Below are 112,245 nucleotides of genomic sequence, written 5' to 3'. Positions count from 1 at the left end.
CGGCCCAGCGAATACTGCGTGCGGCGCTTCTTCAGTGCGTCGATATATGCGTTGCTCATGAGGATATGCCTTTCGACTGGTAGATAGAGGGTGAGGAGTGAGCAAATTCTAACGGCCGAGGCCGCGAGCGGCCACCTTTCCGGGCCACAAAAAGGCGCTTTTCCCCGGAACAAACTGTTCCAGTTTTGTGGCGAATGGCCCTCGAGGGGGAGGATGGCGCTGGCGTCGACCGCCTGGGCCGCCCGCCGGCGGCGGCGATGCGATCACACCGGCAATAGCCGTCCGTTGCCCGCTGACGCGATACGGGCACCGGCCGTGGCGCTCGCTCCCCCCACGCGGAACGCCGAGACCGCCTGCCGCAGGTCGGCGGCCTGCTCGCGCAACGCTTCGGCGCCGGCGGAGGCTTCCTCGACGCGCTGCGCATTCTTTTGCGTGTCCTCATCCAACTGCGCGATCACCCGCGCCACGTGCTCGATGCGGCCGGTCTGCTCGACCGAGGCCTGCACGATGCCGTGCATGGTCGCGGTGGTCTGGGTGATCGAGTCCAGGATCAGATCCATGGTTTCCCCGGCGGCGCCGACTCGCTCGACGCCCTGGCGCACGGTTTCGGCCGACTGGCTGATCAGCGTGTTGATTTCCTTGGCCGCGGTGGCCGAGCGCTGCGCCAGCGAGCGCACTTCGCTGGCGACCACGGCAAAGCCCTTGCCCTGCTCGCCCGCGCGCGCGGCCTCGACCGCGGCGTTCAACGCCAGGATGTTGGTCTGGAACGCGATGCCCTCGATCACCGACGTGATCTCGGAAATCTGCGCCGATGCCCTGGAAAGATGCTCCATCGTGTCGACGACGGCATGCATGGTCTGGCTGCCTTGCCGCGCGGCATCCATGGCCTGCCCCGCCATGACGCCGGCTTCCTGCGCGTCGTGCGCATTGCGCTTGACCGCGCCGGTCAGCTCTTCCATCGAGTCGGCGGTCTGGCGCAGGGCGCGGGCCTCGTCGCTGGTGCGGGTCGACAGGTCGGCATTGCCCTCGGCAAGTTGTACGCTCACCACCGACACCGCGTCGGCATGCTGGCGCACGCCGCCGACCACCGAGGCCAGGTTGCGCTGCATGCCCGCCAGCGTCGCCAGGATGCTGCTCTCGTCACCCGGTTTGACCGCGATCGGGCTGGCCAGGTCGCCGGCGCTGACGGACTGCGCGATGCGCTTGAGCGCGGCCGGTTCCGCGCCCAAAGCGCGGGTGATGCGGCGGGCGATCAGCCAGGCCAGGCCCGCGCCCAGCAGGATGGCGGCGCCGGTCAGGGCCAGCATCAGTTGCTGGAAGTCGATCCCCACGCGGCGCGCCATGTCGCTCTGATCCTTCATCAGGCGCTCTTCCAGGTCGATCATGCGGTTGATGGCCGCAAGCCACTGCACGAACAGCGGCCGCGCCTGGTCCAGCAAGGGCCGCGCCTGGGCGGTATCGCCCCGCTCCAGCGCCGTCAGCAGGCGCTGCACCACGGGCAGCGTGCGCGTCTCGACGTCCTTGATGCCGGCCAGGGTCTCGCGTTCCTGGTCTGACACATCGGCGCCCTGCACGAACAGGGCGTCCATCGGCACGGCCGCCTCGTCATATTGGCGCTTCAGGCGCTCGATGTCAGCCACCAATGCATGCAGCTCGGCGGGATTGGCCAACACCGCGTCGCGCAGCGCGATCGAACGGTCATGGACGCTGCCGCGGAAGGTAATGGCGTAGCGCTGCTTGACGCCATGGACGTCGTTGATGGCGGTCAACGCGCCATTCATCCGGTTCACCTGGGTGATGCCGACCACGGTCAGCAACACCATCAGGCAGAGAACCACGGTGAATCCGAGCATGATCAGGCCGCCCGTGCTGCGCAGGGTGCGTGAGGGGGAATGGGAGTCCTGCATGAAAGCTCCTGCGGCAGCCGGCGGACCGGAAATGCCTATTTGATTGATTTATAAAAACTATTAACCATTAATAATTAATTATATATAACTATTGTTGCAAATAAACACCCTTGTCCATGGCGTGAACGCCGCCCGCAGGGACCTGCGGCTCGCATGCAAGGTGGTGGCGGTGGCGCCCGGTGCCCGCACGCCGGCGGGTTTCGGCGCTGGCGCATCGGTGTCAGACTAGGCGCCTGCCAACCCGGAGATCCCATCGATGCTGAAAGACCGACGATTCCAGATCTGGCTTGCCGTGTTCGTCGTGATCGTGGGCTGGCATGTCGCCCTGCTCTGGCCGAGAAGCGCCGGCCATCCCTCCATCGGAGGCGGCGGGTACGATCTGTCGAACTTCGTCTACACGCTGACCCTGCTGGCGTTCACGGCGCTGTGGTCCCTGGTCGCGGCGCTGATCGGCATGGCGCGGCGCGACGCCCTGGCGGCCAGGCGAGCTAACTGGCTGGCGGCGGCGGGCGCCATCACCTTCGTGGTGGCGGCCATCGTCTTCGGCCACCACCTGCGATAGCGGCGTTCCGCGCCCGCGCACCGTCCGCGCCCATAGGCGCGCACGACGCCCGCGCAAGAAAAAGCCGGCGCACAAGGCGCCGGCCGATACGTCATCAGGCATGCCGACGGCCACGGGACAGCCCCGCGGACGCGCTCGCGGCCTCAGGTGCCGACGGCGGTGCCGTCCTGCTTCCAGATCACCACCGTGGCCGGGCGCGGCCGGCTGGCGCTGGCGTCATCGGGCCACTTGGACGCCATCAGCGGATTGTTCTGCGCATCCGTCACACTCGGGCCTTCGCCCGGGTGCTGGATGTTGATGAACAGGTACTTCTGGTCGGGCGTCCAGGTCAGGCCGGTCACTTCACAACCGACCGGGCCCGTCATGAAGCGGCGGATCTCCTTGGTGGCCGGGTTGGCCACCAGCATCTGGTTGTTGCCCTGGCCGGCGTAGGCGCCGGTGTTGGAGTAGTTGCCGTCCGTCTCGATCCACAGCAGGCCGCGCTTGTCGAAAGCCAGGCCATCGGGGCTGTTGAAGGTGTTGTCGGCCGTGACGTTGGCCGAGCCGCTGCGCAGATCGGTGCGCGGATACAGCGTCGGGTTGCCGGCCAGCACGAAAATGTCCCATTCGAAACTCAGCGACGCCGGGTCGCCATTTTTCTCGCGCCAGCGCACGATCTGGCCGTACTGGTTGCCGGTGCGGGGGTTGGCGTCATTGGCGCCCGGATGGTTGGGGCCGCCCGGATAGCGCGCGCTGCCGCTGCCGCGCGAGCTGTTGTTGGTCAGCGTGACATAGGCTTCGCGGGTGGTCGGGTGGGTCGTGATCCACTCGGGCCGGTCCATCGGCGTCGCGCCCACCGCGTCGGCGGCCTGGCGCGTCTTGACCAGCAGCTCGCCCATGTCCTGATTGAACAGCGCGCCGAGCGTGCCGCCGGCCTGCGCAGGCGTGTCGAGCTTGAGCGGGATCCACTCGCCCACGCCCATGGCGTCACCCTGCGCGGCGCCGTCCAGGAAACGCGCAACGTACAGCGTGCCCTTGTCCAGCAACAGACGGTTCAACGCCGGGCGGGCCGGGTCGTACTTACCGTCGGACACGAACTTGTAGATGTACTCGCTGACCTGGTCGTCGCCCATGTAGACGACCACGCGCTTGTCGTCGGCCAGCGTCATCGCCGCGTTCTCGTGCTTGAAGCGGCCCAGCGCGGTCAGCTTCTTGGGCGTGGAATTCGGATCGAACGGATCGATCTCCACCACCCAGCCGCAACGGTTGTATTCGTTGGGCTCCATCGCCCAGTTGAAGCGGTTGTCGTAGTGGTCCCAGCGGTAAGAGCTGCTGGAGGTCTTGCCCGAACCCTTGTAGCGCTCCATGTGCGCCCGGTATTCGGCGTCGGGGTAGTTCACCGTGGCCGGATCCGCCGTGCCGACACCGAAGTAGTCGGTGAAGTTCTCTTCGCACGTCAGGTAGGTGTTCCACAGCGTGTAGCCGTTGCCACAATTGCCGAAGGTGCCGAAGCAGCGCGTGCCCGTCGGATCGGCATTGGTGCGCACCAGGCGGTTGCCCGCGGCCGGGCCCACCAGTTGCATGGCGACGTTGGCATTGACGCTGCGGTTGAACGGCGAATCCAGCACCGCTTCCCACTTGCCATTGGCCAGCCGCAAGTGACGCACCGACACGCCATGCGCGTGCTGCGACTTGCGCACCCAGTCCAGGTTCCACTGCGCGTTGCCGGGCTGCACGCCGACGGGATAGAAGTATTCCGGCGTGGTGTATTCGTGGTTGGTGACCATCAGGCCTTCCACGCTGCTGCCGTTGACGCTGTCGCTGCCGTCGATCGGGAAGAAGTGCAGGCCGTCGTGGTTGTAGCCCAGTTGGCGGGCCTGGTCGTCGCCGCCATTGCTGGCGTCGGCCTTGAACGCCGGCGCGCCCGCAAAGAGCGGATCGCCCCAGCGGCTGATCACGGCGAACTGGTAGCCCTCGGGCACCACCACGGTATCGGCGGTGCTGATGGGCACCGCCTTGAAATTGAGCTCGACCGGCTTGGCGGGCGTCTCGCCGCCCGGGTTGGAGCCAGGATTGCCACTGGACGAATCATCGTCGTCATCGCCGCCACAGGCCGTCAGGCCCGCGCCCATGAAGCCGACCGCGCTGGCGCCCAGGCCGGCCTTGAGAAAGCCGCGGCGCGAAACGGCGCGTCGTACCACTTCGTTGAAATGCGGTGCCTTGGAGGGGTTGGACGGGATGTCGTCCTGGTCCGAAGAACTCATCAGTTTTCCTGTCAATGTCGCTGTTATCGACTGGCTCACCCGCGACCCAGCCTGCCGGCATGATCGCTGTCCAAGATGACGGGTTAATAACAGCTAAATGAAAGGTTTGACAGGGGCACGGAAACCGTCCCGTCCAAAGCCGCGCGCACGGCGACAAGCGCTGCAAAAGCAAAAAGCAAAAAGCCCGCTGGAACTTGCGTTTCAGCGGGCTTTTCTTGATTCCTGGTGCCGACGGCGAGACTCGAACTCGCACAGCTTTCGCCACTACCCCCTCAAGATAGCGTGTCTACCAATTTCACCACGTCGGCTAACTTTTGCCAGAAAAGTCGTGCTTTCCTGGAAAGTCGAACATTCTATCACGCAATTGGCGATTCGCGTGAATCCGTCCCGCCATATCGCTCAAGCCTTCGCCGCCACCGGGCAACCCGCCCTGACGCGTCGCGCCCCACCTGGCATCAATCTGTCATGTGGACAGGCAATACTGGCGTGGCCATGCGCACACCCGGGCCGTTCCCGGGGAGTTCCCCCCGGATATTCATATGAAAGGGAATTCGTTGGCGCGCATGTCCGGCCGGCTTACGATGCCAGTCATACACAACAGGGCCTCAGGCCCGTACAAGGCTCCACCATGCAACGTCTGATATCCCCGATCCTGACCCGCCGTCCCACGCTGCTCGCCGGCCCGCGCAGCGCGCGCCGCTACGATGCCGTCGTGTCCCTGCGTGCCTACCGCGAAGCGCGCCAGCTACGCGAGTCCGCCGAGCGCATCCTCGCCGTCTCGGCGCGCCACATGCTGCCGGGCGCCTGAACGCCTTCCGCGCAAGACCAGCGTTCCAGGACGGAACGCCATGAAAAAAGGCCGGCGATAGCCGGCCTTTCTCATTGGGGCGGGACGCTTACTTGGCAGGCGTCTCGGCCGGCTTGTCGCCCGCGGCGGCCGGCGCCGACGGCACCGAAGCGTCCGGCTTGGCAGCCGGGGCCGGGGCAGGAGCCGAACCGGCGCCAGGCACCGACGAAGCGGCGCCGGGGACGGACGAAGCGCCCGGCACCGACGAGGCACCCGCGCCCGGTTGGGCCGGCGCGGCGCCCGGCACCTGCGGCACGGAACGGTCGGCCGGGAAGTTCTGCATCACGCCGGAGTCGACGGCGGGGCCGCTGGTGCCCTTGTGGCTGACATAGGCCAGGCCGGCCGTGGAGGCGAAGAAGACCACCGCGGCCCACTTGGTGGCGCGCGACAGGAAGTTGGCCGCGCCGGTGGCGCCGAACAGACTGCCCGACGAGCCGCTGCCGAACGCGGACCCCATGTCGGCGCCTTTGCCCTGCTGCAGCAGGACCAGCACGATGATAGCCAGCGCCGAGATCACTTGGACGGCCAGCAGAAGTTTGAGCATCAAGGGCATTACAGACTCCGGAACGGAAACTTAGATGGCGGCGATTCGCAAAAATTCTTCGGCCACGAGCGACGCGCCGCCGACCAGGGCTCCGTCGATATCAGTCATGGCGAACAAACTGGCGGCATTGGCAGCTTTGACGCTGCCGCCGTACAAAACTTGCACCTGGGCCGCGCCCAGCGCTGCCAGGGCGGCGCGGATGGCGCCGTGGACTTCCTGCGCCTGCTCGGGGCTGGCGGTACGGCCGGTGCCGATGGCCCAGACGGGCTCGTAGGCCAGCACCATGCGCGAGACGGCCTCGGCGCCCAGCGCCAGCACCGGCTTGAGCTGGCGCTCGATCACAGCCAGCGTGTTGCCGGCCTCGCGGTCGGCCAGGGACTCGCCCACGCACACCACCGGGGTCAGGCCGGCGGCCAGTGCCGCGCGCGCCTTGTCGGCGACCATCTGATCGGTTTCACCATGCAGCACGCGGCGCTCGGAGTGGCCGGCCAGCGCATAACGGCAGCCGAATTCCTTGAGCATGGCGCCCGAGACTTCGCCCGTGTAGGCGCCTTTGTCGTGGGCGCTGACGTCCTGCGCCCCCCACGACACGGCGCTGCCGGTCAGGGCCGACGCGGCCTGCGCCAGGTACGGAAACGGAACGCAGACGCCGATTTCGCAATGGCTGGCGGCATCCGCGGCGCGCAGTTCGGTCAGCAACGCGGCATTCTCGGCCAGGTTGCCGTGCATCTTCCAGTTGCCCAGCACGAGGCGGGCGCGGTGTTCGACTGAAGTCATGGCGCAAATGTCAGAGTGGGTGAACCCGGGGGAAAAGCACCCGCCCACGGGCTGGCCTGGAAATAATTCCAGGCGAAACCCGTGATTGTATCCTGTTGCGCGGCGCCGCGCCGAACGCCGCGCGTTTCTTACACGGTCAGGATGATTTTGCCGATGTTCTCGCCGCCTTCCATCATGGCGTGGGCCTGGGCGGCCTGGGCCAGCGGGAAGGTGGCGTGCACGATCGGCTTGATCGCGCCCTGCTCCAGCAGGGGCCAGGCGCGCTCGCGCAGCGCCCGGGCGATGGCGCCCTTGAAGGCCACCGGGCGCGGCCGCAGGGTGGAGCCGGTGATGGTCAGGCGGCGGCGCATGACCTGGCTGGTATCGACATTGGCCTGCGCGCCGCCCAGTTGGGCGATGATGACGATGCGGCCGTCGTCGGCCAGGCACTGCATGTCGCGGGCGATGTAATCGCCGGCCACCATGTCCAGGATCACGTCGACGCCGCGGCCGCCGGTGGCGTCCTTCACTTCCTTGACGAAGTCCTGCGTCTTGTAATTGATGCCGCGCGCGGCGCCCAGGGCCTCGACCGCGCGGGCGCGATCGTCGCTGCCGACAGTGGCGTAGACCGTGTTGCCCAGGGCGCGGGCCAACTGGATGGCCGTGGTGCCGATGCCGCTGGCGCCGCCGTGCACCAGCAGGATCTCGCCGTCGGCCAGGCCGCCGCGGTCGAACACGTTGCTCCAGACCGTGAAATAGGTTTCCGGCAGGCCGGCCGCTTCGATATCGGACAGGCCCTTGGGAATCGGCAGGCACTGGGCCGCGGGCGCGACGCAGTATTCGGCATAGCCGCCACCAGCGACCAGGGCGCACACCTTGTCGCCCAGCGCGAAGCCGCTGTCGGCCAGGTCGCCGCCGACGATCTCGCCGGCCACTTCCAGGCCCGGCAGGTCGGACGCTCCAGGCGGCGGCGCGTAGTTGCCCTTGCGCTGGAACACGTCGGGACGGTTGACGCCCGCGGCGCTGACCTTGATCAGCACTTCGCCCTTGCCGGGCTCGGGCGTGGGACGTTCGGCGGGAACCAGCACCTCGGGGCCGCCCGGGCGGGAGATTTCTACACAGTGCATCGCGTGCCTCCTTCGCAGCAAATGGATTATTATTGCGCCCTTTACGGCAAGTCGCGTTGTCGTCGGGTAGAGTGTTTGCCTGGCGGCCGGATTGCCGTCTCCGCAGGACATTGCGGCAGCAGGAAGCGTGGCAGAGTGGTCGATTGCACCGGTCTTGAAAACCGGCAAGGGGTTAAACCCTTCGTGGGTTCGAATCCCACCGCTTCCGCCAGAAGACCGCCCTCCGTCCCCATCCCCCTCGATTTGCCCGAGCCGCCCGCCGTCACCACGGTCCAGGACGTGTCCGCTCGCGCCCCTGTTGCGCAAATATCATTAACAACTGAACAACTCCTGAATAGAAACGATTTCGTCTACTATCTGGCGCATTCCGGGCGGCTCGCGGTGGCGAACCCGGTCAAAGAACCGGCGACACAGCCAGGCGCGATCCGTATGCCCAAACTCAAAGACGCATTCAAATCAGGCCTGTTCCGGTTGTCTCCGGCCCTGGCCGCGCGCTGCGGCGTGCAGTTTCCGCTGCGGGCGCCGAACCGGGCCTTCCTGGAACAACAGATCTTCGGCTATCTCAACCGCCAGGCGGACGGCCCGCAAGGCCCGGGGCGCTGCCTCTTCCTGGGCATGGGCGAATACACCTGGCACTATCCGCGGCTGCTGAAGCCGGAATTCCATTCGCTCGACATGGATCCGGAACAGGCCCGCTACGGCGTGCCTGGCCGCCACCTGACGGGCAGCGCCACCGAGATGGCGGCGCTCTACGAGCCGGGCTATTTCGACGTGGTGATCGCCAACGGCCTGATCGGCTACGGCCTGAACGAACAGGCCGACTACGAGCGCATGCTTGCGCAATGCCATGCGGTGCTCAAGCCGGGCGGCCTGCTCGTCCTGGGCTACAACGACACGCCCGAACGCGCGCCCTTCCCGGTACATATCGACGCGCTTGGCCTGTTCACGCCTTTCGTGCCGCCGATCGCCGGCGTCGAACAGCCGCGCCATCCGATGCGCGACAAATACCACCACGTGTTCGTCTTCGCCCGCCGGCGGGAACCGGACGCCATCACGGCCTGAGCGCGCGCGGGACTAACCACAACCCGTCCTATTTGTTGATGACGGCGCCGTCGCCGCGATGCTCGCGGCCGCCCGTCCTGGCGGGCGCCAAGGCTCCCACGGATGGCGCCGACTCGGCCGTCGGCGCGGCCTGCGGCCGCTGGCGCTGGATCTGCTCCAGCCGCGCCGCCGCCTCGTCGCCCTTCAGCTCCGCCATCCGGCCGCGCACGATCGCATCCATGTACTGGCGCGTGAACGGCTCGCCCACGCGCCACGCGTCCCCTTCCTGCAGGAATTCGAAGTCGCCTTCGAACACCTGCCAGTCGGCGCGGCCGATGGTGGACATCAGGCGGTCGCGGTACTCGACCTGCAGGCGGCATGACCACCTGCCGCCGCCGAGATCCTTGCAGTCGCCCAGCGGCTGGATATTGCGCACGGCGCGCGTGTCGGTTTCCGCCGGCAGGCCCATGCGTTCGCGCTGCCGGTCCTGGGCTGCCTTGCGCGCCGCGCCCCGGGCCAACTGGTCGAACGCCGCCACGCCCTGTTCGAAGGCGGCGGCGAGCCTTGCCGCGCCCGCCGGCTGGCCCACATCGCGCGGCTTGCCATCGGCATCGAGCTGGCCGTAACGGGCCCGCACCACGCGCGGATCCGCGCCGGCGATCATCATCTCGCCCTTGTCGTTCGGACCGATGGTGTAGGCCAGGACCGACGTGGCCTCGCCGACCTTCAGCGTCGCGGCGCAGCCGCGCGACCGTTCCGGCTTGATGTAGCCGATTTCGTTCACATCCGAAAACGTCGCCAGGTACAGGTCGGCCGGCGCCGCTCCCCCGGCCAGCGGATTGCGGGACATCTGCTGGAGGCGCGAGGTAAACAGGCTGGCGCGCAGGGTTTTCTGCACATCGGCATCATCGCACTGCGGCGGCGTGGCCGGCGCGAACAGATACCATCCCGCCGCGGCCACCGCGATCACGCCGCCGCCCAGCCATGCCCGGCGCGGGCCGGGAAAAGCACGCTTGAGCGCGACCCGGCGCACCTGCCGTTCATATTCTTCAAGCTTGCGCTGCATCAGCGCGTCCATCTCGGCCAGTGCCTGGCGACGGGTGGCGTTGCCGGCGAAGGCGGCTTCGGTCACGGAGAGCTCGCCGATGGCCGCCAGATCCTCGTCGGAAACGATGTGTTCGTCCACCAGCCAGAACAACGCCTCGCCGAGCGACGTCCACGGTTCGGCGCCGCCCTCGCCCAGACGCTGGCGCGCGGCGGCGTGGTGATCCGGGCGAATGACGCCGTCGGCAAGCAGGCGGTCGAGAAGCGGAGTCGATGCAGGGACCATGACCGTACGGCGGGTTGCCAAAACGAGGATGGCACATGATACCGTCGGCGCAGTCGCGCGCACGGCTGGCGCGGCCTCGTCCCGCGCCGGCCTCAGGCGGCGTAGGTCTCAAAGATGCACTGCCGGACCGGGGCCGCGTCCAGGCGCGTGGATGCGCACCCGCAATGCGATCAACAGCGCCGCCAGCAGCATCAGGATGCCGGCGGCCACGAACACGCCGACGATGCCGTTGGCGCTGAACATCGCGCCACCGGCCGCCGCGCCGGCCGCGATCGACGACTGCACCGACGCCACCACCATGCCGCCCGCGCTTTCGGCCTGGTCGGGCACCGCGCTGGCCACCCAGTTCGACCACGCCACCGGCACCCCGCCGAACGCCATTCCCCATAGCGCCACCAGCAGCGCCTGTCCCGTTACGGTCGTCGGCAGCAAGGCCAGCGCCAGGGCCGCCGCCCCCACCAGCGCGGGCATCAGCACCAGCGTGGCGCGGGCGCTGTGGCCCAGCAACCATCCCGCCAGCAGGGTGCCGGCGAAATTCGCCACGCCAAAACCCAGCAGCATCAAGGCCAGTCCGTCGGCGCCGACGCCTGTCGTGGTTTCAAGGAACGGCCGGATGTAGGTGAACAGCGCGAAGTGGCCGGTGTGCACCAGCACGCATCCCAACATGCCCACGGCGATGCCGGGACGCAGCAATACCTCCAGCACCGTGCGCAGCCGCGCGGTCCGACCCGGCGCCAGCCGCGGCAGCGTGAGCCACTGGAACGCCAGCGTCGCCACGCCAACCGCGGCCGCGGCGACGAAGGCGCTGCGCCAGCCATACCTGCCGCCCAGATAGCTGCCGAGCGGCACCGCCACCACGGTCCCCACGGCAATGCCACTGAAGATGATCGACAACGCGCGCGGCAGCAAGGCGGGCGGCACCAGGCGCATGGCCACCGCCGCCGCCATGCTCCAGAAACCGCCCAGCGCAACGCCGAGCAAAATACGCATCGCCAGCAGCACCGCCAGGCTGGAAGACATTGCCACCAACAGATTGGAGGCCACCATCAGGGTGCTGAAGGCCAGCAGCACCGCGCGCCGGTCGAGCGCGCGCGTCAGACCCGGCACCAGCAGTCCGGCAAACAACGCCACCACCGCCGTCACCGTCACCGCCTGCCCGGCCAGCGCCTCGGAAACGCCCAGGTCGAGCGCCATCGGCGTCAGCAGGCTGGCCGGCAGGTACTCCGCGGTCAGCAAGCCGAACACCCCCATCGCCAGCGAAAACACCGCCATCCAGGCGGGCGGCGCATCCGCCGCGCGCGACATGCGGCCATCGCAGACCGCTTCACAGACACCATGACTCATCGCAGAACATCCTCAGGAAAACATCACAGCGGCCAGTCTAGGGATGGTGCCCAGGATTATCTATGATGAAGAATCTTCAATTTTTGATCTAAACACCTGAATGAATGCCACGGATGCCTTTGCGCTTTCGTCCGACCTGATCAGCGAACTGCTGACCGGCATGCGCCTGCGCGGCGTGCAATACCGCCGCATCCAGGTCGGCGCGCCGGTCGGCCTGGGTTTCCGCGCCCGCCCCGGCCACGCCTACTTCCACTACCTGGCGGTTGGCAACGCTGTGCTGCGCAGCGCCGACGGCGCGCTGCATCCGCTGTCCGCGGGCAACGCCGTGCTCATTCCCCAGGGCGATGCCCATCACTTGCTATCCGACCCGCGCGCCCCGGTGCGCGATATCGACGAGGTGGCCGCGGCGCCGCTGGGCGAGCAGGTCAGCGGCGTCGACACCTGCCCCAGCACGCACGACACGCCCAGCGCCGTGCTCTTCTATGGCTGCATGGCGTTCGACCTGGGCGGCATGCGGGGCCTCGGCCCCTTGATGCCTGGCCTGATGCTGGTGGACGCCGCCAGCGAACGCTACCCGGGCGCGCTGGCGCTGCTGGACGCCATGAAGCGCGAAATCTGCGCCGGACGCATCGGCTTTGCCGGCATCCTGGCGCGCCTGGCGGAAGTGGTGGCCGCCATGATCGTGCGCGGCTGGATAGAAAGCGGTTGCGATGATGCCGCCGGCCTGGTGGCCGCCCTGCGCGACCCGCGGCTGGCGCGCGCCATCCTGGCCCTGCATCGCCAGCCCGGCAGCGACTGGACCGTGGAAGAACTGGCGGCGCAATGCAATGTCTCGCGATCGGTCTTCGCGCAACGCTTCCAGGCCACCATCGGCACGCCGCCGCTGCGCTACGCCACCGAATTGCGCATGCGCCTGGCCAGCCAATGGCTATCCCACGAGCGCTTACCGATCGACACCGTGGCCGAGCGCCTCGGCTATACCTCCCAAGCCGCCTTCAGCCGCGCCTATAAACGCGTCACCGGTCAATCACCGGGCGCCAGGTGCCGCGGCCCAACCGTAGCCCTGCAGCAGGCCCAGCAGGGATAGGCGAGCCACCGCCACGGCCTCATCGCGCAAGGCATCGGCGCGCCAGCCCATCTCGATGGCGTAGCGCGGCATGGCGACCGGGCACGGCAGCAGCCGCAGCCCCGTGACCGCCGCCAGGCCGCGCGCCGCGTGGGTCGGCAGGGTCGCCAGCGCGTCGCCACCACGCAGCAGAAACGCCAGCGCCGCAAAGTGCGTGGTCGCCGCCAGCACCCGCCGCGTCAATCCCTGCGCGTGCAGCACCTCGTCAACCACGCCGATGAATCCGCCCGACGACACCAGCACGTGCGCACGCCGGGTGAAATCCTCCACCGACAACGCATCCTGGCCCGGCGCCAGGCTGGCCGGATCGACCAGGCAGGCATAGTCGCCCTGCCCAACGGTCACGCGCTGCAATGCGGGCGCGATCAGTCCGCCGGACGCGATCACCAGGTCGACGTCGCGCGCCATCAGCATGTCGGCGGCCAGGCGGCTGTGGGTCTGGCGAAAGATCAGACGCAGTCCCGGCGCAGCCTCGGCCAGCGCCGCGATGGCCTCGCGCCCCAGCGCGATCTCGAAGTCGTCCGACAGCCCCAGCGTGACCGAACGCCCGGCGAACCCGGCCGGTCCAGGCCGCGCCAGCGACAGGCTCTGCCGGCACTTGTCCAACGCCTCGCCGATGATCGGCCGCAGCTCGCGCGCCCGCAGGCTGGGCGACAGGCCACGCCCGGTGCGCACGAACAGCGGGTCGGCGTACAGCGCGCGCAGCCGCGCCAGCGCCGCGCTGACCGCCGACTGGGTCACCCCCAGGCGCAGCGCGGCGCGGCCCGCGCCGCCCTCGTCGTAGATCGCCTCGAACACCTTGAGCAGGTTCAGGTCGGTCGACTCGATATCGATCTGGTTCATATCATTTATCGCCAGGCAGGATTGATTGATTTTAGGCCGCCCCCGACACTAGGACGCATCGACTCCCCTGTGAAAAAGGAACCCCCATGACCGCCACCACCGTCGCCGCGCTGCAGATCGGCGCCTCGCCCGAAGGCAAGGACGCCACCCTGGAACGGATCCTGGCCTTCGAGGCCGGGATCAGCGCCTCTGGCGCCGCGCTGGTAGTCATGCCCGAAGCCCTGCTGGGCGGCTACCCCAAGGGCGAGATCTTCGGCACCCGCCTGGGCTACCGCCTGCCCGAAGGGCGCGACGCCTACGCCCGCTACTACCAGAACGCCATCGATGTACCCGGCCCCGAGACCGACGCGCTGGCCGCGCTGTCGCAACGCACCGGGGCCAGCCTGGTGATCGGCGTGATCGAACGCGCCGGCAGCACGCTGTACTGCACCGCGCTGTACTTCGATCCGGCCACCGGCCTGGTCGCCAAGCACCGCAAGCTGATGCCCACCGGCACCGAACGGCTGATCTGGGGCCAGGGCGACGGCTCGACCCTGCCCGTGCTGGAGACGGCCGCGGGCCGCGTCGGCGGCGCCATCTGCTGGGAAAACCACATGCCGCTGCTGCGCACCGCCATGTACGCCAAGGGCGTACAGATCTGGTGCGCGCCCACCGTCGACGAACGCGACATCTGGCAATGCTCGATGCGCCACATCGCCCACGAGGGCCGCTGCTTCGTCATCAGCGCCTGCCAGGTGCAACCCTCGCCCGCCGAGCTGGGCCTGGACGTGCCCGGCTGGGATCCTCGGCGTCCACTCATCAACGGCGGCTCGCTCATCGTCGGACCGCTGGGCGACGTACTGGCCGGCCCGCTGCACGGCCAGACCGGCCTGCTGACGGCAACCATCGATGTCGACGAACTGGTGCGCGCGCGCTATGACTTCGACGTGGTTGGCCACTACGCTCGGCCCGACGTTTTCACCCTGGAGGTGGACGAACGCGCCCGCCAGACGGTGCGCTTCATCGGCTGAGTTTTCCACAGGGGCGGCCTTGCATGACGGGCCGCCCGCCCGCGAGTGGTATAGTCACGCCCGCCGGATACCGCTGCGCGCTCGCGCCGCACACCCAGGTATCCCATTGCGGTTTCCTGTCGGAACCCCAATGCCCGAGTGGTGAAATTGGTAGACACAAGGGACTTGAATCCATTTGAGCCCTCCGGAGGAAACTCCAGAGGTGTAGCCCGTCAAACTCGGCGAATGCCCTGGACTTGTTCCGAGCCAACGCCGAGCCAAGCCCGGATCGAAAGAACCGGGAAGGTGTAGAGAGCAGACGGCGGGCACCTAAGGCCGCAAGGCTATGGTGAAGGCGTGCTCCAGACCACGAACGGCGCTCCGCGCGCCGGCGGCGAAAGTCGAAGTGGTACGAAAATCCCTCGGCCGCGAGGCCGTACCGGTTCGATTCCGGTCTCGGGCACCACCCCTGAACCACCACCGGCCCGCGTTTGCGCGCCCTTTGCCGCAACCGCATTCCTCTTCCCCGCGAACGTCCGCCCCCTGCCCGCTTCCCAGGCATGCATGCAACAGTTAGAATTGCGTCTGATTCTTATTTGCATAAATTCTTCTTCAACGTGGAAGCGCCCTCAACTCCCGAGGCGGCCGACCGCAACGTGGTCGCGTCGATGTACCGCGAGCACCGCGCCTGGCTGTTCGCCTTCATGCGGCGCCAGACGGGACACCCGGCCGACGCCTGGGACCTGGTGCAGGACACCTTTGAACGCCTGCTGCGCCAGACCTACCTGGAATCACGCGGCTGGAACCGCGGCTACCTGGCCGCCATCGCCCGCCGCCTGCTGATCGACCGCCACCGGCGCCGTGAGCTGGAGGCCGCTTACCTGGCCGCGTTGGCGCAACAGCCCGAACCACTCTCGCCGTCGCCCGAAATGCTGGCCCAGGTGTCACAGCAATTGCTGGCCGTGTGCGCGGCGCTGGACCGCATGCCGCGGCGCATGCGCGAGGTGTTCCTGCTGGCGCGCCTACAGGGCCTGCCCTACGAAGCGATCGCGGACCGCCTGCAAATCACGGTCAACATGGTGCAGAAAGACATGGTCCAGGGTTGGCAACGCCTTTATCACGCGCTCGATGTCTAGACGCCAACCCGACGTAGTCGCGCAGGCGGCCGGCTGGCTGGTGCGCCTGGAACAGGACGGCAGCGCCGCCACGCGGCAGGCCTGGCAGCGCTGGTACGAAGCTTCGCCCGGGCACGCCAAAGTCTGGCGGCGCTTCGAGCTATTGCAGGACGCCGTGCCCGCAAGCGGCGATGCCGCTGCCGCCGCGCTCGGGGCCATCGACTTTCGCCACACGCGCCGGCGCACGCTCAAGTTGCTGGCGGCCGGCGCGGGCATTGCAGTGGGCGGCCCGCTGCTCTACCGCCAGGCCCGGGAGGCGGGGTGGCTCGCGGCCTACCGCAGCGCCACCGGCGAACAGCGCAGCCTGACGCTGAACGACGCTGTGGCGCTGATGATGAACACCGGCACTGCGCTGGACCTGAGGCAGGACGGAGGCCGCCTGGACATCGAACTGCACGACGGCGAGATCATGCTGGACACCCGCGCCGCGGACTCGGCGCCGCGCGTGTTGACGCGCGGTGGCTGTATCGTCCCGACCCGCGCTCACTTGGTGGTGCGCACGCAAGGCCCGTTGACCCGCGTGGCGCTCGATGCGGGGCAGGCCGTTCTCACCACCCGAGGCGATCTCGGCCTGACCCTGCGCGCCGGCGACGTGCGCCGCTTCTCGGCGCACCGCATCGAGGACGAAACAGGCTGGGCCGGGCGCGAGTTCGCCTGGGTGCACGGCATGTTGATCGCTGACGATATGCCGCTGGAGGCGTTTGCCGAAGAACTGGCGCGCTATCGGCCGGGCCTGATCCAGTGCGACGAGCGCGTGGCTGCCCTGCGCGTGAACGGCAGTTTTCGCCTCAAGGACACGGACCAGGTCCTGGAGGCGCTGGCCATCACGCTGGGCCTGCGGGTGCGATACCGCACGCGCTACTGGGTCCGCGTGGAACCGGCATGATGAGAAACAAAATGTAAGTTTCGGCAGATTCCCGGCACCCGCTCGTTAGGACAAGTTGAAACCCGCTGCGCGGGTCCCAACCAAAGAACCCATACCGATGTCCCAACGATTCCCTCCCGAGGGCGGCCGAATCCGCCGCTTCAAGCCAGCCACGCTTTGCCTGCTTCTGTGCGCCGTCGCGCTCGCCACGACGCTGCCCGCGCGGGCAGCGGAAAACGCCACCGTGGACATCACGCTGCCGGCGTTGTCCTTGCAGGACGCGCTCCTGCGGCTGGGCCAAGCCGCTCGCATCACCATCATCAGCGCCCCGCCGCTCACGGCAGGCAAGCAGGCGCCAGCCATGCACCTGCAGGGATCGGTGACGGACGCGCTGCGGCAGTTGCTGCGAGGCAGCAATCTGCGCGCGGTGCCCAACGCCAATGGCGAGGGATACCGCATCGAACGCGCGCCCGAACCCATGGGCGCAGGCCCGGCCCTGTTGCCCAGCGTGACGGTGACCGGCCAGGGCATGGGCGACATTGGCCCGCTGGCTCTCGACAGCAGCGTGGGTACCAAGACTGGCACGCCGCTCATCGAGACCGCGCAATCCGTGTCCGTGGTCAACCGCGAGCTGATGGACATGATAGGAGCGAAGAACACCGCCGACGCCCTGCGCTACAGCGCCGGCGTCTCGGTCGGCTCGTATGGCGTGGACAGCCGCGTCGACGAGATTTCCGTGCGCGGCTTCCGCACGGGCAGCTTCGCCAACAACCTCTACCTGGACGGCCTGCGTCCGCCGGGCAGCAGCAGCGGCGCCACCGCCTCGGCCACCCAGTTCGACGGCTTCGGCCTGGAGCGGGTCGAAATACTGCGCGGCCCCTCGTCGGTGCTGTACGGCCAGATCGCGCCCGGGGGGCTCGTCAACGCGGTGAGCAAGCGGCCCACCGATTACGCGCGCGGCGAGATCGGGGTCGGCACCGACAACTACGGTCTGGCGCGCCTGAACGCCGACGTCAGCGGGCCGATGGACGAATCCGGCGAATGGCTGTACCGCGTGGTGGGCACCGCCTACCACTCCGACACCCAGGTCGACTACGTCAAGCTGAACCGCGTGATGCTGGCGCCCAGCCTGACTTGGCGGCCGTCAGCCCGCACCTCGGTGACCCTGCTGGCCAACTATCAGCAGGACCGCGGCGGCAGCACCTACCAGTTCCTGCCTTCCCACGGCACCTATTATGCGACGGACCATGGCCGCTTCGGTTCTGGCCGCTTCCTGGGCGAACCCGGCTTCAACCGCTACGATCGCACCCAATACGCCATCGGCTATGAATTCAGCCATGCCCTGACCGACCAGGTGAAGCTTGGCCAGAAACTTCGCTACATGCGAGTCGATACCGACAACGCAGGCGTCTCGCGCCAGGGCGACCTGCAGGCCGACGGCCGCACACTGCGGCGCACGGCGTCCAGCAACCGGATTCGCTCTGAAGGCTTCACGGTCGACAATAACGCCCAATTCGATTTCGGCCTGGGCCGCACCGAACACACCCTGCTCACGGGCCTGGACTATCGCACCCAGACCATCCGCGTGGCGCAGGCGTCAGGCAAGGCTTCATCGCTCGACGTCTTCGACCCGGTCTACGGCACCCCCGTCGTCATGGGAGCCATGACGCCCACCCGGCGCAGCGACAGCGAGCAGACCGGCATCTACGCGCAGGACCAGATCCGCTGGGGCCAGTGGGCCGCCACGCTGGGCGTGCGCCACGACTGGTCGCGGGACAACTCGCTGGTGCGCGCCACCGGCGCCAAGACGCATTACGAAGACGAAGCCACCACATGGCGCGCCGGCGCGGTCTACCTGTTCGATAACGGCCTGGCGCCCTACGCCAGCTATGCCACCTCGTTCGAACCGGTAAACGGGGTCGGCTACGAGGATCGGCCCTTCAAACCGACCGAGGGCAAACAGGCCGAGATCGGCATCAAGTACCAACCGCCAGGTTCGCGCAGCATGATCACTTTCTCCGCGTATGAGATCAAGCAGCAGAACATCACCACGCCAGACCCGGATCCCACGCATTTGTGCAACGGCAGCCAGTGCCAGGTCCAGACCGGCGAAGGCCGCGTCCGCGGCCTGGAGCTGGAAGGAAACTTCGCGCTGACCGACCACATCACGGTCATCGCCTCGGCGACGCTGATGCGCAGCGAAGTCACCAAGAGCAATGGCACGGAGCAGGGCAACGAACTGCCGCGTGTGCCGCGCCACAGCTACAACCTGTGGGCGGACTATCGCCTGCCGCAGGAGATCGCCCCGGGCCTGAGCCTGGGCGCGGGCCTGCGCCATATCGGCAGCAGCTACGGCGACACCGCCAACGCGTACCGCAGCCCGTCGGTGAATCTGATCGACGCCGCCATCCGCTACGATCTGGGCGCGCTCTCTCCCAGCCTGAAAGGCCTGAAATTCTCCCTCAACGCCAGCAACCTGACCGACAAGGAATATCTGGCAAGCTGCTCGGGCAGCGCCAGTTGCTACTACGGTGCGCGGCGCAATATCTCGGCGAACCTGAACTACACCTGGTAGGCCTTCCATGAAAAACAAGATCCCGCGTCCGATTTCCGCCGCCGTGCTGGCGTGCATCCTGGTCACGGCGGCGCAAGCGCAAGCGCCTGCGGCGACGCCCGACGCCCCGCCGCGCCCCGGCATGCAGTTGCTGGGAGAAACCGTGGCCGACCATCCCTCGGCGGTGTACCGGTACGAAACGCACAATCTGGATTCGGACGACGGCAAGCGCCACTACCGCATCCAGATCGCCATCCCCAGAAAGGCGCCCGACAGCGGGGGCAGCCCGGTGCTCTACATGCTGGACGGCAACGCCGCCCTGGCCACGCTGACACCAGCCGACCTGGACACGCTGGGACGGGGCCGCACGCCGGTGCTGGTGGCGCTGGGCTACGACGTCGATACCCGCAACGACGTCGTGTCGCGGGCCTATGACTACACGCCGCCGGTATTCGTGAATGGCAAGCCCGTGCCCGACCCCGTGGTGCGCGGCCGCGTCGGCGGCGGCGCCGACATTTTCCTGGAGTTCATCCGCGCCAAAGTGAAACCGCTGGTGCGCGAACGCGCCGCCATCGACCCGCAACGCGAATACCTGTGGGGCCATTCGTACGGCGGGCTCTTCACGCTGCACGTGCTGTTTACGCAACCGCAGGCCTTCGCCCGCTACATCGTCGGCGACCCCTCGGCCTGGTGGCACGACGGCGCGTTGGTCGGGGAATGGCGGCGGTTCGACGCCCGCAGGGCTGCTGGCAAGCGGGTGGCCATCCTGGTCGGCACCAAGCCGCGCGATCCCAACCGTCCCCTGCCCGGCGGTGCGGTGCCCGCCGCGGGCGAGGATCCGCGCGCCGCCGTGCGCGAAATGGCCCAGGGCCTGAGGTCCGCGGGCGCCGACGCCAGCTACGAAGCCTTCCCGCAGTTCGGCCATGGCGAGATGATCCGGGCATCGCTGGAACGCGCGCTGGAGGTCGCGATGCAGCCTTGAAGCCTGGGGTTCCGGCGGATGCGCTTACACTGCACGGTCGCGGCCGCGTCCCGGCCGCTGCGAACACACTGCCAGCCTTGACCACTCCGACCGCCACCCCGCCCTTCATCGTCCTGGACGCCTGCGTCCTCATGTCCGGCATCCTGCGCCGCCTGCTGCTGCGCCTGGCCGAGGCCGGTGTGTTCCAGCCCGTCTGGACCGAACGCATCGGCGAGGAATGGCGCCGCAACGCCTGCCGCATCTGGGACATCCCGCCCGAGGTGATGGCCGAGTTCTGGGCCGAGATGAATGCCCGCTTCCCGCGGGCCGCCGAGCACGACACCCAGGTCTACGAAGCCGCGCTGCGTTACAGCGACCCCAAGGACTTCCACGTCATCGCCGCCGGCCTGGCGCGCCGCGCGCGCTGCGGCCTGGCGCAAACGCCCGTGGTGCAGGTGCTGACCTGGAACCTGAAGGACTTCAACCGCTCGGAGCTGCGCCGGCAGGGTCTGGACGTGTACAACCCGGACCGCATGCTGGCGCAATGGTGGCAGGACGGCGCCGACCGCATGCGCGAGGCCATCGCGCAGATTCCGGCGGACTACGTGGCGCTGGGGCGCGAGCCCGAACCGCTGGCCGCGACCTTGCATCGCGAGCGGCTGTACCGGCTGAAGAACCAGGTGGGACGCGACCCGGAACTGGGCCGCGCCTGAGTCAATGATCGTGGTTGCTGGCCGCGAAACCGGCCGCGTTCAGGATGTCGATCACTTCCTGGATATGCTCCGGGCCGCGCGTCTGCAGCACGAAATCCACTTCCACGTTGCGCACCGGCAATGAGGTGAACGCGCGCTGGTGATGCACCTCGGTGATATTGGCCTGGGCGTCGGCGATCAGCTTGGTGGCGTGGGCCAGCGCGCCCGGCAGGTCGCGCAGGTCGACGCGGATGCGGGCCAGGCGGCCGGCGCGCACCATGCCGCGCTCGATCAGCTCGCCCAGCATCAGGGGGTCGATGTTGCCGCCGGTCAGCACCAGGCCGATGCGCTTGCCCTTGAATTGCTCGCTGCCGGCCTCCTGCGCGCGCAGCAGCGCCGCCAGGCCGGCCGCGCCCGCGCCTTCCACCACGGTCTTCTCGATTTCCAGCAACACCACAATGGCGTGCTCGATGTCGGCCTCGCTGACCAGCTCGATGTGATCGACCAGTTGGCTGACGATCGGCTGCGTCAAGCCACCCGGCGACTTGACCGCGATGCCTTCGGCGATGGTGTATTGGCCATTGGGCATCGACACCCCCTTGACCGCGGCGTACATGGCGGGAAACCGTTCGGTCTGCACGCCGATGATCTCGATGCCCGGCTTGAGCGCCTTGGCCGCGGTGGCAATGCCTGAAATCAGCCCACCGCCGCCGATGGCGATCACCAGCGTGTCCAGTTGCAGCTGGTCTTCCAGCATCTCCAGCGCCACGGTGCCCTGGCCCGAGATCACGGCCTCGTCGTCGTAGGGATGGATCATGATCAGCCCGCGCTGCTTGGCCAGCTCGTAGCCATGCGCCTTGGCGTCGTCGAAGGTATCGCCGGCCAGCACCACCTCGGCGCCGAAGCGGCGCGTGTTGGCGACCTTCACCGTGGGCGTGAAGCGCGGCATCACGATCACGGCGGGCACGCCCATGCGCTGCGCATGGTAGGCCACGCCCTGCGCGTGGTTGCCGGCCGACACGGCGATCACGCCCGCGCGGCGTTCCTCGTCCGACAGCGTCAGCATGCGGTTGAGCGCGCCGCGCTCCTTGAAGCTGGCGGTGAACTGCAGGTTCTCGAATTTCAGCCAGATCTCGGCGCCGAAGATGTCGGACAGCGTGCGCGACAGGGTGAACGGGGTCTTGAGCACCTGGCCGCGCAGGTTCTCGCGGGCGGTCTGGATGGAAGCGATATCGATCACGGTGGAAAAATCCTGTTAGCGCACCGGCAGGAAATTGAACAGCAATAGCCCTTGCGCATAGTTGATGCCGATGCGCCGCGAGTTCTCGCCAAGCAGGTTGGCGATCAGGTCGAGCCGGCCGATGATGGCGCCGAACTCGCGCTCGAAACTGAGGTTGGTGGCCTGCGGCGACATCTCGTTGGCCAGCAGCAGCGGTTCGCCCTGGTTGTTGCGGCGCGACGCCAGCAGCCAGGCCGCCGCCTCGACGTTCCGTGCGGCATTGTAGACCCGCTGCCCGTCCAGCGCGTCGGTGGCGTACAGGCGGGTCTTGCCATTGTGGGCGGCGATGATGGTGTCGGCCAGGCCGTAGATGAAGGCCCCGACCCGGTCGCCGCTGTAGTTGGGATCGAGCGACACCGCCAGGATCTGGATGTCGTGCAGGCCGGCCAGGTCGGCGGGCGGGATGCGCACCTCGATCGCATGCTTGACCCGCGAGACCGCGGTGGCGTGATCCGGCGCGCCGGTCTTGCGCCATTCACGCGGATTGCGCCGGTAGAGCTTGTCCAGCAGGCTGTAGAGGCTGGCGAGGTTGTCGCGCACTTCCAGGGTGACGGTACGGTTGAAATCGGTCTGCACCAGTTGGTCGGCCGACATGCCCTCGCCCTTGGGCGAGCCCTGGCCCGGTCCCGGAGCGGACATGCATCCCGCCAGCAGCGTCCCCGCCAGCACGGCCGCCGCCGCGGCGAATCCTCGCCCTCGCGTCATGCTCGATCCATCCGAATCCCCCCCTGTTGGCGCCTTGCCGGCTTGCGCCGCGCCGGCGCTCGTGTCACGCGCAAGACTTTACCGTAAGCCGTGCGAAGATGGGAGATACCGGGGATTCAAAGACGAAAGGAGATGAATCAGCGCCGCGCCTGGGCAAAAAAAAAACGGCGCCTCGCGGCGCCGTTTGCTCCAGCAGGAAAGGCAGGCCTTATTCGGCTTGCGGTTCCGCTTGCGGGGCGGCTTCAGCGGCGGGTTGCTGCTGCTCGATGCCACCGATGGCCTTGATGGACAGGCGCAGGCGGCCCTTGTCGTCGGCCTCGATGACCTTGACGCGGACTTGCTGGCCGACCTTCAGCACATCGTTGATGTTGGCGATGCGGTAGTTGGCGATTTCCGAGATGTGCAGCAGGCCGTCGCGGCCCGGCAGCACTTGCACGATGGCGCCGAAGTCCAGCAGGCGCAGCACCGAGCCGTCGTAGACCTGGCCCACTTCGACGTCGGCGGTCAGCTCGACGATGCGGCGCTGGGCTTCCTTGGCCTGCGCTTCGTCGACGCTGGCGATCACGATCGCGCCGTCGTCGGAGATGTCGATCTGGGTGCCGGTTTCCTCGGTCAGCGCGCGGATGGTGGCGCCGCCCTTGCCGATCACGTCGCGGATCTTCTCGGGGTTGATCTTGATGGTCAGCATGCGCGGGGCGAAAGCCGACAGCTCGCCGCGCGAACCGTCCAGCGCTTCCTTCATCTTGCCCAGGATGTGCAGGCGGCCTTCGCGGGCTTGCGCCAGCGCCACTTGCATGATTTCCTTGGTGATGCCCTGGATCTTGATGTCCATCTGCAGCGCGGTGACGCCGTTTTCGGTGCCCGCGACCTTGAAGTCCATGTCGCCCAGGTGATCTTCGTCACCCAGGATGTCGGTCAGCACGGCGAACTTGCCGCCGTCCAGGATCAGGCCCATGGCCACGCCGGCCACGTGATCCTTGACCGGCACGCCGGCGTCCATCATGGCCAGCGAGCCGCCGCAGACCGAAGCCATCGACGACGAGCCGTTGGACTCGGTGATTTCCGACACGATGCGGATGGTGTACTGGAAGTCTTCCGGGGCCGGCAGCAGCGGGATCAGCGCGCGCTTGGCCAGGCGGCCGTGGCCGATTTCGCGGCGCTTGGGCACGCCGATGCGACCGGTTTCGCCGGTGGCGAACGGAGGCATGTTGTAGTGCAGCATGAAGCGATCGCGGTACTCGCCCATGAGCGCGTCGATGATCTGCTCGTCCTGCTTGGTGCCCAGCGTGGCCACGACCAGCGCCTGGGTTTCACCACGGGTGAACAGGGCGCTGCCGTGCGCGCGCGGCAGCACGCCCAGGCGCACGCTGATGGGACGCACGGTGCGGGTGTCGCGACCGTCGATACGCGGTTCGCCGTTCAGGATCTGGCCACGGACGATGGCCGATTCCAGCGAGAACAGGATGTTGTCGACGGTGACGGCGTCCGGCGCCGGCTCGCCCTTTTCGGCGGCGGCGGCGTTCAGCTTGGCCGACACGTCGGCGTAGACTTCACGCAGCTTGGTGGTGCGGGCCTGCTTTTCGCGGATCTGGTAGGCGGCGTTCAGGCCTTCCTGGGCGGCCGACGTGACGGCGGCGATCAGGGCCTCGTCCTTGGCGGGCGGCTGCCAGTCCCAATCGGGCTTGCCAGCGTCCTTGACCAGTTCGTGGATGGCGTTGATGACGGCCTGCATCTGCTCGTGGCCGTAGACCACGCCGCCCAGCATGATTTCCTCGGACAACTGGTCGGCTTCCGATTCCACCATCAGCACGGCGTTTTCGGTGCCGGCGACCACCAGGTCCAGCTTCGAGGACTTCAGTTGCGACGCGGTCGGGTTGATGGCGTACTGGCCATCGATGTAGCCCACGCGGGCGGCGCCGATCGGGCCGTTGAAGGGGATGCCGGAGATGGCCAGCGCGGCCGAGGCGCCGATCATCGCGGGGATGTCGGGGTCGATTTCAGGATTGACCGACAGCGTGTGGATGACCACCTGGACTTCGTTGTAGAAGTCTTCGGGGAACAGCGGACGCAGGGGACGGTCGATCAGGCGCGAGGTCAGCGTTTCCTTCTCGGACGGCTTGCCTTCGCGCTTGAAGAAACCACCGGGGATGCGGCCGGCGGCGTAGGTCTTTTCGATGTAGTCGACGGTCAGCGGGAAGAACGTCTGGCCCGGCTTGGCCTTCTTGGAGGCCACGACAGTGGCCAGGACGACGGTGTCCTCGATCGACACCACCACGGCGCCGGAGGCCTGGCGAGCAATTTCGCCGGTTTCCAGGACGACCGTGTGCTGGCCGTACTGGAACGATTTAGTCACTTTATTGAACATGACGATTATTCCTTACAAATGAAAAACCGTGGCCGTCGCGACATGCGTCGCACCGACCACGGTTGCGTCATGGGGAGCCAGCCCCGTCGATCACTTGCGCAGACCGAGTTTTTCGATCAGTGCGCGGTACGAATCGGGATTGCGGCCCTTGAGATAGTCGAGCAGCTTGCGGCGACGGCTGACCATACGCAGCAGACCGCGGCGCGAGTGATGGTCCTTCATGTGTTCTTTGAAGTGACCGGTCAGTTCGTTGATACGGGCGGTGAGCAGAGCCACCTGGACTTCGGGGGAGCCGGTATCGCCTTGAGCGCGTTGGAACTGCGCAACGATATCGGATTTCTTGATGTCAGCTACAGACATTGATGACCTCTTCGGACATGCGACAGGGCCGAGGCGCCCTGACGTGGTTTGGAAAAAAATCGCGGCCGGCGATAAGCGTTGTTGCGTTCTCACTGCTGCTTCGGGACCACCCTGGAAATGCCGGAGAACAAGGTTTGGCGCCTTATTTGCTCCCGCTCCAGCCAGCCCCGTTGCCGGCGCAAAGCATCTTGCAAAATCAATACACTTGATAAAGCCTGCTGATTATAGCCGATTCGCTAGAATTACCCCAGTGACGCCACCGCCCCGCCGCCGTGAGTCGCGCCGCCGACTCGACGGGAGGCCACAGGAGCAACAATATGTCGAATTATTACAAACTTGCCCGCACCACCCTGGCCGCTGCGGCCCTCGCCAGCCTGGGCGCCTGCGCCAACCTGGCCCAGGTCGCCCCCGGCACGCCCCTGGCCGACGTCCAGGCCCAGTTCGGCCGCCCCAACTTCGAATGCCCGCAGGCCAACGGCGGCCGCCGCGTGATCTGGACGCAGCAACCCATGGGCCAGTATGCCTGGGGCGCCAACGTCGGCGCCGACGGCCGCGTCGACCGCGTCATGCCGCTGCTGACCGACGCCCACTTCAAGGTGCTGGAACAAGGCCAATGGAGCCCCGAGCGCGTGCGCTGCGAGTTCGGCCCGCCGGCCCGCATCGACCAGGCCGGCCTGGGCGAAAAACGCGAGGTGATCTGGTCGTACCGCTACAAGGAAAACAGCGTCTGGAATTCGCTGATGTACGTCTACATGGGCCGCGACGGCAACGGGGTGACGCACTTCCATCCCGGCCCGGACCCGATGTACGACGATGACCGCTTCATGTGGCGCTGATGCCACCATGAAAAAACCCGCCTGCATCCAGGCGGGTTTTTCGTTTGGCGGGCGACGCGCTCAGGACGACTGGCCGCGGCGCTCCTGCTGCAGCCGGCGGGCGCGGTTCCAGCGCCAGGCCCAGATGACCCAGCCCGAAAAGCCGTACAGCACGAACAGGCCGAACAGCACCACCGGGGGATCGCTGGACACAAACACGAACACCGCCACCACCAGCAGGATGCCCCAGAACGGCACGCTGCGGCCCAGGGCGAAACTCTTGCCGCTGAAGAACGGCGCGTTGGACACCATGGTGATGCCGGCGTACATGGTCAGCGTGAACGCGACCCAGGCCATCACGCTGTCGTGGATCGGCAGCTTGTTGTCCACCGCCAGCCAGACGAAACCGGCCACCAATGCCGCCGCCGCCGGGCTCGGCAGGCCCTGGAAATAGCGCTTGTCGACCACCGCGATATTGGTATTGAAGCGCGCCAGGCGCAGCGCGGCCCCGGCCACGTAGACGAACGCCGCCAGCCAGCCCCAGCGGCCCAGGTCGTTCAGGATCCATTCGTACATCACCAGCGCGGGCGCCACGCCGAACGAGGTCATGTCGGACAGCGAGTCGTATTGCTCGCCGAAGGCCGATTGGGTGTTGGTGAGGCGGGCCACCCGGCCATCCATGCCGTCCAGCACCATGGCCACGAAAATGGCGATGGCGGCGACCTCGAAGCGGTTGTTCATGGCCTGCACCACGGCATAGAACCCCGCGAACAACGCCGCGGTGGTGAATGCGTTGGGCAGCAGGTAGATGCTTCGGTGGCGGTTCTCGGAATCGCGCATGGAAAAATTGGGCATGGTCTCAATTACTTACGACAGACATTGAAAGGTTAACTCATCTGGCCCCGCAACGGGCCGCAGCAAAGGCCATGCCCGCCGCGATCCGGCCCCGCCGGCGCGCTAAGCCCGCCCGCGCTCCCCGTGGCGCGCCCGCCTTCGCGCACATTCTGCGCAAAGAAAAACGGCATGCCCTCGCCAGGCATGCCGCTTTCGGCCGGCGCGCGCGGGGCGCAAACCCCGCGCGGAAACCGGAATCAGTTCTTGGACTTGTCCACCAGCTTGTTGGCGGCGATCCAGGGCATCATGGCGCGCAGCTTGCCGCCCACCACTTCGATCTGCGATTCCGCGTTGATGCGGCGGCGCGAGGTCAGCGTCGGGGCGCCGGCGGCGTTTTCCAGGATGAACTTCTTGGCGTATTCGCCGGTCTGGATGTCCGTCAGGCACTGGCGCATGGCCTTGCGGGTTTCGTCCGTCACGATCTTCGGGCCGGTCTCGTACTCGCCGAATTCGGCGTTGTTCGAGATCGAGTAGTTCATGTTGGCGATGCCGCCTTCGTAGATCAGGTCGACGATCAGCTTCAGTTCGTGCAGGCACTCGAAGTAGGCCATTTCGGGCGCGTAGCCGGCTTCCACCAGCGTGTCGAAACCGGCCTTGATCAGTTCGACGGTGCCGCCGCACAGCACGGCCTGTTCGCCGAACAGGTCGGTTTCGGTTTCTTCACGGAAGTTGGTTTCGATGATGCCGGCACGGCCGCCGCCGTTGGCGCTGGCGTACGACAGGGCCACGTCGCGCGCGGCGCCCGACTTGTCCTGGTACACGGCCACCAGGTGGGGCACGCCGCCACCCTGCTTGTAGGTGTTGCGCACCGTGTGGCCGGGGGCCTTCGGGGCGATCATGATGACGTCGATGTCTTCACGCGGCACGACCTGGCCGTAGTGGACGTTGAAGCCGTGGGCGAAGGCCAGGGCGGCGCCCGCCTTGATGTTGGCGTGCACTTCCTTGTTGTAGACCGAGGCGATGTTCTCGTCGGGCAGCAGCATCATGACGATGTCGGCCGACTTGACGGCTTCCGCCACTTCCTTGACCTGCAGGCCGGCGTTGGCGGCCTTGTCCCACGAGGCGCCGCCCTTGCGCAGGCCGACGATGACCTTCACGCCCGAGTCGTTCAGGTTCTGGGCGTGGGCGTGGCCTTGCGAGCCGTAGCCGATGATGGCAACGGTCTTGCCTTTGATGAGGGAGAGATCGCAGTCTTTGTCGTAGAAAACTTTCATGGGGTGCTCCAGATATCTTGGATATTCGTTGGTTCGTATGTAGGGTGCGGCTTGGCCTGGAAGGCCGGTCAAATCTTCAGAATCCGTTCACCGCGGCCGATGCCGGACACGCCGGTGCGCACGGTTTCCAGGATGGCACTGCGGTCCAGGGCTTCCAGGAAGGCCTGTACTTTTTCCTGCACCCCGGTCAATTCGATGGTGTAGGACTTGTCGGTCACATCGATGATGCGCCCGCGGAAGATATCCGCCATGCGCTTCATTTCCTCGCGTTCCTTGCCGACCGCGCGCACCTTCACGAGCATCAGCTCGCGCTCGATGTGCGCGCCTTCGGTCAGGTCCACGACCTTGACCACGTCCACCAGGCGGTTCAGGTGCTTGGTGATCTGCTCGATGACCTCGTCCGAGCCGGTCGTGACGATGGTCATGCGCGACAGTGTGGCGTCCTCGGTGGGCGCCACGGTCAGGGTCTCGATGTTGTAGCCCCGCGCCGAGAACAGGCCGACCACGCGCGACAGCGCGCCGGGCTCGTTCTCGAGGAGGACGGAAATCACGTGCTTCATGGTGGCCTCCTTACAGGTCTTCAGAGCCGAGCAGCATTTCGGTCAGCCCGCGGCCGGCCTTGACCATCGGCCACACGTTTTCGGTGCGGTCGGTGATGAAGTCCAGGAAGACCAGGCGCTCCTTGTGTTTCTTGAACGCTTCGCGCAGCGCCGGCTCGACGTCGGCCGGGCGCTCGATGCGCAGGCCCACGTGGCCGTAGGCCTCGGCCACCTTGACGAAGTCAGGCAGCGAATCCATGTACGACTCGGAATAGCGCGAGCCGTAGTCGATCTGCTGCCACTGCCGCACCATGCCCAGGAAGCGGTTGTTCAGGCAGACGATCTTGGGCGTCAGGCGGTACTGGGCGCAGGTAGACAGTTCCTGGATGTTCATCTGGATCGAGGCCTCGCCGGTGATCACGGCGATGTCATGACCCGGATTGGCCATCTGCACGCCCATGGCGTACGGCAGGCCCACCCCCATGGTGCCGAGGCCGCCGGAGTTGATCCAGCGGCGCGGCTTGTCGAACTTGTAGTACTGCGCGGCCCACATCTGGTGCTGGCCCACGTCGGAGGTGACGAAGGCGTCGCCGCCGGTCACTTCCCAGAGCTTTTCCACCACGTACTGCGGCTTGATGACCTCGTCCGAATTGGCGAACTTCAGGCATTCCTTGCCGCGCCAGGTCTCGACCTGCTCCCACCACTTGGCGATGGAAGCCGGCTTGTGCTCGGCCGAGGCGGCCTCGTACTGCGCGCTCAGGTCGGCCAGCACATCCTTGACGTTGCCGACGATCGGGACGTCCACGCGCACGCGCTTGGAGATCGACGACGGGTCGATATCGATATGGATAATCTTGCGGGCGTTCTGGGCGAAGTGCTTGGGATTGCCGATCACGCGGTCATCGAAACGGGCGCCGATGGCCAGCAGCACGTCGCAGTGCTGCATCGCCATGTTGGCCTCGTAGGTGCCGTGCATGCCGGGCATGCCCACGAACTGGCCGCTGCTGGCCGGGAAGCCGCCCAGGCCCATCAGGGTGCTGGTGCAGGGCGCGCCCAGTTGCGACACGAGCTTGTTCAGCTCGGGCGCGGCGTTCGACAGGATGACCCCGCCGCCGGTGTAGATCATCGGCCGCTCGGCGGCCAGCAGCATCTGCACGGCTTTCTTGATCTGCCCCTGGTGGCCCTTGTTGACGGGCGCGTAGGAACGCATCGAGATCTCGCCCTTGGGCGGGGTGTACTTGCACTGCGCGACGGTGATGTCCTTGGGGATGTCCACCAGCACCGGACCAGGACGGCCGGTGCGCGCGATGTAGAACGCGCGGCGCATGGTTTCGGCCAGGTCCTTGACGTCACGCACCAGGAAGTTGTGCTTGACGCAGGGACGGGTGATGCCGACGGTGTCGCATTCCTGGAAGGCGTCCTCGCCAATGGCCGCAGTGGGCACCTGCCCGCTGATGATGACCATGGGGATGGAGTCCATGTAGGCGGTGGCGATGCCGGTGACGGCATTGGTCACGCCCGGACCGCTGGTCACGATGCAGACGCCGACCTTTTGCGACGAGCGCGAATAGGCATCGGCCGCGTGCACGGCGGCTTGCTCGTGACGAACCAGGATATGCTGGAATTTGTCCTGCTTGAAAATCGCGTCGTAGATGTAGAGCACCGCGCCGCCAGGGTAGCCGAAAACGTGTTCCACGCCCTCATCGGCCAGGCAGCGCACGACGATATCGGCGCCATTCATTTCCATGTTGTCATTCCTTTCAAAACCGGCCCTGCAACCCTGACTGCTGCGCGCCCGGATACGGCGGCAACGGAACCCATGCCGGCTACGGCAACATGATCCGGCGCTTAGCGGCTCACGGAGCCACGCCACCCGGACACCCTGCCGACCCGACATACGTTCGACAGAACGCAGTGCAAACGCCCCTGGGGGACGCTGGAGGTCGAAATGGAAGCCTTGGCAACACACGCTTGTGGCGCGGCCAACGGCAAATAGGTCTGCTGCAAGATGGCTGGGAGGTGACCCTGGCCATCCGCCTCATCGCGCCGGTTTCGGATAGGCAGACCGGCGCAAGTGGAGCAATTTACCGCGTTGCGTCAAACGTAGCAAATCGAGGTTTCGCGGACGTTGCACGGAAGTCGCGCCGCGCCATGCGGGAAAGTCTGGTAACCATCTGGCCCCTAAAACGCGACCGGCCTCTCTATACTTGACGCGTCACCCGGATTCGAGTCCCGCCGCCCATGGATCTGCGCATTGCCAGCATTCGCCGTTTTCTCTACAGCCACTACTTCTTCGGCGGGGTGCGGCAGGGCGTCGGCATGCTGCTGCCGGTTCTGGTGCTGGGCGGCTTGTTCGGTCACTACACCACCGGCCTGGTGGCCACCTTCGGGGCGCAATGCCTGGCCATCATCGACCAACCCGGCGGGCCGCAGCGGCACCGCACCAACGAGATGCTGGGTGGCGCGGCGCTGGGCACGCTGACCGTCATCATCACCGGCCTGGCCTCGACCAACCCGGTGCTGATCTGGCTGGTGGTCATCGCGCAGTGCTTCGTCTATTCGATGTTCACGGTGTTCGGCAAGCGCGGCGGCCTGATCGGCTTTGCCGGCCTGCTGCTGATGACGTTGACCATGCATTCGCCGCTGGAACCGCACGAGGTGCTGGCGCACGCCGCCGCGACGCTGGGCGGCGCGTTGTTCTACGTGGCATTCAGTCTGGGATTTTCACGCTTGTTCTGGCTGCGCGAGGAACAACAGGCGATGTCGGTGGCGCTGTTCGCCACGGCCGACTACGTCGCCGCGCGCGCCGCCTTCTACGATGAGACCGCCGACCTGGACGAGGCCTACCGCAACCTGATCCAGCGGCAGTCGGTCATGACCGAAAAGCACCAGGCCGCGCGCGACATGGTGCTGCGCGCCCTGCCCCGTGGCAAGGGCCTGGGCGACCGCCAGCGCGTGATGATCTGGAACATGTTCGTCGACATGTTGCAGCTGCTGGACACGCTGGTGGCCACCCACACCGACTACGCCGCGCTGCGGCGCGCGCTGGCCGGCAACGATTGCCTGATGTTCATGCGCGACGCGCTGGTGAAGATGTCGCTGGAGCTGAACCGCATCGCGCTGGACGTGTCGCGCGGCCGCAAGGTGCAATACCGCAGCAGCGCCAAGGCCGAACTGCGCGCCATCGAATACGAGATCGAGCAGCTCAAGCAACAGGGCCTGGGCGAACGCGAGCCCGAGATGCTGGCGCTGATCGTGCAGGTGCTGCGGCGGCTGCGCAACTCGGCCCGCATCGTCGACCGGCTGGCCGACCACACCGCCGCCTCGCCGCACGCCAAGCCCACCGACGTGCTGCGCATCAACAAATCGCTGACGCGCTTCATCTCGCGCCAGGAATTCCGGGTCGGCCTGCTGACCAGCAACCTGCGCCTGGACTCGCCGCACTTTCGCTACGCCCTGCGCGTGACGGCGGCGGCCGCCATCGCCATGACGCTGGCCAGCCGCTGGCTGTCGCCGGCGTTCTCGGCGCACAACTACTGGATCATGTTGACCATCGTCATCATCATGAAGCCGGGCTTCGCGCTGACCCGCCAGCGCAATGGCTGGCGCCTGATGGGTACGCTGATCGGCTGCATCTGCGCGCTGCTGCTGTTCAACGTCACCGACAAGCCCGCCATCCTGTTCGCGGTGCTGCTGGGCGCCTGCATCATGGGCAACAGCATGGTGCAGCTGAACTACATGGCCAGCGCCATCTTCAATACCCTGTTCGTGGTGCTGGTGTTCCACTTCGTCTCGCCCGGCACGGTGTCGATGGCGGTGATCGGCGAACGCGCCATCGACACGCTGATCGGCTGCGCGCTGGCGCTGGTGTGCAGCTACATCCTGCCCTGGTGGGAGGCGCGCTACCTCAAGCCGCTGGCGGCGGCCGCCACCCGCGCCAACCGCGAATACCTGATGGCCGGCATGCGCTACGTGGAAGCGATGCAGGCGCATGGCGCCCCGGTGGGCGCGGCCGCCGACGCCACCCCGGCGGTCACCGACGCCGATCTGGCCTGGCGCCTGGCGCGCAAGAACGTGCACATCGCCTTCAGCAATTTCGCCGAGGCCTTCTACCGCATGATGAGCGAGCCCAAGTCGCACCAGGTCAGCGTGCCCGAACTGAACAACCTGCTGATCCAGAACCACGTTCTGGCCTCACAGATCACCGCCGCCATTCCCATCCTGGCGGCCCTGCCCGCCACGCCCGAGGCGGTGCAGCGGGCGCTGGCCGGCATGGTCGACCTGCTGGACGAGAACCGCGCGCAGGCGCCCGCCGACCTGCCGACCCAGTTCGACACCGAAGGCGAGCAGGCGGCGCTGGTCTATCCCGTCAAGCAAATGATCAAGGCCGCGCACATGATCCGCCAGGAACTGCTGGCGCTGGCCGATCCGCAGCACGCGCCGCCGGTCGCGGCGCCGGCCTGAATCGAGCCGCCGCGCTTCGCCGGGGGCAAAAAAAGCCGGCCCTTTCGAGGCCGGCCTGGCGTGGCACCCGCGTCCCGTTCAGAGCTTGCGGCGGAACACCAGCTTGTCCTCGGTCGAGGCCGAGGCGTCATACTTGTAGCCTTCCAGGTCGAAGCCGTGCAGGCCCTCGGGCTTGGACACCTTGTGCAGGATGGCGTAGCGCGCCATCAGGCCGCGCGCGCGCTTGGCGTGAAAGCTGATGATCTTCCAGGCGCCGTTCTTCCAGTCCTGGAACACGCACTGCACCACGCGCGCCTTGAGCGCCTTCAGGTCGACCGACTTGAAATACTCTTCGGAAGCCAGGTTGACGATGACCGGCGCCTTCTGCCCGGCCTGGCGCTCGTTCAGGTACTCGGCGATGCCGCTGCCCCAATACTCGTACAGGTTCTTGCCCTTGGGCGTTTCCAGGCGCGTGCCCATTTCCAGGCGGTACGGCTGCATCAGGTCGAGCGGCCGCAGCACGCCGTACAGGCCGCTGAGGATGGCCACGTGTTCCTGGGCCCAGTCCAGTTGTTTGGCCGACAGGGTCGAAGCCTCCAGGCCCTCGTAGACGTCGCCGTTGAAGGCCAGCACGGCCTGGCGCGAATTGGCCTGCGTGAAGGTGCGCTTCCAATGCGCATAGCGCTGCACATTGAGCTCGGACAGTGCCGGGCTCAGGCTCATCAGTTCGGCGATGTCGTCCGCGGTCTTGGTCTTCAGGACCTTGATCAGGCCGGCGGCCTGGTCCACGAACAAAGGCTGGGTGTGCGTCTCGACGTGCACCGGCGAGTCGTAGTCCAGCTTCTTGGCGGGGGAAAGCAGAAACAGCATTCGAAGGTTCCTTTGATCAGCGCGCCGTCCAGCCGCCATCGACGGAGACGGTGGTGCCGGTGATTTGCGCGGCGGCATCGGAGGCCAGGAAGACGGCCGTGCCGCCCAGTTGTTCAGGCGTGACGAACTGCAGCGACGGCTGCTTTTCGCTGAGCAATTCGCGCGCGGCGGTTTCCTGGTCGACGCCGTTCTTTTCGGCCAGCGCCGAGATCTGTTTTTCGACCAGCGGGGTGCGCACCCAACCCGGGCAGATGGCGTTGGCGGTGATGCCCTGGCCGGCGGTTTCCAGCGCGGTCACCTTGGTGAAGCCGACCACGCCGTGCTTGGCGGCGACGTAGGCGGATTTGTTGGCCGAAGCCACCAGGCCGTGGGCCGAGGCGATGTTGATGATGCGGCCGAAGCCCTGCTTCTTCATGTGCGGCAGCGCGGCGGCGGTGCCATGGAACACGGCCGACAGGTTCAGCGCCAGGATGGCATCCCACTTTTCGGTGGGAAAGTCCTCGATCAACGCGGTGTGCTGGATGCCGGCGTTGTTGACCAGGATGTCGATGCGGCCCATCTGGCGCACCGCGTTGTCGACCAGGCCGCGCACGGCCTCGCCCTTGGACAGGTCGGCGCCGTCATACAGCACCTTGACGCCATGCTGGGCCGCCAGGCCGGCGCGCACCTTTTCGATCTCGGCGGCGTCGCCGAAGCCGTTCAGGACGATATCGGCGCCCTGCGCGGCCAGCGCGGTGGCGATACCCAGGCCGATCCCGCTGGTGGAACCGGTGACGACTGCGACTTTTCCTTTGAGCATAGATGTTCTCCTGTGGCGGGGCGCGGAAGGCGGGCGGCGGCCGGAACATGCCGGTCGGCGCCGTGGGCGAAACACGGGCTGAAAAACAGGGTCAAGTGTAGCTGCCCGGTAAGGCGCCCATCATGCCATGCCCCCACGCGGCGCGGGGTCAAGGCCGCGGCGATGGGGAATCCGATGGCTCCGCCTGGCCCGGCGGCGGCGCGGAATCCGACCGGTCCTGCGCCGTCTCGGCGGGCGGCGGCGCCGGCAGGTCCGCCATGCCCCCGAGGCGCTCCGGCACGCGCTCGAGCAGCTTGATGAGGATCGGCACCACGCCCATCGACACCGCCACCACCACTGCCAGCACGTCGCGCTGGTCCAGGTCCATCAAACGGTTGCTCCAGGCTTCGTTGAAGATGGCGAAGCTGAATTCGCCGCCCTGCGCCAGCACCATGGCGAACAGCAGGCGGTGATAGCGCGGCAGGCCCAGGAACCGCGCAAAGCCATACAGCACCAGCGCCTTGACCAGCAGCAGCGCCGTCACGCCCGCCAGGATGAAAGCCCAGTGATCCGCCACCACGTGCAGGTTCACGGACATGCCGATCGCGACGAAGAACAGGCCCAGCAGCAGGCCCTTGAACGGCTCGATGGCGTTTTCCAGTTCGTCGCGATAGCGCGACTCGGCCATCAGCACCCCCACCAGGAAGCCGCCCAGGCCGGCCGACAGGCCGGCGTAGTTGAACAACTGGGCGGTGCCGATCACCATCAGCAGCGCCGCCGCCGTGAACAACTCCTTCAACTGCGCCTTGGCGGCCCAGCCCAGCAGCCGCAGCCGGTAGGCCACCGCCACCACTGCCACCGCGATCAAGGCCTCCTTGAAGGACGGCTCCGACGCGGCACCGCTGCCCAGCAGCCCGGCCGCCACCAGCATCGGGATCGCCGCCATGTCCTGGAACAGCAGCACTCCCAGCGCCGAGCGCCCCATCGGCGTGCGCGTCAGGCCGCGCTCCTCCAATAGCCGCATGGCCACCGCGGTGGACGACAGGGCCAGCGACAGCCCGCACAACACCGCCGCCTGCCAGCCCATGCCGGCCAGATGGCGCAGCGCGGCGCCGAACACCAGCCCCAGCAGCAGCCCGCAGGTCAGCATCTGCGACGCCCCCAGGGTGAACACTTCATGACGCATGGCCCACAGGCGCCGGGGCGCCAGTTCCAGGCCGATGATGAAGAGCATCATCACCACGCCCCACTGCGACACATTGACCATGTCGCCCACGTCGGTCACCAGCTTCAGGCACGACGGCCCCACCAGCACGCCGGCCAGCAGGTAGCCCGGGATCGCGCCCAGCCCCAGCCGCTGGGTCAGCGGCACGCACAGGACGGCGGCCAGCAACAGGATGAGGATCAGATTCATCGGCGCGAAGCGTGCAATTCGAGACAGTCCGATTCTGCGCAAAGATTACCCATGCGGGAAGCCGGGGAAACCGTCTGAAGCGCCCAACATCGAAAGGCTTTACACAAAACTTTTTTTTGCTGTAGAATTGCGGGCTTCGCTGCTCCGACAACGCAGATTCTTCCGACCAGGAATCTGATCGTGGGAAACCAGGAACCGCTGATGGGCTCGCCCTGAACCGGCCACTGGAATTTCACCGTTGCGGAATCCAGCCACGGAGAGGTGGCAGAGTGGTCGAATGTACCTGACTCGAAATCAGGCGTACGGTATCCCCGTACCGTGGGTTCGAATCCCACCCTCTCCGCCAGTATTCAAAAAAAGGCCAATCCCCCGGGATTGGCCTTTTTCTTTGCCTTCTTGCCGCAAGTCCTGCCCCTACCCCTCGGCCACGATCTTCGCGTCCTGGATGGTCTTGGCGTACTTGCGCTGCTCGTCGCGCATGAAGTCGGCGAAGCGCTGCACGCTGCCGCCACCGTCTTCCGCGCCGACCTGCGCCAGCTTTTCCTGCACGTCGGCCATGGCCAGGACGCGGTCGATGTCCTGGTTCATGCGCGCGACCATGTCGGCGGGCATGTTGGCCGGGCCCACCATGCCGAACCAGATGCTGGCTTCGAACCCGGGATAGCCCTGCTCGGCCACCGTCGGCACGTCGGGCTGGCTCCTGGAACGCTGCCGCAGCGTCTGGGCCAAGGCCAGCACCTTGCCGGACTGGATCAGCGGCGTGGCCGTGGTCATGCCCTCGAAGCAGTACTGCACGTGGCCGCCCAGCAGGTCGTTCATCAGCGGCGCCGAGCCCTTGTAGGGCACGTGCAGCACATCGATGCCGGCGCGGGCCTTGAAGATCTCCAGCGCCAGATGCTGCGCCGACCCGCTGCCGGCCGAGCCGAAGATGATCTTGCCGGGCTGCGCGCGACACAGCGCCACCAGCTCGGGCAGGGTCTTGGCCGGCTGCGCCGCGCCGCCAATCAGCAGCGTCGGCGTCTTGCCCACCAGCGCGATCGGCGAGAAATCGCGCTCGGCCGAATAGGCCAGCCTGGGCTGCAGGCCGGGCGCGATGCCGTGGCTGTTGACGTGCGCCATCAGCAGCGTGTTGCCATCGGGAGGCTGGCGCGCCACCTGCTCGGCGGCGATGATGCCGGCCGCGCCGGCGCGGTTCTCGACGATCACCGGGATGCCCCACATCACGCCCAGCTTCTGGCCCAGCAGGCGCGCCAGCACATCGGTGCCGCCGCCCGCCGGAAATCCCACCACGATCTTGACCGGGCCCGGCGGCAGCGGTTGCTGCGCCCTGGCCGACGGCAGGACGAGCGCCGCCCCCAGCGCCGCGGCGCCGGTAATGAATTCCCTGCGTTGCATGGTTGTCTCCTCGCGCGCCGGGTCCATGCCCGGCGACTGTTGGTAAGCCTTGCCGGCCGCGGCCGGCTGGGCCGCGGCGTCCTGCGGGTCCTGCTGGCGCGGTCAGGCGGCAGGGGCCGCCAGCCGCTGGGCCAGTTGCGCCGACTGCGCGGCGTCCAGCTCCACCAGCGGCGGCCGGACCGTGGCCCACACCGGATCGTTGCGCCGCTGCGCGATCGCGGCTTTCATGGCCGGGATCATCGGGTACGACTGGAAAATGGCGCGGGTCTCGTTCAAGGCGCGCTGCCGGTCCTCGGCGCCGGCCTCGCGCCACGACCGGTACAACGCGACGATCGGGCTTGCATTGACGTTGCCGGTGGCGGTGATGCAACCCGCGCCGCCGGCCCGCATCGTTTCCAGCAACACCGTTTCGGTGCCGGCGAACACGTCGAAGCCGCGCGGCTGGAAGTCGCGCAGCATGGCCGCGGTGTTGTTCCAGTCGCCGGAACTGTCCTTGATGCCAGCGACGATGCCGGGAAATTCGCCCAGCAGCCGATCGATCAGGCCCAGGCTGATCGGCACGCCCGACACCGGCGGGATGTGATACAGGTAGATGCGCAGGCGCTCGTCGGCGACCCGCTCGATCACGTGGGCGAAGGCGCGGAACAGGCCCTCGTCGCTGACGCCCTTGTAGTAGAACGGCGGCAGCATGAGCACCCCGCCGCAGCCGGCCTCGACCGCATGACGGGTCAGCTCCACCGCGTCGGGCAACGCGCAGGCGCCGGTGCCGGGCATCATGCGCGCGGCCGGCAGGCCGGCATCCAGCAACGCATCCAGCAGATGGCGCTTTTCCGCCACGCTGAGCGAATTGGCCTCGGAGTTGGTGCCGAAGATCGCCAGCCCCGCGCCCTGTTCCAGCAGGGCGCGGCAATGCCCGACGAAGCGCGGCACGCTGGGCGACAGGTCCGCGTTGAAGGGCGTGAGGACCGGGGAATAGACGCCTTGCGGCCGGTCTGCGGCGCGTGTGCTCATGAAAACTCTCCTGTCAGCGGCCGACGCGGGTCCACTTGCCGTAGCGCTCGACCATGCGTTCATCGAAACCGAATCCCAGCCCCGGCTCCTGGTGCAGCACCACACGCCCCTGTTTGTGGGTCAGTTGGCGGTCCACCAGCTTGCGGAAATTCAGGACCTGGTCGTCCCAGAAAAATTCAACATAACGCGCATTGGGCGTGGCGGCCACCAGCGGCGCGTGCACGTCGTGGAACCAGTGCGGGCACACCACCACGCCATAGCTCGCCGCGGTCGCCGCGATGCGCTTCCATTCGGTGATGCCGCCGCACACCGCCGCGTCGGTCTGCAGGATGCCGGCCGCGCCCTTGTCCAGCAGCTCCTTGTGATACCAGCGGCCATAGCCGATCTCGGCGGTGGCGATGGGCAGGTGCGTCAGGCGCGCCAGCTTGGCGTGGCTGTCGATGTCATCGGGGCCGAACGGCTCCTCGATGAAGTATGGCTCGTACTGCTCGAAGCGGCGGATGTACTGCATGGCCTGGGTCACGTCCTGCCAGGCGTTGTTGCAGTCCATCATCAGCTCGACATCCGGCCCGACGGCCTCGCGCGCCGCCTTCAGCCGCGCCTCTTCCTCGCGCGGCGACAGGCGCCCGGTCTTCATCTTGACGGCGGAGAAGCCCTTGGCCACGTAGCTGGCCATTTCCTCGCCCAGGTGCTGCGGCGTCTTGCCATCCAGGTAGTAGCCGCCGCTGGCATAGGCCGGCACCGACTCCAGCTCGACCGCGCCCAGGAACTTGTGCAGCGGCAGCCCCGCCGTCTTGGCGTTCAGGTCCCACAGCGCGATGTCGAGCGCGCTGAGCGCGCGCATCACCGTGCCCTGGCGTCCTTGCAGCAGCGCTTCCTGGTACATCGCCTGCCACAGCCCTTCGACCGCGTGCGAGTCCTTGCCCAGCAGCACCGGCGCCAGCAGGCTCTGCACGGCGGCCTCGAAGATCGCGCCGCCGGCGCTGCCGACGTAGCAGAAGCCAATACCTTCGACGCCATCGGCGCTGCGGACCTTGACCAGTCCGTAGTGGCGGGTGGAGACGGTGCGGTTCGAAAACGAGGTGACCTTGTCCAAGGGCACCGCGGCGGCGCAAACGTCGATGGATTCAATGATGGGCACGGCTGGCTCCTGATAACGGGAATAGTGCGGGTCGCGCTGCCGGCGCGCCTTGCGCTGGCGCAACGCTCAAGCGCATTCTTGCCGCCATCAAAGAAACAAACAATTATCTTCATCCATCTTTAGAATATGTAAAAAGCATCTTCTATGAGCGCCCGCCGATGGATTCGAGATTCCTGCAGACCTATGTACATGTGGTGGAACTGGGCTCCATCGCGCAGGCCGCGCGCCACCTGGGGCTGACGCCGGCCACCGTGCAGCAGCGCCTGCGCGCGCTGGAAGCCGACATGGGCAGCGCGCTGATCGCCCGCTCGGGCCGCACCGTCAAACCCACCGCCGCCGGCACCCGCATCCTGGAGCGCGCCCGCAACGTGCTGCGCGACCTGCGCGACCTGCGTTCGGCGGCAACCGAGTCCGACCTGCCGGCCGGCCCCTTGCGCCTGGGCGCCACGCCCACCGCGCTCACCGGCATCATGCCGCCGGTGCTGCGCACCTGGGCGGCGCGTTATCCCCACATCGAGATCTACATCGAACCGGCGCCCACCACCCTGCTCTACAGCAAGGTGCTGGCCGGCGAACTGGATGGCGCGCTGCTGGTGCATCCGCTGTTCGCGCTGCCCAAGTCCTGTGTCTGGCGCGACCTGCGGCGCGAACCGCTGGTGCTGGTGACGCCGGCCGACATGGCGGTGCGCGACCCGCTGGCGGTGATCGCGCGCGAGCCCTATATCCGCTACGACCGCAGCGTGGTGGGCGGCCGCATGGCCGACGACTACCTGCGCGCCCGTGACCTGCGGCCACACGTGCGCTTCGAGCTGGACGGCATCGACTCGATCGCCAAGCTGGTGTCGGAAGGATTGGGGGTGGCGCTATTGCCCGACTGGGCCACCACTGGCGCGTCGGCGCCAGTCAGGCGCTGGCCGCTGCCGGCGCCATGCCCCGTGCGCACGGTCGGCGCGCTCTGGCCGCGCTCCGGCGTGCGCTCTGAATTGATGCGGGTATTCGTGGAACTGGCGCAGAGCCAGGCGGCGGCGGACCGCTGACGGCGAGGCGACGCCTACGCCGCCACGCTATCCAGCAAGCGGCCGTCACGCGCCACCACCGCACCGCCCGAAATCACCAGACGACGGGGGACGCGCTGCGCCACGGCTTCGGCCACGCCGCTGGCCGCCACCAGCACCAGGTCGGCGCGGGCGCCGGGCGTCAGTCCGTAGTCGGCGAAGCCACAGGCGCGCGCCGCGGCGCCGCTGACGCAATCGAACGCCCAGCCGATCTCGTCATCGCGGCGCAGGTCGTTGCGCAACCCGATCATCATGGCACGCGCCAGCATGTCGGGGCTGCCGTACGGCGTCCAGGTGTCGCGGATGCCGTCGTTGCCGCCGAACAGCGTCACGCCGGCCTCGCGGCAGGCACGCAACGGCGGGACTGGCCGCGACGGCGGCGCGGTGGTCAATACCGCCACCTCCAGCGCGGCCAGCCGCTTGAGCAGCCCATCCAGACGCCTGGCATCCACACCGCCCAGGCAGAAGGCATGGCTGACGACGACACGGCCGCGCATGTCCAGCGCCTGCACCCGATCCAGGATCAGGTCGAGCGAAAACGCGCCCAGGTCGCCGGGCTCATGCAAGTGGATATCGAGGGGTTTGCCATGCTTGTCCGCCAAGCCGAACAGCACGTCGAGCGATTGTGCCGGGTCGCGGTCGATGGCGCAGGGATCCAGCCCGCCCAGCACATCCGCGCCTTGCGCCAGGGCCAAGTCCAACAGCGCGGCCGTGCCTGGCCGCCCCAGCAACCCTGACTGCGGAAACGCCACGGTCTGGATCTCGATCAGGCCGGCCAGTGCCTCGCGGGTGGCGTGCACCGCCTCCAGATGGCGCAGTCCGGCATCGGTATCGACGTCGACGTGGCTGCGGATGCGCGTAGTGCCTTCGCGCAGGAAGGCCAGCGCCAACGCGCGCGAGTGGCTGGCGGCGTCATGGCCGCTGGCGGCGCGCCAGGCCCGCTCGTTGTCGATACGGTCGGTCAACGCCGGCCCCACCTGATTCACATACCAGGGGGATTCCCAGGTGGTCTTGTCCAGGTGCGTGTGCCCCTCGACCAGACCGGGCAGCAGCAGCAGGCCGGCACCCGCTTCCCGCGCCACATGGGCCGGCGCCTGCAGATTCGGTCCGACGCGTTCGATACGGCCGCGGGATATCGCTACGTCGACCGCCGCGCCATCGGGCAGTCGAACGTCGTTTAACAACATGTCGGTCATGGATAGGTCCTCGGCCTCGCCTGCCCGCGTCGGGCGGCCGCGCCGGATCAGGCCTGCTGCGGCGGTTCGATCCAGAAGAAGCGCTGGCCCTGGCGGATCATGTCCGCCACGCCTTCGGCGCCGAGGCGATAGTCGGTGCCCATCAACGTGGCGCCGCCGTCGTCGTGTATGTGGATGACGGCCAGCGGGTCGTTGGCCATGGTGTACCAGTAGTAACCGGGCTTGAGATCGTGCAGGTCAGTATTCATACGTCGAGTATACAAACAACCTTGGAACGTATTCAAAAAGACACACTAGTAACCGTTTGCCTGACACGGCGATTGCCACGCGTCATACTGTTCCATGCGAGGTTTCGGATAACCCGCCATGTTGGCACGTGTCGACGCGGCCACAGCACTGCTGGTATGCAAGCGTCGAACGTGAGGGGAACAACAGGTATGAAAAGGCAAGCACTCCAATTCAGCGAGCCGCTCAAGCAAGCCATCCTGGATGGTTATAAGGTGCAAACCCGGCGCATCGTCAAACCGCAGCCCACCAAGCTGACGACCGCCTGGTATGCCGATGCGGCGGATTCCGGCAAATGGGTGGCCATGGGCCCGCCCCGCGAAGGCGCGACCGAACTGCGCAAAACCTCGCCCTGGGTCACCTGCCCCTATGGCCGGTCGGGCGAGAGCATCACGCTCGAAGATGAGTCCGGCAAGCCCTTCGCCACCGCCGTAATCGTGGGCGTGCGCATCCAGCGCCTGCAAAAATTGTCGGACGCCGACGCGCGCGCCGAAGGCACCCAGGCGCTCTACCAATCGTCGGCGCTGTTGCCCGGCGTTCCCCTGCAGACGGCCTTTGCCTTGACCTGGTGCGAACGCTATGGCGCGCACGCCTGGGCCGCCAACCCCTGGGTGTGGGTGGTCGAATTCCGCTGCCAGCAGCCGCAAGAGGCCTAGGCGTCCGCCGGCCCTGCCAGTCCGCTCCAGGCCGCCAACCGACTGGCGCTGGCGCACCGGTGTTGCTGCCAGGGGAAATCAGGCCCTAGGATCGTGACTGCCTGTAACTCGCCGCCCCCGCTTCACCGCATTCCACCTTATTTCAGTCGATTTCAGACGGGGGTTTACCAGAGTGAAGCCGGCCTGCCGCGACGCAGCATGGGGAACGTTCGTCGCCCCGCCCCCGTTGCGGATTGTCGCTATTGAGGGCCACCCGCTTACCCCTGCCGATCCGAAAAGACCGAAAATAGCGTCAACGAATACTCAACTTTGCTGCGTCACGCAGCAGGCAGGTGCAACATGAAAAAATGGCTCATCGCAGGGGCAGGTGTCGCGGGCCTGCTGATCTCCAGCGTCGCGTTGGCCCGGGTGGATGTCGGCATCTCGATCGGCGTGCCCGGGGTGGTATACCCGGCTCCGGTCTACGCCGCGCCCGCGCCCGTCTATGTGGCGCCGGCGCCGGTCTATGCCCCCCCGCCCCCCGTCTACTACCGTCCGGCGCCCGTCTATGTGGCGCCCCCGGTGGTCTATCCGGCCCCGGTCTATATCCGCGGCGGCGGCTACTGGGGCCCGCGCGGCCACTGGCGCGGCCCCGATCGCGGCTACTATCACGGCCGCGGCGGCTGGCATCGTTGATGCCGCGGGGCTCTCAGCCCACCGCAATAAATACAAAGGCCACTCTTGCGAGTGGCCTTTTTTCCACAGGGTAATTTCCGGTACCCCATGGAAGGCACGTCAGGCGACAGGGGCCTGGACGGGTTTGTCCGCCGTGACGGCGGGCGGCTGCTGCGGCACCGCGACGGGCTTGCCTGCGGCCCAACGCGGCGCTTCCTGAACAAGATCGATCCAACGACGCGGAGCACTCGACGCCCGCCACCAACCATTATGCGGACGCATGCGCAAACTCCGGTTCACCGTTGAAACGAACGCCGTTTATTTCTTCAAACAATTGCCGGCTTTCCTGTTCCGCTTCGTGCAAGCTGTTGAACGGCGCCTGTCCGGGCACCGTCCAGCATTTTTCCGGCGCGGTTCCGCCTACCCGGCGGGTCCATATCTGCACACGGTAGCCCTGCTCGTCATCTTGAGCCACAGAGCATCTCACACGAAAATCTCCAATCATTCTTGAAGTCATGGACAACTCCTTGTTATTTATGTGAATGAAGCGCGTTGAACGCAGGTGTATTGTGCCGAACTATCCGGCCCTTTTATTGAAAATACACAATTGCTCACATCAAAATCCAGTACTGGCGTCGCCAACATAATCCCTCGAGACGACAGGAATATGTCTCGATCATAAATAGGCCGGGTTTTCCGCCCCATCCACCATGTGGCCGACTTGCATCCTCAGCAAGCGGCGTGCCCACGCCGAGCGGCAATAAAAAACGGAGCCCGCGGGCTCCGTTTTTTATTGCCGGATCGCTCAGCCGGGCGTCAGGGCTTCAATACCGTCAGGCCGCCCATGTAAGGTTGCAGCGCCTGCGGAACCACGATGCTGCCGTCGGCCTGCTGGTGGTTTTCCAGCACCGCCACCAGGGCACGGCCCACGGCCAGGCCGGAGCCGTTCAGGGTATGCACGTATTCCGGCTTGCCCTGCGCGTTGCGGAAACGCGCCTGCATGCGGCGGGCCTGGAACGTTTCGCAGTTGGACACCGACGAGATCTCGCGCCAGGTGTTCTGCGCCGGCAGCCAGACCTCCAGGTCGTAGGTCTTGGCCGAGCCGAAACCCATGTCGCCGGTGCACAGCAGCATCACCCGGTACGGCAGCCCCAGCAATTGCAGCACGCGCTCGGCGTGGCCGACCATGTCCTCCAGCGCTTCGTAGGATTGGTCGGGCTGCGTGACCTGCACCATTTCAACCTTGTCGAACTGGTGCTGGCGGATCATGCCGCGCGTGTCGCGGCCGCCGCTGCCCGCTTCGGAACGGAAGCACGGCGTGTGGGCGGTGAGCTTGAGCGGCAGGTCGGCGGCCGCCTGGATGGTGTCGCGCACCACGCTGGTCAGGGTGATTTCCGAGGTGGAGATCAGGTACTGGTCTTCGCGCACGAACGGCTTGCCGTGCTCGTCGACCTTGGGGTCGTCGTCGCCGCCGCCCTTGGACACGGCGAACATGTCATCCTTGAACTTGGGCAGTTGGCCGGTACCGTACAGCGTCGAGGCGTTGACGATATACGGCGTGTAGCACTCGGTGTAGCCGTGCGTGCCGGTCTGCAGGTCGAGCATGAACTGCGCCAGCGCGCGGTGCAGGCGGGCGATGGGACCGCGCATGAACGAGAAACGCGCGCCCGACAGCTTGGCGGCGGTGTCGAAATCCAGGCCCAGCGGTTCGCCCAGCGCGACGTGGTCGCGGGGCTCGAACGGCAGCGCGGGCGGGTTGCCATCGGCGCCCGCGGCGGCCGGCAGCCAGCGGCGCACTTCGACGTTGTCGTCGGCGGATTCGCCCAGCGGCACGCTGGCGTGCGGCAGGTTCGGCACCGACATGAGCAGCTCGTTGAGCGGCTGCTGCAGGGCGGCCAGCTCTTCTTCCAGTTGCTTCAGGCGCTCGGGCACGGCCTGCGATTCGGCCATGACGGCGCTGGCGTCCTCGCCCTTGGCCTTGAGCTGACCGATCTGCTTGGCCAGCGCGTTGCGGCGGGCTTGCAGGGATTCGGTTTCGGTCTGGACCGCCTTGCGGCGAGACTCCAGCTCGTTGAACCGTTCCGTGTCGAAGGACACGCCACGGCTCTTGAGGCGGTCTACGACGGTTTGCAGGTCTTTGCGCAGCAGTATCGGGTCTAGCATGGTGATGTCGGTGAGATTGCGGGAAGCAACGGGCGGCGCCCGTTACCGTTTCTTGGCGCGTTCCTGCGCGTCCAGCTCGCGCAGGAATGCCAACTTCTGCTGGATTTTAGCCTCCAGGCCGCGATCGGTCGGCCGGTAGAAGGAAGGCTTGAGCCCATCGGGGAAATATTGCTCGTCCGCGGCGTAGCCATGCGGCTCGTCGTGGGCGTAGCGGTAGGCCTTGCCGTGCCCCAGTTGCTTCATCAGCTTGGTGGGCGCATTGCGCAGGTGGATCGGGACCGGCGCGCTGCCGTGCTCGGCGGCGAACTTGCGCGCCTGGTTGTAGGCGTTGTAGACGGCGTTGGACTTGGCCGCGCAGGCCATGTAGACCACCGCCTGGGCCAGCGCCAGCTCGCCCTCGGGCGAACCCAGCCGTTCATAGATGTCGGCGCCGTTGACCGCCAGGTCGGTGGCGCGCGGGTCGGCCAGGCCGATGTCCTCGACCGCCATGCGCACCAGCCGGCGCGACAGGTATTTGGGATCGGCGCCGCCGTCGATCATGCGGCAGAACCAGTACAGCGCGGCGTCGGGGTTGGAGCCGCGCACCGATTTGTGCAGCGCGCTGATCTGGTCGTAGAAGGCGTCGCCGCCCTTGTCGAAGCGTCGCAGGTTCTGCGACAGCGAGATCTCGAGCCAGGCCGCGTCGACCGTGTCGCGGCCGGCGGCCTGAGCCGATTCGGCCACCACCTCGACCGCGCTGATCAGGCGGCGCGCGTCGCCGTCGGCCCAGGCCGCCAACTGTTCGCGCGCGTCGGCGTCGATGTGGATGCGCGCGCCCTCTTCGTGGCCGTCGTTGAACGCCGTGATGGCGCGGTCGACCAGTTGCTGCAGTTCCTCGGGCGTGAGCGATTGCAGCACGTAGACCCGGGCGCGCGACAGCAGCGCCGAGTTGACCTCGAACGAGGGGTTCTCGGTGGTGGCGCCGATGAAGGTGAACAGGCCGCTTTCGACGTAGGGCAGGAACGCGTCCTGCTGCGCCTTGTTGAAGCGGTGCACCTCGTCGACGAACAGGATGGTGCGGCGGCCCTGGCCCTGCGCCACCTGCGCCACGGTGACGGCGTCGCGGATGTCCTTGACGCCGCCCAGCACGGCGGAAATGGCGATGAACTGGGCATCGAAACCGTCGGCCATCAGGCGCGCCAGCGTGGTCTTGCCCACGCCCGGCGGGCCCCAGAAGATCATGGAGTGCGGGCGGCCCGACTCGAAGGCCACGCGCAGCGGCTTGTCCGGCCCCAGCAGGTGCGACTGGCCGACGACGTCGGCCAGCGTTCGCGGGCGCAGGCGTTCGGCCAGGGGCACGTAAGGCCGATGGGCGGGATCGGCCGCGAAGAGATCGTTGCTCATTGGCAGCAGATGGGGGAAGACGGCAAGGAAATCAAGCCAGTATTACAACATGTCCGGCCGCCCCGCGCCCCGGGCGGCCCGGCCGGGAGCCCGCGTGCGGCGGCCCACCCGGCAGCCCCGCGAGAAACCGTCGCTTCAGGCCAGTTCCGGGGTCCCGAAACGGCGGTTGGCCAGCACCGGCAGCACCTTGCGGGCGTGCGCCAGGCGCTCGGGATCGATATCGGCGAACACCAGCGCCGGCGCCTCGCCGGCCTGGGCGGTGACCACGCCCAGCGGATCCACCACCATGCTGCAGCCGATATTGCGTTCGCCGCACTCGCCGGTGGCGGCGACGTAGCAGGTGTTTTCCAGCGCGCGCGCCGTCACCAGCACTTCCCAGTGCTTTTCCTTCAACGGGCCGCGCACCCAGGCCGCCGGCAGCGCCAGCAGGTCGGCGCCGTCCAGCGCCAGGCGCCGGGCCAGTTCCGGGAAGCGCACGTCGTAGCAGGTCATGAGGCCGACCTTCAGCCCACCGATCTCCAGCAGCGGCGGAATGTCGTTGCCGGGCGTGACGTTGGTCGATTCCTTCATGGTGAAGGCGTCGTACAGGTGCAGCTTGCGATACTGCGACACGATGCGGCCGTCCTGCAGCGTGACCAGCGTGTTCCAGACCCGGCCGTCGCCGGTCGGGACGTGCACGCACATCATGGTGGCCAGCGAGGAGCCGCGGCTGGCCTCGAGCAGCCGCGTCATGAAGGGGCCATCCAGCGGCTGGGCGGCCTTCAGCACGATCTGCGGATCGGTGATGTCACGCGCCAGGATGCCCTCGGGAAGCACCAGCAGGCCGGCCCCGCCATCACGGGCGCGCGCCATGAGATCGACGCACACCTGGGCGTTTTCTTCCCAGACGCGGCTGACGGCGAACTGGCCCAAAGCGACTTTCAGCATGAATCTTCCTTGTGTGGGGCGGCAAACAGGCATCGCCGCAGATTTCCTATTGTCGCGCCAATGGCCGCGAGAGTGCAGCCGCCTGTCGGTTCGCCTGGCCGGCGCCTGCCGGCGTCCGCCATGGCGGTCGCCGACTACGGGTAACTCCCAACTGCCGCTTGTAAATTTCTTTCAGGATAATTGAAAAAAACGGATTTACCGTAAATATTTTCCATAGAAGAATCGCGCCATGCCTCATTCCTCCACCACCGCAGCTCCCCTGGACGTCAACGGCAAGGGCCTGGGCGCGTTTCCCGCCTCCTGTACCAACGCCGGCGTGGCGGCGCTGAACTGGAACCTGCTGGCCGAGGACGTCAGCCTGCCGGTGGCGGTGTTGTACGAGGCCCGGGTGCGGCACAACCTGCAATGGATGCAGCGCTTCATGGAAGCCTACCGCGTCAAATTGGCGCCGCACGGCAAGACCACCATGAGCCCCGCGCTGTTCCAGCGCCAGATCGACAACGGCGCCTGGGGCATCACCCTGGCGACCGCGCCGCAGGTGGTGGCCGCCTATAACCACGGCATCCGCCGGGTGCTGATGGCCAACCAGTTGGTGGGCCGCGCCAACATGGCCTTGATCGCCAAGCTGCTGCGCGATCCGGCGTTCACCTATTTCTGCATCGTCGACTCGGCCGCCAACGCCGCCCAGTTGGGCCGCTATTTCGGCGAGCAGGGTCTGGTGCTGCCGGTCCTGATCGAACTGGGCCCGAAGGGCGGGCGCACCGGCGTGCGCGATGACGCGCAATTGCAGTCCGTGGTCGAGGAAATCGGCCGCTGGCCCGGGCTGGCGCTGGCCGGCATCGAAGTCTACGAAGGCGTGCTGCAGGAGGAAACCGCGATCCGCGCCTTCCTGCGCCGCGCCACCGACGCGCTGCGCGGCCTGGCGACCGCCGGCCGCCTGCGCAAGAACGGCCCCGCCCTGATCTCCGGCGCCGGCTCGGCCTGGTTCGACGTGGTGGCCGAGGAATTCTCGCAACTGGATATCGGCGCGCCGCTGGAAGTCGTGCTGCGCCCCGGCTGCTACCTGTCGCACGACGTCGGCGTCTACCGCTCGGCCGCCGAGCGCATCAATGCCAACAATCCCGTCGCCCACAAGATGGAGCCGGGATTGCAGCCGGCGCTGCAGGTCTGGGCCTACGTGCAGTCGCTGCCCGAGCCTGGCCGCGCCATCGTGGCCATGGGCAAGCGCGACGCCGCCTTCGACGCCGGCCTGCCGACGCCTTCGCTGCATTTCCGTCCCGGGCAAAACGCGCCCGGCGCCGCGCCGTCCCAATGGAAGCTCACCGCCATGATGGACCAGCACGCGTTCATGCAGATCGGCGAGCACGACGACATCCAGGTTGGCGACATGATCGCCTTCGACATCTCCCATCCCTGCCTGACGTTCGACAAGTGGCGCCAGGTCCTGCTGGTGGACGAGCAGTACCGCGTCATCGACGTCGCGGACACCTTTTTCTGAGCCTTTGCGCGCGGCTCGGCCGCGCGTTCCGTTGCGCTACCGACAAGCCCCGCGCCCGGGGGGCAAGAACGAACTCGGGCATCCGGCGCCTTACCGGCCTTTCACTGAATCACGCGACAACCTGTTTTTGACCCTCTGGAGAGAGAATCATGAACTTCCGCACCTCCCGGCAAGGCGGTGGGCTGAAAAGCCTGCTCGTGGCCGGCGCAATTGGCTTGACCGCATTGTCGTCCCCCGCCCTCTGTGCCACGCCGGTCAAGGGAGGCACGATTTCCGTCGCCACCATCGGCGAGCCGCCCACGCTCGACCCGATGAGCAGCACCGCCGACCTGGTCGGCATCCTGACGCAGCACTTCTTCGAAACGCTGTACACCTTCGACGCCAAGTGGAACCTGACGCCGCTGCTGGCCGACAAGATGCCCGAGGTGACGCCGGACGGCCTGGTCTACACCATCGCGCTGCGCCAGGGCATCACCTTCCATGACGGCTCCAAGATGGATTCGTCGGACGTGCTGGCCTCGCTCAAGCGCTGGACCGAGACCGCCACGCGCGGCAAGATGGCCGCCAAGGTCATCGCCAACATCGAGGCGCCCGACGCCAACACCATCCGCATCACGCTCAAGCAGCCCTACGCCCCCTTGACCGCGCTGCTGGCCATGAACAACGCCGCCGCCGTGATCATGCCCAAGGGCAAGATCGCCCCGGTGCTGACCGAGATCGTCGGCACCGGCCCCTACCAGCTCAAGGCGCGCGTGCCGGACCAGTACATCCAACTGACCCGCTTCGAGGGCTACAAGCAGCGCGAAGGCGAGCCCGACGGCTACGGCGGCGCCCGCAAGCAATACCTGGACGAGATCCGCTTCGTGCCGGTCGCCAACGCCAACACCCGGTCCGAAGCCGCCGCCGCGGGCCAGTTCGACTACGTCGACTCGCTGCCGGTGGAAGCGCTGGACAAGCTCAAGGGCGGCCGCTCCGACCCGATCATGCTCAAGCCCTTCGGCTGGCCGCGCCTGGTGCTCAACACCAAGCAGGGCATCATGTCCAACCTGGCGGTGCGCCAGGCGGTGCAACTGGCGCTGAACGAAGAGGACATGCTGTTCGCCGCGTTCGGCAACAAGGACTTCTACAAGCTCAACGGCGACCTGTATCCGGAAGGCTACCCGTGGGCCACGTCGCTGGGCGGCAAGGTCTACAACAAGGGCGACGCCGCCGCGGCCAAGAAGCTGCTGGACAGCGCCAACGTGGCCGACAAAAAGATCCGCATCCTGACCAGCCAGCAGTACGAGTTCCACTACAAGATGGCGCTGGTGGCCGCGGAATACCTCAAGGCCGCCGGCTTCACCGTCGACATGCAGGTGGTCGACTGGGCCACGCTGACGCAGCGCCGCCAGGACCCGGCCGTGTGGGACATCTTCATCACCCACAGCGTGTTCCTGCCCGAACCCGCGTTGATCGACTTCCCGTCCAAGGACGCGCCGGGCTGGTGGGACACGCCGCGCCGCGCGCAGGTGATGGATGCCTTCAACCAGTCCCGCACCCAGGAAGAACGCGTCAAGCGCTGGGCCGACGTGCAGCAGGCCGTGTATGACGAAGTGCCGTTCGTGAAGGTCGGCGACTTCAATGCGCAGGCGGCCCGTTCGCCGTCGCTGCAAGGCGTCAAGCCGGCGCCGTGGCCGTTCTTCTGGAACGCCTGGAAAGCGCAGAAGTAAGCCAGGCCGCGGGGCGGTCCGCTCAGGGCCCGCCCCGCCTGAACCACAGCGCCGGCATCGGCGCGCCGATCCTTAGGATGCCACTGTGTTGCGTTATCTCTTGAACCGGCTGGTCGGACTGGTGGCCGTGATGTTCATCGTCGCGACCATCGTGTTCGTCATCATCCGCGTCACGCCCGGCAACCCCGCCGCCGTGATGCTCGGGCCCCAGGCCAGCCAGGCCGACATCGCCGCGCTGGAGCACCAGTTGGGGCTCGACCAGCCGCTGGCGGTGCAGTATGTGTCGTGGCTGGGCAAGCTGGTCCAGGGCGACCTGGGCCAATCCATCTTCATGAACAAGCCGGTGCTGGCGGCCTTGGCCGACCGCGCCGAACCGACCCTGCTGCTGACGCTGATGTCGCTGTGCATCGCCACGCTGATCGCATTGCCGGTCGGCATCCTGTCGGCGGTCAAGCGCGGCACCACGCTGGACCAGTCGGTGCTGTCGTTCTCGATGTTCACCTCCAGCGTGCCGAGCTTCTGGCTCGGCCTGCTGCTGATGCAGGTGTTCTCGGTCAAGCTGGGCTGGCTGCCAGTGTCGGGTTACGGCGGCCCGGACGCCTCGTTCGCGACGCGGCTGTCGCACCTGGTGCTGCCGGCGGTGGTGCTGGGGCTGGTGAACTCGGCGCTGATCACCCGCTTCATCCGCGCCAGCATGCTGGACGTGCTGCGCGACGACTACGTGCGCACCGCCCGCGCCAAGGGCCTGCCGGAAAGCCGCGTGATCCTCAAGCACGCCGTGCGCAATGCGTTGATACCGATCCTGACGGTGCTGGGCCTGACCACCGCTCTGCTGATCAGCGGCGCCGTCGTCACCGAGACCGTGTTCGGCCTGCCCGGCGTGGGCAGCCTGGTGGTGTCGGCCGTGCTACGCCGCGACTACCCCGTCATCCAGGGCGCGCTGCTGATCATCGCGGCCATCTACGTGCTCATCAACCTGTTCATCGATCTGCTGTACCTGCTGGTCGATCCGCGCGTCCGTTATTGATGATGAACCCACCCACGACCCGCCTTCGGCGCCTCCCCCTCACAGGGGCGCCATGGGCGGCCCGGCAAAGCCGGCTCCGCGGTGGCCCCGCTTGGAAGTGTTGCGAACGAAACGACCGAAATGACTAGTCCAACTACCGTTAACGCCGGCGCGGACCGCTGGCAGGTGCTGCGCCTGCTGGTGGCCCGCAAGACCGTGCTGATCAGCCTGCTCGTGCTGATCGTGCTGGTGGCCGCGGCGCTGCTGGCGCCGTGGGTCAGCCCCTACGACCCGTTCAAGCTGTCCATCATGAACCGCCTCAAGGCACCCGGCGCCGCGCACTGGTTCGGCACCGACGACTTTGGCCGCGACGTGTTCAGCCGCGTCATCTACGGCGGCCGGCTGTCGCTGATGGTGGGATTCTCGGTGGTGATCCTGTCCAGCGTGCTGGGCATCGCGCTGGGCCTGATCGCCGGCTTCTTCCGCTCGGCCGACAAGTTCGTGTCGCGCCTGATCGACGCCATGATGGCGTTTCCCGACATCCTGCTGGCGATCTCGCTGGTGGCCGCGCTGGGACCGTCGCTGGTGAACGTGGTGATCGCGCTGGGCATCGTCTACACGCCGCGCCTGGCCCGCATCGTGCGCGCCTCGACGCTGGTGATCCGCGAGCTGCCGTTCGTCGAGGCCGCCCGCGCGCTGGGCGTGTCGACCTGGCGCATCGTCACCGTGCACGTGCTGCGCAACCTGCTGTCGCCCATTCTGGTGCAAGGCACCTTCATCTTCGCCTACGCGATCCTGGCCGAAGCCGGCCTGTCGTTCCTGGGCGTGGGCGTCTCGCCCGACATCCCCACCTGGGGCACCATGATCAACGCCGGCCAGCAGTACATGGGCTCGGCCGACTGGATCATGATCTTCCCCGGCATCGCCATCGTCCTGTCGGTGCTGTCGCTGCAACTGGTCGGCGACGGCCTGCGCGACGTGCTCGATCCGCGCCTGCGCAAGGAGCTGTAATCATGACCGCAAGCACCCGAGACATCGTGCTGTCGGTGGAAGGCCTGAAGACCTGGTTCCACAGCCGCGACGGCGTCGCCAAATCGGTGGACGGGGTCACCTTCGACCTGGCCCGCGGCGAAACGCTGGCCATCGTCGGCGAATCCGGCTCCGGCAAATCCGTCACCAGCCTGTCCATCATGGGCCTGCTGCCCAAGCCGGCCGGCCGCATCGAGGCGGGCAAGATCCGCTTTCGCGACCGCCGCGGCCAGGAACACGACCTGGCCCACGCCTCGCCGGCCACGCTGCGCCGCATCCGCGGCGCCGAGATCGCCATGATCTTCCAGGAGCCGATGACCAGCCTGAACCCGCTGTACACGGTGGGCGACCAGATCGCCGAAGCCGTGCTGCAGCACGAAGGCGGATCGCGCGCGGCGGCCATGAAGCGCGCCCGCGACATGCTCGACCGCGTCGAGATCCCGGCGGCCGACCGGCGCGTCAACGAGTATCCGCACCAGATGTCCGGCGGCATGCGCCAACGCGTCATGATCGCCCTGGCGCTGGCCTGCAACCCGGCGGTGCTGATCGCCGACGAACCCACCACCGCGCTGGACGTGACGGTGCAGGCCCAGATCCTGGACCTGCTGCGCCGACTGCAGGCCGAGATGAACATGAGCATCCTGTTCATCACCCACAACCTGGGCGTGGTGGCCGAGATCGCGCATCGCGTGGCGGTGATGTACGCCGGCCGCGTGGTCGAGGACGCCGGCGTCTACGACCTGTTCGAAAAGCCCACCCATCCGTACACGCGAGGCCTGCTGTCCTGTCTGCCGACCGCCGCGCTGCTGGCCTCGGGCGAGCGCCTGCGCGCCATCCCGGGCAACGTGCCGAGCGTGCTGTCGCTGCCGGCCGGCTGCACCTTCGCGCCGCGCTGCGCGCTGGCCGACGACAACTGCCGTCGCGACGTGCCCGAACTGGTGGCGGTGCAGGACCAGCACCGCGCCCGCTGCATCAAGGTGACCCCGCTATGACCGCAAGCCCCCAACCCGCGCGCGCCGCCGAACCGCTGGTGCGCATCGAGGACCTGAAGGTCCACTTCCCCACCTCGCAAGCGCGCAACGCGCCGGTGGTGCGGGCGGTGGACGGCGTCAGCTTCGACGTGCCGCGCAACACCATCGTCGGCCTGGTGGGCGAGTCCGGTTCCGGCAAGACCACCACCGGCCGCGCCCTGCTGCGCCTGTTCGCGCCCACCGCGGGCCGCCTGCTGTTCGACGGCCAGGACATCACCAGGCTGTCCGAGAAAGAGATGCTGCCGTGGCGCCGCCGCATGCAGATCGTGTTCCAGGACCCCTACGCCAGCCTCAACCCGCGCATGACGGTGGCCGAGATCCTGGGCGAAGCGCTCGACACCCATAAGTTGGCGCAGCACCGCCGCGCGGCCCGCATCGGCGAACTGCTCGAACGCGTCGGCCTGAACGCCGACCACAGCCGCCGTTATCCGCACGAGTTCTCCGGCGGCCAGCGCCAGCGCATCGGCATCGCCCGCGCCCTGGCGGTGGAGCCCGATTTCATCGTGGCCGACGAACCGGTGTCGGCGCTGGACGTGTCGGTGCAGGCGCAGGTGCTGAACCTGCTGCAGGACCTGCAGCGCGACCTGGGGCTGACCATGCTGTTCGTGGCGCACGACCTGGCCGTGGTCGACTACCTGTGCGACGAGGTGGTGGTGATGTACCTGGGCCGCGTCATGGAACGCGGCCCGACCAGCGAGGTCTACGCGCGGCCGCGCCATCCCTATACCCGCGCGCTGCTGTCGGCCGCGCCGGTGCCGGATCCGCGCGCGCCGCGTTCGCGTATCCTGCTCAAGGGCGACATTCCCAGCCCGGTCAACCCGCCGTCGGGTTGCGTCTTCCGCACCCGCTGCCCGCACGCCATCGATGCCTGCGCCACGACCGAGGCGCGCGACGTCAACGTCGGACCGGGCCACTTCGCGGCCTGTTCGCGCCTCGGCGACGCCGAACTGGCCGCGTAGCGCCTCGCCCACCCCGACCCAGGAACACCACATGAACATCATCCGCGACATCGTCTTCCAGATCCGCAGCCGCCGGGACGACCTGAGCGTGACCGAGCGCAAGGTCGCCGACGCCATCCTGGACAACATCATCTGGAGCGCCAGCGCCACCGTGGACCAACTGGCGGCCAAGGCCGGCGTCAGCATCGCCACCATCTCGCGCTTCGCCCGCACCGTGGGCTGCGACGACACCCGCGACCTGAAGATGAAGCTGGCGCAGGCCAGCACCGTGGGCAGCCGCTTCCTGGACCAGAGCACGCCGGCCGAGGAAAGCACGTTCTACGCGCGTATCTATGCTGACATCGAAAGCACCCTGCGCGCCCACCTGCCGACCTTCACCGAGCCGCTGTTCGAGGCCGCCGCCGCCATCGTCGACGGCGCCCGCATGGTCTACGTGTTCGGCATGGGCGGCGCCTCGGCCGTGCTGGCGCAGGAAGTGCAGTCGCGCCTGGTGCGACTGGGCTACCCGATCGCGGTGTACAGCGACGCCGTGCTGCTGCGCATGGTGGCCGCCACGCTCGACGAGCGCGACGCCGTGGTGATCCTGTCGGCCTCCGGCCTGACGCCCGAAATCGTCGGCGCGGCGCGCATCGTCAAGCAGTACCGCGCCCGCATCGTCGCCGTCACCGACGCCACCTCGGAACTGGCCAAGCTGGCCGACGTGGTGCTGCCGATCCGCACCGACGAAACCGACTTCATCTACAAGCCCTCGGCCTCGCGCTACGCCATGATGCTGGCGATCGACCTGCTGTCGACCGAGCTGGCCATGCTGAACCAGGAAGAAAACCGCGAACGCCTGCGCCGCATCAAGCTGGCGCTGGACGAACATCGCGGCGGCCCCAACCGGCTGCCGCTGGGCGATTGAATTTGGAAACCAAGATGTACGACACCCTCATCGGCAACGTCCGCGTGCTCGACGGCTCGGGCGGCGCCGAATACACCGCCGACGTGGCGCTGGCCGGCGGCCGCATCGCGGCCATCGGCGACCTGTCCGGCCGGCCGGCGGCGCAGATCATCAACGGCGCCGGCCTGGCGCTCGCGCCCGGCTTCATCGACGTCCACACCCACGACGACACCAACGTCATCCGCACGCCCGGCATGCTGCCCAAGCTGTCCCAGGGCGTGACCACGGTGGTGGTGGGCAACTGCGGCATCAGCGCCTCGCCGGTCTCGCTGCGTGGCGAGCCGCCCGACCCGATGAACCTGCTGGGCCAGCGCGACGACTTCGCCTACCCGACCTTCGCCGACTACACCCGCGCCATCGAGGCCGCGCAGCCCGCCGTGAACGTCGCCGCGCTGGTCGGCCACACGGCCCTGCGCAACAACCACATGGACCGTCTCGACCGCAGCGCCACGCGCGACGAAGTGATGGCCATGCGCGACCAGTTGCGCGAAGCCCTGGCGCACGGCGCCATCGGCCTGAGCACCGGCCTGGCCTACGGCTCGGCGATCGAGGCCGACACCGCCGAGGTCAAGCTGCTGGCAGAGATCCTGGACGAATTCGGCGCGCTCTACACCACGCACCTGCGCTCGGAATTCGCCGCCATCCTGGAAGCCATGCAGGAAGCCTTCGACATCGCCCTGCACGCCCGCGTGCCGGTGGTGGTGTCGCACCTGAAATGCGCGGGCGCCGGCAACTGGGGCCGCACCAAGGAAGTGCTGTTCAAGCTGGAGAACGCCGGCCGCATGCAGCACGTGGGCTGCGACTGCTATCCCTACTCGGCCAGCTCGTCCACGCTCGACCTCAAGCAGGTCACCGACGAATTCGACATCGACATCACCTGGTCGGTGCCACACCCCGAACAGGCCCGCCGCAAACTGTCCGCCATCGCCGCCGACTGGAACGTGACGCTGCTGGAAGCGGCGAAACGCCTGCAACCGGCCGGCGCCGTCTACCACAACATGCACGAGGACGACGTGCGCCGCGTGCTGTCGAACCGGCTCACCATGGTCGGCTCCGACGGCTTGCCCAACGACCCCATGCCGCACCCGCGCCTGTGGGGCGCCTTCCCGCGCGTGCTCGGCCACTACAGCCGCGACGTCGGCCTGTTCCCGCTGCCCGAAGCCGTTCACAAGATGACCGGCCTGTCCGCCGCCCGCTTCGGCCTGGCCGAACGCGGCCTGGTGCGCGAAGGCTTTCACGCCGACCTGGTGCTGTTCGACCCCGCCACCGTCATCGACCGCGCCACCTTCGCCGCCCCCGTCCAGACCGCCGCCGGCATCGAGGCCGTCTGGGTCAACGGCGTCCTGTCCTACCGCCACGGCCAACCCACCGGCGACCGCGCCGGCCGCTGGCTGCCCCGCAACGGCGACCTGCGCGCCAGCTTCGCCGCCTCCACCCCCGCCCTCCAGGAGCCCTGACATGAGCAGCACCACCCCCACCCCCGACAACAACGGCATCACCCGCTACGGCGTCGCCGGCGGCACCGGCCAAGGCGGCTCCCACATGCCCTTCGCCCGCGCCGTCGCCGCCGACGGCTGGCTCTACGTCTCGGGCCAGGTCCCGATGGAAAACGGCGAAGTCATCGAAGGCGGCACCGTCGCCCAATCCCACAAGGCCATCCAGCAGGTCCTCGCCATCCTCAAGGAAGCCGGCTACGGCCCCGAACACGTCGTGCGCTGCGGCGTCTGGCTCGACGACGCCCGCGACTTCCCCTCGTTCAACAAGGTCTTCAAGGAATACTTCGGCGACAATCCCCCCGCCCGCGCCTGCGTGCAGTCGCCGCTGATGGTGGATGCAAAGGTGGAAATTGATTGTGTTGCGTATAAGCGCCCGTGACCTGACGCGACGCTCAAGGCGTGAGCGGTAGTGTTTTCGGTTGCCCGCGCCTGCCAATAACTGGATGGTGTGCGGCAACCACGCCGCCGGATGGTGCACAGCTCCTCTTCGACCACTAGCAGCGCAGCGGTCCATCCATCCCCCCACTCACCGCAAGCGCGCAGCGACCAACACCCCGCCGCAAGACATCACGTATGCCGGAATCGGCCGCCCGCGCGGCCGACTCCGGCGGGCGACGCAAGCCTCTCGCATGCCCCCTAGGTCTAACAGCGCCACGCATCTCGAAACCGTAGCCCGGCGCGGGGCGCGCAGGCGGTGAGCGCGCCGTCGATGCGCCCGACGGAATCTGAAGGGAAGGCCGAAGGCCTGGACGAAGATGAGGACGGGGAAGTCCGGAGCGAACGCTCCGGACCGCAATCGTTGGCGCGCTCACCGCCTGCGCGCCCCGTGACGGGCGGCCTACGAAGCAACCACTGCACCAACCAAGAAAGAAATACTCAAGAACTCAAAGGCAAGTCAGCACAGACGCCGCAGGACTCCCTACATCTTGACGACATCCACACCCTTAGGCGCCACAAACCGAAACTCCCCCTCCCCAAGCTTGGGATTAGGAACGATCCCGGAAAGATCCACCCGCGTCGTCTGCCCGAACGAATCCAGCAACTCAACCCGCACCGGCAGATTGTCCTTCATCCCGATATCGACGCGCGAAAACCCCGCATCCGCCGTGCGCGGCTTCGCCCGCAGCCAATCGATGCCATCCTTGGACGGCAACGCCGACACATCGAACGACTGCTCCAGCGATCCCGAACCGAACAGAATCGCCGCCGGCGACGTCCCGATGGCCGCATCCACCTTGCGCTCGGTCACCTGCGCCAGATCCGGATCGAACTGGAACACCTGCTTGCCGTCGGAAATCACCAACTGTTCATAGGGCTTCTGCACCGACCACTTGAACTTGCCCGGCCGCTGGAACGAAAACACCCCCGTCTGCGCAGGCTGCGTGCGCCCCTGCGTGCTGACGGTGTACTGCGAAAAAGAGCCAGTCGCCGCCGTCACCGTGCTCACGAACGCGCGCAACTGTTCCTGCGCCGTGGCGGCAACGGCCGCGGTCGGCGCCAACGCCGGGGCCATGCACAGGGCCAGGCCGGCGGCCAGGCCACGAAACGTCTTCATCATGCTTCCTCTCGAGCGGCGGCGGGCACCAGGATCTCCCGGTTGCCATTGGACTGCATCGCCGACACGATACCCGATTGCTCCATCTGTTCCAGTAACCGCGCCGCACGGTTGTAACCAATGCGCAGATGGCGCTGCACCAGCGAGATCGAGGCGCGGCGATGCTTGAGCACCACCTCGCAGGCCTGGTCGTACATCGGGTCCGACTCGGCGTCGCCGCCGATGCCGGTGACGCTGCTGGCGCCTTCGCCGCCGTCACCGTCCAGCCCACCTTCCAGCAGGCCCTCGACATAGTTCGGCTCGCCCTGCGCCTTCAGGCTTTCGACCACGCGGTGCACTTCATCGTCACTGACGAAGGCGCCGTGCACGCGCACCGGCAGGCCGGTGCCCGGCGGCATGTAGAGCATGTCGCCCTGGCCCAGCAGGGTCTCCGCGCCCATCTGGTCGAGAATGGTGCGCGAGTCGATCTTGGACGACACCTGGAACGCGATGCGGGTCGGGATGTTGGCCTTGATCAGGCCGGTGATGACGTCGACGCTGGGACGCTGCGTCGCCAGGATCAGGTGGATGCCGGCCGCGCGCGCCTTCTGCGCCAGGCGGGCGATCAGTTCTTCGATCTTCTTGCCCACCACCATCATCAGGTCGGCCAGCTCGTCGATGACCACCACGATGGTGGGCAGCGGCGACAGCGGCTCGGGCTGGTCGGGCGTCAGCGAGAACGGATTCGGGATCGGCTCCTCGCGCTTGATCGCGTCGCGGATCTTGGTGTTGTAGCCGGCCAGGTTGCGCACGCCCATCTTGCTCATCAGGCGGTAGCGCTTCTCCATTTCGCCGACGCACCAGTTCAGCGCGTTGGCGGCATGGCGCATGTCCGTGACCACCGGCGCCAACAGGTGCGGAATGCCTTCGTAGACGCTCATTTCGAGCATCTTCGGATCGATCAGGATCAGGCGGGTGTGCGAGGCGTCGGCCTTGTACAGCAGCGACAGGATCATGGCGTTGATCCCGACCGACTTGCCCGACCCGGTGGTGCCCGCCACCAGCAGGTGCGGCATCTTGGCCAGGTCGGCCACCACCGGATTGCCGGCGATGTCCTTGCCCAGCGCCATGGTCACCACAGAATGGCTGGCGTGGTAGGTCTGCGAGCCCAGGATCTCGGACAGCTTGACCACCTGGCGGCGCGGGTTGGGCAGTTCCAGGCCCATCAGGTTCTTGCCCGGAATGGTTTCCACCACCCGGATGCTGACCAGGCTGAGCGCGCGCGCCAGGTCCTTGGCCAGGTTGACGATCTGGCTGCCCTTGACGCCGGTGGCCGGCTCGATTTCGTAACGCGTGATGACCGGACCGGCCTGCGCCGCCACCACGGTGACGGACACGCCGAAGTCGGCCAGCTTCTTTTCGATCAGGCGCGAAGTGAACTCGATGGTCTCGGCCGACACGGTTTCCTGGTTGGCCAGCGGCGGATCCAGCAGGCTGATGGCCGGCAGGTCGCCCTCGCCGCCCGGCGGCGGCGCGAAGAACAGCGACTGCTGCTTTTCCTTTTCGACGCGCTCGGACTTGGGCACCACGGTGATCGCCGGCTCGATGCGCACCGGTTGTTCGTGCACCAGCTTTTCCTGCTTGGCCACCACTTGCTCGGTGCGCACGGCCTTGGCCACCTCGCCGACCTTGCGGTCTTCGCGCGCGGCGTAGGAATTGCGCACCCGACGCACCAGGCCTTCGATCCAGGTGCCGACGCGCTCGGCCACGGTCAGCCACGAGAACGAGAAAAACAGGCTCAGGCCGATCGCCAGCATCACCAAAAAGGCCAGGGTGCTGCCGGTAAAGCCGATGCTGCGGCCCATCAGGTCGGCCAGGGTGTGGCCGATGACGCCGCCGGCGCCGCTGGCGCTTTCCGAGGCGCCCGGCAGGTGGGTGCCGCGGCTGGCCAGGCGCAGGGCTTCCATGCCCAGCGAGCCGACCAGCAGCAGGAAGAAACCGATGCCCTCTTCCCAGTGGACCCGCGGCAACACCTCAGGCTGCTTACCATTGGTAACACGAAGATGGCTGGCAAGGCGGCGGTAACCCGCCCGCACGCGGTGCAGCAGCAGGATCACCCACCACCAGGCGGAGAAACCGAACAGGTACAGCAGGATGTCCGCCAGGTAGGCGCCCAGGGTCCCGCCCTTGTTGTGGATGACGCCGGCGGGGACGGAGTGCGACCAGCCCGGGTCGGCGGCGCTCCAGGTGGCCAGCACCAGGGTGAGCCAGGCCGCCAGGGCGGCGAAGAGGATCCAGCGGGCTTCGCGCAGCAACGCGGAGATACGCGTCTGCAGTGGCGAGGGCCCGTTGCGGGTGTTGCGCGAAGCGCGCGGAGAAGCAGTCGAGATACGCGGCATGCGGCTCATTATAATTGGGCGTTAACCTAAAGATACCCGCCCATGTCCACGCCTACGCACGCTAAAGTTTTGATACTCGGATCCGGCCCCGCCGGTTACACGGCGGCCGTCTATGCGGCACGCGCCAATCTGAGCCCCGTCCTTGTTACAGGTTTGGCCCAAGGCGGCCAACTGATGACCACCACGGACGTCGACAACTGGCCGGCCGACGCCGACGGCGTGCAGGGTCCGGACCTGATGCAGCGCTTCCAGAAGCACGCCGAGCGCTTCAACACCGAAATGCTGTTCGACCACATCGCCAAGGTCGACCTGTCCAAGCGGCCGTTCACCCTGACCGGCGACACCGGCAAGGTCTACACCTGCGACGCCCTGATCATCGCCACCGGCGCCTCGGCCAAGTACCTGGGCCTGCCGTCCGAAGAGGCCTTTATGGGCCGCGGCGTGTCCGGCTGCGCCACCTGCGACGGCTTCTTCTACCGCAACCAGGACGTGGTCGTGGTCGGCGGCGGCAACACCGCCGTCGAGGAAGCCCTGTACCTGTCCAACATCTGCCGCAAGGTCACCCTGATCCACCGCCGCGACAAGTTCCGCGCCGAGCCGATCCTGGTCGACAAGCTGATGAGCAAGGTCGAAAACGGCAACATGGAACTGAAGCTGTTCCACACGCTGGAAGAAGTGCTGGGCGACGACAGTGGCGTCACCGGCGTGCGCGTGCGCCACGTCGACACCGGCGCCACCGAAGACCTGAAGGCCACCGGCGCCTTCATCGCCATCGGCCACCAGCCCAACACCGAGATCTTCCAGGGCCAGCTCGAAATGAAGGACGGCTACATCGTCACCAAGAGCGGCCTGTCCGGCATGGCCACCATGACCTCGGTGCCGGGCGTGTTCGCCGCGGGCGACGTGCAGGACCACGTCTATCGCCAGGCCATCACCAGCGCCGGCACGGGCTGCATGGCCGCCCTGGACGCACAACGGTGGCTGGAGAATGCGGGGCAATAAGGTCGGCGCGGCCGACCTGAAACGCCTCAAGAAAGACCTGCAGGCCGAGCAGGAGCGCGCCGCCCTCGCCCAGCGCGTGGCGGCGCTGAAGAAAACCGCGCCGGCGCCCGGCGCGGACGCCGATCCGGCCGACGACATGGCCGCGTTCCGGCGCAGCATGCAGACGGTCAAGCCGATCAAGCAGGTCGCGCGCGCCGAACACAAGCCGGTGCCGCAACCAGCCCCGGCCCTGCGCCGCGCCAACGCGCTGGGCGAAACCGCCACGCGCGCCGATGCCGGCGTCTCGGACGGCGGCGAAATCACGCACCTGCTGTCCGAAGGCGGCACCGCCTTCGTGCGCGGCGACGCCGCGCCCGACACGGCGCGCAACCTGCGCCGCGGCCAGTGGCGCGCCGGCGCCGAACTCGACCTGCACGGCCTGCGCGTGGAACAGGCGCGCCACGCCATGCTGTCGTTCCTGGACGAATGCCAGGAACACGGCATCCGCTGCGTGCGCATCGTGCACGGCAAGGGCTATGGCTCGCAGGGCCTGGAACCGGTGCTGAAAGACAAGGCCCGCACCTGGCTGGTGCAGAAGAACGAGGTGCTGGCGTTTTCCGAGGCGCCCGAGCGCGAAGGCGGCGCCGGCGCCCTGCTGGTGCTGCTGCGCCAATCCGAGGGGCCGCGCAAATGAAGTGGCTCTACCTGGGCATCGCCATCGTCGCCGAGATCTTCGCCACCAGCGCCCTGAAAAGCTCCGAAGGTTTTTCACGGCTGGTGCCGTCGGTGGTGACGGTGTTCGGCTACATGATCTCGTTCTATTTCCTGTCGCTGACGTTGCGCGAAGTGCCGGTCGGCATCGCCTACGCCATCTGGTCGGGCGTGGGCATCGTGCTCATCTCCCTGATCGGCGCGCTATTCTTCAAGCAGCACCTGGACGCCCCGGCGCTGGTCGGCATCGGCCTGATCATCGCCGGCGTGGTGGTCATGAACGTCTTCTCGAAGTCCGTGTCGCACTGAGCCGTTCCGGGCGCGAGCCCGGATCCGGCCCGCGCCGGGCGTATATCCGGGCCACCCGGCGCCTGCCTCCGTTTCAGACCGTGCCGTTCTCCGTTGGCGGCTTCGGCGCGCCCGGATGACGCAGATAATCCACCAGCGCCAGCGTGGCGCGATCCGGCGGCGGCGTCAGCAGCGACACCACGACGATCGTCAGGAACGCCACCGGCGCGCCGAACACGCCCGCCGCGATCGGCTGGATGCCCCACCACAGGTCCACCGGCTGGGTCCGCGAAATCCCCAGCACCCACTCGCGCAGCCACGGATGCGTGTGCGTCATGTAGGCGAAGGTCACCAGCAGGCCCGCCGCCATGCCGAGCGTGGCGCCCCATTTGTTGGCGCGGCGCCAGAACACGCCCATCACCAGCGCCGGGAAAAACGACGAGGCCGCGAACGAGAACGCCGCCGACACCATGAAGAGAATGTCGGCCGGCTTGCGCGCCGCCACCCAGGCCGCGCCGAACGCCACCACCAGCAGCAGGATCTTGGACACCATCACCCGCCGCGCCGCCGACATGCGCGGCGATACCATCCGGTACCACATGTCGTGCGACAGCGAATTGGACAGGGTCAGCAGCAGGCCATCGGCGGTCGACAGAGCGGCCGCCAGGCCGCCCGCCGCCACCAGCCCGGAGATCACGTAGGGCAGTCCGCCGATCTCGGGCATGGCCAGCACCACCACATCCGCGCCAATGCTGATCTCGCTGAGCTGCACCACGCCATCGCGGTTGATGTCGGTGACGTCCAGCAGGTTGCTGTCGACCGCGCTCCAGGCATGGACCCAGTTCGGCAGGCTGAGGAAATTCGACCCCACCACCTGCGTATAGACCTCGTACTTCACCAGCAACGCCAGCGCTGGCGCCATGAAATACAGCAGCAGGATGAACAGCAGCGACCAGCACACCGAACGGCGCGCCTCGATCACCGACGAAGTCGTGTATGACCGCATCAGGATGTGCGGCATGCCCGCGGTGCCCAGCATCAGGCACAGCACCAGCGCCAGGAAATTGATGCGCATGTTGCGCCGCTCTTGCGGGTCTTCGGAAGGAAATGGCTCGGCGTGCGGGGTCAGTGGCGCGGCACGCGCCTCGAAGGAGGCCTTGGCCTGAGACCAGGCGATCCTGGCCTCCTCGACATTGGGCGGAAAGGCCGCCAGCTCGCGCTCGACAGAGCGGATCTCGACCATCGGCGCATCACCGGCATTGAGCTGGGCCAGGCGGCTGCGCAGCTTGTCCTTCTCGAGCGCCCAGGACTCGGGCAGGTCGCGCACCCGCTGCGCCATTTCGTCGGCGCGCTCCTGCCACAGGCGACGCACCTCGATCTCGGCCGGATCGTTCTGCAGATAGACCTCTTTCTCGGTCACTTGCTGCAGCACCGCCCCAGCCGACAATTGCGGCACGGGCATGTCGGTATGCTTGATCGACAGCCACACCACCGGCACCAGGTAGGCGATGACCAGGATGATGTACTGGCCTACCTGGGTCCAGGTAACGGCGCGCATGCCGCCCAGGAACGAACAGACCAGCATGCCTCCCAGCGCCACGAAGATGCCCAGCTCGAACGAAATGCCGGTCATGCGCGTCGTGATGATGCCTACGCCATAGATCTGCGCCACCAGGTAGGTGAACGAACAGAGGATGGCGCAGGCCACGCCAGCCAGCCGCGGCAGGTTGCCGCCGTAGCGCGCGCCCATGAAATCGGGAATGGTGTATTGCCCGAAGCGGCGCAGGTACGGCGCCAGCAGCATCGCCACCAGCACGTAACCGCCGGTCCAGCCCATGATGTAGGCCAGCCCGCCGTAGCCCGTCAGGTAAAGCGTGCCCGCGACGCCGATGAAGGAGGCCACCGACATCCAGTCGGCGGCGGTGGCCATGCCGTTGTAGAAGGCCGGCACCCGCCGGCCAGCCACGTAGTATTCGACCTGGTCCGAGGTGCGGCAGACGATGCCGATGCCCGCGTACAGGCTGACCGTGACCAGCAGGAACACATAGCCGATCCAGTTGCGCGGCAGGCCCAGGATCTCGGCCAGCGCCATCAGCAGAATCATCAGCGCGAAGCCAGCCGTATACAGCACGTAGATGCGGCGCAGCCGGATGCTGAATTGCTGCGGGGTGTCTCCGCCGAACGGCATCAGGCGTCCCCCTTGCCCTCTTCCGAGCGTTGGTCGGCGCGGTTCATGATCCGCGCGTAGATGCCGATGAGGATGAGATAGGCCAGCGGCGCGCCGTAGGCCGCCATCCAGAACGAAAACGGCCAGCCGATGAAGTCGAACGACAGGCCGCGGGCGAAATAGGACGGGACAAAGGTCAGCGCCGCCCAAACGGCCAGCAACAGCACGATCAGCCGCACGTTGCGGCGCCAGTAGCGCGTGGGGACGGGTTTGGAGGAAGCGCGGGATTCCGGCATAGCTGGCGTGAGCGAAACCTGGGGAATAACGCGAAACGCGGCGCTGGAAAAAACCCTGGCGTGCGGAATACGGGCTTTTTATGCGACAACGGCCGGCACTGCCTGGTGCCAGCCGTTGTGCGTTTTGCTTTTCTTGAGTACTGCTACTTTTTTATGTACCGGTGCCGCCGGTAATTGCCCATGCAGGGCTTTGTCTCCTCACCTGCATGGGAAGAGATTCTGCACCAGATGCGGGAATGCCACACTAGGGGAATGCCCTAATTCGGCGCATTCATTTACATATTCCATGCACCACAGTAGTGCATTTTAAGGCTCGTGTTCTAAATATTGGGATTTATTCGGCCCCAACCCGCATTCCAGGGGCTGCCGGCGGGACCCATTTTGAGCCAGCCTCAACTACCGCCGACCCCGCTGCCCGCTTCCGGGCACCCGCGCCGCGCCATGGCGGCGCATCCACGAACCGGAGGATGACAGCGCGTCTTTACGTTCCGTTTACACCCCCCCGCCAAAGCTATACCCCGTTTTTACCCCCTGCTCCGTAACCTGCCGATGTCCTGATTGGTCACTTCGCCCGCGCGGTCCGCATCCCCTTTTGCCGCCCGGGCCCGTCGTTCGAAGGGAGCGCCGCTCCCGGGAGGAAAAACGTGGATGCCATCTATATCGCGATCTTCGCCGTCATGGCCGGGCTGACCTACGCCCTGGTCTCGTTCTGCGAAGCCTTGTCCTCGGGAGAGCAACCATGAGCTGGCTCTACTGGCTGAGCGGCATCACGTCCGCGCTGCTGTTCGTGTACCTGCTGGTCGCGCTATTCAAACCGGAGAAGTTCTGATGACTGCCGAATTCATCGGACTGCTGGTCGTGTACCTGGCGGTCCTGCTCGCGATCGCGCCCTTTCTCGGGCGCTATATCCGCGTCGCCATGGAAAACGGGCAATCCCGGCTGACCGCCTGGGGCCGCCCACTGGAACGTGGCATCTACCGGCTGGCGGGCATCGACCCGCAAGCCGAAATGGGCTGGAAGCGCTACGCGCTGGCCGTGCTCGCCTTCAACATCCTGGGCATCGTGGCGGTCTACGCGCTGCAGCGCCTGCAGGGCTTGCTGCCGCTGAACCCGGCCGGCATGGGCGCCGTCTCGCCCGATTCCTCGCTCAACACCGCCATCAGCTTCGTGGCCAACACCAACTGGCAAGGCTATGGCGGCGAATCGACGATGAGCTACCTGACGCAGATGCTGGCGCTGACGGTGCAGAACTTTGTCTCGGCCGCCACCGGCATCGCGGTGCTGTTCGCGCTTATCCGCGGGCTGGCTCGCCATTGCTCGGCCACGGTGGGCAACTTCTGGGCCGACATGGTGCGCAGCACGCTGTACGTGCTGCTGCCGCTGTCGCTGGTGCTGGCGCTGGCGCTGGTAAGCCAGGGCGTGATCCAGAACTTCAGCCCCTATCAGGACGTGCAGACGGTCGAAGCCCTGCACTATGACCAACCGCGCGTGGACGCCCAGGGGCAGCCGGTGCTCGATGCCAAGGGCCAGCCCGTGACCGACCCCGCGGTCACCCAGACGCAGACGCTGGCCATGGGCCCGGTCGCCTCGCAGGAAGCGATCAAGATGCTGGGCACCAACGGCGGCGGCTTCTTCAACGCCAACTCCGCGCATCCCTTTGAAAACCCGACGGCCCTGTCGAACTTCCTGGAGATGCTGGCGATTCTGGTGATCCCGGCGGCGCTGTGCTTCAGCTTCGGCGAAATGGTCGGCAACCGGCGCCAGGGCGTCGCCATTCTGGCGGCCATGACCGTGCTGTTCGTCGTATTCGCGCTGACCACGGCTTACTACGAACAACAGCCCAATCCGATGACCGCGCAAACAGGCGTCGACAGCGCCATGAGCGCGCTCTCGCCGGGCGGCAACATGGAAGGCAAGGAGACCCGCTTCGGCATCGCCGCCACCTCGCTGTTCGCCACCATCACCACCGCGGCCTCGTGCGGCGCGGTCAACGGCATGCACGATTCGCTCAGCGCCATGGGCGGCCTGTCGCCGATGCTGCTGATGCAGTTGGGCGAAGTGGTCTACGGCGGGGTCGGCTCCGGGCTCTACGGCATGCTGGCGTTCGCCATCCTGGGCGTCTTCATCGCCGGGCTGATGATCGGCCGCACGCCCGAGTACCTGGGCAAGAAGATCGAAGCCTATGACATGAAGATGGTCTCGATCGTGATCCTGGCGACGCCGCTGCTGGTGCTCGGCGGCACCGCGCTGGCAGTGTCGGTGACGGCCGGCCAGGCCGGCGTGCTCAACCCCGGCATCCACGGCTTCTCCGAGATCCTGTACGCCCTGTCCTCGGCCGCCAACAACAACGGCAGCGCCTTCGCCGGCCTGTCCGCCAACACACCCTTCTACAACGTGCTGCTGGGCATCGCCATGTGGTTCGGCCGCTTCGCCATCATCGTCGCGGTGCTGGCGATGGCCGGCTCGCTGGCGGCCAAGCGCCGCCTGCCCGCCGGCCCCGGCAGCATGCCGACCACCGGCCCCCTCTTCGTGGTGCTGCTGATCGGCGCGGTGCTGCTGGTGGGCGCCCTGACTTATGTGCCCGCGCTGGCCCTGGGCCCGGTCGCGGAACACCTGCAACCCTGAATGCAACAGGCTAGGAAAGAAAATGGCCAAGATTGATATGCCAACCCAAGGCGCCGGCGGCGGCGCCGCCCGCGCGCCGTCGGCCGCGCCGCTCGAACGCAAGTTCGGCATGTGGTCGGGCGCGCTCGTCGGTCCCGCGCTGCTGGACAGCCTGCGCAAGCTCTCGCCCGCGGCGCAACTGAAGAACCCCGTGATGTTCGTGGTCTACGTGGGCAGCATCCTGACCACCATCCTGTGGATCATGGCGTTGCGCGGCCAGGCCGAGGCGCCCGCGGGCTTCATCCTCGCGATCTCCGTGTGGCTGTGGTTCACCGTGCTGTTCGCCAACTTCGCCGAAGCGCTGGCCGAGGGGCGCGGCAAGCAGCAGGCCGCCACCCTGCGCGGCCTGCGCACCACCATCGATGCGCGCCTGCTAAAGGGGTTCCGCGATGAGGATGCCGCCCGCGCCGAGCCGGCGCTGTGGCGCAACCAGGCCGTCAAGCAGGCCTCCGGGCTGCTGCGCCGCAATGACGTGGTGCTGGTGGAAGCCGGCGAAACCATCCCGGGCGACGGCCAGGTCATCGCCGGCGTCGCGTCGGTCGATGAAAGCGCCATCACCGGCGAATCGGCGCCGGTCATCCGCGAATCGGGCGGCGACTTCTCGTCCGTCACCGGCGGCACCCGGGTGCTGTCCGACTGGATCTTCGTGCGCATCGCCGCCGACCCGGGCGAGAGCTTCCTGGACCGCATGATCGCCATGGTCGAAGGCGCCAAGCGCCAGAAGACGCCCAACGAGCTGGCGTTGACCATCCTGCTGGTCGGCCTGACGGTGGTGTTCCTGCTGGTGGTCGCAACGCTGATGCCGTTCTCGATCTACTCGGTCACGGCCGCTGGCGGCGGCAGCGCCGTCACCGTCACGGTGCTGGTGGCGCTGCTGGTGTGCCTGATCCCCACCACCATCGGCGGGCTGCTGTCGGCCATCGGCGTGGCGGGCATGAGCCGCATGATGGGCGCCAATGTCATCGCCACCTCGGGCCGCGCGGTGGAAGCCGCCGGCGATGTCGACGTGCTGCTGCTGGACAAGACCGGCACCATCACCTTCGGCAACCGCCAGGCCTCGACCTTCCTGCCCGCGCCCGGCGTATCGCCGCGCGAACTGGCGGACGCGGCGCGCCTGGCCTCGCTGGCCGACGAAACGCCGGAAGGCCGCAGCATCGTGGCGCTGGCTGACAAGGCCATTCACGCCCCCGCCGTGCGCGCCTCGGACGCCGAATACGTGCCCTTCACCGCCCAGACCCGCATGAGCGGCGTCAACCTGAACGACCGCATGATCCGCAAGGGCGCCATCGACGCGGTGCGCGCCTGGCTGGCCGAGCAGGACGCGACGGTTCCCGAACAGGTGCTGCGCCTGGCCGAGGACGTGGCGCGCCGCGGCAGCACGCCGCTGCTGGTCAGCGACGGCAACCGCGCGCTGGGCGTGGTCGAGCTCAAGGACATCGTCAAGCCCGACATCCAGTCGCGCTTCGCCGAGCTGCGCCGCATGGGCATCAAGACGGTGATGATCACCGGCGACAACAAGCTCACCGCCGCGTCCATCGCCGCCGAAGCGGGCGTCGACGACTTCCTCGCGGAAGCCACGCCGGAAGCCAAGCTCAAGCTGATCCGCGCCTACCAGGGCGAAGGCCGCCTGGTGGCGATGACCGGCGACGGCACCAACGACGCGCCGGCGCTGGCGCAGGCCGACGTCGCGGTGGCGATGAACTCGGGCACCCAGGCCGCCAAGGAAGCGGGCAACATGGTGGACCTGGACTCCAATCCCACCAAGCTCATCGAGATCGTCGAGATCGGCAAGCAGATGCTGATGACGCGCGGCGCGCTCACTACCTTCAGCATCGCCAACGACGTGGCCAAGTACTTCGCCATCATCCCGGCGGCGTTCGCCACGGTGTACCCGCAGTTGAACGTGCTGAACATCATGGGCCTGGCCACGCCGGCCTCGGCCATCCTGTCGGCCGTGATCTTCAATGCGCTCATCATCATCGTGCTGATCCCGCTAGCGCTCAAGGGCGTGCGCTACCGTCCGCTGGGCGCCTCGGTCCTGCTGCGCCGCAATCTGCTGATCTACGGACTGGGCGGCCTGCTGGTGCCGTTCGCCGGCATCAAGCTGGTCGACATGGTGCTGGCCGCCCTGGGCTGGGTCTGACCCGCGCTCGTCACTGGAAAGGAACTCCTCATGAAACAAGCTCTTCCCCTGCCGCGCCAAGGCGGCATCCTGCGCCCCGCGCTGGTCGTGTTCGCCGCCCTGTCGCTGGTGACCGGCCTGGCCTACCCCTTCCTGACCACCGGCATCGCCGCCGCCGTGTTCCCGCATGAAGCGTCGGGTTCGCTGATCCGCCAGGGCGACAAGGTGGTCGGCTCGGAGTGGATCGGCCAGTCGTTCAGCGCCCCCCAGTACTTCTGGGGCCGGCCGTCGGCCACCTCGCCGATGCCGTACAACGGCGCCAACTCCGGCGGCTCGAACCTGGGCCCGCGCAATCCTGCCCTGGCCGAGGCCGTGCAAGCGCGCATCGCGGCGCTGAAGGCGGCCGACCCGGACAATCCCACGCCAGTGCCGGTGGACCTGATCACGGCCTCGGGCAGCGGCCTGGACCCGCACATCAGCCCGGCCGCCGCGGCCTACCAGGCCGCGCGCGTGGCGCGTACCCGCCATCTGCCGCGTGAGAAGGTCGACGCCCTCATCGAGGCTAGCACCTCCAAGCCCTGGTTGGGCGTGCTGGGCGACCCGGTCGTCAACGTGCTCCAGCTCAACCTGGCGCTGGACCAACTGGCGCCGGTGAAATGACACGCCGGCGTATAGTATTGCCAGCCGCTCCCCCACTTCGCTTGCGCGTTCATGGCCGACAATCCTGACGAGCGTCCCGATCCGGACGCGCTCTTGAAAGACCTCGACGACGCCGCGCGCCAGGCGGTGCGCGGCAAGTTGCGGGTCTACTTCGGCTCATCCGCTGGCGTCGGCAAGACCTACGCCATGCTGGTGGCCGCCCGCGCCCACGCCGCGCAGGGCGCCCGCGTGCTGGCCGGCATCGTCGAAACGCACGGCCGCCGCGAAACCGCCGCCCTGCTCGAGGGCCTGGCGGTCCTGCCGCTCAAGGACGTCGCCTACCGGGGCCACGCGCTCAAGGAATTCGACCTGGACGGCGCGCTGGCCGCCCACCCGGACCTGGTGCTGGTCGACGAACTGGCCCACTCCAACGCGCCCGGCTCGCGCCACGCCAAGCGCTGGCAGGATATCCAGGAACTGCTGGCGGCCGGCATCGACGTCTGGACCACGCTCAACGTACAGCACCTGGACAGCCTCAACGAGGCCGTCGGCAGCATCACCGGCGTGCGGGTCTGGGAGACCGTGCCGGACGAGGTCTTCGACGCCGCCGACGAAGTCATCCTGGTCGACCTGTCGGCCGACGAGCTGCTGCGCCGCTTGCGGGAAGGCAAGGTCTACCTGCCTGAGCAGGCGCGCCACGCCACCCGCAACTTCTTCCGCAAGGGCAACCTGATCGCGCTGCGCGAACTGGCGCTGCGCCGCACCGCCGACCACGTCGACGACGACGTCCAGGCCTATCGCCGCGACCGCGCCATCGAGCCGGTGTGGCGCACGCGCGAAGCCGTGGTGGCCTGCATCGGCCCCGACGCTGACGCCGAATACGTCATCCGCAGCGCCCATCGCCTGAGCCAGCAGCTCGAATGCGACCTGCACGTGGTCACCATCGACGTGCCGCGCGCCGCGCCGCCGCCGCAGGCCGAGCAGGAACGGCTGCAACGCAGCCTGGCGCTGGCCGACTCGCTCGGCGCGCGTTGCGAAACCCTGGCTGGCGGCGACATGGTCGACGCGGTGGTGCGCTACGTGCGCCGCCATAACATCACCAAGGCCATCGTCGGCCGCACCCGCGCCAGCGGCCTGCAGCGCCTGCGGCTGTCGCTGTCGGCGCTGCTGACCGCGGCCATCAGCCCCGGCTGGCTGTGGCGCCGCCACAGCTTCGCCGACATGCTGGCCGCCGGCTGCCCCGAGATCGACATCATCCGCCTGGGCGCCCCGCCGCTGCCCGCCGCCAGCGTGCCGGGCCGCGATCCGCTGACGCTCGGGCGCCGCGGCCGCCAGGCGGCCGACGAACGCGGCCCGCAGGCGCTCGCCGGCTATGCCTGGGCGCTCTGCTATTGCACAGTGGCCACGGCGCTGTCGGCGCTGGCGTTCCCGGCGCTGCACCAGACCAACATCGTCATGCTGTTCCTGCTGGCGGTGGTGGCGGTGGCGCTGCGCCATGGCCGCGGCCCGGCCGCGCTGGCCTCGGTCGTCAGCGTGGGGCTGTTCGACTTCTTCTTCGTGCAGCCGCTGGCCTCGTTCGCCGTGTCCGACGTGCAGTACCTGCTGACCTTCGGCGTGCTGCTGGCCGTGGGCCTGTTGATCGGCCAGCTCACCGCCGGCCTGCGCTTGCAGGCCCAGGCCTCGGTCAAGCGCGAGGCCGACGCCCGCAGCCTGTACGAGTTCGCGCGCGAGCTGTCATCGGCGCTCTTGCCCGAGCAGATCGTCGCGTCCGCCGGCGCCTTCGTGCACGCCACCTTCGGCTCGCGCTGCGCGCTCTATATCCTGGGCCTGGACGACCGCCTGAAGCTGGCCTCGCCCGCCGCCGACGACATGCCGCCGCTGGAATCGGCGCTGGCCCAATGGGTCTACGACCACGGCCAGCCGGCGGGCGCCGGCACAGCCACGCTGTCCAACAGCGACCTGCTGTACCTGCCGCTGAAGGCGCCGATGCGCACCCGCGGCGTGCTGGCGCTGGCGGCGCCGCGCCGCAGCCTGTTCTCGCAGCCCGACTCGCGCCGCCAGATCGAGGCCTACGCCACGCTCATCGCCATCGCCCTGGAACGGCTGCACTACGTGGAAGTGGCGCAGCAGGCACTGGTCAGCATGGAATCCGAGAAGCTGCGAAACTCACTGCTGGCCGCGGTCTCGCACGACCTGCGCACGCCGCTCACCAGCCTGGTCGGCATGACCGACACGCTGACGCGGCGCCAGGACGCGCTGCCGGCCGACATCCAGGACACCATCCGCGCCATGCGCGACCAGGCGCAGCGCATGCACGCGCTGGTCGCCAACCTGCTCGACATGGCGCGGCTGCAGAGCCGCGACACCCCGCTGCGGCTGGAGTGGCAGTCGATTGAGGAACTGGTCGGCGCCTCGCTGGCCGCCATGCGCGAAGCGCTGGCGGCGCATCGGGTCACGGTCGACAGCCTGTCCGGGTTGCCGCTGGTCGAATGCGACGGCGTGCTGATCGAACGGGTGCTCTGCAATCTGCTGGAAAATGCCGCCAAGTACACGCCGGCCGGCAGCGCCATCCGCCTGCACGCCGTGGCGCAGGACGGCGAGCTGCGCGTCGCGGTCTGCGACAACGGCCCCGGCGTCGCGCCCGGCGCCGAACGCCGCATCTTCGAGAAATTCACCCGCGGCGAACGCGAATCCGCCACCCCCGGCGTCGGCCTCGGCCTGGCGGTGTGCGAAGCCATCGTCAGCGCGCACCACGGCCGCATCTGGGTCGAACACGCGCCGGGCCAGTCCAGCGGCGCGCAGTTCGTCTTCACCCTGCCGCTGGGCACGCCGCCCCCGATCCAACCTGAAATCGCCTGAGCCCATCGCATGTTCGACTTTCAGCCCACCGTCCTCATCATCGAGGACGACGCCAATATCCGCCGCTTCGTGCGCCAGGCCCTCGAGAGCGAAGGTTGCGCCGTGTACGAAGCCGACACTGTCAAGCGCGGCCTGATCGAGGCCGGCACGCGCCAACCCGACGCCGTGGTGCTGGACCTGGGCCTGCCGGATGAAGACGGCATGACCCTGATCCGCGAACTGCGCGGCTGGACCGAAGTGCCGGTGCTGGTGCTGTCGGCGCGCACCGCCGAGGCCGACAAGGTGGCGGCGCTGGACGCCGGCGCCGACGACTACCTCACCAAGCCATTCGGCGTCAGCGAACTGCTGGCGCGGCTGCGCGTGCTGCTGCGGCGCCATGCCCGCGGCGGGGCCGGCAGCGCCGCCGAAATCAGTTTCGGCGACGTGCGCGTGGATTTCGCCAGGCGCGTGGTCGAGCGCGGCGGCCAGCACGTACACCTGACCGCCATGGAATACCGCCTGCTTGCCGCGCTGCTGGCCCATCGCGGCAAGGTCATGACCCACCGCGAACTGCTGCGCGAGGTCTGGGGCCCATCGCACGTGGAAAGCAACCACTACCTGCGCATCTACATGGGGCACCTGCGGCAGAAGCTCGAGGCCGATCCGGCGCAGCCGGTCTACCTGCTGACCGAGATCGGCGTGGGCTACCGCTTCGCGGGCTGACGGCGGGAGCCGCGCGCAAGCGCTCGAATGAGCCAGGCTTGGCCGCGCGGCGCGTTGTGTTGCCGCGCGGCGCACGGGGCAGACGCGACCTGCCGCGCCATTGATGCGCCTTTTACGCGCGCCGCGCGAGTCTTGTCTCGCCGTTTATGCCGCTTCTCCTATTGTGGCGATCCCGTCCAACACAGGAGAATTCCATGTCCCGCAACACCCTGGCCGCGCTCGCGCTGTTCGCCCTTGCCGCCCCCGTGCACGCCGCCGATGCACCCACCGCCGGTGAGCCGGCTCCCGAGTACTCGCTGACCGCCAACGTCACCCTGGCCAGCCAGTACCGCTACCGCGGCCTGATGCAGACCAACAATCAGCCCGCGATCCAGGGCGGCTTCGATTTCACCCACGCCAGCGGCCTGTACCTGGGCAACTGGAACTCCAGCATCAGTTGGCTCAACGACAGCAACAGCAAGGTCTCGGCGCCGGTCGAAATGGACCTCTACGGCGGCTACAAGGGCAACCTGGCGCCTGACGTGCCGTTCGACCTGGGCGTGCTGCAGTACTACTACCCCGGCGACTACCCGTCGGGCTACACCAGCCCCGACACCACCGAGCTGTATGCCGGCCTGGGCTACGGCCCGGTCCTGTTCAAGTATTCGATCGCCATGACCAATCTGTTCGGCTTCGCCGACAGCAAGTACAGCCAGTATTTCGACCTGAGCGGCAACTTCGACACCGGGTTCTGGGGCCTGACGGTCAACGCCCACGTCGGCCGCCAGACGGTCCGCAACGTCACCGACGGCGCCTACACCGACTGGAAACTGGGCTTGACCAAGGACTTCGGGCGGGGCCTGGCGATCTCGATCGCCTATATCGACACCGACGCCGACCGCGCCGTCTACACCAACAGCCGCGGCCGCTACATGGGCCGCGCCACCGGCCTGCTGTCGCTGACCAAGACCTTCTGAAACGCCCGGGCGTTGACGCGCTTTTTACGCGTCTCGCCCGCATTTATCGGCAGGTTTTACGGCCCGCTTTCTATAGTGGAATCGTCATCAACCAACCGGATACGCGCGAGCCCGCCCTCACGGCTGCGCCCCCCGACCGCCATGATTTCCCGCCAAGAACGCAGCACGTACGCCTCGTTTGAACGTCCCGCTCCGGCCCATGCGCCGCAACCCGCGCAGATGGTTTCCCTGACCGTCAGGATCGACACGCTGGACGCCTTGAAGGTCCGGCTGGCCCTGCACCGCGAACTGGGCGAACGGATCGGCGTATACGTGCTGTCGGTGGATCACGCCCATGGCCAGAGCATCCTGCAACTGCATTGCGACCGCAACCAGGTCGACGCCCTGATGCACGCGGTGATGTGCGGCCTGCCCCAGGCCGAATTCGGCCCGCTGCGCCCCGCGACCGCCATCACGGTGCAATAAGCCATGGATACCCCGCTCACTCCCGCTTTCGAAGGCCTCTGGCTGCCGATGGTCACGCCGATGCGCGGTGGCTACGTCGATTGCGAAGCCGCCCAGGCGCTGGCGCGCTACTACCGCAACGCCGGCGTGGCCGGCCTGGTGCTGTTCGGTTCCACCGGCGAAGGCAATCTGCTCTCCATCCCCGAGAAGATCGAGATGATCGAGGCCATCCGCCGCGATCCGCACGCCCTGCCGCTGGTGTTCGGCGCGGGCGGCGTCGACACGCGCGGCGTGGCCGCCGCCATCCGCCGCCTGGACAAGTACGCGCCCGCCGGCTACCTGGTTCCCACGCCCTACTACCTGGGCCCGTCACAGCAGGGCATCCTGTGGCACTACCGGCAGGTCGCCTGGGCCACAGAGCGCCCCATCATCCTCTACAACATTCCCAAGCGCGCCGGCGTCACCATGACCGTCGAAACCATGGAATCGCTGGCGTTGCTGCCCAATTTCCGCGCCGTCAAGGAATGCAATGCGCCGGTGCTGATGGCGTTGAACGCACGGGGACACCTGGCGGCCCTCTGCGGCGAGGACATGGCGCTGCTCGACCATTGCCTGGCGGGCGGGCGCGGCGCCATTCCGGCGGCCGCGCACCTGTTCCCCGAGCGCTTCGTCGAAGTCATGCAACTGGCGCGCGACGGCCACGTCGAAGCGGCGCGCGAACTGTTCGAACCGCTGCGAGGCCTGATCCGCCTGCTGTTCGCCGAACCCAACCCGGCGCCGATCAAGCGCGCCCTGGCCCTGCAAGGCCTGATCGCCGACGAACTGCGCCTGCCCATGACCGGCGCCAGCCGCGAGCTGACCCCGCGTCTGCAGCGGGCCATGAGCGTGGTGCAGGGCTCCCCTAGCAGGCTGCAGACAGCTTGAACACCGCCACCGCGCGCGCCAGGTCGTCGGCCTGATCATGCAAGGTGGAGGCCGACGCCGCGAACTCCTCGACCAGCGCCGCGTTCTGCTGCGTCACACTGTCAAGGTGCGTCACCGCCTGGTTGATCTGCTCGATGCCCACGCTCTGCTCGGACGACGCGGTGGCGATCTCGCCCATCAACGGCGCACTGCTCGCCGCCGAGTGCAGCACGCTGCTCATGGTGGCGCTGGCCTGCGCGACGCGCTGGCTGCCGCGCTCGACGGAATCCGACGACGCCTCGATCAGCGTCTTGATTTCCTTGGCGGCGGTGGCCGAGCGCTGCGCCAGCGCCCGCACCTCGCCCGCCACCACGGCGAACCCGCGCCCCTGTTCGCCGGCGCGCGCGGCCTCCACCGCGGCATTGAGCGCCAGGATATTGGTCTGGAACGCGATTTCGTCGATCAGCCGGATGATCTCGTCGATCCGCTGCGAGCTCTGCGAGATTTCGCGCATCGCGTCGATCGCGTGCTGGGTCTCTTCGCTGCCCTGCCGCGCCAGTTGCGCCGACTGGCCTGCCAGCGAACTGACCTCGCGCACGTGGTCGGCGCTCTGCTTGGCGGTGGCCGTTATCTGCTCGACGCTGGCCGCCGTCTGTTCCAGCGCGGCGGCCTGTTTCTCGGTGCGGTCGTGCAGGTCCATGCTGCCGGCGGCGATCTGGCGAGAGGCCGCCGCGATCGAACCGGTGGAGTGCACAATGGTGCGCACCGCCACGTCCAGCCGCTCTTGCATCAAGGCCATGGCTTCGAACAGCCGGCCGATCTCGCCGCGATGATGGCGCGAAATGATGCTGGACAGGTCGCCGTGCGCCACCCGCTCACAGACCGCCACCGCCTCGTCCAGCGGACGGATGATGTGGGAACGGAAGAACCGCAGCGCCGCCGCCAGCAGTACCACCAGCAGCACCAGCGTCACGCCGCCCTGGCGCCACAGCGTCGCGCGAAAGGCGGCGTCGACGTCATCCACGTACAGGCCGGTGAACATCAGCCAACCCCATTCCGGGTCGTAGACGGCGTAGCTGGCCTTGGGCAGCGCCTCTTCGGCGCCCGGGCGCGGAAAGTGGTATTGGACGAAGCCTCCTCCCGCCTTGCCCTGCGCGTAGAGATTCTCGAAGATCGGCAGGCCGTCGCTGTCCTTGACCGCGCGCACATTGGTGCCGGCCAGCTTGGCGTCGGGATGCACCAGCAGCGTGTAGCTGTCGTCGAACACGCCGACATAGCCGTCAGCGCCATAGCGCAACTGCGCCAGGCGCTGCGCCACGTTGTGCTTGGCCTGCTCGGGCGAGAGGCGCTCGTCGATGGCGCGCTGCTTGCCGTTGCGCACGATGCCGGCGGCCAGGTCCAGCACGTTGCGCAGTTCCGTCTTGCGCTCGGCCAGCATCTCGGCGCGCCGCTCCCAGGCATCCCATCCTCCCAGGGCCAGCACCGCGACCCCGATCGCGAGCACGAACCACAGCAGCTCCCTGCGCAAGCTTGAATTCTTCATAGACCCTCTTCTCCATACCCACCGCCGTCGGAAACCAAAGACAGCAAAATGTGACTATTTATCTGTTGCGTCTGATCAGGATAAGGGGGAGCGCCAGGGTTTTCACCGGCGAGGGGAGACTGGCTTGATCTGCGTCAAACCCGGCAGGCATTTGGAATGCGCCCCGCGCGCACAAAAAAAAGCAAGGCCGCCAGGGCCTTGCTTTGCGGGGCGACATGCGGCTACGACGGGCCGCCGGATCCGCTATCGTTTCGCCGCCAGACGCTGCTGCGCCAGTCCGGTACGGGCCGATGTCAGGGCATACAGCACCACCACCGTCAACGCGTAGATCGGCACGCTGCGCATGTTGCGGAACATCATCTCCGACAAGCTGAAGACGAAATAGCCCAGGCAGAACAGCATGCCGATCTGTGAGCCCACGTGCACCACCGGGTCATCGCTGGCGGAGCGGCGCCAGAAGACCGCGGCGGGCACCAGGTAGAGCGCCAGCATGCTGAGCAGCCCCAACAGCCCGTATCCTGCCAACGCGCCCAGCATGTCGTTGTGAGGCTCGCCATAATCGGTCGAGACCAGCTCGGTTACGATGCCCTGCTTCTGCAACTTGACCAGCTCCGGCCGGAAATTGGGCACGCCCACGCCAACCAGCGGGCTTTCGCGGAACATCAGCCAGGAAGCCTTCCAGAGCTGGATGCGGATGCCAACCGAGGTATCGCGGTCATGCTGCTCATAGCGGCTCACGTCCGACACCACATACTTCCAGCGGCTTTCCTTGCTGTTCCAGGACAACACCGCTCCCGCGGCCATGATCACGGCCAAGGCCGCCACGAAGATGAGCTTGGTGCGGCGCTGCCATTGCCGCTTGGTCAGCAGATAAACCAGTGCGAACACCAGCAAAAGCGCCCAACTGCTGCGCGTTTGCGAGACCCAGACACCGTACAGGCAGATCGGCACCGCGGCGATTTTCAACGCGGCTTCCAACCTGGGCCAGGGCGACAACCGCCAGGGCAGCGTCAACACGGAGGCGAGGCCGAAGAAGATCGTCAGGTCGGCAAATGCCACCGCGTTGTAGCGCCCGCCATATTCGGACACCGCGCCCCGCCCCAGGCTGGGTTCGTGGATGATGTACACCAGCATCAGCGATCCGGCGAACGCGCCGAACAGCAGGCTCCACTGCACCTGCTGCAACCAATTGCGGGGCGCTCGCAACAACATCCAGCAGATCGGCACCGCCAGGGCGAAGCGCAGCAGCTTTTCAATTTCGGAAGAACTCCAGACGCCCAGGTAGACGCTGCTGATCAACATCGCCAATAGCGGCGCCGTCAGCGCCACGATCATCGCCGACATTTCCTTCAGCGCGAAGGGTTCCGAGCGTTGGACCAGATTGACGGCCATCGCCACCAGGGCGATCAACGCAGTCAGATAGAGGATGACGGGCCCACCTACGGCACTGGTCAAGGCCAAAGCGGGAATCAGCAGTGTCAGGAGCGCAACACCGCGCAGACATGGAATGGACATCATGGGATTCAATTCGACCTTTGGAAGGGCTAGTCGATAATACTTCAGGGGGAGAGGAGCCTTCGGCGCACAGGGACGAGATGGGTTATGCGGATCCGGCAGACCGTCACGCACGGCTGTCGCGCCGGGTCTAGATCAAGATCGAACGACCTTTGCGGCGGCCATGGACTTCTTGTAGTCCCGCGTCAGGCTTTCGAAAGCCGACATGACGCTGCCCGGCCGCAGCCATTCGCGCCACAAGCGATCACGCCAGCGGCCGCCCGGGATAAAAACGGGATACGCGATACGCGACATTGACCAGCCCGGGCGCCAGGCCTTGGTCCGGGTGGGTCTGCCCGTCAGCGTCAGCGTCGGCACGCCCACGCTAGAGGCCAGATGGCCAATGCCGGACTCGTTGCCGATGAACCAGCCGCACTCGTGAATGAATGCCGCCACGTCGGCCAGGGAGGGGGACTGCTGGATCGCCAGGCCCGCGTCGGTCAGGCAGGTCCATTCGGCGCGCTCATGAGGCGCCAGGATGAAAACAGGCTCGTAGCCTTGGCGCTGCAGGCGCAACCCCAATTCGACAAAGTGCCTGGGCGCCCAGCAACGCTGCGCCCCAGTGGACGACGGATGCACCGCAACCCTTTTCTCAAACGCCCGGTGCCTGCCCGCCACAGGTGGACGCAGGCCGATATCGGTGCCCGCCAGCGACAACCCCAGCGCATCACGGCAGTAGTCACGGATCTGGTTGAGCTTGATGAACCCCTTGCCGGTGATCACGACATGGGCGTCGTAATAGAAATAGGACGCGGCACAATCATGCAGGGCATATGGCCAGCCGACGTGCATCTGCGCCGCGCAATCGTAGTCGGCCAGCGCGGCCGGCGCCTGCTCCCGCGGCAGCGACGGCCTGATGTCCATGCCGGGGAACCAACTGCGCAGGCCATAGGCAAAATCGCCGAAGACCGTCACCTGACGTCCGTGCGCGGCAAGGTTGAACGCCATCGTCATCATCAACAGCGTGTCGCCCAACCTGGGAGCCATCAATAGCGCTACCCGCCTGGCATCGCGCAGGTTGCGGACGCACGCCAAGGCATCATAGGGTGGCATATTGGGAGCGGGCTGGGCCATGTCAGGGGAATATCAGCGAAACCGGGGCAGCAAAACCAAGCCAAGAGTATCAGCGGTGGAGGGAAAAATGCAGCATTTCTGAACGGACAAATTATACTGCTGCAACAATAACATACTGATTCTTTTTGTCTTGTTTTGGTATATTACGACTAAGGACTGCCCCCATTTCGATATGGATCTTCACAACGGTTGGCCGTGAAAAAGCCCGCAAGCCTTGCGGCTCACGGGCTTTCCGGTGACGAGCCCGATAATCCCGGTCACATATTCTCGATCATGACCTGGCCAAAACCGGAGCACGACACCTGCGTCGCGCCCTCCAGCAGCCGGGCGAAGTCATACGTGACCTTCTTGGACAGGATCGACTTCTCCATGCTCGAGATGATCAGGTCGGCCGCCTCGGTCCAGCCCATGTGGCGCAACATCATTTCCGCCGACAGGATCTCCGAACCCGGGTTGACGTAGTCCTTGCCCGCGTACTTGGGCGCCGTGCCGTGGGTGGCCTCGAACATGGCGACCGAATCGGACAGGTTGGCGCCCGGGGCGATGCCGATGCCGCCCACCTGCGCGGCCAGCGCGTCGGAAATGTAGTCGCCGTTCAGGTTCAGGGTGGCAATGACGTCGTATTCGGCCGGGCGCAGCAGGATCTGCTGCAGGAACGCATCGGCAATGACATCCTTGACGATGATCTCGCGGCCGGTCTTGGGGTTCTTGAACTTGCACCACGGGCCGCCGTCGATCAGTTGCGCGCCGAATTCCTTCTGCAGCAGCGCATAGCCCCAGTCGCGGAAGCCGCCTTCCGTGAACTTCATGATGTTGCCCTTGTGCACCAGGGTCAGCGAGGTACGGTCATTGTCGATGACGTACTGCGCCGCCTTGCGCACCAGGCGCTCGGTACCTTCGCGCGACACCGGCTTGATGCCGATCGACGAGGTGTTGGGGAAACGGATCTTCTTGACGCCGAGCTTGGTCTGCAGGAACTGAATCAATTCCTTGGCCTGCTCGCTTTCGGCCATGTATTCGATGCCGGCGTAGATGTCTTCCGAGTTCTCGCGGAAGATCACCATGTTGGTCTTCTCGGGTTCGCGCACCGGCGAGGGCACGCCCTTGAAATACGCCACCGGGCGCAGGCAGACGTACAGGTCCAGTTGCTGGCGCAACGCCACGTTCAGCGAACGGATGCCGCCGCCCACGGGCGTGGTCAGCGGACCCTTGATCGACACCACGTAGTCCTTGACCACGTCCAGGGTCTCGTCGGGCAGCCAGACGTCCGGTCCGTAGACCTTGGTGGCCTTCTCGCCGGCGTAGACCTCCATCCAGTGGATCTTGCGCTTGCCGCCGTAGGCCTTCTGCACGGCGGCGTCCACCACCTTGATCATGACGGGCGTGATGTCGGCGCCGGTGCCGTCGCCCTCGATGTAGGGCACGATGGGCTGATCCGGCACATTCAGCGAGAAATCAGCGTTGACCGTGATCTTCTGGCCCCCAGCGGGCACCTTGATATGTTGATAGGACATGAATGCTCCATTTGCTCCGAGTGGTTTTTCTGCACGCGCGCCGCATCGGCTGGCGTGTGGTCCGCGGGCCGCGCGGCCCTGGCGAAACGCACACTGGATAGCGGATAGCAACCAATTCTATATCGCATTGCGGCCGGCGGGCGGGCGCCGTGGCGGCGGGCGGTAAAATAAAGCCCTCTCTGGCCAGCATGGCATCCGTCTGACAATGTTCAACCCCTCCCGCGACCAAGTCCGCGAATTCTTCATCGAAACCTGGCGCAAGCACCGCGCCAACGAGGTCCTGACCCCGCTGGAGGCCATGGCCCTGGACTGGATCATCGAGCATCCGGAATACCACGGCGACCTCGAAAGCCCCGAGGCCATGACCGCCGAATACGCGGTGGAAAAGGGCCGCACCAACCCGTTCCTGCACCTGTCGATGCACCTGGCCATCGCCGAGCAGTTGTCGATCGACCATCCGCCCGGCATCCGCAGCGCCTACCAGCGCCTGGTGGCGCGCACCGATGCGCACCAGGCCGCGCACGAGATCATGGAATGCCTGGGCCGGGTCGTCTGGGAAGCGCAACGCCTGGGCACTCCGCTGGACAGCGATACCTACATCGACCTGATCCGCCAGCGCGCCGAGCGCTAGCCTTACGCAACGCGAAAGCCCATGTAAAAAACCCTCGGTCTCCCGAGGGTTTTTTACATGCGGGCCGGACCGTCCCGCTACTTGCGCACGCCCAGGTCGCTGGGCAGGGACGCCAGCCAGGCGGCCACATTGCTGATGTCCTGGTCGGAGAGCTGGGTGGCGAAGGCGCCCATGATGGGGTTCTTGCGCACGTTGGCCGTGGCCGCGCTGCCCGAGGCGCCGCGACGATAGGCCTTGAGCGCATGCACCAGGTAGTCGGCGTGCTGGCCGGCCAGCGTCGGATAGGCCGGGTCCACCGCTGTCTTGGCATCGGCGCCGTGGCACGACGCGCAATTGAATTTGTCGAAGACGGCCTTGCCGGCCGCCAGGTCCTGGGCCTGGGCAGTCGCGCCCGAAATGGCCAGCGTCGCGCCCGCAAGGGCAAGCATGATGCGGTTCATTGTGATTGCCCCCGGTTATTTCAGGTTCGAGTAGTAAGCGGCCAGGTCGGCGATGTCCTGGTCGGACAGGCTGCCGGCAATGGCATCCATGGTGGGATGGCTGCGCGCGCCTTTCTTGTACTCGTTGAGGGCGGTCTCGATGTACTTGGCGTTCTGGCCAGCGATCATCGGAACGTGATAAAGCTCGGGAAACGTCGCCTTGTAGCCTTCGATGCCATGGCAACCGATGCACATGGAAACCTTGTCGCGGGCGTTCTGGACATTACCGACCGGCGCTGCATCCGCAGCTGCTGCCTGGCCGGTGATCGCACAGGATGCCAATGCGGCCAGCAGGGAAACCGAGTACTTCAGAGAGAATCGCAACTTCATTGGGATGGCTCTTCTTGGTATGGCTTGAGGACTAGGGCCTGCTCACACGAAAAGGCCCCCGGCAAACACGTTGCGGGTCGAACCCAACTGCAAAACCGCCTGATTGTACGATAATTGTCTAGGATTAATACCCAAAAATGGCCTTGATCCCCATCAACCCCGAGAAGTCCGCCGATCCATGTCCGCTGCCCAGACCGCTCCTTCCGCACCGCAAACACGCTTCGATGGCACCGATCGCTACGTTGCCACCGATGACCTCAAGCTCGCCGTCAATGCCGCGCTCACACTGCAGCGCCCGCTGCTGATCAAGGGCGAACCCGGCACCGGCAAAACCATGCTGGCCGAGGAAGTGGCGCGCGCGCTGGACCGCCCCTTGCTGCAGTGGCACATCAAGTCCACCACCAAAGCGCATCAGGGTCTTTACGAATACGACGCGGTGTCGCGCCTGCGCGACTCGCAGCTCGGCGACGAAAAGGTCCGCGACATCCGCAACTACATCGTGCAGGGCACGCTGTGGCAGGCCTTCGAGGCCGAGCAGCCGGTGGTGGTGCTGATCGACGAGATCGACAAGGCCGACATCGAATTCCCCAACGACCTGCTGCGCGAACTCGACCGCATGGAATTCCATGTGTACGAAACGCGCCAGACCATCGCCGCGCGCCACCGCCCGCTGGTCATCATCACCTCCAACAACGAGAAGGACCTGCCCGACGCCTTCCTGCGCCGCTGCTTCTTCCACTACATCCGCTTCCCCGACCGCGAGACCATGCGCGACATCGTCGCGGTGCACTTCCCCGAACTCAAGCAGGACGTGCTGCGCGCGGCGCTCGACACCTTCTTCAGCCTGCGCGACGCGCCCGGCCTGAAGAAAAAGCCGTCGACCTCCGAACTGCTGGACTGGCTGCGCCTGCTGCTGGCCGAGGACGTCAGCGCGGCGCAGATCGACGCGCACACCGCCACGGCGGTGCCGCTGATGGCTGGCGCCCTGCTCAAGAACGAACAGGACGTGCACCTGCTGGAACGGCTCGCCGCCATGACCCGCGGCACCCAGCGCCGCTGACGCCCTCCTCGCGGCCATCATGCTGATCGACTTCTTCTACCTCCTGCGGGCACACAAGCTGCCGGTCTCGGTGCAGGAATACCTGACGCTGGTGGACGCGCTGCGCCAGGACGTCATGACGCCGACGCTGGACGACTTCTACTTCCTGGCGCGCACCGCGCTGGTCAAGGACGAATCGCTCTACGACCGCTACGACAAGGCCTTTGGCGCCTACTACAAGGGCATCGAGGCCGCGCTGCCGGCCGGCAAGGACATCCCGCTGGACTGGCTCATCAAGCAGTTCGAGAAGAGCCTGTCGCCGGAAGAAAAGGCCGCCATCGAGAAGCACGGCTGGGACAAGCTGATGGAGCTCTTCAAGGAACGCCTGGAAGAGCAGAAGGAACGCCACGCCGGCGGCAGCAAGTGGATCGGCACCGGCGGCACCTCGCCCTTCGGCAACGGCGGCTACCACCCAGAAGGTATCCGCGTCGGCGGCCAGTCGGCCGGCAACCGCAGCGCGGTCAAGGTCTGGGACATGCGCCAGTTCAAGGACTACGACGACCAGGTCGAACTGGGCACGCGCAACTTCAAGGTCGCGCTGCGCCGCCTGCGGCGTTTCGCGCGCGAAGGCGCCGAACTTGAACTGGACCTGGACGACACCATCGCCAGCACCGCGCGCAATGCCGGCCACCTGGATCTGCGCATGGTCCCGGAGCGCCACAATACGGTCAAGGTGCTGATGCTGCTGGATGTCGGCGGCAGCATGGACGACCACATCGGCCGCGTCGAGGAACTGTTCTCCGCGGCGCGCAGCGAGTTCCGCAACCTCGAGGTCTACTACTTCCACAACTGCCCGTACGAAAGCCTGTGGCAGAGCAACCGCCGGCGCCAGAACGAACGCTTCGACACTTGGGACGTGCTGCGCAAGTACAACCCCGACTGGCGCCTGATCATCGTCGGCGACGCCACCATGAGCCCCTACGAGATCCTGCAGCCGGGCGGCTCGGTCGAGCACTACAACAAGGAACCGGGCGCACAGTGGATGCGCCGGCTGCTGGATGCCTGGCCCAAGTCCGTGTGGCTCAATCCCGAGCCCACCGCGTCGTGGCAGTACCGCCAGTCGATCGCGCTGATGCGCGACATCATGCAGGACCGCATGTACCCCGTGACGGTCGCCGGACTGGAGCAGGCGATGCGGGTGCTGTCGAAGTAGCGCGACGGCCACGCAGCAAGACGCGGTCCCGGCGACGCGCTCAGCCGTCCACCGGCCGCGCCGGGGTATCCAGGGTCAATTGGTAGAACGCCAGGTCGAGCCAGCGGCCGAACTTGAAACCGGCCTCGCGGATGGTGCCGGCATGTACGAATCCGAGCTTCTCGTGCAGCTTGATGCTGCCCAGGTTGGCCGCGTCGATGCCGCCAATCATAAGGTGCACCTGGTTGGCGCGGGCGAGTTCGATGAGCACGCGCATCAGCGCCTCGCCCAAGCCCCGCCCGCGAAAGCGGCCGTCGACATAGACCGAATGCTCGACCGAATACTTGTAGGCCGGCCAGGCGCGGAACGTGCCGTAGCTGGCGAACGCCATCAGCTCGCCCGCCGCGTTCTCGAACCCCACCACGGGAAAGCCTCCGCCGGCCTTGGCCTGGAACCAGCCCAGCATCGCCTCGCGCGGACGCGGCTTGTAGTCATACAGCGCGGTCGAGGTGGCAATGGCCTCGTTGAAGATGGCCAGGATCTGGTCGGCATGGCGTTCGTGCGTGCAGTCGACCAGGATGGCGCCGTCCGGGGCGCGGTTATCAGCGTGGGAAGTCATGCGTCGGATTGTAGCGAGCCGCCCCGATCACAAGATAAAAAAAACCGGCGATCTCGCCGGTTCAGTGAGGGGACTGCCGCTTCTGGCCACTCTCAGGCGGCGCGGCTCTCCACAGATCGGTTGGCAGTGTCGGCCATGCTGCGCATCCCGGGACACTCGCGCCAGGACAATTCGTCCGCATCCATGTCCAGGTCGAACAGGTCATTGGCCGCGGGCCACGGATGCTGGCGCGCCTCGGCGCCCTCCATCTCGAGCACGTGCCCGGCAAAGCCTCGCGGCGACCCTCCGCACTCGGCGAAATAGCGCTGCGTGCTCAGGTCCACCACGTAGGTGGTCATGTCATGGGTCAGTATGGCCACGAATTGGCCGTCATCACTGGCATAAGCGTACTGAAACTGCCCTTTGATGCGGTCGCCGCTCATGGGGCTGCCGGTCAATTGGGACAAGGCACGCGTGACGATCTCGGTCAGCATGGGTCGTTCCTCCGAAAGATGCGCCGGCAGGATGCCGGCGGCGAAGGCGCGAACAACAAGCACCGTCGTCGCCCGCGGGGCGGGGGCGCGCGTTCCGGCATGCTGCCGATGCGACCCGGCGGGGCGGCGGCTGGCGTTGGACGGGAAACCTGTAGACGGCTGTCGCGCATCCCGTCGACAACAGCAACTACGTTCTGCAGAGCTTACACCCGCGCCCGCTTCGATCTCAAATCGGCCGCGCCACGCCAGGATGCTGCATCGCAACATCTCGGCAGGACGAGGCCTGCCGACGCTTATGCAGCGGCAAACGGCTCCCTGCCAGCGCCTGCGTCACCATTTTTCTGCGCATGCCACGCCTCTCGCGCCAGCCGGTACAGCACGTGCGTCTTCAAGGGATGGCCGTCCGGCACCGCCGGATGCTCGAAGCGCTGTGCATCTTCGCGCATGCCCAGGCGCCGCATCACCGCGCGCGATGGCTCGTTTTCCGGCACCGTGAACGCCACGATCTCGGGCACGCCAACCTGCTCGAACCCCACCCGCAACGCCGCCTGCGCGGCCTCGCTGGCATAGCCCCTGCCCCAGTAGGGCGCCGCCAGGCGCCAGCCGATTTCCACGCCGGGCGCGAACGGCAGCGTCGGCGCCAGCGCCTTGATGCCGACGAACCCGATGAACGGCGCGACGCCCGGCGCCTCGACGGCCCAAAAGCCCCAGCCGTATTCATCGATGCCGGCGGCCAGCCGGTCGGCCAGCGCGTCGCTTTCCGGCGCGGTCAGCGGCAACAGGTAACGCGTCACGCGCGCATCGGTATTCATGGCCGCGAACGGCTTGCGGTCGGCCGCCAGCCACTGCCGCAGCACCAGGCGGGGAGTCTCAATTTCAAGGGATAGCGACATGCGCGTTTTTTCCAGACGGAACGACAGGCCGGCGCGCCAGGGGCGGGCCCCTGAACCATTCACACCGTATACACTCCAACGGATTCTGCCATGCCAAAGGAATAGTCCGCCATGCGCCTGTCCATATCGAAGCTGCCGCGCCCCCTGGGCGCGCTGCTGTTCTCATCCTTCCTGGCCTTCCAGGCCGGAGCCGCCAGCCTGCCGGCCGGCGTCACGGAGGCCGCCTCGATTGAAGGCATCACCGAATACCGCCTCAGCAACGGCCTGCGCGTCCTGCTGGTGCCCGACGAATCCAAGCCCTCGACCACGGTCAACATGACCTATCTGGTCGGCTCGCGCAACGAGAACTACGGCCAGACCGGCATGGCCCACCTGCTCGAACACATGCTGTTCAAGGGCACTTCCACCACCCGCAACGCCATGGGCGAATTCTCGCGCCGCGGCCTGCAGGCCAACGGCTCGACCTCCAGCGACCGCACCAATTATTTCGCCAGCTTCGCCGCCAATCCCGACACCCTCAAGTGGTACCTCGGCTGGCAGGCCGACGCCATGGTCAATTCCCTGATCGCCAAGGAAGACCTCGATTCCGAAATGACGGTGGTGCGCAACGAGATGGAAAGCGGCGAGAACAGCCCTTTCCGCATCCTCATGCAGAAGATGCAGGCGGCCGCGTTCCAGTGGCACAGCTACGGCAAGAACACCATCGGCGCCCGCTCCGACGTCGAAAACGTCGACATCGGCCAGTTGCGCGCGTTCTATCATGAGTACTACCAGCCCGATAACGCGGTGCTGATCGTGGCCGGCAAGTTCGATCCGCAGGCCACGCTGGCCGACATCGAGGCCACGCTGGGCAAGCTGCCCAAGCCCGAGCGCAAGCTGCCGCCGGAATACACCGTCGAGCCGGCCCAGGACGGCGAACGCGCCGTCACGCTGCGCCGCACCGGCGGCACGCCGCTGGTCGCCGCGATGTACCACATCCCGGCCGCCGGCAGCCCCGACTTCGTGCCGTTCGACCTGGCCACCACCATCCTGGCCGATACGCCGTCGGGCCGCCTCTACCACGCGCTGGTGCCGACCAAGCTGGCCTCGGGCGTGTTCGGCTTCACCATGGAAAACCTGGATCCGGGCCTGGCCATGTTCGCCGCCCAGTTGACCCCGGGCAAGAACCAGGACGCCGCCATGAAGGCGCTGACCGGCACGCTGGAAGATCTCGGCAAGAAGCCCTTCACCCAGCAGGAACTGGACCGCGCGCGCAGCAAATGGCTGACCTCCTGGGAGCAGACCTACAGCGATCCCGAACAGGTCGGCGTGGCGCTATCCGAGGCCATCGCCGCCGGCGACTGGCGCCTGTTCTTCCTGCAGCGCGACCGCGCCCGCAAGGCCACGCTGGCCGAGGTGCAGCGGGCCGCCACCACCTACCTGGTGCAAAGCAACCGCATCGAAGGCCGCTACATCCCGACCGACAAACCGGTGCGCGCGCCGCAGACCCAGCGCGTCGATCTGACGGCCGTGTTCAAGGACTACAAGGGCGATCCCGACTTCAAGGCCGCGTCCGCCTTCGATCCCACCCCGCAGAACATCGACCGCCTGACCCAGCGCAAGACGCTCGACCTGCCCAACGGGCCGGTGCAGTTGGCGCTGCTGCCCAAGGCCACGCGCGGTAACCGCGTGCAGGCGCAGATGCTGATCCAGTTCGGCAACGAGAAAGACCTGCTCGGCCAGCGGGTGAATTCCAGCGCCGTGGCCGACCTGCTGACGCGCGGCACCGCCAAGCTGTCGCGCCAGGACATCCAGGACCGCCTCGACAAGCTGCAGGCCGAGCTCGGCTTCAGCGGCGGCGGCACCACGCTCAAGATCGCCATGTCGACCAAGCGTGAAAACCTGCCCGAACTGACCCGCCTGGCGCTGGACATCGTGCGCAACGCCAACTTCCCCAAGGAACAACTCGAGGAATACCAGCGCCAGCTCGAAACCTCGATCCAGAACGCCATGACCGAACCGCAGGCCCTGGCCGGACGCGCCCTGGCCCGCCAGGACAATCCGTGGCCCGCCGACGACCTGCGCTACGTGCCGACGTTCGAGGAATCGCTGGCCGGCGTGCGCGCGCTGAACCGCGATGCGCTGGTCAAGTTCCACGCCAAGTTCTATGGCGCCGGCAAGATCGAATATTCGGCCGTGGGCGATTTCGAGCCCGAAGCCGTCGAAAAGGCCGTCAAGGATGGCCTGGCCGGCTGGAAGCGCGCCCCCGCCTACACCCGTGTCGGCAATCCGTACCGCGACATCCCCGCCAAGCAGTTCGACATCGAGACCCCGGACAAGGCCAATGCGTTCTACATCTCGCGCATGCCGCTGAAGTTGCAGGATACGGACGCGGACTACCCGGCCCTGTACCTGGCCAATTACCTGTTCGGCGCCTCGGAAACCTCGCGCCTGTGGAACCGTGTGCGTGAAACCGAGGGTCTGTCCTACAACGTGCGCAGCTCGCTGTCGGTCTCGTCGTTCGAACCCAGCGCCAGTTGGACCATGTATGCCATCTACGCGCCGCAGAACCGCGAGCGCCTGGAAAAGGCCATCGGCGAGGAACTGGCCCGCGTGCTCAAGGACGGCTTCAGCGACAAGGAGATTTCCGACGGTATCACCGCGCTGCTGAACTACCGCAACCTGGCCCGCGCCCAGGACGACGTGCTGGCCGGCACCTGGCTCGACTACCTGCAGCGCGGTCGCACCTTCGAATGGTCGGCCGAGATGGACAAGAAGATCAGCGCGCTCACGCCCGACACGGTCAACGCCGCCCTGCGCAAGTACCTGCGTCCCGACGGCTTCAGCACCGCGGTCGCCGGCGACTTCAAGAAAAAGACGCACTGAAGCCAAGTCTTCCTGGCATCCCAAGCCCCTGCCTCGGCAGGGTTTTTTTTTGCCCCAAAGCGCATCTCGCGCCGTTCATGGGGACGGGGCACCTGCATAACTATGCCATAGACGGGGAAATATCTTATCCAAATGTTTATTACCCACCTATTTGGAAAGATGTTTTCAAGATATACGGGTTTATCCCAGGTGGGATGACGCGCACAATTCAGTCATCGGGAACAAACAACGAACCACGACGGAGGGCCGCCGGATTCGGCCCCGTCTAACAACATTGGAGGTCATTATGAAAACCCTGACGACTACCCTTCTGATTTCCCTAGCCCTGGCTGGCGCTGGCGCGCAAGCCGCCGGTGTCGAACAAGCCAAGTCGAGCGCCCAGGTGGCGACCGAACTGCAACAGGCCAAGGTCAGCGGCCAATACACCTTTGGCGAACTGGACTACCCGCCCGCCCTGCCCCAGGCCACCAGCCTGAGCTCGCAGGAAGTGCAGGCCCAGTTGCAACAAGCCAAGACCAGCGGCGAATACACCTTCGGCGAACTGCAGTACCCGCCCGTCAAGGCGGCCGCGGCCGGCGTCAAGTCGCGTGCCGAAGTCCAGCAGGAACTTGCCCAGGCCAAGGCCAGCGGCCAATACACGTTCGGCGAGCTCGAATACCCGCCGATCACCCGGTGAGCTGCTTGCTGTAGCCCGGCCGGCCCCGGGCGGCATCATGGCTCGGGGTCGGTTTTTTCAGGTTACAGCGGCGGACCTAGCAGTGGAAGTAGCAGTACCTGTAGTCAGCAGTACGAAGTCTGTTTGGAAGAAGCAGCACCTGTAGTTAGCAGTACGTTTCGCAGTACGAAGTCTGAAGCAAGAAGTTGCAGTACCTGCAGTGAAACCGCGGCGCAAGCCGCGGTTTTTTTTCATCCGTCCAACCGCCCGCCGGTGCGCGATTGTGGCAATTCAATATAATAATTCTCATTAGCAAATAAATGAGTCCGCCTTGAGTTGCCTCCCAATCGCCCCGCCGGATCCCGTCACGGACCTCTACCGTGATCACCATGGCTGGCTGCTGTCGTTCCTGCGCCGCAAACTCAACGGCGACCGCGACAACGCGGCGGACCTTGCTCACGACACCTTCGAGCGGGTGCTGCGGCAGGACATCCGCCCCATCCTGCTGGCGCCGCGCCCGCACCTGACCACCATCGCCAAGGGGCTGGCCATCGACCAGTTCCGGCGCGCGTCGCTGGAACGCGCCTACCTCGATGCGCTGGCCCAGCAGGCCGAACCCATCTCCCCCTCGCCCGAGGAACTGGCGCTGGTGCTCGAAGCGCTGGACACCTTGTGCGCCATGATCGACGGCCTGCCGCAGCGCGCCCGCGCCGCCTTCCTCATGGCCCAGCTCGACGGCATGCCGTACGAGCAGATCGCCCGGGCGCTGCGGGTGTCCGTCAACGTGGTGCAGAAAGACATGATCAAGACCTGGCAGCGCTGTTACCAGGTGATGTACGCCTGAGCGCCCGCGCCGACGATGAACACGCAACCCCTGATTGCCCCACTGCGGGCCGACAAGCGCGTGGCGGTGCACGCCAGCGTGGTGGCGCAGGCCGCTGAATGGCTGGTGCGATTGCATGGCGATGCCGACGAGCGCACCCGCCGCGCCTGTGACCAATGGCGTCAGGCCGATCCGAGCCACGAACTGGCCTGGCAACGGCTCAGCGCCATGAGCCGGGATTTCAACCGGGTCGGCAGTCGCGCGCCCGCTGGCGCGGCGTCAAGAACGGTGCTGGCGGCCGGCGCCGACCAGGCGCGCCGCCGCAGTCTCAAATGGATGTTCGCGGGCATCGGCGCCGGCGGCGCGGCGCTGTGGCTGTGCCGCGATCCGCAGGCGCTCTGGACCGACGGCGACCGCTACCAGACCGCCGTCGGCGAACAGCGCGAGGTCACGCTGTCCGACGGCAGCGCGCTGGCCTTGAACACCGGCACCAATCTCTACGTCCAGTTCACGCGCCACGAACGCCGCATCCTGCTGCGCGAAGGCGAGATCCAGGTCACCACCGCGCCCGACCCCGAAGGCCGCGGCTTCAAGGTGGTCACCCGCAATGGCGAGCTGGTGCCGCTGGGTACCCGCTTCATCGTGCGTGACCATGCCGACAACGGCCGCCAGAGCCTGGTCGCGGTGCAACAAGGCGCGGTGGCGATCCACGCCGGCGGGGTCGAGCGCGTAGTTCGGGCCGGCGAACAGGCGCTGTTCGGCCCGGCCGGCACATCCGCCGTCGCGCCGCTGGACACCGCGACCGCGGCCTGGACCGACGGCATGCTGGTCGCCAATCGCATGCGACTGGATCGGTTCCTGGCCGAACTCGGCCGTTATCGGCAGGGCCTGGTGCAGTGCGAGTCCGAACTGGCCGGCAAGCTGGTCACGGGCGCTTTTCGTTTGGACAATACCGACGAGGCCCTGGCGCTGCTGGCGCGCGTGCTGGGAGTGCGGGTACGTTACCGCACGCGGTATTGGGTCTCGGTGGTGCCGGCCTGATCCGCGGCCGGCCCGCGCAGAAAACAAATTTGTAACCGCCCGGCAGATTTTCCAGTCTCGTTCGAAAGACAGGTAGACGGACGCGAGGCGCACGCGTTCCCTTCGCCCTTCCACGAGACAGGACCTCCGACCATCATGGCCACACCGCAACACCCGCGCGCATCCCGGCGCGGCCCATCCGCCGCGCGCCGCGCGCGTCCGCAGCCCTTCCTCGTTTCCGCGCTGACCCTGGCATTGCGCGCCCTGCCGGCCACGGCCGGCGCCGCCCTGCTGACGGCGGGGGCGCAAGCCCAGGCACAAACCGCGCCCGTCGCCGAGATCGCCTTCACCATCGCGCCGGGTTCGCTGGACGTCGCGCTCGGCGCCTTCGGACGGGCCGCACAGATCAATGTCGCGGCCGATCCCGAACTGACAGCGGGCCGCGACACCGCCGGACTGCAAGGCCGCTATCCGATCGACCAAGGGCTGCGCCAACTGCTGTCCGGCACGGGCCTGATGGCCGTGCCGGCGCCGGCCGGCGGCTACCTGTTGCGCCGCTTGCCGGTCGCGCAAGGCGACGCCTCGGTGCTGGAGCCGGTGATGGTGGTGGGCAGCCACGAGGTGACGACCGAGGGCACGGGCTCCTACACCAGCGGCGCGACCAGCATCGCCAAGGGCGCGCAATCGCTCAGGGACATTCCGCAGTCCATCAGCGTCGTGACGCGCCAACGGCTGGACGAACAATCGCTCACCTCGATCTACGACGCTCTCGCAAACACCACCGGCATCACCCTGCAGCAAAGCCCCCAGGCGGGCAAGTACGTGTATTCGCGCGGCTTTCGCAATACCTCCTACCAATACGACGGCATCCCGCTCGACCGCAGTATGTACGGCCGCGCCAGCAATTTCGGCGGCGGCACCGCCATCTATGACCGCGTCGAAGTGCTGCGCGGCGCGGCCGGCCTGCTCCAAGGCGGCGGCGAACCGGGCGGCGCGGTCAACCTGGTACGCAAGCGCGCCCTGCCCGAAGCGGGCTTCAGCGTCATCGCCAAGGCCGGCCAGTGGGACCACTACGGCATGCAGCTCGACGGCGGCGGCCCGCTGAACGAATCCGGCACCCTGCGCGGCCGCGCAGTGGTGGACTACGAGACCCGCGGCTCGTATGTGGACTACGCCAACAACCGCGACCAGACCTTCTATGGCACCCTCGAATACGACCTGACGCCCGACACGCGCGCCAGCGTCGGCTTCAGTTCCGAAACCAGCCGCGGCCGCCCCAACATGCGCGGTTTCCCCGCCTATGACGACGGCTCGCCCCTGGACGTGTCGCGCGCGTACTACATGGGCGCCGACTGGAATCGCCGCAAGTCCACCACCGAGACGTTCTACTTCGATCTGTCGCACCGCTTCAACGACAACTGGCAGGGTCGTGTCGCCGCCATCCACCTGCGCGAACGCCACGACATGAAGTTCAACAGCCCCATCCGCGAGGCCGCCGTCGGCACGAACATCAGCGCGACAGCGGCGGACATCACCGAAGCCGACATCGGCATCACCGGCGTGGACGCCAACCTGCTGGGCAAGATCGACGCCTTCGGCCGTACCCACGAACTGGTGCTGGGCGCCAACTACGCGCGCAACGATGTCAACACCGACTACGGCAGCATCAACGACTACTGGGTCGGCAACGTCTATGACTACCGGCCCGGCTCGATTCCGGAGCCGACCAAGGGCCAGCTCTACGCCAACTTCCGCGAGCACCGCGACGGCCGCGGCCTGCAGTACGGCGTGTACGGCGCCGCCCGCCTGCAGTTGGCGGATCCGCTCAAGCTGGTGCTGGGCGGGCGCGTCAGTTGGTACGACACGATCTGGGACACCCGCACCACAGGCAGCCGCTACAGCGAGAACTCGACCTACGGCAGCCGCGAGAACGGCAAGTTCACGCCCTACGCCGGGCTGCTCTATGACCTGAGCCCGCAATGGACGGCATACGCCAGCTACACCGATATCTTCAAGCCGCAAAGCGAGAAGTCCAGCAGCGGCAGGCCGCTCGATCCCCTGCTGGGCACCAACTACGAGATCGGCCTGAAGGGCGAACTGCTGGACGGCCGCATCAACACCGCCATCGCGCTGTTCCGCGTCGACCAGAAGAACCGGGCCCAGACCGACTATCGCAGCAGCCCCGATTGCGACGCCGGCTGGTATTGCTCGATCGCGGCCGGCAAGGTCCGCAGCCAGGGCGTGGACGCCGAGATCAGCGGTGAAATCCTGCGCGGCTGGAACCTGTTCGCCGGTTATACCTTCAACACCACCCGCTATCTGGAAGACGAGACCAACCAGGGCAAGCCGCTGAATTCGCTGACGCCCAAGCACATGCTGCGCGTCTGGACCACCTACAAGCTGGCGGGCGCCGCGCACCGCTGGACCCTGGGCGGCGGCGTCAATGCCCAGACCAGCAGCTACGACGCCGGCACGATCCGCGTCAACAGCCCCGGCTACGCCATCTGGAGCGCCTACGCCCGCTACCAGATCAACAACCACTGGGCCGCCTCGGTCAACCTGAACAACCTGTTCGACAAGACGTATTACACCAGTGTGGGCAGCAACAACGGCAACTTCTATGGCGAGCCGCGCAATGTCATGCTGACCCTGCGCGGCGACTTCTAGGCGCCGATAGCGCGACGCCTGCGCTGGGCGTCATCCATGCGGCGCCAAAGCAAACGGCCCGGGACCCGGATGCGAGATCCGGGCCCCGGGCCGTGGTCCGCCAGCGGGCGGCGCGGTCAGGTCAGCCGATTCAGCTAAAGAATTCCTTGACGCGATCGGTCCAGGACTTGCTTTGCGGCGAGTGGCGGTCGCCCCCGTCGTTCAGCGAGGCCTCGAACTGGCGCAGGATGTTCTTCTGGTCGTCGCTCAGGCGCACCGGCGTCTCGACCACCACGTGGCAGTACAGGTCGCCCGGATAGCTGCCGCGCACGCCGCGGATGCCCTTGCCGCGCAGGCGGAAGGTCTTGCCGGACTGCGTGCCCTCGGGGATCGAGATCTCGGCCTTGCCGCCCAGGGTCGGCACCTGCAATTCACCGCCCAGCGCCGCCGTGGTGAACGGGATGGTCAACTCGCAGTGCAGGTCGTCGCCGTCGCGCTGGAAGATCTTGTGCTGCTTGATGTGGATTTCCACATACAGGTCGCCCGGCGGGCCGCCATTGATGCCCGGCTCGCCATTGCCGCTGGAGCGGATGCGCATGCCGTCGTCGATGCCGGCGGGGATCTTGACCTGCAGGGTCTTGTTGCGGCGGATGCGGCCGACGCCATCGCAGGCCACGCACGGGTCGGTGATTTCCTTGCCGTTGCCGTGGCAGGTCGGGCAGGTCTGCTGCACGCTGAAGAAGCCCTGCTGCATGCGGACCGCGCCAGAGCCGCCGCAGGTGCGGCAGGTCTTGGGCGAGGTGCCGGGCTTGGCGCCGGAACCGTGGCAGGTGTCGCAGTTTTCCCAACTCGGTACGCGGATCTCGGTGTCGAAGCCGGCCGCGGCCTGCTCCAGCGTGATCTCCAGCGCGTACTTCAAGTCGGCGCCGCGATACACCTGCGGACCGCCGCCGCGACGGCCACCGCCGCCACCGCCAAAGATCTCGCCGAAGATATCGCCAAAGGCGTCGGCGAACCCGCCGCCCATGCCGCCACCGCCCATGCCCGCGGCGTTGGGATCGACGCCCGCGTGGCCGTAGCGGTCGTACGCGGCGCGCTTCTGTTCATCGCCCAGGACCTCGTAGGCTTCCTTGGCTTCCTTGAACTTCTCTTCGGCTTCCTTGCTGTCCGGATTGCGGTCCGGATGGTATTTCATGGCCAGCTTTCGATAGGCCTTCTTGAGTTCGTCGTCCGAAGCGTTTTTCGCCACGCCCAGGACGTCGTAATAGTCGCGTTTTGCCATGATCGGTGGGCTCGGGGGAGAGCCTTCTTTTCAGTGCTACAGAATGAGTTCGCCCGGTAGGCGGATTTCTCCGGCTACCGGGCGGCAGAGGCAGGTCAGCGCCCGGCCATTATTGGTCGCGCTTGACTTCCTTGAAGTCGGCGTCGACGACGTTGTCGTCCACCGGCTTCGCGTTGTCGGCGGCCTGCTGCTGGCCGGCCGCTTGCTGCGCCTGCATGTCGGCGTACATCTTTTCGCCGAGCTTCTGCGAGGCGGTCGACAGGGCTTCGACCTTGGCGTCGATGGCGGCCTTGTCGCCGTCCTTCAGCGTGTCTTCCAGCGCCTTGATGGCCGCTTCGATGCTTTCCTTCTCGGACGCCTCGAGCTTGTCGCCGTACTCGGTCAGCGACTTGCGGGTGGCGTGCACCAGCGCATCGGCCTGGTTGCGGGCCTGGGCCAGCTCGGCGACGCGGTGATCTTCCTCGGCGTTGGCCTCGGCATCCTTGACCATGCGCTGGATCTCGTCTTCCGACAGACCCGAGTTGGCCTTGATGGTGATCTTGTTTTCCTTGCCGGTGCCCTTGTCCTTGGCCGACACGTGCAGGATGCCGTTGGCGTCGATGTCGAACGTGACTTCGATCTGCGGCATGCCGCGCGGCGACGGCGGGATCCCTTCGAGGTTGAACTCGCCCAGGGCCTTGTTGCCCGCGGCGATTTCGCGCTCGCCCTGGAACACCTTGATCGTCACGGCCGGCTGGTTGTCATCAGCGGTCGAGAAGGTCTGCGAGAACCGGGTCGGGATGGTCGTGTTCTTCTGGATCATCTTGGTCATCACGCCGCCCAGGGTTTCAATACCCAGGGACAGGGGGGTGACGTCCAGCAGCAGCACGTCCTTGCGGTCGCCCGACAGCACGGAACCCTGGATGGCGGCGCCAGCGGCGACGGCTTCGTCGGGGTTCACGTCCTTGCGCGGATCCTTGCCGAAGAATTCCTTCACCTTTTCCTGGACCTTGGGCATGCGGGTCATGCCGCCGACCAGGATCACGTCGTCGATGTCGGAAACCTTCACGCCGGCGTCCTTGATGGCCACGCGGCAGGGTTCGATGGTGCGTTCGATCAGTTCCTCGACCAGCGCTTCCAGCTTGGCGCGCGTGATCTTCAGGTTCAGGTGCTTCGGACCGGAGGCGTCGGCCGTGATGTACGGCAGGTTGATCTCGGTCTGCTGGCTCGACGACAGCTCGATCTTGGCCTTTTCGGCGGCTTCCTTCAGGCGCTGCAGGGCCAGCACGTCCTTGGACAGATCAACGCCTTGTTCCTTCTTGAACTCGCCGATGATGTAGTCGATGATGCGCTGGTCGAAGTCTTCGCCGCCCAGGAAGGTGTCGCCGTTGGTCGACAGCACTTCGAACTGCTTTTCGCCATCGACGTCGGCGATTTCGATGATGGACACGTCGAACGTGCCACCGCCCAGGTCATAGACGGCGATCTTGCGGTCGCCCTTTTCGGTCTTGTCCAGGCCGAAGGCCAGCGCGGCCGCGGTCGGCTCGTTGATGATGCGCTTGACTTCCAGGCCGGCGATGCGGCCGGCGTCCTTGGTGGCCTGGCGCTGGCTGTCGTTGAAGTAGGCCGGCACCGTGATGACGGCTTCGGTCACTTCCTCGCCCAGGTAGTCCTCGGCGGTCTTCTTCATCTTGCGCAGCACGTCGGCCGACACTTGGGGAGGCGCCATCTTCTTGCCGCGCACTTCCACCCAGGCGTCGCCGTTGTCGGCCTTGACGATGGCATAGGGCATCAGGTTGATGTCCTTCTGCACCGCCTTTTCCTCGAACTTGCGGCCGATCAGGCGCTTCACCGCGTACAGCGTGTTCTTGGGGTTGGTCACCGCCTGGCGCTTGGCGGGCGCGCCCACCAGGGTTTCGCCGTCGTCCATGTAGGCGACGATCGAGGGAGTGGTGCGGGCGCCTTCGGCGTTTTCAATGATCTTGACCTGACCGCCGTCCATGACAGCCACGCAGCTGTTGGTCGTGCCCAGGTCGATGCCAATAATTTTGCTCATGGTCGGGTTACCTTGGATAAATCTATGAAATTGGAGAGAAATTTCCTGTCCCCACATAACTGGGGCTGCCCACAGGGTTTTTCAAGACGCCTGGCTGGAATTTTCCGCCGGGGTTTCCTGCAGGCGCCGGATCGCCGCCGTGAACTGGGGCAATCCGGGCCAACCGGTGATGCGGCCGAGCCGTTTTCCGGCACGGTAAAGCACAAAAGTGGGGACACCATGCAGGGAGAAGCGGCGTCCCAGGGGTTCGTCGGCGTAGACATCGGCCTCGAACCAGGTCAGGCCCAGGCCCAGCAGGGTGTCCTGGTGCAGCAACGCCGCCTGCTTGAAAAGATTGCAGTTATAGCAATCCTGGCCCCACAGGAACACGCAACGCAAGTCCGATCCCGGCGCCTGGACCACGGCCTCGTCGAATCCCGCGGTGTCGACATGCCGCATGCCGAACACAGCGAAAACCTGGGCCGGATCGAACCTGGGGTCGGTCATGGCGCGCGGTCCGGTCAGCCTTGGCCGGCGGACACCACCACCAGGGCCGGACGCAGGGTGCGGTCGGCGATGGCGTAGCCCTTCTGCAGCAGTTGGACCACGGTGTTGGCGGGCTGTTCGGCCGGAATCGAAGAAATGGCTTGGTGCAGGTGCGGATCGAACTTGTCGCCCTGGACCGGCGCGATTTCCTTGAGCATGTTGCGCTCGAAGGCGGCCGCGAGCTGCTTGAGGGTGACCTCGACGCCTTCGCGCAGGGTGTCCACGGTCTGGTCGGCCTGGGCCAGCGCGGCCTCCAGGCTGTCCTTGACCGGCACCAGGCTTTCCGCGAACGACTCGATGCCGAACTTGCGTGCCTTGGACACTTCTTCCTGGGCACGGCGGCGCACGTTCTCGGCCTCGGCGCGGATGCGCAGAAGCTGGTCCTGCTGCTCATTGACGGTAGCCTGGGCCGCGTCCAGTTGGGCGCGCAACTCGTTCAGCTCGGCCTGCGCGGCGTCCTGGCCGGCGGGGGCCGCATCGGCGTCGTCGCCGAATCCGGGCGTCTGATCTACAGGCTCGTTGGGTGCCGTCATGGGGAATCCTCCAAAAAGAATGGCTTTCGCAGACATGAATGGGGGCCAATACCCCTATTTCAAGCCCGGGAAAGCAAATATTCCCCGTCGCGCACCGCCGGGGCAACCGGCAGCCACCCATGAAAATCCGGAAAGTCGTGCCTGAAAATCGGCTCCAACCACGAAAATTCCGGCAGTCGGCATTTTCGACACTCCGGACGATGTCAGGGACAGGTCATTTCTTGTGCGGCTGCGCCGGGGCGGCGGCGTCGCTGGCGGGAAAGCTCTCTTTCAGGGCGCGGTCGACGCGTGGATCATCGTCCGGTTCCGGATTGATCGCGATGGGATCGCTGGCGGGGAAGGTTTCGGCCAGCGCCTCGTCCAGCTCGTGCTCGACCTGATCCTCGTCCACCGGGGAGCTGACGTCCCCCTTTTTCACAACTTTGCCCGTCTTGGGATCATGGTGCATGCGCCCTCTCCTTCAAGTCCGTGAATGTGTGGGCCATCCCCGCAAGTGGCGTTCCGCCAGGGTGGCCAACCCTGCGATCCAGGCCGGATCATCATTCAGCGCCGGGATGTAACGGAACTGCTTGCCGCCCGCGCCGAGAAAGGCGTCGCGGCACTCCAGGCTGATCTCTTCCAGGGTTTCCAGACAGTCTGCCACAAATCCCGGACACACCACATCCACCTCGGTGACGCCCGAGGCGGCCAGCGCCTTGAGGGTCGGTTCGGTGTAGGGCTCGAGCCAGCGGGCCGTGCCGAACCGGCTCTGGAAGGTCACCTCGATCTGCTCGCGCGGCAGCGACAGGCGCTGCGCCAGCAGCCGCGCGGTTTCCATGCAGTCGCGGTAGTACGGGTCGCCCAGCTCGATGGAGTAGCGCGGCAGGCCATGGAAGCTCATGACCAGCTTCTGCGGTTTGCCATGCTCGCGCCAGTACGCTTCGATGCTGGCGGCCAGCGGATCGAGATAGATGGGGTCCTCGTGGAACCGCTTGATGAAGCGCATTTCCGGCTGGTCGCGCAGCCGGCCGGCATGTCGCGTGACAGCATCGACCACCGTGGCGGTGGTGCTGGCGGCGTATTGGGGATAAAGCGGCACGGTCAGGATGCGTTCGCAGCCCTGCGCCCGCAGGCGCGAGATGGCGTCGGGAATCGACGGGTTGCCGTAGCGCATGCCCAGCTCCACCACCGCCTCGACCCCGGCCGCGGTCAACGCGGCCTGCACGCCTTCGGCCTGGCGGCGGCTGTAGACCATCAGCGGCGAGCCGTCCTTGAGCCAGATGCCGGCGTAACGCGGCTCCAGTTTCTTGGGACGCAGCGTCAGCACCAGGCCGTGCAGGATCGGCTTCCACAGATAGCGCGGAATCTCGATCACACGCGGGTCCGACAGGAACTCGCCCAGGTACTTGCGGATGTCCTTCCTGCCCGGTGTGTCGGGCGTGCCCAGGTTCACCAGCAGCACGCCGACCTTGCCCGGCGCGCGCGGCGGCGGGTCTTCATTGAAAGGGTCGTCCTGCTCGGCTTCGGGCAGGTAGCGTTCAGGCCAGAGATACTTGAACAGGCGAAGAAACACAAAAACTCCCCTTCCTCCGCGAGGAGGATGTCGGTTCGAATGGAACTACTGGTTGTGGCTGAGGGCGTTGGACAGCAGACGCGCCGTGATGTCCACGATGGGAATCACGCGTTCGTAGGCCATGCGGGTCGGGCCGATCACGCCGAGCGTGCCGACCACCTTGCCGTCCACGCCGTAGGGCGCGGTGATGACCGAGACTTCTTCCATCGGCACCAACTGGGAATCGCCGCCGATGTAGATCTGCACGCCCTGCGCGCGGCTGGACACGTCGAGCAGTTGCAGCAGGTCGGTCTTCTTCTCGAACAGCGAGAACATCTTGCGCAGCCGGTCCATGTCGGAAGCGATGTCGGTGACGTCCAGCAGCTTGCGCTCGCCGGAGATGACCACGGCATCGCCGTCCTCGGCGGCCTCGGCACTGGCCTCGACCGCCGCCTGCATCAGCCGCGAGATGTCTTCGCGCAACTGCGCCAGTTCGGTGGACAGGGTGCGCCGCACCGCGTCGAAGGACTTGCCGGCGAAGTGGACGTTGAAGAAGTTGCCGGCCTCCAGCAATTCGGCCTCGGCGTAGTCGCGCTGCACGAACAGGATGCGGTTCTGCACGTCGCCGTCTGGCGTGACGATGATCAGCAGCACCCGCTTGTCCGACAGGCGGATGAATTCGATCTGGCGGAACACCTGGGCGCGCTTGGGAGTCAGCACCACGCCGGCGAACTGGGTCAGGTTGGAAAGCAGCGCTGCGGCGGCATTGACCGCGCGGGTGGGCTCGGCCGCGGCCAGCATCTCGCCCATGTTGTGCGGTTCGAGCTGGTAGGACTGCACCGCCAGCAGCGAATCGACGAACATGCGGTAGCCGCGGGGCGTGGGAATGCGCCCCGCGGAGGTGTGCGGACTGTGGATCAGGCCCAGCTCTTCCAGGTCCGCCATGACGTTGCGGATGGTGGCGGGCGACAGATCGAAAACCTTCGATAGCGTCCGCGAGCCGACTGGTTGCCCATCGGCGATATAGCGTTCGATCAACGCTTTCAGTAATGCGCGTGCGCGGTCATCCATAGCGGCTATTTTAGGGAATCTTTTCCAATTAAGGCGATTTTTGTCCCGCAAGCCAATATGCGGCCCCATATAATCGGCTAACAGGCCCGATTCCGGACCGATTTCGCTTTTTCTGATTCGCCTTGCCACCATGCACTTTCCTACCGTCGCGCTGATCGGCAGATACCAGGACGCCGGCCTGGCCACTCCGCTAAGGGCGCTCGCGCACGCGCTCACGCAGGCCGGGCGGCAGGTGCTCGTCGATGCCGACACGGCTCGCAACACCGGCCTGACGGAATACCCCGTCGCCACCTACGCGCAGATCGGTCAGGACGCCTCGCTCGCGGTGGTCATGGGCGGCGACGGCACGGTGCTGGGCGCCGCGCGCCATCTCGCCCCGTACGGCGTGCCGGTGGTCGGCATCAACCATGGCCATCTGGGCTTCATCACCGACATCCCGGTGCAGGACGCGCATGGCGCCCTGACGCGCGTGCTGGAAGGCAACTTCCAGATCGAGGAACGCATGCTGCTCGAAGGCAGCGCCTGGCGCGGCGACCAGCAGATGTACGCGGCCTCGGCGCTGAACGACGTGGTGCTGAACCGCGCCGGACGCGGCGGCATGATCGAAGTGCGCGTCGAACTGGACGGCGCCTTCATGTACACCCAGCGCGCCGACGGCCTGATCATCGCCACCCCCACCGGCTCGACCGCCTACGCGCTGTCGGCCAATGGCCCGATCCTGCACCCCGGCATGAACGCCATGGTGCTGGTGCCGGTGGCGCCGCAGACCCTGTCCAACCGCCCCATCGTCATTCCGGACACCGGCGTGCTGAACATGACGCTCACCGCCATGGGCCGCGTCGAGGTCGGCGCCAGCGTGCATTTCGACATGCAGACCTGGTCCGACCTGCAGCCCGGCGACCGCATCGTCGTGCAGCGCGCGCCCTACACCATCCGCTTCGTGCATCCGGAAGGCTACAGCTTCTTTTCCACCCTGCGCCGCAAGCTGCACTGGAACCTGATGCCGCAGGCCACCGACAACGTAGAGTAGTAAGCGCCCCGACATGCTGCGCACCCTGCACATCCGCGACTTCGTCATCGTCGAGCAGACCGAGATCCATTTCGGTCCCGGCTTCACCGTCTTCTCCGGCGAGACCGGGGCAGGAAAATCCATCCTCATCGACGCGCTGGCGCTGGCGCTGGGCGAGCGCGGCGACGTCAGCGTGCTGCGCGAAGGCGCCGCGCGCGCCGACATCACCGCCGTCTTCGACACGCCGCCGGCGCTGCGCGCCTGGCTTGCCGGACGCGAGATCGATGCCGACGATGAACTGGCCCTGCGCCGCGTGATCGACGCCCAGGGCCGCAGCCGCGCCTACATCAACGGCACCCCGGCCACGGTCGCGCAATTGCGCGAACTGGGCGACAGCCTGGTCGACATCCACGGCCAGCATGCGCACCAGAGCCTGATGCGTGCGGAGGCTCAGCGCGACCTGCTGGATGCGCATGGCGGCCACGGCGACCTGCGCCAGGCGGTGGGCCAGGCCTGGAAGCAATGGCGCGCGCTGGCGCGCCAGTTGGAATTGGCCGAAAAGGACGCGGCGGGCCTGGCCGCCGAACGCGAGCGGCTGCAATGGCAGGTCGACGAACTCGATCGCCTCGGGCTCGCCCCGGACGAATGGGAATCGCTGCAATCCGAGCACACCCGCCTGTCGCATTCACAGTCGCTGCTGGACGGCGCCACCCAGATCCTCGACGCCCTCGATGGCGAAGGCGACTCGGCCCACCACCGGCTGACTGCGGCCAACCACCGCATCCAGCAGATGCTGCGGCACGACACCGGCCTGCAGGGCATCTACGACGAACTCGAATCGGCCCGCATTGCCATCAGCGAAGCGGTGTCCGACCTGAACAACTACGTCAGCCGCGTCGATCTCGATCCGCGCCGGCTGGCCGACGTCGAGGCGCGCCTGAGCGCGGTATTCGAGACGGCGCGCAAGTTCCGCACCGAACCCGACGGGCTGTGCGCGCTGCGCGACAGCTTGCACGCCGAACTCTCGGCCCTGCAGGCCGCCGCCGACATCGACGCGCTGCGCGCCCAGGCGCAGGCGGCGCAGGCGCAGTACGACGCCGCCGCCGCCAAGCTCACGGCGGCGCGCCGCAAGGTCGCCAAGGACCTCGGCAAACAGGTCACCCAGGCCATGCAGACGCTGGCCATGCAAGGCGGCAAGTTCGAGCCCACGCTGGCAGCGGCCGCGCCGTCGGCGCACGGTAACGAGCAGGTCGAATTCCTGGTGGCCGGCCACGCCGGCACCACGCCGCGGCCACTGGCCAAGATCGCTTCCGGCGGAGAACTGTCGCGTATCTCGCTGGCGCTGTCGGTCATCGCCAGCCGCGCCGCGCGCGTGCCGACGCTGATCTTCGACGAAGTCGACAGCGGGGTCGGCGGCGCGGTGGCCGAAGCCGTCGGCAAACTGCTGCGCGAACTGGGCGAGCGCCACCAGGTGCTGTGCGTCACCCATCTACCGCAGGTAGCGGCCTGCGGCAACAACCAGTTCCTGGTCAGCAAGACCGAATCGCGCGGCACCACCCGGTCGCGCATCGAGGAACTGGACGACGGCGCCCGGGTCGAGGAAATCGCCCGCATGCTGGGCGGGATCAAGCTCACCGCGACCACCCGCGAACACGCCCGCGAAATGCTGGCCGGCGTCGGCCGCGCGCCGGCCTGAGCCTGCAGGGGCCAGGCAACCCGCTCCTCGCGGGCCTGATGCGGCGCAAGCACATCCGGGGCGCGTGCGCCTCCAGAAAAACCGGGCGCCGGCTGCCTTTGTGCCGACAGCCGTATCGCGATGGTCCGCAGCCGGATTCAGTCCGAGAATAAAAAAAGCCCCTTCCTATAGAAGGGGCTTTTGCTTTCAACTACCCACGGCGAGCGCGGCCGTGGGCAGGTCCGAGGCGAAGAAAGCTCAGCGGCCTTTCAGGCAGCTACCGCAGATGCCGTACAGCACCATGGCGTGGCTTTCCAGCGCGAAACCGTTGTCCTTGGCGATCTTCTGCTGGCGCTTTTCGATGTCCGGGTCCGAGAATTCAACCACCTTGCCGCAGTTGGTGCAGATCAGGTGATCGTGGTGGTCGCCGTCATTGAGCTCGAACACGGCCTTGCCGCTGTCGAACTGGCTGCGGGCAAGGATGCCGGCCTGTTCGAACTGGGTCAGCACGCGATAGACGGTGGCCAGGCCGATTTCGACGTTTTCGCCGATCAGGGCACGGTAGACGTCCTCGGCGCTGAGGTGGCGCTGGTCCGACTTACGGAAGATATCAAGAATTTTCAGGCGCGGGAAAGTCGCCTTCAAACCCATGTTTTTCAGTTCGCTTTGGTCGCTCATGGTGTAATCGCTCTCCGTCCGCGTTGGCATGGGCAAGGATACTCGGTAACCGCGAGCCGGCTCCCCAGAATTCCTGCCGCCCCGCAGAACTATCCTTATGAAACCTTTATGATAACGGTTTTGTCTGCTTCCAAATAATAGGGGCGCGTAGTGTCCATGATTGCACGAATTCCTTCCCGCTCGCTCAAGACCGGATTGGCCATCGCCGCCCTGGCCGTCGCCCTTGCCGGCTGCACGGGGGACAAGTGGGGCTTCCCCTACAAGGCCGGTGTCCAGCAAGGCAACTGGATCACCCAGGAGCAGGTGGCGCTGCTGCAGCCGGGCATGACGCGCGAACAGGTCCGCTTCGCGCTGGGCAGCCCCACCCTGACCAGCGTGCTGCACGCCAACCGCTGGGACTACCCCTACTATTACAAGCCCGGCTACGGTGAGGCCCAGGAACGCAAGTTCACGGTCTGGTTCGAGAACGACCGGCTGACCCGCTGGGAAGGCGACAAGCAGCCCGACCTGCAGCCCTACCAGATCAACACGCCCAGCGCGGCCGCCGATGAAATGGCCGACAAGCGCCTGAGCGAAGACGAGGCCCGGCTCAAGCAGGAAGAAGAGCAGAAGAAACGCGACGCCGCCGCCCCCACCAGCCCGATGAACCAATACCCCGGCCAGCCTGGCAACGCGCCCGAGCCGCTGCGCTAACCCAAGGATTTTCTTCATGCGTATTGCTATCGCCGGCGCCAGCGGCCGTATGGGCCAGATGCTGATCGACGCCGTCCTGAAGGCCGACGGCCTGCAACTGGCGGTCGCGCTCGACCGCAAGGGCTCGCCCTCGCTGGGCCAGGACGCGGGCGCCCCGCTCGGCCAGCAGACCGGCGTCGCCATCACCGACGACCTGGGCGCGCTGGCCAACGCCGACTGCCTGATCGACTTCACCCGTCCCGAAGGCACGCTGGAGCACCTGCAGGTCTGCGCCAGGCTGGGCGTGAAGGCCGTCATCGGCACCACCGGCTTCGACGACAATGGCCGCGCCGCCATCGAAGTGGCCGCGCAGAAAACCGCCATCGTGTTCGCGCCCAACATGAGCGTGGGCGTGAACGCCACGCTCAAGCTGCTGGACATGGCCGCCCGCATCCTCAATTCGGGCTATGACGTCGAGGTCTTCGAGGCCCACCACCGCAACAAGGTCGACGCCCCCTCGGGCACCGCGCTCAAGATGGGCGAGACCATCGCCTCGGCCTGGGACGTGGCCCTGCCCGACGTGGCCACCTGGAGCCGCCACGGCGACACCGGCGTGCGCAAGCCGGGCACCATCGGCTTCTCGGTACTGCGCGGCGGCGACATCGTCGGCGACCACACCGTGTCGTTCTGCGGCATCGGCGAACGCATCGAGATCACCCACCGCTCGGCCAGCCGCGCCACCTATGCCGAAGGCGCGTTGCGAGCCGCCCGCTTCCTGGAAGGCAAGCACAACGGCCTGTACGACATGCAGGCGGTGCTGGGACTCTGATCCCTTAGCGCCCATGAAAAAAAGGACCCGCGAGGGTCCTTTTTTCGTGCAGCACCAGGTCACACCACCACGGGCTCCGGCTCCAGCGCCACGCCGTAGCGCTCGGCGACCGCATCCTGGATCGCGCGCGCCAGCGCCAGGATGTCGGCGGCGGTGGCGCCCCCGCGATTCACCAGCACCAGCGCCTGCCGGTCATGCACCCCGGCCGCGCCCAGGCTGCGCCCCTTCCAGCCGCACTGGTCGATCAGCCAGCCGGCCGCCAGCTTGTAGCTGCCGTCCGGCTGCGCATACGACACCAGGCCGGGATAACGGGATACGAGCGCTTCGCGCTGCGCCGCGGACACGATGGGATTCTTGAAAAAACTGCCGGCGTTGCCGGTGACCGCCGGGTCCGGCAGCTTGGCACGCCGGATCGCGCAGACCGCCTCGAAGATGGCGCGCGCCGACGGCTCTTCCATAAGGCCGGGATGACGCTGCAGGTCCGGGTACGACAACACCGGCCGCCAGGGCCGCGGCAAGCGCAAGCGCACCGCCACGATCACCCAACTTCCGGGCGGCTGGTGCTTGAAAATGCTGTCGCGGTAGGCGAAGCGGCAATCGGCCGCGCTCAGGTCGACATACCGGCCCGCCTGCACGTCCCAGGCCGTCAGGCTGTCGAAGCGGTCGGCCAGCTCGACCCCGTAGGCGCCGATGTTCTGCACCGGCGCCGCGCCGACCGTGCCGGGGATCAACGCCAGGTTTTCCAGGCCGTCCCAGCCCTGCCTCACGCACTCGGCGACGAAGTCGTGCCAGGTCTCGCCGCCTGCCGCCTCCACCAGCCAAGCATCAGGCTCGGCCCGCAGCAGGCGCACGCCCCGCAGCGCCACGCGCGCCACCAGGCCCGGCACGGCCTCGGGCAGCACCACATTGCTGCCACCGCCCAGCACCAGCAGCCGGTCGTGCCGCGCGGCCAGGGCCGACAGGGCCGGCAGTTGCGCCACATCGTCGAGCGTGACGCAGGCCGGGGCCGTGGACGCCAGGCCCAGGGTGTTCAAGGCGGAAAGGTCCCGCGCCTCGGGAGTGAGGACAGCCGCGGTGGCAGAGGAATTTGACATGGATACTACCGGGTATGCTATATTTTCTGTCTTCGCTCATATTACTTGATTGAGCTTGGCAGCCAGACAGCACTCAGTTGCAGCCTTGGCCACGCGAAGTTCAGCGCGATCCGCCTGCCACGGCAATCTGCCAGCGGCAAGCACGATCGAAAAAAATCATGTAGAATGCGCGCCTTCTGATCGATAACCAAGTTGATCAGGCAACCACGAAAGTGGTTGGCAATAAGAAATGGTTTGCACTGGCACTGCGTGGAATTTTCACCAAGCCAGAGATTGCGGACCCATGCGGGAGTAGCTCAGTTGGTAGAGCGCAACCTTGCCAAGGTTGAGGTCGCGAGTTCGAGACTCGTCTCCCGCTCCAGATTTTATGGGCAGTGTCTTCACACTGCGCATGTTGCAAGAAAGGGCCTGCGGGCCCTTTTTTCATTTCCGCGGCGACAATCACACATTCGCGAGAACAACCGGAAATGGCCTGCATGACGACACTCATGACGACACCCATGACGACACCCCCGCGAACGGCGGCACAGGACGAGATCTGCGCCCGATACGGCATGCAGGGCATGGCGCCGGAAGAGATGGTCGCGGTCGCCCTGCATACCCTTGGCGCCATGCCGATTTACGGCACGCGCATCGCGTTGCCGCGCGACGGCACCGTCAGTTGGTTCATCCACGCCGGCGAATACTCGGACGCCGACGACTTCTACCAGCCCCTTCACACCGCGCACCTGGCGACGCTGCTGCCGCGGGTCGTCGATTACCTGCGCCTGCCGCCAGGCACGAAGTTCATCATCGACGACCAGGGCTACGAAGACGTGTGGTTGGACGCCTAGGGCCTATCTGTGCTGGAAAGGGAGTCCCCGCGCGGCGCCTGGACGGCAACCGCGGCCAGGGCGTCAGCCGCATCCGCGAAGTACGCCGCGATCTCCGCCTGGGTCCGCAGCCGGGCCGCCTCCAGCGCCTGCCCGCCCATCGCGGTGCCCTCCACCGAAAAGAACGTCAGGCGCTTCAGGCCGATGGTGGCCAGCGCCGCCTTCAGGTAGGGCGTCAGGAAATCCGGCTGGCGCGCCTCACCTCCGGAAAACAGGCCGCCCGACGCCACCGCCACGAACACCGGCTTGTCGGCCAGCACGCCGACCTTGCCTTCGCGCGTCACGCTGAACGTGCTGCGCACACGCACCACGTGATCGATCCACGCCTTCAACGCCGACGGCACGGTGTAGTTGTGCATCGGCGTGGCGATGACGACGTAGTCGGCATCGACCAGGGATTGGATCAGGTGGTCGGACTGATGCAACGATCCGGCGGGATCGCCGTCCGGGTCGGAGGGCGATCCCAGCGCCCACGCGTATTCGGCATCCACATGCGGCAACCGGTTGGCGTCGATCTCGACAAGGTCGCGGCCACGCGCGGCATCGGCCCGCGCCAGGCCGTCGACGATGAACTGCGACAGCCGGTGGCTTTCCGATTCCGCGCCGCGCGGGCTGCACGTCAAACGCAGGACGCTCATGCCGCTTGCTCCCCCAGCACCTTGCTGAAACGCATCGCGCCGGTCAGCAATCCCTGACGGAAGTAGAAGCGCTGTGCCAGCGCGTTGGCCAGCCCGGTGTCCAGCACCAGCTTGGCGCAGCCAGCCTCGCGCGCCATGCGCTCGAGCGCCTGCAGCAGGGCGGCGCCATGGCGCCCGCCGCGACTGCGCTCGGTGACGACCAGGTCGTCGACATAGAGGAAGCGGCCGTAGATCAGGTTTTCCTGGAAACGGTAGCCGGCCAGCGCCACGGGCGCGTCGCCTTCCCACACCGCCAGCAAGGCGTAGCGCTCGTCGCGCATGCGCGCGACGCGTTCGGCGAAATCACGCTCGTCGGCCAGGTGCGGGCGCAATTCGCGCATGACTGGAAAACAGGCGCGCAGCGCCTCGGCTGATTCGATAGTGCGAATGTCCGGTTGACTCATGAGGATCCTGTCTTGAAAGAAACCACCCGCCGCCAGGGCAGGCACAACCATGATGCTAGGGAAGCCATGCCATAATTTGAAGAACCATAAATTGACCTTTCGACTAGGCCATGACGCCCGCTTCCCTTGCCAGCCTGCCGCCCGCCGCTTCCGGCGACGAACCGCTGTACCGGCAGGTCTACGAGCGCTTTCGCGGCGCGATTGCCCAGGGCACCCTCAAGCCG

Annotated in this window: 103 protein-coding genes and 4 tRNA genes (2 of these 107 only partly in view); 53 read left to right on the top strand and 54 right to left on the bottom strand. The window is 66.8% G+C overall.

The window, feature by feature from the left end; translation table 11 throughout:
- Together ACUDCK_RS05715 and ACUDCK_RS05710 are read right to left on the bottom strand one after the other, a co-directional pair.
- Window positions 1–59 carry the beginning of a nitroreductase family protein gene (locus tag ACUDCK_RS05715; RefSeq protein ID WP_064524610.1) on the bottom strand. It extends 541 nt beyond the left edge of the window, so 59 of the gene's 600 nt are visible here — the first part of the coding sequence; its start codon is at window positions 57–59; the stop codon falls past the left edge of the window.
- Between the two features lie 204 nt (window positions 60–263).
- Window positions 264–1,907, bottom strand: a complete 1,644-nt coding sequence (locus ACUDCK_RS05710) for a methyl-accepting chemotaxis protein (RefSeq protein WP_064524612.1) — start codon at window positions 1,905–1,907, stop codon at window positions 264–266.
- A gap of 256 nt (window positions 1,908–2,163) precedes the next feature.
- On the opposite strand from ACUDCK_RS05710, the gene ACUDCK_RS05705 reads away from it, so the two are divergent.
- Entirely contained in the window at window positions 2,164–2,469 is a 306-nt protein-coding gene (locus ACUDCK_RS05705) for a hypothetical protein (RefSeq protein ID WP_054501658.1), read from the top strand.
- A gap of 143 nt (window positions 2,470–2,612) precedes the next feature.
- Here ACUDCK_RS05705 and ACUDCK_RS05700 read toward each other — a convergent pair whose 3' ends face one another.
- Window positions 2,613–4,712, bottom strand: coding sequence for a PhoX family protein (locus ACUDCK_RS05700; protein ID WP_116793635.1), 2,100 nt, complete (start codon window positions 4,710–4,712; stop codon window positions 2,613–2,615).
- A gap of 223 nt (window positions 4,713–4,935) precedes the next feature.
- Window positions 4,936–5,020 (bottom strand) — tRNA-Leu (locus tag ACUDCK_RS05695).
- 320 nt (window positions 5,021–5,340) lie between these two features.
- Between ACUDCK_RS05695 and ACUDCK_RS05690 the strand changes: the two genes are divergently transcribed.
- Entirely contained in the window at window positions 5,341–5,520 is a 180-nt protein-coding gene (locus ACUDCK_RS05690; RefSeq protein WP_054501660.1) for a hypothetical protein, read from the top strand.
- Window positions 5,521–5,608: 88 nt separating this feature from the next.
- Here ACUDCK_RS05690 and secG read toward each other — a convergent pair whose 3' ends face one another.
- From secG to ACUDCK_RS05675, 3 genes are all read right to left on the bottom strand, one after another.
- Window positions 5,609–6,112 carry a preprotein translocase subunit SecG gene (secG, locus tag ACUDCK_RS05685; RefSeq protein ID WP_054440273.1) on the bottom strand — a complete coding sequence of 168 codons (504 nt, stop codon included), beginning with the start codon at window positions 6,110–6,112 and terminating at the stop codon, window positions 5,609–5,611.
- A gap of 21 nt (window positions 6,113–6,133) precedes the next feature.
- Window positions 6,134–6,880, bottom strand: a complete 747-nt coding sequence (gene tpiA, locus ACUDCK_RS05680) for a triose-phosphate isomerase (protein ID WP_054433438.1) — start codon at window positions 6,878–6,880, stop codon at window positions 6,134–6,136.
- A 128-nt stretch (window positions 6,881–7,008) separates the two neighbouring features.
- Window positions 7,009–7,986, bottom strand: coding sequence for an NAD(P)H-quinone oxidoreductase (locus tag ACUDCK_RS05675; protein WP_054501661.1), 978 nt, complete (start codon window positions 7,984–7,986; stop codon window positions 7,009–7,011).
- 121 nt (window positions 7,987–8,107) lie between these two features.
- Between ACUDCK_RS05675 and ACUDCK_RS05670 the strand changes: the two genes are divergently transcribed.
- Together ACUDCK_RS05670 and ACUDCK_RS05665 are read left to right on the top strand one after the other, a co-directional pair.
- Window positions 8,108–8,197 (top strand) — tRNA-Ser (locus ACUDCK_RS05670).
- Between the two features lie 218 nt (window positions 8,198–8,415).
- Window positions 8,416–9,048 carry a class I SAM-dependent methyltransferase gene (locus tag ACUDCK_RS05665; protein WP_054501662.1) on the top strand — a complete coding sequence of 211 codons (633 nt, stop codon included), beginning with the start codon at window positions 8,416–8,418 and terminating at the stop codon, window positions 9,046–9,048.
- A gap of 28 nt (window positions 9,049–9,076) precedes the next feature.
- On the opposite strand, the gene ACUDCK_RS05660 is transcribed toward ACUDCK_RS05665, so the two are convergent.
- The gene (locus tag ACUDCK_RS05660) at window positions 9,077–10,357 is read right to left on the bottom strand and encodes a hypothetical protein (RefSeq protein ID WP_064524616.1); all 1,281 of its coding nucleotides are present in this window, start codon (window positions 10,355–10,357) and stop codon (window positions 9,077–9,079) included.
- A gap of 108 nt (window positions 10,358–10,465) precedes the next feature.
- Window positions 10,466–11,701, bottom strand: a complete 1,236-nt coding sequence (locus tag ACUDCK_RS05655) for an MFS transporter (RefSeq protein WP_064524618.1) — start codon at window positions 11,699–11,701, stop codon at window positions 10,466–10,468.
- Window positions 11,702–11,801: 100 nt separating this feature from the next.
- Between ACUDCK_RS05655 and ACUDCK_RS05650 the strand changes: the two genes are divergently transcribed.
- Window positions 11,802–12,788: an AraC family transcriptional regulator gene (locus ACUDCK_RS05650; RefSeq protein ID WP_445659296.1), complete on the top strand. Its 987-nt coding sequence runs from the start codon at window positions 11,802–11,804 to the stop codon at window positions 12,786–12,788.
- On the opposite strand, the gene ACUDCK_RS05645 is transcribed toward ACUDCK_RS05650, so the two are convergent.
- Window positions 12,729–13,670, bottom strand: a complete 942-nt coding sequence (locus tag ACUDCK_RS05645) for a LysR substrate-binding domain-containing protein (RefSeq protein WP_175167740.1) — start codon at window positions 13,668–13,670, stop codon at window positions 12,729–12,731. The two genes, ACUDCK_RS05650 and ACUDCK_RS05645, sit on opposite strands and share 60 nt — an antisense overlap.
- An 86-nt stretch (window positions 13,671–13,756) precedes the next feature.
- Here ACUDCK_RS05645 and ACUDCK_RS05640 point away from each other — a divergent pair, with 86 nt between their 5' ends.
- From ACUDCK_RS05640 to ACUDCK_RS05615, 6 genes are all read left to right on the top strand, one after another.
- Window positions 13,757–14,680, top strand: a complete 924-nt coding sequence (locus tag ACUDCK_RS05640) for a carbon-nitrogen hydrolase family protein (protein WP_175167741.1) — start codon at window positions 13,757–13,759, stop codon at window positions 14,678–14,680.
- 575 nt (window positions 14,681–15,255) lie between these two features.
- Window positions 15,256–15,795 carry an RNA polymerase sigma factor gene (locus ACUDCK_RS05635; RefSeq protein ID WP_196767531.1) on the top strand — a complete coding sequence of 180 codons (540 nt, stop codon included), beginning with the start codon at window positions 15,256–15,258 and terminating at the stop codon, window positions 15,793–15,795.
- Entirely contained in the window at window positions 15,788–16,720 is a 933-nt protein-coding gene (locus tag ACUDCK_RS05630; protein ID WP_175167742.1) for a DUF4880 domain-containing protein, read from the top strand. Before ACUDCK_RS05635 ends, ACUDCK_RS05630 begins: the two co-directional genes overlap by 8 nt.
- Window positions 16,721–16,817: 97 nt before the next feature.
- Window positions 16,818–19,274 carry a TonB-dependent siderophore receptor gene (locus ACUDCK_RS05625; RefSeq protein ID WP_175167743.1) on the top strand — a complete coding sequence of 819 codons (2,457 nt, stop codon included), beginning with the start codon at window positions 16,818–16,820 and terminating at the stop codon, window positions 19,272–19,274.
- Between the two features lie 7 nt (window positions 19,275–19,281).
- Window positions 19,282–20,235, top strand: coding sequence for an alpha/beta hydrolase (locus tag ACUDCK_RS05620; protein WP_175167744.1), 954 nt, complete (start codon window positions 19,282–19,284; stop codon window positions 20,233–20,235).
- 68 nt (window positions 20,236–20,303) lie between these two features.
- The gene (locus ACUDCK_RS05615) at window positions 20,304–20,927 is read left to right on the top strand and encodes a PIN domain-containing protein (protein ID WP_420867710.1); all 624 of its coding nucleotides are present in this window, start codon (window positions 20,304–20,306) and stop codon (window positions 20,925–20,927) included.
- A gap of 1 nt (window position 20,928) precedes the next feature.
- On the opposite strand, the gene ACUDCK_RS05610 is transcribed toward ACUDCK_RS05615, so the two are convergent.
- The 4 genes from ACUDCK_RS05610 to rpsO all read right to left on the bottom strand — a co-directional run bounded on the left by ACUDCK_RS05610 (window position 20,929) and on the right by rpsO (window position 25,615).
- A complete protein-coding gene (locus ACUDCK_RS05610; protein ID WP_175167745.1) occupies window positions 20,929–22,146 on the bottom strand; it encodes a threonine ammonia-lyase in 1,218 nt (405 codons plus the stop codon).
- Window positions 22,147–22,161: 15 nt separating this feature from the next.
- Window positions 22,162–22,890 carry a hypothetical protein gene (locus ACUDCK_RS05605; RefSeq protein WP_064524633.1) on the bottom strand — a complete coding sequence of 243 codons (729 nt, stop codon included), beginning with the start codon at window positions 22,888–22,890 and terminating at the stop codon, window positions 22,162–22,164.
- A gap of 208 nt (window positions 22,891–23,098) precedes the next feature.
- On the bottom strand, window positions 23,099–25,255 hold the full coding sequence (gene pnp / locus ACUDCK_RS05600) for a polyribonucleotide nucleotidyltransferase (RefSeq protein ID WP_445659295.1): 2,157 nt from the start codon (window positions 25,253–25,255) through the stop codon (window positions 23,099–23,101).
- 90 nt (window positions 25,256–25,345) lie between these two features.
- Window positions 25,346–25,615, bottom strand: a complete 270-nt coding sequence (gene rpsO / locus ACUDCK_RS05595) for a 30S ribosomal protein S15 (protein ID WP_006223612.1) — start codon at window positions 25,613–25,615, stop codon at window positions 25,346–25,348.
- Window positions 25,616–25,932: 317 nt separating this feature from the next.
- Between rpsO and ACUDCK_RS05590 the strand changes: the two genes are divergently transcribed.
- Entirely contained in the window at window positions 25,933–26,451 is a 519-nt protein-coding gene (locus ACUDCK_RS05590; RefSeq protein WP_054501674.1) for a hypothetical protein, read from the top strand.
- A 60-nt stretch (window positions 26,452–26,511) separates the two neighbouring features.
- Here the strand turns inward: ACUDCK_RS05590 and pssA are convergent, their stop codons facing one another.
- The 4 genes from pssA to ACUDCK_RS05570 all read right to left on the bottom strand — a co-directional run bounded on the left by pssA (window position 26,512) and on the right by ACUDCK_RS05570 (window position 30,824).
- Window positions 26,512–27,285 (bottom strand): CDP-diacylglycerol--serine O-phosphatidyltransferase, encoded by a 774-nt coding sequence (gene pssA / locus ACUDCK_RS05585; protein ID WP_006389119.1) that lies wholly within the window; start codon window positions 27,283–27,285, stop codon window positions 26,512–26,514.
- A 236-nt stretch (window positions 27,286–27,521) separates the two neighbouring features.
- On the bottom strand, window positions 27,522–28,538 hold the full coding sequence (gene ilvC / locus ACUDCK_RS05580; RefSeq protein WP_049071830.1) for a ketol-acid reductoisomerase: 1,017 nt from the start codon (window positions 28,536–28,538) through the stop codon (window positions 27,522–27,524).
- A 68-nt stretch (window positions 28,539–28,606) separates the two neighbouring features.
- Complete coding sequence (ilvN, locus tag ACUDCK_RS05575; RefSeq protein ID WP_006217868.1) at window positions 28,607–29,098, bottom strand: acetolactate synthase small subunit; 492 nt, start codon at window positions 29,096–29,098, stop codon at window positions 28,607–28,609.
- A gap of 10 nt (window positions 29,099–29,108) precedes the next feature.
- Window positions 29,109–30,824: an acetolactate synthase 3 catalytic subunit gene (locus tag ACUDCK_RS05570; RefSeq protein ID WP_049071827.1), complete on the bottom strand. Its 1,716-nt coding sequence runs from the start codon at window positions 30,822–30,824 to the stop codon at window positions 29,109–29,111.
- A gap of 494 nt (window positions 30,825–31,318) precedes the next feature.
- Here ACUDCK_RS05570 and ACUDCK_RS05565 point away from each other — a divergent pair, with 494 nt between their 5' ends.
- Complete coding sequence (locus ACUDCK_RS05565) at window positions 31,319–33,541, top strand: FUSC family protein (protein WP_059269447.1); 2,223 nt, start codon at window positions 31,319–31,321, stop codon at window positions 33,539–33,541.
- Window positions 33,542–33,619: 78 nt separating this feature from the next.
- On the opposite strand, the gene yaaA is transcribed toward ACUDCK_RS05565, so the two are convergent.
- The 3 genes from yaaA to ACUDCK_RS05550 form a co-directional block, all read right to left on the bottom strand.
- Entirely contained in the window at window positions 33,620–34,390 is a 771-nt protein-coding gene (yaaA, locus tag ACUDCK_RS05560) for a peroxide stress protein YaaA (RefSeq protein WP_054417545.1), read from the bottom strand.
- Between the two features lie 16 nt (window positions 34,391–34,406).
- Complete coding sequence (locus tag ACUDCK_RS05555; protein WP_049071820.1) at window positions 34,407–35,189, bottom strand: 3-hydroxybutyrate dehydrogenase; 783 nt, start codon at window positions 35,187–35,189, stop codon at window positions 34,407–34,409.
- Between the two features lie 148 nt (window positions 35,190–35,337).
- The gene (locus ACUDCK_RS05550; RefSeq protein WP_175167746.1) at window positions 35,338–36,582 is read right to left on the bottom strand and encodes a cation:proton antiporter domain-containing protein; all 1,245 of its coding nucleotides are present in this window, start codon (window positions 36,580–36,582) and stop codon (window positions 35,338–35,340) included.
- 255 nt (window positions 36,583–36,837) lie between these two features.
- Between ACUDCK_RS05550 and ACUDCK_RS05545 the strand changes: the two genes are divergently transcribed.
- Window positions 36,838–36,928, top strand: a tRNA-Ser gene (locus ACUDCK_RS05545).
- A gap of 68 nt (window positions 36,929–36,996) precedes the next feature.
- Here the strand turns inward: ACUDCK_RS05545 and ACUDCK_RS05540 are convergent.
- The 3 genes from ACUDCK_RS05540 to ACUDCK_RS05530 form a co-directional block, all read right to left on the bottom strand.
- Window positions 36,997–37,977 (bottom strand): Bug family tripartite tricarboxylate transporter substrate binding protein, encoded by a 981-nt coding sequence (locus ACUDCK_RS05540; protein ID WP_144655872.1) that lies wholly within the window; start codon window positions 37,975–37,977, stop codon window positions 36,997–36,999.
- Between the two features lie 102 nt (window positions 37,978–38,079).
- On the bottom strand, window positions 38,080–38,988 hold the full coding sequence (locus ACUDCK_RS05535; RefSeq protein WP_054501700.1) for a dihydrodipicolinate synthase family protein: 909 nt from the start codon (window positions 38,986–38,988) through the stop codon (window positions 38,080–38,082).
- Between the two features lie 13 nt (window positions 38,989–39,001).
- Entirely contained in the window at window positions 39,002–40,129 is a 1,128-nt protein-coding gene (locus tag ACUDCK_RS05530; protein ID WP_054501959.1) for a mandelate racemase/muconate lactonizing enzyme family protein, read from the bottom strand.
- Window positions 40,130–40,287: 158 nt separating this feature from the next.
- Between ACUDCK_RS05530 and ACUDCK_RS05525 the strand changes: the two genes are divergently transcribed.
- A complete protein-coding gene (locus ACUDCK_RS05525; protein ID WP_175167747.1) occupies window positions 40,288–41,166 on the top strand; it encodes a LysR family transcriptional regulator in 879 nt (292 codons plus the stop codon).
- A 14-nt stretch (window positions 41,167–41,180) separates the two neighbouring features.
- On the opposite strand, the gene ACUDCK_RS05520 is transcribed toward ACUDCK_RS05525, so the two are convergent.
- Together ACUDCK_RS05520 and ACUDCK_RS05515 are read right to left on the bottom strand one after the other, a co-directional pair.
- Window positions 41,181–42,380 (bottom strand): amidohydrolase family protein, encoded by a 1,200-nt coding sequence (locus ACUDCK_RS05520; RefSeq protein WP_175142106.1) that lies wholly within the window; start codon window positions 42,378–42,380, stop codon window positions 41,181–41,183.
- A gap of 47 nt (window positions 42,381–42,427) precedes the next feature.
- Window positions 42,428–42,628: a hypothetical protein gene (locus tag ACUDCK_RS05515; RefSeq protein WP_049071804.1), complete on the bottom strand. Its 201-nt coding sequence runs from the start codon at window positions 42,626–42,628 to the stop codon at window positions 42,428–42,430.
- 189 nt (window positions 42,629–42,817) lie between these two features.
- Between ACUDCK_RS05515 and ACUDCK_RS05510 the strand changes: the two genes are divergently transcribed.
- Together ACUDCK_RS05510 and ACUDCK_RS05505 are read left to right on the top strand one after the other, a co-directional pair.
- The gene (locus ACUDCK_RS05510; protein ID WP_064524646.1) at window positions 42,818–43,321 is read left to right on the top strand and encodes an ASCH domain-containing protein; all 504 of its coding nucleotides are present in this window, start codon (window positions 42,818–42,820) and stop codon (window positions 43,319–43,321) included.
- 339 nt (window positions 43,322–43,660) lie between these two features.
- A complete protein-coding gene (locus tag ACUDCK_RS05505; protein ID WP_054501704.1) occupies window positions 43,661–43,996 on the top strand; it encodes a virulence factor in 336 nt (111 codons plus the stop codon).
- A 247-nt stretch (window positions 43,997–44,243) separates the two neighbouring features.
- Here the strand turns inward: ACUDCK_RS05505 and ACUDCK_RS05500 are convergent, their stop codons facing one another.
- The 4 genes from ACUDCK_RS05500 to ACUDCK_RS05485 form a co-directional block, all read right to left on the bottom strand.
- On the bottom strand, window positions 44,244–44,492 hold the full coding sequence (locus ACUDCK_RS05500; protein ID WP_080977324.1) for a hypothetical protein: 249 nt from the start codon (window positions 44,490–44,492) through the stop codon (window positions 44,244–44,246).
- A 299-nt stretch (window positions 44,493–44,791) separates the two neighbouring features.
- A complete protein-coding gene (serS, locus tag ACUDCK_RS05495; RefSeq protein ID WP_064524647.1) occupies window positions 44,792–46,138 on the bottom strand; it encodes a serine--tRNA ligase in 1,347 nt (448 codons plus the stop codon).
- A gap of 42 nt (window positions 46,139–46,180) precedes the next feature.
- Window positions 46,181–47,521: a replication-associated recombination protein A gene (locus ACUDCK_RS05490; protein ID WP_049071800.1), complete on the bottom strand. Its 1,341-nt coding sequence runs from the start codon at window positions 47,519–47,521 to the stop codon at window positions 46,181–46,183.
- A gap of 135 nt (window positions 47,522–47,656) precedes the next feature.
- The gene (locus ACUDCK_RS05485) at window positions 47,657–48,448 is read right to left on the bottom strand and encodes a deaminated glutathione amidase (RefSeq protein WP_081273456.1); all 792 of its coding nucleotides are present in this window, start codon (window positions 48,446–48,448) and stop codon (window positions 47,657–47,659) included.
- Between the two features lie 229 nt (window positions 48,449–48,677).
- Here ACUDCK_RS05485 and ACUDCK_RS05480 point away from each other — a divergent pair, with 229 nt between their 5' ends.
- From ACUDCK_RS05480 to ACUDCK_RS05440, 9 genes are all read left to right on the top strand, one after another.
- Window positions 48,678–49,946 (top strand): amino acid deaminase, encoded by a 1,269-nt coding sequence (locus ACUDCK_RS05480; RefSeq protein ID WP_175167748.1) that lies wholly within the window; start codon window positions 48,678–48,680, stop codon window positions 49,944–49,946.
- A 149-nt stretch (window positions 49,947–50,095) separates the two neighbouring features.
- Entirely contained in the window at window positions 50,096–51,655 is a 1,560-nt protein-coding gene (locus tag ACUDCK_RS05475; RefSeq protein ID WP_175167749.1) for an ABC transporter substrate-binding protein, read from the top strand.
- A gap of 85 nt (window positions 51,656–51,740) precedes the next feature.
- Window positions 51,741–52,682, top strand: a complete 942-nt coding sequence (locus ACUDCK_RS05470) for an ABC transporter permease (RefSeq protein WP_054501707.1) — start codon at window positions 51,741–51,743, stop codon at window positions 52,680–52,682.
- A 120-nt stretch (window positions 52,683–52,802) separates the two neighbouring features.
- Window positions 52,803–53,672: an ABC transporter permease gene (locus ACUDCK_RS05465; protein WP_054501708.1), complete on the top strand. Its 870-nt coding sequence runs from the start codon at window positions 52,803–52,805 to the stop codon at window positions 53,670–53,672.
- 2 nt (window positions 53,673–53,674) lie between these two features.
- Complete coding sequence (locus ACUDCK_RS05460) at window positions 53,675–54,682, top strand: ABC transporter ATP-binding protein (protein WP_054501709.1); 1,008 nt, start codon at window positions 53,675–53,677, stop codon at window positions 54,680–54,682.
- Window positions 54,679–55,680 carry an ABC transporter ATP-binding protein gene (locus ACUDCK_RS05455; protein WP_054501710.1) on the top strand — a complete coding sequence of 334 codons (1,002 nt, stop codon included), beginning with the start codon at window positions 54,679–54,681 and terminating at the stop codon, window positions 55,678–55,680. Before ACUDCK_RS05460 ends, ACUDCK_RS05455 begins: the two co-directional genes overlap by 4 nt.
- A gap of 31 nt (window positions 55,681–55,711) precedes the next feature.
- Window positions 55,712–56,584, top strand: a complete 873-nt coding sequence (locus ACUDCK_RS05450) for a MurR/RpiR family transcriptional regulator (protein WP_049071791.1) — start codon at window positions 55,712–55,714, stop codon at window positions 56,582–56,584.
- A 14-nt stretch (window positions 56,585–56,598) separates the two neighbouring features.
- Window positions 56,599–58,080, top strand: a complete 1,482-nt coding sequence (locus ACUDCK_RS05445; protein ID WP_175167750.1) for an N-acyl-D-amino-acid deacylase family protein — start codon at window positions 56,599–56,601, stop codon at window positions 58,078–58,080.
- Window position 58,081: 1 nt separating this feature from the next.
- Window positions 58,082–58,498 (top strand): RidA family protein, encoded by a 417-nt coding sequence (locus ACUDCK_RS05440; protein ID WP_051429010.1) that lies wholly within the window; start codon window positions 58,082–58,084, stop codon window positions 58,496–58,498.
- Between the two features lie 540 nt (window positions 58,499–59,038).
- Here ACUDCK_RS05440 and lolA read toward each other — a convergent pair.
- A complete protein-coding gene (gene lolA, locus ACUDCK_RS05435; protein ID WP_049071788.1) occupies window positions 59,039–59,674 on the bottom strand; it encodes an outer membrane lipoprotein chaperone LolA in 636 nt (211 codons plus the stop codon).
- Window positions 59,674–62,052 carry a DNA translocase FtsK gene (locus ACUDCK_RS05430; protein WP_116793613.1) on the bottom strand — a complete coding sequence of 793 codons (2,379 nt, stop codon included), beginning with the start codon at window positions 62,050–62,052 and terminating at the stop codon, window positions 59,674–59,676. Before ACUDCK_RS05430 ends, lolA begins: the two co-directional genes overlap by 1 nt.
- A 42-nt stretch (window positions 62,053–62,094) precedes the next feature.
- On the opposite strand from ACUDCK_RS05430, the gene trxB reads away from it, so the two are divergent.
- Genes trxB through ACUDCK_RS05415 form a run of 3 tightly spaced genes read left to right on the top strand, consistent with a single transcriptional unit; the run spans window position 62,095 to window position 64,053 of the window.
- Window positions 62,095–63,054 carry a thioredoxin-disulfide reductase gene (gene trxB, locus ACUDCK_RS05425; RefSeq protein WP_054501713.1) on the top strand — a complete coding sequence of 320 codons (960 nt, stop codon included), beginning with the start codon at window positions 62,095–62,097 and terminating at the stop codon, window positions 63,052–63,054.
- Window positions 63,041–63,727 (top strand): Smr/MutS family protein, encoded by a 687-nt coding sequence (locus tag ACUDCK_RS05420; protein WP_064523405.1) that lies wholly within the window; start codon window positions 63,041–63,043, stop codon window positions 63,725–63,727. The genes trxB and ACUDCK_RS05420 overlap by 14 nt, the downstream gene beginning before the upstream one ends.
- Window positions 63,724–64,053, top strand: a complete 330-nt coding sequence (locus ACUDCK_RS05415) for a DMT family transporter (protein WP_175167751.1) — start codon at window positions 63,724–63,726, stop codon at window positions 64,051–64,053. Before ACUDCK_RS05420 ends, ACUDCK_RS05415 begins: the two co-directional genes overlap by 4 nt.
- 73 nt (window positions 64,054–64,126) lie before the next feature.
- Here the strand turns inward: ACUDCK_RS05415 and ACUDCK_RS05410 are convergent, their stop codons facing one another.
- Both ACUDCK_RS05410 and ACUDCK_RS05405 read right to left on the bottom strand, forming a co-directional pair.
- Window positions 64,127–66,220 carry a sodium:solute symporter family protein gene (locus ACUDCK_RS05410; RefSeq protein ID WP_054501715.1) on the bottom strand — a complete coding sequence of 698 codons (2,094 nt, stop codon included), beginning with the start codon at window positions 66,218–66,220 and terminating at the stop codon, window positions 64,127–64,129.
- Window positions 66,220–66,495, bottom strand: coding sequence for a DUF4212 domain-containing protein (locus tag ACUDCK_RS05405; protein ID WP_054501716.1), 276 nt, complete (start codon window positions 66,493–66,495; stop codon window positions 66,220–66,222). The genes ACUDCK_RS05410 and ACUDCK_RS05405 overlap by 1 nt, the downstream gene beginning before the upstream one ends.
- Window positions 66,496–67,234: 739 nt before the next feature.
- Here ACUDCK_RS05405 and kdpF point away from each other — a divergent pair.
- The 9 genes from kdpF (at window position 67,235) to dapA (ending at window position 77,805) form a co-directional block, all read left to right on the top strand.
- Window positions 67,235–67,324: a K(+)-transporting ATPase subunit F gene (gene kdpF / locus ACUDCK_RS05400; RefSeq protein WP_035360036.1), complete on the top strand. Its 90-nt coding sequence runs from the start codon at window positions 67,235–67,237 to the stop codon at window positions 67,322–67,324.
- The gene (kdpA, locus tag ACUDCK_RS05395; RefSeq protein ID WP_064523906.1) at window positions 67,324–69,120 is read left to right on the top strand and encodes a potassium-transporting ATPase subunit KdpA; all 1,797 of its coding nucleotides are present in this window, start codon (window positions 67,324–67,326) and stop codon (window positions 69,118–69,120) included. The genes kdpF and kdpA overlap by 1 nt, the downstream gene beginning before the upstream one ends.
- A 22-nt stretch (window positions 69,121–69,142) precedes the next feature.
- On the top strand, window positions 69,143–71,302 hold the full coding sequence (gene kdpB / locus ACUDCK_RS05390; RefSeq protein WP_175142097.1) for a potassium-transporting ATPase subunit KdpB: 2,160 nt from the start codon (window positions 69,143–69,145) through the stop codon (window positions 71,300–71,302).
- A gap of 30 nt (window positions 71,303–71,332) precedes the next feature.
- Window positions 71,333–71,941, top strand: coding sequence for a potassium-transporting ATPase subunit KdpC (kdpC, locus tag ACUDCK_RS05385; protein ID WP_064523904.1), 609 nt, complete (start codon window positions 71,333–71,335; stop codon window positions 71,939–71,941).
- 51 nt (window positions 71,942–71,992) lie between these two features.
- Window positions 71,993–74,779 (top strand): sensor histidine kinase, encoded by a 2,787-nt coding sequence (locus ACUDCK_RS05380; protein WP_175167752.1) that lies wholly within the window; start codon window positions 71,993–71,995, stop codon window positions 74,777–74,779.
- 9 nt (window positions 74,780–74,788) lie between these two features.
- Entirely contained in the window at window positions 74,789–75,481 is a 693-nt protein-coding gene (kdpE, locus tag ACUDCK_RS05375) for a two-component system response regulator KdpE (RefSeq protein ID WP_020924895.1), read from the top strand.
- 194 nt (window positions 75,482–75,675) lie between these two features.
- On the top strand, window positions 75,676–76,437 hold the full coding sequence (locus tag ACUDCK_RS05370) for a TorF family putative porin (protein WP_054501722.1): 762 nt from the start codon (window positions 75,676–75,678) through the stop codon (window positions 76,435–76,437).
- A 219-nt stretch (window positions 76,438–76,656) separates the two neighbouring features.
- Window positions 76,657–76,902 (top strand): hypothetical protein, encoded by a 246-nt coding sequence (locus ACUDCK_RS05365; RefSeq protein ID WP_054501961.1) that lies wholly within the window; start codon window positions 76,657–76,659, stop codon window positions 76,900–76,902.
- Between the two features lie 3 nt (window positions 76,903–76,905).
- Window positions 76,906–77,805 (top strand): 4-hydroxy-tetrahydrodipicolinate synthase, encoded by a 900-nt coding sequence (dapA, locus tag ACUDCK_RS05360; RefSeq protein ID WP_445659294.1) that lies wholly within the window; start codon window positions 76,906–76,908, stop codon window positions 77,803–77,805.
- Here the strand turns inward: dapA and ACUDCK_RS05355 are convergent.
- The 4 genes from ACUDCK_RS05355 to icd all read right to left on the bottom strand — a co-directional run bounded on the left by ACUDCK_RS05355 (window position 77,783) and on the right by icd (window position 83,469).
- Entirely contained in the window at window positions 77,783–79,327 is a 1,545-nt protein-coding gene (locus ACUDCK_RS05355; protein ID WP_116793606.1) for a methyl-accepting chemotaxis protein, read from the bottom strand. The two genes, dapA and ACUDCK_RS05355, sit on opposite strands and share 23 nt — an antisense overlap.
- A 243-nt stretch (window positions 79,328–79,570) precedes the next feature.
- Window positions 79,571–80,842 (bottom strand): O-antigen ligase family protein, encoded by a 1,272-nt coding sequence (locus ACUDCK_RS05350; RefSeq protein ID WP_175167776.1) that lies wholly within the window; start codon window positions 80,840–80,842, stop codon window positions 79,571–79,573.
- A 135-nt stretch (window positions 80,843–80,977) separates the two neighbouring features.
- Window positions 80,978–81,955 (bottom strand): glycosyltransferase family 9 protein, encoded by a 978-nt coding sequence (locus tag ACUDCK_RS05345; protein ID WP_054501725.1) that lies wholly within the window; start codon window positions 81,953–81,955, stop codon window positions 80,978–80,980.
- A 257-nt stretch (window positions 81,956–82,212) separates the two neighbouring features.
- Window positions 82,213–83,469: an NADP-dependent isocitrate dehydrogenase gene (gene icd, locus ACUDCK_RS05340; RefSeq protein WP_054501726.1), complete on the bottom strand. Its 1,257-nt coding sequence runs from the start codon at window positions 83,467–83,469 to the stop codon at window positions 82,213–82,215.
- A gap of 205 nt (window positions 83,470–83,674) precedes the next feature.
- Between icd and ACUDCK_RS05335 the strand changes: the two genes are divergently transcribed.
- On the top strand, window positions 83,675–84,100 hold the full coding sequence (locus ACUDCK_RS05335) for a DUF1841 family protein (protein ID WP_054501727.1): 426 nt from the start codon (window positions 83,675–83,677) through the stop codon (window positions 84,098–84,100).
- A gap of 77 nt (window positions 84,101–84,177) precedes the next feature.
- Here ACUDCK_RS05335 and ACUDCK_RS05330 read toward each other — a convergent pair whose 3' ends face one another.
- The gene (locus ACUDCK_RS05330; RefSeq protein ID WP_054501728.1) at window positions 84,178–84,540 is read right to left on the bottom strand and encodes a c-type cytochrome; all 363 of its coding nucleotides are present in this window, start codon (window positions 84,538–84,540) and stop codon (window positions 84,178–84,180) included.
- A 15-nt stretch (window positions 84,541–84,555) separates the two neighbouring features.
- On the bottom strand, window positions 84,556–84,909 hold the full coding sequence (locus ACUDCK_RS05325) for a c-type cytochrome (RefSeq protein ID WP_054501729.1): 354 nt from the start codon (window positions 84,907–84,909) through the stop codon (window positions 84,556–84,558).
- Window positions 84,910–85,087: 178 nt separating this feature from the next.
- Between ACUDCK_RS05325 and ACUDCK_RS05320 the strand changes: the two genes are divergently transcribed.
- Both ACUDCK_RS05320 and ACUDCK_RS05315 read left to right on the top strand, forming a co-directional pair.
- Window positions 85,088–85,969 carry an AAA family ATPase gene (locus tag ACUDCK_RS05320; RefSeq protein ID WP_064523891.1) on the top strand — a complete coding sequence of 294 codons (882 nt, stop codon included), beginning with the start codon at window positions 85,088–85,090 and terminating at the stop codon, window positions 85,967–85,969.
- Window positions 85,970–85,988: 19 nt separating this feature from the next.
- Complete coding sequence (locus ACUDCK_RS05315; RefSeq protein ID WP_175167754.1) at window positions 85,989–87,161, top strand: vWA domain-containing protein; 1,173 nt, start codon at window positions 85,989–85,991, stop codon at window positions 87,159–87,161.
- 40 nt (window positions 87,162–87,201) lie between these two features.
- Here the strand turns inward: ACUDCK_RS05315 and ACUDCK_RS05310 are convergent, their stop codons facing one another.
- From ACUDCK_RS05310 to ACUDCK_RS05300, 3 genes are all read right to left on the bottom strand, one after another.
- Window positions 87,202–87,759 carry a GNAT family N-acetyltransferase gene (locus ACUDCK_RS05310; RefSeq protein ID WP_175167755.1) on the bottom strand — a complete coding sequence of 186 codons (558 nt, stop codon included), beginning with the start codon at window positions 87,757–87,759 and terminating at the stop codon, window positions 87,202–87,204.
- Between the two features lie 92 nt (window positions 87,760–87,851).
- The gene (locus ACUDCK_RS05305; protein ID WP_054501733.1) at window positions 87,852–88,232 is read right to left on the bottom strand and encodes a hypothetical protein; all 381 of its coding nucleotides are present in this window, start codon (window positions 88,230–88,232) and stop codon (window positions 87,852–87,854) included.
- Window positions 88,233–88,525: 293 nt separating this feature from the next.
- Window positions 88,526–89,125, bottom strand: coding sequence for a GNAT family N-acetyltransferase (locus tag ACUDCK_RS05300; RefSeq protein ID WP_175167756.1), 600 nt, complete (start codon window positions 89,123–89,125; stop codon window positions 88,526–88,528).
- 111 nt (window positions 89,126–89,236) lie between these two features.
- On the opposite strand from ACUDCK_RS05300, the gene ACUDCK_RS05295 reads away from it, so the two are divergent.
- The 5 genes from ACUDCK_RS05295 to ACUDCK_RS05275 all read left to right on the top strand — a co-directional run bounded on the left by ACUDCK_RS05295 (window position 89,237) and on the right by ACUDCK_RS05275 (window position 97,155).
- Entirely contained in the window at window positions 89,237–91,990 is a 2,754-nt protein-coding gene (locus tag ACUDCK_RS05295) for a M16 family metallopeptidase (RefSeq protein ID WP_175167757.1), read from the top strand.
- Window positions 91,991–92,276: 286 nt separating this feature from the next.
- Window positions 92,277–92,666, top strand: coding sequence for a DUF4148 domain-containing protein (locus ACUDCK_RS05290; protein ID WP_049071739.1), 390 nt, complete (start codon window positions 92,277–92,279; stop codon window positions 92,664–92,666).
- Window positions 92,667–92,976: 310 nt separating this feature from the next.
- Entirely contained in the window at window positions 92,977–93,489 is a 513-nt protein-coding gene (locus tag ACUDCK_RS05285; RefSeq protein WP_196767524.1) for a sigma-70 family RNA polymerase sigma factor, read from the top strand.
- Window positions 93,490–93,504: 15 nt separating this feature from the next.
- Window positions 93,505–94,509 carry a FecR domain-containing protein gene (locus ACUDCK_RS05280; RefSeq protein ID WP_054501736.1) on the top strand — a complete coding sequence of 335 codons (1,005 nt, stop codon included), beginning with the start codon at window positions 93,505–93,507 and terminating at the stop codon, window positions 94,507–94,509.
- Window positions 94,510–94,644: 135 nt separating this feature from the next.
- Window positions 94,645–97,155 (top strand): TonB-dependent siderophore receptor, encoded by a 2,511-nt coding sequence (locus ACUDCK_RS05275; protein WP_175167758.1) that lies wholly within the window; start codon window positions 94,645–94,647, stop codon window positions 97,153–97,155.
- 130 nt (window positions 97,156–97,285) lie between these two features.
- Here the strand turns inward: ACUDCK_RS05275 and dnaJ are convergent, their stop codons facing one another.
- The 7 genes from dnaJ to hrcA all read right to left on the bottom strand — a co-directional run bounded on the left by dnaJ (window position 97,286) and on the right by hrcA (window position 104,111).
- Window positions 97,286–98,416, bottom strand: a complete 1,131-nt coding sequence (gene dnaJ, locus ACUDCK_RS05270; RefSeq protein ID WP_006389047.1) for a molecular chaperone DnaJ — start codon at window positions 98,414–98,416, stop codon at window positions 97,286–97,288.
- A 109-nt stretch (window positions 98,417–98,525) separates the two neighbouring features.
- On the bottom strand, window positions 98,526–100,451 hold the full coding sequence (dnaK, locus tag ACUDCK_RS05265) for a molecular chaperone DnaK (protein ID WP_020924906.1): 1,926 nt from the start codon (window positions 100,449–100,451) through the stop codon (window positions 98,526–98,528).
- Window positions 100,452–100,532: 81 nt separating this feature from the next.
- Window positions 100,533–100,937 carry a thioredoxin family protein gene (locus tag ACUDCK_RS05260; protein WP_054419543.1) on the bottom strand — a complete coding sequence of 135 codons (405 nt, stop codon included), beginning with the start codon at window positions 100,935–100,937 and terminating at the stop codon, window positions 100,533–100,535.
- 14 nt (window positions 100,938–100,951) lie between these two features.
- Window positions 100,952–101,509 carry a nucleotide exchange factor GrpE gene (grpE, locus tag ACUDCK_RS05255; RefSeq protein ID WP_445659293.1) on the bottom strand — a complete coding sequence of 186 codons (558 nt, stop codon included), beginning with the start codon at window positions 101,507–101,509 and terminating at the stop codon, window positions 100,952–100,954.
- Window positions 101,510–101,723: 214 nt separating this feature from the next.
- Window positions 101,724–101,957 carry a hypothetical protein gene (locus tag ACUDCK_RS05250; protein WP_054501738.1) on the bottom strand — a complete coding sequence of 78 codons (234 nt, stop codon included), beginning with the start codon at window positions 101,955–101,957 and terminating at the stop codon, window positions 101,724–101,726.
- Window positions 101,958–101,969: 12 nt separating this feature from the next.
- Window positions 101,970–103,061: a ferrochelatase gene (gene hemH, locus ACUDCK_RS05245; protein WP_054419546.1), complete on the bottom strand. Its 1,092-nt coding sequence runs from the start codon at window positions 103,059–103,061 to the stop codon at window positions 101,970–101,972.
- Between the two features lie 45 nt (window positions 103,062–103,106).
- A complete protein-coding gene (gene hrcA, locus ACUDCK_RS05240; protein WP_049071722.1) occupies window positions 103,107–104,111 on the bottom strand; it encodes a heat-inducible transcriptional repressor HrcA in 1,005 nt (334 codons plus the stop codon).
- A 130-nt stretch (window positions 104,112–104,241) separates the two neighbouring features.
- On the opposite strand from hrcA, the gene ACUDCK_RS05235 reads away from it, so the two are divergent.
- Window positions 104,242–105,141, top strand: a complete 900-nt coding sequence (locus ACUDCK_RS05235) for an NAD kinase (RefSeq protein WP_054501739.1) — start codon at window positions 104,242–104,244, stop codon at window positions 105,139–105,141.
- A gap of 13 nt (window positions 105,142–105,154) precedes the next feature.
- On the top strand, window positions 105,155–106,816 hold the full coding sequence (gene recN / locus ACUDCK_RS05230) for a DNA repair protein RecN (protein ID WP_175167759.1): 1,662 nt from the start codon (window positions 105,155–105,157) through the stop codon (window positions 106,814–106,816).
- A gap of 237 nt (window positions 106,817–107,053) precedes the next feature.
- Here the strand turns inward: recN and fur are convergent, their stop codons facing one another.
- Entirely contained in the window at window positions 107,054–107,473 is a 420-nt protein-coding gene (fur, locus tag ACUDCK_RS05225) for a ferric iron uptake transcriptional regulator (RefSeq protein WP_006223539.1), read from the bottom strand.
- Window positions 107,474–107,629: 156 nt separating this feature from the next.
- Between fur and ACUDCK_RS05220 the strand changes: the two genes are divergently transcribed.
- Together ACUDCK_RS05220 and dapB are read left to right on the top strand one after the other, a co-directional pair.
- The gene (locus tag ACUDCK_RS05220) at window positions 107,630–108,166 is read left to right on the top strand and encodes an outer membrane protein assembly factor BamE (protein WP_175167760.1); all 537 of its coding nucleotides are present in this window, start codon (window positions 107,630–107,632) and stop codon (window positions 108,164–108,166) included.
- 16 nt (window positions 108,167–108,182) lie between these two features.
- Window positions 108,183–108,974: a 4-hydroxy-tetrahydrodipicolinate reductase gene (gene dapB, locus ACUDCK_RS05215; protein ID WP_054501741.1), complete on the top strand. Its 792-nt coding sequence runs from the start codon at window positions 108,183–108,185 to the stop codon at window positions 108,972–108,974.
- 59 nt (window positions 108,975–109,033) lie between these two features.
- On the opposite strand, the gene murB is transcribed toward dapB, so the two are convergent.
- Entirely contained in the window at window positions 109,034–110,068 is a 1,035-nt protein-coding gene (gene murB / locus ACUDCK_RS05210; protein WP_175167761.1) for a UDP-N-acetylmuramate dehydrogenase, read from the bottom strand.
- Window positions 110,069–110,353: 285 nt separating this feature from the next.
- On the opposite strand from murB, the gene ACUDCK_RS05205 reads away from it, so the two are divergent.
- Window positions 110,354–110,429: transfer RNA gene (locus ACUDCK_RS05205), tRNA-Gly, on the top strand.
- Between the two features lie 139 nt (window positions 110,430–110,568).
- Window positions 110,569–110,901 carry an immunity protein Imm33 domain-containing protein gene (locus ACUDCK_RS05200; RefSeq protein WP_175167762.1) on the top strand — a complete coding sequence of 111 codons (333 nt, stop codon included), beginning with the start codon at window positions 110,569–110,571 and terminating at the stop codon, window positions 110,899–110,901.
- On the opposite strand, the gene ACUDCK_RS05195 is transcribed toward ACUDCK_RS05200, so the two are convergent.
- The gene (locus ACUDCK_RS05195) at window positions 110,898–111,578 is read right to left on the bottom strand and encodes an FMN-dependent NADH-azoreductase (protein ID WP_175167763.1); all 681 of its coding nucleotides are present in this window, start codon (window positions 111,576–111,578) and stop codon (window positions 110,898–110,900) included. The two genes, ACUDCK_RS05200 and ACUDCK_RS05195, sit on opposite strands and share 4 nt — an antisense overlap.
- Window positions 111,575–112,021, bottom strand: a complete 447-nt coding sequence (locus tag ACUDCK_RS05190) for a GNAT family N-acetyltransferase (RefSeq protein ID WP_064523874.1) — start codon at window positions 112,019–112,021, stop codon at window positions 111,575–111,577. Before ACUDCK_RS05190 ends, ACUDCK_RS05195 begins: the two co-directional genes overlap by 4 nt.
- Before the next feature lie 110 nt (window positions 112,022–112,131).
- Between ACUDCK_RS05190 and pdxR the strand changes: the two genes are divergently transcribed.
- Window positions 112,132–112,245: the 5' end (the start) of a MocR-like pyridoxine biosynthesis transcription factor PdxR gene (gene pdxR, locus ACUDCK_RS05185; protein ID WP_054501746.1), read on the top strand. Its footprint extends 1,302 nt past the window's final position; only the first 114 of its 1,416 coding nucleotides appear in the window; it begins with the start codon at window positions 112,132–112,134; its stop codon lies beyond the right edge, outside the window.

This window comes from Achromobacter sp. CF-sbj1-Ac2-l, assembly GCF_052698165.1.
This window is presented reverse-complemented; position numbering and strand designations above follow the sequence as displayed.

Excerpts from the sequence above, each read along its gene's own strand:
- ACUDCK_RS05710 (WP_064524612.1), bottom strand. The coding sequence starts at position 1,907 with ATGCAGGACTCCCATTCCCCCTCACGCACCCTGCGCAGCACGGGCGGC.
- ACUDCK_RS05705 (WP_054501658.1), top strand. The coding sequence starts at position 2,164 with ATGCTGAAAGACCGACGATTCCAGATCTGGCTTGCCGTGTTCGTCGTG.
- ACUDCK_RS05700 (WP_116793635.1), bottom strand. The coding sequence starts at position 4,712 with ATGAGTTCTTCGGACCAGGACGACATCCCGTCCAACCCCTCCAAGGCA.
- ACUDCK_RS05690 (WP_054501660.1), top strand. The coding sequence starts at position 5,341 with ATGCAACGTCTGATATCCCCGATCCTGACCCGCCGTCCCACGCTGCTC.
- secG (WP_054440273.1), bottom strand. The coding sequence starts at position 6,112 with ATGCCCTTGATGCTCAAACTTCTGCTGGCCGTCCAAGTGATCTCGGCG.
- tpiA (WP_054433438.1), bottom strand. The coding sequence starts at position 6,880 with ATGACTTCAGTCGAACACCGCGCCCGCCTCGTGCTGGGCAACTGGAAG.
- ACUDCK_RS05675 (WP_054501661.1), bottom strand. The coding sequence starts at position 7,986 with ATGCACTGTGTAGAAATCTCCCGCCCGGGCGGCCCCGAGGTGCTGGTT.
- ACUDCK_RS05665 (WP_054501662.1), top strand. The coding sequence starts at position 8,416 with ATGCCCAAACTCAAAGACGCATTCAAATCAGGCCTGTTCCGGTTGTCT.
- ACUDCK_RS05660 (WP_064524616.1), bottom strand. The coding sequence starts at position 10,357 with ATGGTCCCTGCATCGACTCCGCTTCTCGACCGCCTGCTTGCCGACGGC.
- ACUDCK_RS05655 (WP_064524618.1), bottom strand. The coding sequence starts at position 11,701 with ATGAGTCATGGTGTCTGTGAAGCGGTCTGCGATGGCCGCATGTCGCGC.
- ACUDCK_RS05650 (WP_445659296.1), top strand. The coding sequence starts at position 11,802 with ATGAATGCCACGGATGCCTTTGCGCTTTCGTCCGACCTGATCAGCGAA.
- ACUDCK_RS05645 (WP_175167740.1), bottom strand. The coding sequence starts at position 13,670 with ATGAACCAGATCGATATCGAGTCGACCGACCTGAACCTGCTCAAGGTG.
- ACUDCK_RS05640 (WP_175167741.1), top strand. The coding sequence starts at position 13,757 with ATGACCGCCACCACCGTCGCCGCGCTGCAGATCGGCGCCTCGCCCGAA.
- ACUDCK_RS05630 (WP_175167742.1), top strand. The coding sequence starts at position 15,788 with ATGTCTAGACGCCAACCCGACGTAGTCGCGCAGGCGGCCGGCTGGCTG.
- ACUDCK_RS05625 (WP_175167743.1), top strand. The coding sequence starts at position 16,818 with ATGTCCCAACGATTCCCTCCCGAGGGCGGCCGAATCCGCCGCTTCAAG.
- ACUDCK_RS05620 (WP_175167744.1), top strand. The coding sequence starts at position 19,282 with ATGAAAAACAAGATCCCGCGTCCGATTTCCGCCGCCGTGCTGGCGTGC.
- ACUDCK_RS05605 (WP_064524633.1), bottom strand. The coding sequence starts at position 22,890 with ATGACGCGAGGGCGAGGATTCGCCGCGGCGGCGGCCGTGCTGGCGGGG.
- pnp (WP_445659295.1), bottom strand. The coding sequence starts at position 25,255 with ATGTTCAATAAAGTGACTAAATCGTTCCAGTACGGCCAGCACACGGTC.
- rpsO (WP_006223612.1), bottom strand. The coding sequence starts at position 25,615 with ATGTCTGTAGCTGACATCAAGAAATCCGATATCGTTGCGCAGTTCCAA.
- ACUDCK_RS05590 (WP_054501674.1), top strand. The coding sequence starts at position 25,933 with ATGTCGAATTATTACAAACTTGCCCGCACCACCCTGGCCGCTGCGGCC.
- pssA (WP_006389119.1), bottom strand. The coding sequence starts at position 27,285 with ATGCCCAATTTTTCCATGCGCGATTCCGAGAACCGCCACCGAAGCATC.
- ilvC (WP_049071830.1), bottom strand. The coding sequence starts at position 28,538 with ATGAAAGTTTTCTACGACAAAGACTGCGATCTCTCCCTCATCAAAGGC.
- ilvN (WP_006217868.1), bottom strand. The coding sequence starts at position 29,098 with ATGAAGCACGTGATTTCCGTCCTCCTCGAGAACGAGCCCGGCGCGCTG.
- ACUDCK_RS05570 (WP_049071827.1), bottom strand. The coding sequence starts at position 30,824 with ATGGAAATGAATGGCGCCGATATCGTCGTGCGCTGCCTGGCCGATGAG.
- ACUDCK_RS05565 (WP_059269447.1), top strand. The coding sequence starts at position 31,319 with ATGGATCTGCGCATTGCCAGCATTCGCCGTTTTCTCTACAGCCACTAC.
- yaaA (WP_054417545.1), bottom strand. The coding sequence starts at position 34,390 with ATGCTGTTTCTGCTTTCCCCCGCCAAGAAGCTGGACTACGACTCGCCG.
- ACUDCK_RS05555 (WP_049071820.1), bottom strand. The coding sequence starts at position 35,189 with ATGCTCAAAGGAAAAGTCGCAGTCGTCACCGGTTCCACCAGCGGGATC.
- ACUDCK_RS05550 (WP_175167746.1), bottom strand. The coding sequence starts at position 36,582 with ATGAATCTGATCCTCATCCTGTTGCTGGCCGCCGTCCTGTGCGTGCCG.
- ACUDCK_RS05540 (WP_144655872.1), bottom strand. The coding sequence starts at position 37,977 with ATGCAACGCAGGGAATTCATTACCGGCGCCGCGGCGCTGGGGGCGGCG.
- ACUDCK_RS05535 (WP_054501700.1), bottom strand. The coding sequence starts at position 38,988 with ATGAGCACACGCGCCGCAGACCGGCCGCAAGGCGTCTATTCCCCGGTC.
- ACUDCK_RS05525 (WP_175167747.1), top strand. The coding sequence starts at position 40,288 with ATGGATTCGAGATTCCTGCAGACCTATGTACATGTGGTGGAACTGGGC.
- ACUDCK_RS05520 (WP_175142106.1), bottom strand. The coding sequence starts at position 42,380 with ATGACCGACATGTTGTTAAACGACGTTCGACTGCCCGATGGCGCGGCG.
- ACUDCK_RS05515 (WP_049071804.1), bottom strand. The coding sequence starts at position 42,628 with ATGAATACTGACCTGCACGATCTCAAGCCCGGTTACTACTGGTACACC.
- ACUDCK_RS05510 (WP_064524646.1), top strand. The coding sequence starts at position 42,818 with ATGAAAAGGCAAGCACTCCAATTCAGCGAGCCGCTCAAGCAAGCCATC.
- ACUDCK_RS05505 (WP_054501704.1), top strand. The coding sequence starts at position 43,661 with ATGAAAAAATGGCTCATCGCAGGGGCAGGTGTCGCGGGCCTGCTGATC.
- ACUDCK_RS05500 (WP_080977324.1), bottom strand. The coding sequence starts at position 44,492 with ATGACTTCAAGAATGATTGGAGATTTTCGTGTGAGATGCTCTGTGGCT.
- serS (WP_064524647.1), bottom strand. The coding sequence starts at position 46,138 with ATGCTAGACCCGATACTGCTGCGCAAAGACCTGCAAACCGTCGTAGAC.
- ACUDCK_RS05490 (WP_049071800.1), bottom strand. The coding sequence starts at position 47,521 with ATGAGCAACGATCTCTTCGCGGCCGATCCCGCCCATCGGCCTTACGTG.
- ACUDCK_RS05485 (WP_081273456.1), bottom strand. The coding sequence starts at position 48,448 with ATGCTGAAAGTCGCTTTGGGCCAGTTCGCCGTCAGCCGCGTCTGGGAA.
- ACUDCK_RS05480 (WP_175167748.1), top strand. The coding sequence starts at position 48,678 with ATGCCTCATTCCTCCACCACCGCAGCTCCCCTGGACGTCAACGGCAAG.
- ACUDCK_RS05475 (WP_175167749.1), top strand. The coding sequence starts at position 50,096 with ATGAACTTCCGCACCTCCCGGCAAGGCGGTGGGCTGAAAAGCCTGCTC.
- ACUDCK_RS05465 (WP_054501708.1), top strand. The coding sequence starts at position 52,803 with ATGACTAGTCCAACTACCGTTAACGCCGGCGCGGACCGCTGGCAGGTG.
- ACUDCK_RS05460 (WP_054501709.1), top strand. The coding sequence starts at position 53,675 with ATGACCGCAAGCACCCGAGACATCGTGCTGTCGGTGGAAGGCCTGAAG.
- ACUDCK_RS05455 (WP_054501710.1), top strand. The coding sequence starts at position 54,679 with ATGACCGCAAGCCCCCAACCCGCGCGCGCCGCCGAACCGCTGGTGCGC.
- ACUDCK_RS05450 (WP_049071791.1), top strand. The coding sequence starts at position 55,712 with ATGAACATCATCCGCGACATCGTCTTCCAGATCCGCAGCCGCCGGGAC.
- ACUDCK_RS05445 (WP_175167750.1), top strand. The coding sequence starts at position 56,599 with ATGTACGACACCCTCATCGGCAACGTCCGCGTGCTCGACGGCTCGGGC.
- ACUDCK_RS05440 (WP_051429010.1), top strand. The coding sequence starts at position 58,082 with ATGAGCAGCACCACCCCCACCCCCGACAACAACGGCATCACCCGCTAC.
- lolA (WP_049071788.1), bottom strand. The coding sequence starts at position 59,674 with ATGAAGACGTTTCGTGGCCTGGCCGCCGGCCTGGCCCTGTGCATGGCC.
- ACUDCK_RS05430 (WP_116793613.1), bottom strand. The coding sequence starts at position 62,052 with ATGCCGCGTATCTCGACTGCTTCTCCGCGCGCTTCGCGCAACACCCGC.
- trxB (WP_054501713.1), top strand. The coding sequence starts at position 62,095 with ATGTCCACGCCTACGCACGCTAAAGTTTTGATACTCGGATCCGGCCCC.
- ACUDCK_RS05420 (WP_064523405.1), top strand. The coding sequence starts at position 63,041 with ATGCGGGGCAATAAGGTCGGCGCGGCCGACCTGAAACGCCTCAAGAAA.
- ACUDCK_RS05415 (WP_175167751.1), top strand. The coding sequence starts at position 63,724 with ATGAAGTGGCTCTACCTGGGCATCGCCATCGTCGCCGAGATCTTCGCC.
- ACUDCK_RS05410 (WP_054501715.1), bottom strand. The coding sequence starts at position 66,220 with ATGCCGTTCGGCGGAGACACCCCGCAGCAATTCAGCATCCGGCTGCGC.
- ACUDCK_RS05405 (WP_054501716.1), bottom strand. The coding sequence starts at position 66,495 with ATGCCGGAATCCCGCGCTTCCTCCAAACCCGTCCCCACGCGCTACTGG.
- kdpF (WP_035360036.1), top strand. The coding sequence starts at position 67,235 with ATGAGCTGGCTCTACTGGCTGAGCGGCATCACGTCCGCGCTGCTGTTC.
- kdpA (WP_064523906.1), top strand. The coding sequence starts at position 67,324 with ATGACTGCCGAATTCATCGGACTGCTGGTCGTGTACCTGGCGGTCCTG.
- kdpB (WP_175142097.1), top strand. The coding sequence starts at position 69,143 with ATGGCCAAGATTGATATGCCAACCCAAGGCGCCGGCGGCGGCGCCGCC.
- kdpC (WP_064523904.1), top strand. The coding sequence starts at position 71,333 with ATGAAACAAGCTCTTCCCCTGCCGCGCCAAGGCGGCATCCTGCGCCCC.
- ACUDCK_RS05380 (WP_175167752.1), top strand. The coding sequence starts at position 71,993 with ATGGCCGACAATCCTGACGAGCGTCCCGATCCGGACGCGCTCTTGAAA.
- kdpE (WP_020924895.1), top strand. The coding sequence starts at position 74,789 with ATGTTCGACTTTCAGCCCACCGTCCTCATCATCGAGGACGACGCCAAT.
- ACUDCK_RS05370 (WP_054501722.1), top strand. The coding sequence starts at position 75,676 with ATGTCCCGCAACACCCTGGCCGCGCTCGCGCTGTTCGCCCTTGCCGCC.
- ACUDCK_RS05365 (WP_054501961.1), top strand. The coding sequence starts at position 76,657 with ATGGTTTCCCTGACCGTCAGGATCGACACGCTGGACGCCTTGAAGGTC.
- dapA (WP_445659294.1), top strand. The coding sequence starts at position 76,906 with ATGGATACCCCGCTCACTCCCGCTTTCGAAGGCCTCTGGCTGCCGATG.
- ACUDCK_RS05355 (WP_116793606.1), bottom strand. The coding sequence starts at position 79,327 with ATGAAGAATTCAAGCTTGCGCAGGGAGCTGCTGTGGTTCGTGCTCGCG.
- ACUDCK_RS05350 (WP_175167776.1), bottom strand. The coding sequence starts at position 80,842 with ATGTCCATTCCATGTCTGCGCGGTGTTGCGCTCCTGACACTGCTGATT.
- ACUDCK_RS05345 (WP_054501725.1), bottom strand. The coding sequence starts at position 81,955 with ATGGCCCAGCCCGCTCCCAATATGCCACCCTATGATGCCTTGGCGTGC.
- icd (WP_054501726.1), bottom strand. The coding sequence starts at position 83,469 with ATGTCCTATCAACATATCAAGGTGCCCGCTGGGGGCCAGAAGATCACG.
- ACUDCK_RS05335 (WP_054501727.1), top strand. The coding sequence starts at position 83,675 with ATGTTCAACCCCTCCCGCGACCAAGTCCGCGAATTCTTCATCGAAACC.
- ACUDCK_RS05330 (WP_054501728.1), bottom strand. The coding sequence starts at position 84,540 with ATGAACCGCATCATGCTTGCCCTTGCGGGCGCGACGCTGGCCATTTCG.
- ACUDCK_RS05325 (WP_054501729.1), bottom strand. The coding sequence starts at position 84,909 with ATGAAGTTGCGATTCTCTCTGAAGTACTCGGTTTCCCTGCTGGCCGCA.
- ACUDCK_RS05320 (WP_064523891.1), top strand. The coding sequence starts at position 85,088 with ATGTCCGCTGCCCAGACCGCTCCTTCCGCACCGCAAACACGCTTCGAT.
- ACUDCK_RS05315 (WP_175167754.1), top strand. The coding sequence starts at position 85,989 with ATGCTGATCGACTTCTTCTACCTCCTGCGGGCACACAAGCTGCCGGTC.
- ACUDCK_RS05310 (WP_175167755.1), bottom strand. The coding sequence starts at position 87,759 with ATGACTTCCCACGCTGATAACCGCGCCCCGGACGGCGCCATCCTGGTC.
- ACUDCK_RS05305 (WP_054501733.1), bottom strand. The coding sequence starts at position 88,232 with ATGCTGACCGAGATCGTCACGCGTGCCTTGTCCCAATTGACCGGCAGC.
- ACUDCK_RS05300 (WP_175167756.1), bottom strand. The coding sequence starts at position 89,125 with ATGTCGCTATCCCTTGAAATTGAGACTCCCCGCCTGGTGCTGCGGCAG.
- ACUDCK_RS05295 (WP_175167757.1), top strand. The coding sequence starts at position 89,237 with ATGCGCCTGTCCATATCGAAGCTGCCGCGCCCCCTGGGCGCGCTGCTG.
- ACUDCK_RS05290 (WP_049071739.1), top strand. The coding sequence starts at position 92,277 with ATGAAAACCCTGACGACTACCCTTCTGATTTCCCTAGCCCTGGCTGGC.
- ACUDCK_RS05280 (WP_054501736.1), top strand. The coding sequence starts at position 93,505 with ATGAACACGCAACCCCTGATTGCCCCACTGCGGGCCGACAAGCGCGTG.
- ACUDCK_RS05275 (WP_175167758.1), top strand. The coding sequence starts at position 94,645 with ATGGCCACACCGCAACACCCGCGCGCATCCCGGCGCGGCCCATCCGCC.
- dnaJ (WP_006389047.1), bottom strand. The coding sequence starts at position 98,416 with ATGGCAAAACGCGACTATTACGACGTCCTGGGCGTGGCGAAAAACGCT.
- dnaK (WP_020924906.1), bottom strand. The coding sequence starts at position 100,451 with ATGAGCAAAATTATTGGCATCGACCTGGGCACGACCAACAGCTGCGTG.
- ACUDCK_RS05260 (WP_054419543.1), bottom strand. The coding sequence starts at position 100,937 with ATGACCGACCCCAGGTTCGATCCGGCCCAGGTTTTCGCTGTGTTCGGC.
- grpE (WP_445659293.1), bottom strand. The coding sequence starts at position 101,509 with ATGACGGCACCCAACGAGCCTGTAGATCAGACGCCCGGATTCGGCGAC.
- ACUDCK_RS05250 (WP_054501738.1), bottom strand. The coding sequence starts at position 101,957 with ATGCACCATGATCCCAAGACGGGCAAAGTTGTGAAAAAGGGGGACGTC.
- hrcA (WP_049071722.1), bottom strand. The coding sequence starts at position 104,111 with ATGGATGACCGCGCACGCGCATTACTGAAAGCGTTGATCGAACGCTAT.
- ACUDCK_RS05235 (WP_054501739.1), top strand. The coding sequence starts at position 104,242 with ATGCACTTTCCTACCGTCGCGCTGATCGGCAGATACCAGGACGCCGGC.
- recN (WP_175167759.1), top strand. The coding sequence starts at position 105,155 with ATGCTGCGCACCCTGCACATCCGCGACTTCGTCATCGTCGAGCAGACC.
- fur (WP_006223539.1), bottom strand. The coding sequence starts at position 107,473 with ATGAGCGACCAAAGCGAACTGAAAAACATGGGTTTGAAGGCGACTTTC.
- ACUDCK_RS05220 (WP_175167760.1), top strand. The coding sequence starts at position 107,630 with ATGATTGCACGAATTCCTTCCCGCTCGCTCAAGACCGGATTGGCCATC.
- dapB (WP_054501741.1), top strand. The coding sequence starts at position 108,183 with ATGCGTATTGCTATCGCCGGCGCCAGCGGCCGTATGGGCCAGATGCTG.
- murB (WP_175167761.1), bottom strand. The coding sequence starts at position 110,068 with ATGTCAAATTCCTCTGCCACCGCGGCTGTCCTCACTCCCGAGGCGCGG.
- ACUDCK_RS05200 (WP_175167762.1), top strand. The coding sequence starts at position 110,569 with ATGACGACACCCCCGCGAACGGCGGCACAGGACGAGATCTGCGCCCGA.
- ACUDCK_RS05195 (WP_175167763.1), bottom strand. The coding sequence starts at position 111,578 with ATGAGCGTCCTGCGTTTGACGTGCAGCCCGCGCGGCGCGGAATCGGAA.
- ACUDCK_RS05190 (WP_064523874.1), bottom strand. The coding sequence starts at position 112,021 with ATGAGTCAACCGGACATTCGCACTATCGAATCAGCCGAGGCGCTGCGC.